114 protein-coding genes and 2 riboswitches (2 of these 116 cut by a window edge) are annotated in these 108910 nt (G+C 68.6%); of the genes, 71 read left to right on the top strand and 43 right to left on the bottom strand.

Annotation, left to right across the window (positions count from 1 at the left end; all coding sequences use genetic code 11):
* The 3 genes from ACWPV3_RS02030 to ACWPV3_RS02020 all read right to left on the bottom strand — a co-directional run.
* Positions 1-78 carry the 5' portion of a hypothetical protein gene (locus ACWPV3_RS02030; protein ID WP_453976640.1) on the bottom strand. Its footprint begins 705 nt before the window's first position, so only the first 78 of its 783 coding nucleotides appear in the window; its start codon is at positions 76-78; its stop codon lies off the left edge, out of view.
* Between the two features lie 636 nt (positions 79-714).
* Positions 715-1086: a hypothetical protein gene (locus ACWPV3_RS02025; protein ID WP_453976639.1), complete on the bottom strand. Its 372-nt coding sequence runs from the start codon at positions 1084-1086 to the stop codon at positions 715-717.
* 5 nt (positions 1087-1091) lie between these two features.
* Entirely contained in the window at positions 1092-1256 is a 165-nt protein-coding gene (locus ACWPV3_RS02020) for a hypothetical protein (RefSeq protein ID WP_453976638.1), read from the bottom strand.
* Positions 1257-1348: 92 nt separating this feature from the next.
* On the opposite strand from ACWPV3_RS02020, the gene ACWPV3_RS02015 reads away from it, so the two are divergent.
* Positions 1349-1972, top strand: a complete 624-nt coding sequence (locus ACWPV3_RS02015; RefSeq protein ID WP_453976637.1) for a recombinase family protein — start codon at positions 1349-1351, stop codon at positions 1970-1972.
* A 287-nt stretch (positions 1973-2259) separates the two neighbouring features.
* Here ACWPV3_RS02015 and ACWPV3_RS02010 read toward each other — a convergent pair whose 3' ends face one another.
* Both ACWPV3_RS02010 and ACWPV3_RS02005 read right to left on the bottom strand, forming a co-directional pair.
* A complete protein-coding gene (locus ACWPV3_RS02010) occupies positions 2260-3171 on the bottom strand; it encodes a dienelactone hydrolase family protein (RefSeq protein WP_453976636.1) in 912 nt (303 codons plus the stop codon).
* A gap of 153 nt (positions 3172-3324) precedes the next feature.
* Positions 3325-3702: a hypothetical protein gene (locus ACWPV3_RS02005; protein WP_453976635.1), complete on the bottom strand. Its 378-nt coding sequence runs from the start codon at positions 3700-3702 to the stop codon at positions 3325-3327.
* A 141-nt stretch (positions 3703-3843) separates the two neighbouring features.
* Here ACWPV3_RS02005 and ACWPV3_RS02000 point away from each other — a divergent pair, with 141 nt between their 5' ends.
* The gene (locus ACWPV3_RS02000) at positions 3844-4635 is read left to right on the top strand and encodes an SDR family oxidoreductase (RefSeq protein ID WP_292088777.1); all 792 of its coding nucleotides are present in this window, start codon (positions 3844-3846) and stop codon (positions 4633-4635) included.
* A gap of 14 nt (positions 4636-4649) precedes the next feature.
* Here the strand turns inward: ACWPV3_RS02000 and ACWPV3_RS01995 are convergent, their stop codons facing one another.
* The 4 genes from ACWPV3_RS01995 to fsa all read right to left on the bottom strand — a co-directional run bounded on the left by ACWPV3_RS01995 (position 4650) and on the right by fsa (position 8076).
* On the bottom strand, positions 4650-5633 hold the full coding sequence (locus ACWPV3_RS01995; RefSeq protein ID WP_453976634.1) for an aspartyl protease family protein: 984 nt from the start codon (positions 5631-5633) through the stop codon (positions 4650-4652).
* 92 nt (positions 5634-5725) lie between these two features.
* Positions 5726-6688 carry a tyrosine recombinase XerC gene (locus ACWPV3_RS01990; RefSeq protein ID WP_453976633.1) on the bottom strand — a complete coding sequence of 321 codons (963 nt, stop codon included), beginning with the start codon at positions 6686-6688 and terminating at the stop codon, positions 5726-5728.
* A complete protein-coding gene (locus ACWPV3_RS01985) occupies positions 6670-7386 on the bottom strand; it encodes a DUF484 family protein (RefSeq protein ID WP_453978487.1) in 717 nt (238 codons plus the stop codon). The genes ACWPV3_RS01990 and ACWPV3_RS01985 overlap by 19 nt, the downstream gene beginning before the upstream one ends.
* Positions 7387-7422: 36 nt before the next feature.
* The gene (fsa, locus tag ACWPV3_RS01980) at positions 7423-8076 is read right to left on the bottom strand and encodes a fructose-6-phosphate aldolase (RefSeq protein WP_453976632.1); all 654 of its coding nucleotides are present in this window, start codon (positions 8074-8076) and stop codon (positions 7423-7425) included.
* Between the two features lie 30 nt (positions 8077-8106).
* Here fsa and ACWPV3_RS01975 point away from each other — a divergent pair, with 30 nt between their 5' ends.
* On the top strand, positions 8107-10269 hold the full coding sequence (locus ACWPV3_RS01975; RefSeq protein WP_453976631.1) for a primosomal protein N': 2163 nt from the start codon (positions 8107-8109) through the stop codon (positions 10267-10269).
* 26 nt (positions 10270-10295) lie between these two features.
* Here the strand turns inward: ACWPV3_RS01975 and ACWPV3_RS01970 are convergent, their stop codons facing one another.
* Positions 10296-10673: a Tat pathway signal protein gene (locus ACWPV3_RS01970; RefSeq protein WP_453976630.1), complete on the bottom strand. Its 378-nt coding sequence runs from the start codon at positions 10671-10673 to the stop codon at positions 10296-10298.
* A gap of 251 nt (positions 10674-10924) precedes the next feature.
* On the opposite strand from ACWPV3_RS01970, the gene ahcY reads away from it, so the two are divergent.
* Together ahcY and ACWPV3_RS01960 are read left to right on the top strand one after the other, a co-directional pair.
* Entirely contained in the window at positions 10925-12316 is a 1392-nt protein-coding gene (gene ahcY, locus ACWPV3_RS01965) for an adenosylhomocysteinase (protein ID WP_292177804.1), read from the top strand.
* Between the two features lie 39 nt (positions 12317-12355).
* A complete protein-coding gene (locus ACWPV3_RS01960; RefSeq protein WP_453976629.1) occupies positions 12356-13561 on the top strand; it encodes an NAD(P)/FAD-dependent oxidoreductase in 1206 nt (401 codons plus the stop codon).
* A gap of 6 nt (positions 13562-13567) precedes the next feature.
* Here ACWPV3_RS01960 and ACWPV3_RS01955 read toward each other — a convergent pair whose 3' ends face one another.
* Positions 13568-15286: a hypothetical protein gene (locus ACWPV3_RS01955; RefSeq protein WP_453976628.1), complete on the bottom strand. Its 1719-nt coding sequence runs from the start codon at positions 15284-15286 to the stop codon at positions 13568-13570.
* Between the two features lie 255 nt (positions 15287-15541).
* On the opposite strand from ACWPV3_RS01955, the gene ACWPV3_RS01950 reads away from it, so the two are divergent.
* The 5 genes from ACWPV3_RS01950 to ACWPV3_RS01930 all read left to right on the top strand — a co-directional run bounded on the left by ACWPV3_RS01950 (position 15542) and on the right by ACWPV3_RS01930 (position 19077).
* Entirely contained in the window at positions 15542-16246 is a 705-nt protein-coding gene (locus ACWPV3_RS01950) for a response regulator transcription factor (RefSeq protein WP_292088767.1), read from the top strand.
* Positions 16215-17858, top strand: a complete 1644-nt coding sequence (locus tag ACWPV3_RS01945) for a stimulus-sensing domain-containing protein (protein WP_453976627.1) — start codon at positions 16215-16217, stop codon at positions 17856-17858. The genes ACWPV3_RS01950 and ACWPV3_RS01945 overlap by 32 nt, the downstream gene beginning before the upstream one ends.
* Positions 17855-18283, top strand: coding sequence for an HPr kinase/phosphorylase (locus ACWPV3_RS01940; RefSeq protein ID WP_453976626.1), 429 nt, complete (start codon positions 17855-17857; stop codon positions 18281-18283). Before ACWPV3_RS01945 ends, ACWPV3_RS01940 begins: the two co-directional genes overlap by 4 nt.
* Before the next feature lie 120 nt (positions 18284-18403).
* Positions 18404-18808 (top strand): PTS sugar transporter subunit IIA, encoded by a 405-nt coding sequence (locus tag ACWPV3_RS01935; RefSeq protein ID WP_008262883.1) that lies wholly within the window; start codon positions 18404-18406, stop codon positions 18806-18808.
* Positions 18805-19077: an HPr family phosphocarrier protein gene (locus tag ACWPV3_RS01930; RefSeq protein ID WP_292088764.1), complete on the top strand. Its 273-nt coding sequence runs from the start codon at positions 18805-18807 to the stop codon at positions 19075-19077. Before ACWPV3_RS01935 ends, ACWPV3_RS01930 begins: the two co-directional genes overlap by 4 nt.
* Before the next feature lie 54 nt (positions 19078-19131).
* On the opposite strand, the gene ACWPV3_RS01925 is transcribed toward ACWPV3_RS01930, so the two are convergent.
* Entirely contained in the window at positions 19132-19578 is a 447-nt protein-coding gene (locus ACWPV3_RS01925; protein WP_453976625.1) for a RidA family protein, read from the bottom strand.
* Positions 19579-19663: 85 nt separating this feature from the next.
* Here ACWPV3_RS01925 and ACWPV3_RS01920 point away from each other — a divergent pair, with 85 nt between their 5' ends.
* Positions 19664-20392 carry a helix-turn-helix transcriptional regulator gene (locus ACWPV3_RS01920; protein ID WP_453976624.1) on the top strand — a complete coding sequence of 243 codons (729 nt, stop codon included), beginning with the start codon at positions 19664-19666 and terminating at the stop codon, positions 20390-20392.
* Between the two features lie 12 nt (positions 20393-20404).
* On the opposite strand, the gene ACWPV3_RS01915 is transcribed toward ACWPV3_RS01920, so the two are convergent.
* Positions 20405-21523, bottom strand: a complete 1119-nt coding sequence (locus tag ACWPV3_RS01915) for a phytase (RefSeq protein WP_453976623.1) — start codon at positions 21521-21523, stop codon at positions 20405-20407.
* A gap of 242 nt (positions 21524-21765) precedes the next feature.
* On the opposite strand from ACWPV3_RS01915, the gene ACWPV3_RS01910 reads away from it, so the two are divergent.
* Together ACWPV3_RS01910 and lpdA are read left to right on the top strand one after the other, a co-directional pair.
* Entirely contained in the window at positions 21766-24618 is a 2853-nt protein-coding gene (locus tag ACWPV3_RS01910) for a TonB-dependent receptor (protein ID WP_453976622.1), read from the top strand.
* Between the two features lie 182 nt (positions 24619-24800).
* Positions 24801-26207 carry a dihydrolipoyl dehydrogenase gene (gene lpdA / locus ACWPV3_RS01905; protein WP_453976621.1) on the top strand — a complete coding sequence of 469 codons (1407 nt, stop codon included), beginning with the start codon at positions 24801-24803 and terminating at the stop codon, positions 26205-26207.
* A 60-nt stretch (positions 26208-26267) separates the two neighbouring features.
* On the opposite strand, the gene mutS is transcribed toward lpdA, so the two are convergent.
* Positions 26268-28949 (bottom strand): DNA mismatch repair protein MutS, encoded by a 2682-nt coding sequence (mutS, locus tag ACWPV3_RS01900; RefSeq protein ID WP_453976620.1) that lies wholly within the window; start codon positions 28947-28949, stop codon positions 26268-26270.
* 100 nt (positions 28950-29049) lie between these two features.
* On the opposite strand from mutS, the gene ACWPV3_RS01895 reads away from it, so the two are divergent.
* Both ACWPV3_RS01895 and ACWPV3_RS01890 read left to right on the top strand, forming a co-directional pair.
* Positions 29050-29754 (top strand): DUF4328 domain-containing protein, encoded by a 705-nt coding sequence (locus ACWPV3_RS01895; RefSeq protein WP_453976619.1) that lies wholly within the window; start codon positions 29050-29052, stop codon positions 29752-29754.
* Position 29755: 1 nt separating this feature from the next.
* Positions 29756-29974, top strand: a riboswitch (cobalamin riboswitch).
* Positions 29975-30120: 146 nt separating this feature from the next.
* Positions 30121-31944, top strand: a complete 1824-nt coding sequence (locus tag ACWPV3_RS01890; protein WP_453976618.1) for a TonB-dependent receptor plug domain-containing protein — start codon at positions 30121-30123, stop codon at positions 31942-31944.
* Here the strand turns inward: ACWPV3_RS01890 and ACWPV3_RS01885 are convergent.
* The 3 genes from ACWPV3_RS01885 to ACWPV3_RS01875 form a co-directional block, all read right to left on the bottom strand.
* Positions 31928-32848, bottom strand: a complete 921-nt coding sequence (locus ACWPV3_RS01885; protein ID WP_312733637.1) for an aldo/keto reductase — start codon at positions 32846-32848, stop codon at positions 31928-31930. The two genes, ACWPV3_RS01890 and ACWPV3_RS01885, sit on opposite strands and share 17 nt — an antisense overlap.
* An 81-nt stretch (positions 32849-32929) precedes the next feature.
* Complete coding sequence (gene maiA, locus ACWPV3_RS01880; RefSeq protein WP_453978485.1) at positions 32930-33565, bottom strand: maleylacetoacetate isomerase; 636 nt, start codon at positions 33563-33565, stop codon at positions 32930-32932.
* A complete protein-coding gene (locus ACWPV3_RS01875; protein WP_313452437.1) occupies positions 33565-34218 on the bottom strand; it encodes a fumarylacetoacetate hydrolase family protein in 654 nt (217 codons plus the stop codon). Before ACWPV3_RS01875 ends, maiA begins: the two co-directional genes overlap by 1 nt.
* 138 nt (positions 34219-34356) lie before the next feature.
* Between ACWPV3_RS01875 and ACWPV3_RS01870 the strand changes: the two genes are divergently transcribed.
* The 6 genes from ACWPV3_RS01870 to ACWPV3_RS01845 all read left to right on the top strand — a co-directional run bounded on the left by ACWPV3_RS01870 (position 34357) and on the right by ACWPV3_RS01845 (position 38314).
* Entirely contained in the window at positions 34357-34701 is a 345-nt protein-coding gene (locus ACWPV3_RS01870) for a DUF883 family protein (protein ID WP_292177829.1), read from the top strand.
* The gene (locus ACWPV3_RS01865; RefSeq protein WP_292088755.1) at positions 34701-35111 is read left to right on the top strand and encodes a hypothetical protein; all 411 of its coding nucleotides are present in this window, start codon (positions 34701-34703) and stop codon (positions 35109-35111) included. The genes ACWPV3_RS01870 and ACWPV3_RS01865 overlap by 1 nt, the downstream gene beginning before the upstream one ends.
* A 139-nt stretch (positions 35112-35250) precedes the next feature.
* Complete coding sequence (locus ACWPV3_RS01860; RefSeq protein WP_453976617.1) at positions 35251-35874, top strand: hypothetical protein; 624 nt, start codon at positions 35251-35253, stop codon at positions 35872-35874.
* Between the two features lie 2 nt (positions 35875-35876).
* Positions 35877-36179: a winged helix-turn-helix domain-containing protein gene (locus tag ACWPV3_RS01855; protein WP_292177835.1), complete on the top strand. Its 303-nt coding sequence runs from the start codon at positions 35877-35879 to the stop codon at positions 36177-36179.
* A 9-nt stretch (positions 36180-36188) separates the two neighbouring features.
* On the top strand, positions 36189-36968 hold the full coding sequence (locus tag ACWPV3_RS01850; RefSeq protein ID WP_453976616.1) for a tyrosine-protein phosphatase: 780 nt from the start codon (positions 36189-36191) through the stop codon (positions 36966-36968).
* On the top strand, positions 36965-38314 hold the full coding sequence (locus tag ACWPV3_RS01845) for a chorismate-binding protein (RefSeq protein WP_453976615.1): 1350 nt from the start codon (positions 36965-36967) through the stop codon (positions 38312-38314). Before ACWPV3_RS01850 ends, ACWPV3_RS01845 begins: the two co-directional genes overlap by 4 nt.
* On the opposite strand, the gene ACWPV3_RS01840 is transcribed toward ACWPV3_RS01845, so the two are convergent.
* Genes ACWPV3_RS01840 through ACWPV3_RS01830 form a run of 3 tightly spaced genes read right to left on the bottom strand, consistent with a single transcriptional unit; the run spans position 38266 to position 39769 of the window.
* On the bottom strand, positions 38266-38802 hold the full coding sequence (locus ACWPV3_RS01840) for a TadE/TadG family type IV pilus assembly protein (protein WP_453976614.1): 537 nt from the start codon (positions 38800-38802) through the stop codon (positions 38266-38268). The two genes, ACWPV3_RS01845 and ACWPV3_RS01840, sit on opposite strands and share 49 nt — an antisense overlap.
* Positions 38795-39328, bottom strand: coding sequence for a TadE/TadG family type IV pilus assembly protein (locus ACWPV3_RS01835; protein ID WP_453976613.1), 534 nt, complete (start codon positions 39326-39328; stop codon positions 38795-38797). Before ACWPV3_RS01835 ends, ACWPV3_RS01840 begins: the two co-directional genes overlap by 8 nt.
* Before the next feature lie 6 nt (positions 39329-39334).
* On the bottom strand, positions 39335-39769 hold the full coding sequence (locus ACWPV3_RS01830) for a pilus assembly protein N-terminal domain-containing protein (RefSeq protein WP_453976612.1): 435 nt from the start codon (positions 39767-39769) through the stop codon (positions 39335-39337).
* Positions 39770-40007: 238 nt separating this feature from the next.
* Here ACWPV3_RS01830 and ACWPV3_RS01825 point away from each other — a divergent pair, with 238 nt between their 5' ends.
* The 9 genes from ACWPV3_RS01825 (at position 40008) to ACWPV3_RS01785 (ending at position 49169) form a co-directional block, all read left to right on the top strand.
* The gene (locus tag ACWPV3_RS01825; protein ID WP_453976611.1) at positions 40008-40184 is read left to right on the top strand and encodes a Flp family type IVb pilin; all 177 of its coding nucleotides are present in this window, start codon (positions 40008-40010) and stop codon (positions 40182-40184) included.
* A 101-nt stretch (positions 40185-40285) separates the two neighbouring features.
* Positions 40286-40804, top strand: a complete 519-nt coding sequence (locus ACWPV3_RS01820) for an A24 family peptidase (protein WP_453976610.1) — start codon at positions 40286-40288, stop codon at positions 40802-40804.
* Between the two features lie 141 nt (positions 40805-40945).
* Positions 40946-41866 carry a Flp pilus assembly protein CpaB gene (gene cpaB / locus ACWPV3_RS01815; protein WP_453976609.1) on the top strand — a complete coding sequence of 307 codons (921 nt, stop codon included), beginning with the start codon at positions 40946-40948 and terminating at the stop codon, positions 41864-41866.
* A gap of 20 nt (positions 41867-41886) precedes the next feature.
* The gene (locus ACWPV3_RS01810; RefSeq protein ID WP_453976608.1) at positions 41887-43296 is read left to right on the top strand and encodes a type II and III secretion system protein family protein; all 1410 of its coding nucleotides are present in this window, start codon (positions 41887-41889) and stop codon (positions 43294-43296) included.
* An 8-nt stretch (positions 43297-43304) separates the two neighbouring features.
* The gene (locus ACWPV3_RS01805) at positions 43305-43982 is read left to right on the top strand and encodes a CpaD family pilus assembly lipoprotein (protein ID WP_313452427.1); all 678 of its coding nucleotides are present in this window, start codon (positions 43305-43307) and stop codon (positions 43980-43982) included.
* Positions 43983-43986: 4 nt separating this feature from the next.
* The gene (locus ACWPV3_RS01800) at positions 43987-45549 is read left to right on the top strand and encodes an AAA family ATPase (RefSeq protein ID WP_453976607.1); all 1563 of its coding nucleotides are present in this window, start codon (positions 43987-43989) and stop codon (positions 45547-45549) included.
* Positions 45550-45729: 180 nt separating this feature from the next.
* Positions 45730-47187: a CpaF family protein gene (locus ACWPV3_RS01795; protein ID WP_453978484.1), complete on the top strand. Its 1458-nt coding sequence runs from the start codon at positions 45730-45732 to the stop codon at positions 47185-47187.
* A 4-nt stretch (positions 47188-47191) separates the two neighbouring features.
* Positions 47192-48172, top strand: coding sequence for a type II secretion system F family protein (locus tag ACWPV3_RS01790; protein WP_453976606.1), 981 nt, complete (start codon positions 47192-47194; stop codon positions 48170-48172).
* A 10-nt stretch (positions 48173-48182) separates the two neighbouring features.
* On the top strand, positions 48183-49169 hold the full coding sequence (locus ACWPV3_RS01785; RefSeq protein WP_292088733.1) for a type II secretion system F family protein: 987 nt from the start codon (positions 48183-48185) through the stop codon (positions 49167-49169).
* Between the two features lie 23 nt (positions 49170-49192).
* Here the strand turns inward: ACWPV3_RS01785 and ACWPV3_RS01780 are convergent, their stop codons facing one another.
* Positions 49193-49624 carry an SRPBCC domain-containing protein gene (locus tag ACWPV3_RS01780; protein WP_453976605.1) on the bottom strand — a complete coding sequence of 144 codons (432 nt, stop codon included), beginning with the start codon at positions 49622-49624 and terminating at the stop codon, positions 49193-49195.
* Positions 49625-49666: 42 nt separating this feature from the next.
* On the bottom strand, positions 49667-50017 hold the full coding sequence (locus ACWPV3_RS01775) for a hypothetical protein (protein WP_453976604.1): 351 nt from the start codon (positions 50015-50017) through the stop codon (positions 49667-49669).
* An 87-nt stretch (positions 50018-50104) separates the two neighbouring features.
* On the opposite strand from ACWPV3_RS01775, the gene ACWPV3_RS01770 reads away from it, so the two are divergent.
* Positions 50105-51418 (top strand): amidohydrolase, encoded by a 1314-nt coding sequence (locus tag ACWPV3_RS01770; RefSeq protein WP_453976603.1) that lies wholly within the window; start codon positions 50105-50107, stop codon positions 51416-51418.
* A gap of 40 nt (positions 51419-51458) precedes the next feature.
* Here the strand turns inward: ACWPV3_RS01770 and ACWPV3_RS01765 are convergent, their stop codons facing one another.
* Entirely contained in the window at positions 51459-51905 is a 447-nt protein-coding gene (locus ACWPV3_RS01765) for a hypothetical protein (RefSeq protein ID WP_453976602.1), read from the bottom strand.
* A gap of 189 nt (positions 51906-52094) precedes the next feature.
* Positions 52095-53282: a succinyl-diaminopimelate desuccinylase gene (dapE, locus tag ACWPV3_RS01760; protein ID WP_453976601.1), complete on the bottom strand. Its 1188-nt coding sequence runs from the start codon at positions 53280-53282 to the stop codon at positions 52095-52097.
* Between the two features lie 42 nt (positions 53283-53324).
* Between dapE and ACWPV3_RS01755 the strand changes: the two genes are divergently transcribed.
* Both ACWPV3_RS01755 and ACWPV3_RS01750 read left to right on the top strand, forming a co-directional pair.
* Entirely contained in the window at positions 53325-53801 is a 477-nt protein-coding gene (locus tag ACWPV3_RS01755) for a cupin domain-containing protein (RefSeq protein ID WP_453976600.1), read from the top strand.
* The gene (locus ACWPV3_RS01750) at positions 53798-55090 is read left to right on the top strand and encodes an MFS transporter (protein ID WP_453976599.1); all 1293 of its coding nucleotides are present in this window, start codon (positions 53798-53800) and stop codon (positions 55088-55090) included. Before ACWPV3_RS01755 ends, ACWPV3_RS01750 begins: the two co-directional genes overlap by 4 nt.
* An 80-nt stretch (positions 55091-55170) precedes the next feature.
* Here ACWPV3_RS01750 and ACWPV3_RS01745 read toward each other — a convergent pair whose 3' ends face one another.
* Entirely contained in the window at positions 55171-56196 is a 1026-nt protein-coding gene (locus ACWPV3_RS01745; protein ID WP_453976598.1) for a 2'-deoxycytidine 5'-triphosphate deaminase, read from the bottom strand.
* An 81-nt stretch (positions 56197-56277) separates the two neighbouring features.
* Between ACWPV3_RS01745 and apaG the strand changes: the two genes are divergently transcribed.
* Positions 56278-56685, top strand: a complete 408-nt coding sequence (gene apaG / locus ACWPV3_RS01740; RefSeq protein ID WP_313452810.1) for a Co2+/Mg2+ efflux protein ApaG — start codon at positions 56278-56280, stop codon at positions 56683-56685.
* A gap of 334 nt (positions 56686-57019) precedes the next feature.
* Here apaG and gcrA read toward each other — a convergent pair whose 3' ends face one another.
* The gene (gcrA, locus tag ACWPV3_RS01735; RefSeq protein WP_453978483.1) at positions 57020-57553 is read right to left on the bottom strand and encodes a cell cycle sigma 70 cofactor GcrA; all 534 of its coding nucleotides are present in this window, start codon (positions 57551-57553) and stop codon (positions 57020-57022) included.
* Between the two features lie 296 nt (positions 57554-57849).
* Between gcrA and ACWPV3_RS01730 the strand changes: the two genes are divergently transcribed.
* From ACWPV3_RS01730 to argF, 4 genes are all read left to right on the top strand, one after another.
* Positions 57850-58683, top strand: a complete 834-nt coding sequence (locus tag ACWPV3_RS01730) for an ABC transporter permease (protein ID WP_453976597.1) — start codon at positions 57850-57852, stop codon at positions 58681-58683.
* A 55-nt stretch (positions 58684-58738) separates the two neighbouring features.
* The gene (locus tag ACWPV3_RS01725; RefSeq protein ID WP_453976596.1) at positions 58739-59740 is read left to right on the top strand and encodes a M28 family metallopeptidase; all 1002 of its coding nucleotides are present in this window, start codon (positions 58739-58741) and stop codon (positions 59738-59740) included.
* Positions 59741-59854: 114 nt separating this feature from the next.
* The gene (locus tag ACWPV3_RS01720; protein ID WP_453976595.1) at positions 59855-61048 is read left to right on the top strand and encodes an acetylornithine transaminase; all 1194 of its coding nucleotides are present in this window, start codon (positions 59855-59857) and stop codon (positions 61046-61048) included.
* A 23-nt stretch (positions 61049-61071) separates the two neighbouring features.
* Positions 61072-61986, top strand: coding sequence for an ornithine carbamoyltransferase (gene argF, locus ACWPV3_RS01715; RefSeq protein WP_453976594.1), 915 nt, complete (start codon positions 61072-61074; stop codon positions 61984-61986).
* Between the two features lie 52 nt (positions 61987-62038).
* Here argF and ACWPV3_RS01710 read toward each other — a convergent pair whose 3' ends face one another.
* Both ACWPV3_RS01710 and ACWPV3_RS01705 read right to left on the bottom strand, forming a co-directional pair.
* Positions 62039-62548, bottom strand: coding sequence for a pyridoxamine 5'-phosphate oxidase family protein (locus ACWPV3_RS01710; protein WP_292088717.1), 510 nt, complete (start codon positions 62546-62548; stop codon positions 62039-62041).
* Positions 62549-62603: 55 nt separating this feature from the next.
* Positions 62604-62822: a hypothetical protein gene (locus ACWPV3_RS01705; protein WP_292088716.1), complete on the bottom strand. Its 219-nt coding sequence runs from the start codon at positions 62820-62822 to the stop codon at positions 62604-62606.
* A gap of 217 nt (positions 62823-63039) precedes the next feature.
* Between ACWPV3_RS01705 and ACWPV3_RS01700 the strand changes: the two genes are divergently transcribed.
* From ACWPV3_RS01700 to ACWPV3_RS01690, 3 genes are all read left to right on the top strand, one after another.
* Positions 63040-65850: an SEL1-like repeat protein gene (locus ACWPV3_RS01700; protein WP_453976593.1), complete on the top strand. Its 2811-nt coding sequence runs from the start codon at positions 63040-63042 to the stop codon at positions 65848-65850.
* A gap of 101 nt (positions 65851-65951) precedes the next feature.
* Positions 65952-66875 (top strand): sulfite exporter TauE/SafE family protein, encoded by a 924-nt coding sequence (locus ACWPV3_RS01695; RefSeq protein ID WP_453976592.1) that lies wholly within the window; start codon positions 65952-65954, stop codon positions 66873-66875.
* Positions 66875-67684, top strand: coding sequence for a TIGR02186 family protein (locus ACWPV3_RS01690; protein ID WP_453976591.1), 810 nt, complete (start codon positions 66875-66877; stop codon positions 67682-67684). Before ACWPV3_RS01695 ends, ACWPV3_RS01690 begins: the two co-directional genes overlap by 1 nt.
* Here the strand turns inward: ACWPV3_RS01690 and gluQRS are convergent.
* Positions 67668-68528 carry a tRNA glutamyl-Q(34) synthetase GluQRS gene (gene gluQRS, locus ACWPV3_RS01685; RefSeq protein ID WP_453976590.1) on the bottom strand — a complete coding sequence of 287 codons (861 nt, stop codon included), beginning with the start codon at positions 68526-68528 and terminating at the stop codon, positions 67668-67670. The two genes, ACWPV3_RS01690 and gluQRS, sit on opposite strands and share 17 nt — an antisense overlap.
* An 80-nt stretch (positions 68529-68608) precedes the next feature.
* Here gluQRS and ACWPV3_RS01680 point away from each other — a divergent pair, with 80 nt between their 5' ends.
* From ACWPV3_RS01680 to ACWPV3_RS01670, 3 genes are all read left to right on the top strand, one after another.
* Entirely contained in the window at positions 68609-69265 is a 657-nt protein-coding gene (locus ACWPV3_RS01680; RefSeq protein ID WP_453976589.1) for a DNA-3-methyladenine glycosylase family protein, read from the top strand.
* Positions 69262-69912, top strand: coding sequence for a trimeric intracellular cation channel family protein (locus ACWPV3_RS01675; protein ID WP_453976588.1), 651 nt, complete (start codon positions 69262-69264; stop codon positions 69910-69912). The genes ACWPV3_RS01680 and ACWPV3_RS01675 overlap by 4 nt, the downstream gene beginning before the upstream one ends.
* Before the next feature lie 130 nt (positions 69913-70042).
* A complete protein-coding gene (locus tag ACWPV3_RS01670; protein WP_292088707.1) occupies positions 70043-70603 on the top strand; it encodes an HNH endonuclease in 561 nt (186 codons plus the stop codon).
* A gap of 61 nt (positions 70604-70664) precedes the next feature.
* Here the strand turns inward: ACWPV3_RS01670 and ACWPV3_RS01665 are convergent, their stop codons facing one another.
* Positions 70665-71051 carry a hypothetical protein gene (locus ACWPV3_RS01665; protein ID WP_292180245.1) on the bottom strand — a complete coding sequence of 129 codons (387 nt, stop codon included), beginning with the start codon at positions 71049-71051 and terminating at the stop codon, positions 70665-70667.
* 228 nt (positions 71052-71279) lie between these two features.
* Between ACWPV3_RS01665 and ACWPV3_RS01660 the strand changes: the two genes are divergently transcribed.
* From ACWPV3_RS01660 to ACWPV3_RS01645, 4 genes are all read left to right on the top strand, one after another.
* Entirely contained in the window at positions 71280-71612 is a 333-nt protein-coding gene (locus ACWPV3_RS01660; RefSeq protein WP_292086972.1) for a hypothetical protein, read from the top strand.
* Complete coding sequence (locus ACWPV3_RS01655) at positions 71612-72292, top strand: response regulator transcription factor (RefSeq protein ID WP_292086973.1); 681 nt, start codon at positions 71612-71614, stop codon at positions 72290-72292. The genes ACWPV3_RS01660 and ACWPV3_RS01655 overlap by 1 nt, the downstream gene beginning before the upstream one ends.
* Positions 72289-73746 (top strand): sensor histidine kinase, encoded by a 1458-nt coding sequence (locus ACWPV3_RS01650; protein WP_453976587.1) that lies wholly within the window; start codon positions 72289-72291, stop codon positions 73744-73746. The genes ACWPV3_RS01655 and ACWPV3_RS01650 overlap by 4 nt, the downstream gene beginning before the upstream one ends.
* A 75-nt stretch (positions 73747-73821) precedes the next feature.
* Complete coding sequence (locus tag ACWPV3_RS01645; RefSeq protein ID WP_453976586.1) at positions 73822-74502, top strand: DsbA family oxidoreductase; 681 nt, start codon at positions 73822-73824, stop codon at positions 74500-74502.
* Between the two features lie 15 nt (positions 74503-74517).
* Here ACWPV3_RS01645 and ACWPV3_RS01640 read toward each other — a convergent pair whose 3' ends face one another.
* From ACWPV3_RS01640 to ACWPV3_RS01600, 9 genes are all read right to left on the bottom strand, one after another.
* Positions 74518-75399 carry a hypothetical protein gene (locus ACWPV3_RS01640; RefSeq protein ID WP_453976585.1) on the bottom strand — a complete coding sequence of 294 codons (882 nt, stop codon included), beginning with the start codon at positions 75397-75399 and terminating at the stop codon, positions 74518-74520.
* 340 nt (positions 75400-75739) lie between these two features.
* Positions 75740-75916, bottom strand: coding sequence for a hypothetical protein (locus tag ACWPV3_RS01635; RefSeq protein WP_312733596.1), 177 nt, complete (start codon positions 75914-75916; stop codon positions 75740-75742).
* Between the two features lie 150 nt (positions 75917-76066).
* Positions 76067-77095: a hypothetical protein gene (locus ACWPV3_RS01630; protein ID WP_453976584.1), complete on the bottom strand. Its 1029-nt coding sequence runs from the start codon at positions 77093-77095 to the stop codon at positions 76067-76069.
* Positions 77092-77781 carry a hypothetical protein gene (locus ACWPV3_RS01625; RefSeq protein ID WP_453976583.1) on the bottom strand — a complete coding sequence of 230 codons (690 nt, stop codon included), beginning with the start codon at positions 77779-77781 and terminating at the stop codon, positions 77092-77094. The genes ACWPV3_RS01630 and ACWPV3_RS01625 overlap by 4 nt, the downstream gene beginning before the upstream one ends.
* Positions 77782-77862: 81 nt before the next feature.
* Positions 77863-79773: a phosphomethylpyrimidine synthase ThiC gene (thiC, locus tag ACWPV3_RS01620; protein WP_453976582.1), complete on the bottom strand. Its 1911-nt coding sequence runs from the start codon at positions 79771-79773 to the stop codon at positions 77863-77865.
* A gap of 58 nt (positions 79774-79831) precedes the next feature.
* A riboswitch (TPP riboswitch) is annotated at positions 79832-79941 on the bottom strand.
* Between the two features lie 16 nt (positions 79942-79957).
* A complete protein-coding gene (locus ACWPV3_RS01615) occupies positions 79958-80338 on the bottom strand; it encodes a hypothetical protein (protein ID WP_453976581.1) in 381 nt (126 codons plus the stop codon).
* Between the two features lie 6 nt (positions 80339-80344).
* A complete protein-coding gene (locus ACWPV3_RS01610) occupies positions 80345-81175 on the bottom strand; it encodes a TIGR02587 family membrane protein (protein ID WP_453976580.1) in 831 nt (276 codons plus the stop codon).
* Between the two features lie 56 nt (positions 81176-81231).
* Positions 81232-81357, bottom strand: a complete 126-nt coding sequence (locus ACWPV3_RS01605) for a hypothetical protein (RefSeq protein WP_453976579.1) — start codon at positions 81355-81357, stop codon at positions 81232-81234.
* Positions 81358-81386: 29 nt separating this feature from the next.
* Complete coding sequence (locus tag ACWPV3_RS01600) at positions 81387-81917, bottom strand: hypothetical protein (protein ID WP_292086986.1); 531 nt, start codon at positions 81915-81917, stop codon at positions 81387-81389.
* Between the two features lie 171 nt (positions 81918-82088).
* Between ACWPV3_RS01600 and ACWPV3_RS01595 the strand changes: the two genes are divergently transcribed.
* The 3 genes from ACWPV3_RS01595 (at position 82089) to ACWPV3_RS01585 (ending at position 86615) form a co-directional block, all read left to right on the top strand.
* A complete protein-coding gene (locus tag ACWPV3_RS01595) occupies positions 82089-83027 on the top strand; it encodes a nucleoside hydrolase (RefSeq protein ID WP_453976578.1) in 939 nt (312 codons plus the stop codon).
* Positions 83024-83869, top strand: a complete 846-nt coding sequence (locus tag ACWPV3_RS01590) for a ribokinase (RefSeq protein WP_453976577.1) — start codon at positions 83024-83026, stop codon at positions 83867-83869. The genes ACWPV3_RS01595 and ACWPV3_RS01590 overlap by 4 nt, the downstream gene beginning before the upstream one ends.
* Positions 83870-84146: 277 nt before the next feature.
* Entirely contained in the window at positions 84147-86615 is a 2469-nt protein-coding gene (locus ACWPV3_RS01585; protein WP_453976576.1) for a prolyl oligopeptidase family serine peptidase, read from the top strand.
* A gap of 72 nt (positions 86616-86687) precedes the next feature.
* On the opposite strand, the gene ACWPV3_RS01580 is transcribed toward ACWPV3_RS01585, so the two are convergent.
* A complete protein-coding gene (locus tag ACWPV3_RS01580) occupies positions 86688-87818 on the bottom strand; it encodes a zinc-dependent alcohol dehydrogenase family protein (protein WP_453976575.1) in 1131 nt (376 codons plus the stop codon).
* A 138-nt stretch (positions 87819-87956) separates the two neighbouring features.
* Here ACWPV3_RS01580 and ACWPV3_RS01575 point away from each other — a divergent pair, with 138 nt between their 5' ends.
* Entirely contained in the window at positions 87957-88391 is a 435-nt protein-coding gene (locus ACWPV3_RS01575; RefSeq protein WP_453976574.1) for an acyl-CoA thioesterase, read from the top strand.
* A 936-nt stretch (positions 88392-89327) separates the two neighbouring features.
* Here the strand turns inward: ACWPV3_RS01575 and ACWPV3_RS01570 are convergent.
* A complete protein-coding gene (locus ACWPV3_RS01570; RefSeq protein ID WP_292086996.1) occupies positions 89328-89528 on the bottom strand; it encodes a hypothetical protein in 201 nt (66 codons plus the stop codon).
* A 166-nt stretch (positions 89529-89694) separates the two neighbouring features.
* Here ACWPV3_RS01570 and ACWPV3_RS01565 point away from each other — a divergent pair, with 166 nt between their 5' ends.
* Positions 89695-90468 carry a YebC/PmpR family DNA-binding transcriptional regulator gene (locus ACWPV3_RS01565; protein ID WP_453976573.1) on the top strand — a complete coding sequence of 258 codons (774 nt, stop codon included), beginning with the start codon at positions 89695-89697 and terminating at the stop codon, positions 90466-90468.
* 2 nt (positions 90469-90470) lie between these two features.
* On the opposite strand, the gene ACWPV3_RS01560 is transcribed toward ACWPV3_RS01565, so the two are convergent.
* Complete coding sequence (locus tag ACWPV3_RS01560) at positions 90471-91256, bottom strand: hypothetical protein (RefSeq protein ID WP_453976572.1); 786 nt, start codon at positions 91254-91256, stop codon at positions 90471-90473.
* 138 nt (positions 91257-91394) lie between these two features.
* Here ACWPV3_RS01560 and ACWPV3_RS01555 point away from each other — a divergent pair, with 138 nt between their 5' ends.
* The 8 genes from ACWPV3_RS01555 (at position 91395) to ACWPV3_RS01520 (ending at position 97263) form a co-directional block, all read left to right on the top strand.
* Complete coding sequence (locus ACWPV3_RS01555; RefSeq protein ID WP_453976571.1) at positions 91395-91913, top strand: hemerythrin domain-containing protein; 519 nt, start codon at positions 91395-91397, stop codon at positions 91911-91913.
* A gap of 71 nt (positions 91914-91984) precedes the next feature.
* A complete protein-coding gene (ruvC, locus tag ACWPV3_RS01550) occupies positions 91985-92503 on the top strand; it encodes a crossover junction endodeoxyribonuclease RuvC (protein ID WP_453976570.1) in 519 nt (172 codons plus the stop codon).
* Positions 92500-93117, top strand: a complete 618-nt coding sequence (gene ruvA / locus ACWPV3_RS01545; RefSeq protein WP_453976569.1) for a Holliday junction branch migration protein RuvA — start codon at positions 92500-92502, stop codon at positions 93115-93117. Before ruvC ends, ruvA begins: the two co-directional genes overlap by 4 nt.
* A 100-nt stretch (positions 93118-93217) precedes the next feature.
* Positions 93218-94249 carry a Holliday junction branch migration DNA helicase RuvB gene (gene ruvB, locus ACWPV3_RS01540; protein WP_453976568.1) on the top strand — a complete coding sequence of 344 codons (1032 nt, stop codon included), beginning with the start codon at positions 93218-93220 and terminating at the stop codon, positions 94247-94249.
* A gap of 56 nt (positions 94250-94305) precedes the next feature.
* Entirely contained in the window at positions 94306-95778 is a 1473-nt protein-coding gene (locus tag ACWPV3_RS01535; RefSeq protein ID WP_453976567.1) for an alpha/beta fold hydrolase, read from the top strand.
* A 6-nt stretch (positions 95779-95784) separates the two neighbouring features.
* Positions 95785-96162: a hypothetical protein gene (locus ACWPV3_RS01530; RefSeq protein ID WP_453976566.1), complete on the top strand. Its 378-nt coding sequence runs from the start codon at positions 95785-95787 to the stop codon at positions 96160-96162.
* Positions 96163-96171: 9 nt separating this feature from the next.
* Positions 96172-96624: a tol-pal system-associated acyl-CoA thioesterase gene (gene ybgC / locus ACWPV3_RS01525; RefSeq protein WP_453976565.1), complete on the top strand. Its 453-nt coding sequence runs from the start codon at positions 96172-96174 to the stop codon at positions 96622-96624.
* Between the two features lie 207 nt (positions 96625-96831).
* Positions 96832-97263, top strand: a complete 432-nt coding sequence (locus ACWPV3_RS01520; RefSeq protein WP_453976564.1) for a hypothetical protein — start codon at positions 96832-96834, stop codon at positions 97261-97263.
* A 220-nt stretch (positions 97264-97483) separates the two neighbouring features.
* Here ACWPV3_RS01520 and ACWPV3_RS01515 read toward each other — a convergent pair whose 3' ends face one another.
* Positions 97484-98305, bottom strand: a complete 822-nt coding sequence (locus ACWPV3_RS01515; RefSeq protein WP_453976563.1) for an APH(3') family aminoglycoside O-phosphotransferase — start codon at positions 98303-98305, stop codon at positions 97484-97486.
* Between the two features lie 182 nt (positions 98306-98487).
* On the opposite strand from ACWPV3_RS01515, the gene tolQ reads away from it, so the two are divergent.
* From tolQ to ACWPV3_RS01465, 10 genes are all read left to right on the top strand, one after another.
* Positions 98488-99237: a protein TolQ gene (tolQ, locus tag ACWPV3_RS01510; RefSeq protein WP_453976562.1), complete on the top strand. Its 750-nt coding sequence runs from the start codon at positions 98488-98490 to the stop codon at positions 99235-99237.
* A 3-nt stretch (positions 99238-99240) separates the two neighbouring features.
* Positions 99241-99696: an ExbD/TolR family protein gene (locus ACWPV3_RS01505; RefSeq protein WP_453976561.1), complete on the top strand. Its 456-nt coding sequence runs from the start codon at positions 99241-99243 to the stop codon at positions 99694-99696.
* Positions 99697-99700: 4 nt separating this feature from the next.
* Entirely contained in the window at positions 99701-100588 is an 888-nt protein-coding gene (locus ACWPV3_RS01500; RefSeq protein ID WP_453976560.1) for a hypothetical protein, read from the top strand.
* A gap of 116 nt (positions 100589-100704) precedes the next feature.
* On the top strand, positions 100705-102087 hold the full coding sequence (tolB, locus tag ACWPV3_RS01495) for a Tol-Pal system beta propeller repeat protein TolB (RefSeq protein ID WP_453976559.1): 1383 nt from the start codon (positions 100705-100707) through the stop codon (positions 102085-102087).
* Positions 102088-102220: 133 nt separating this feature from the next.
* Complete coding sequence (pal, locus tag ACWPV3_RS01490; RefSeq protein ID WP_453976558.1) at positions 102221-102781, top strand: peptidoglycan-associated lipoprotein Pal; 561 nt, start codon at positions 102221-102223, stop codon at positions 102779-102781.
* Positions 102782-102910: 129 nt separating this feature from the next.
* Positions 102911-104032: a DUF3667 domain-containing protein gene (locus ACWPV3_RS01485; RefSeq protein WP_453976557.1), complete on the top strand. Its 1122-nt coding sequence runs from the start codon at positions 102911-102913 to the stop codon at positions 104030-104032.
* A 51-nt stretch (positions 104033-104083) separates the two neighbouring features.
* Positions 104084-104932 (top strand): tol-pal system protein, encoded by an 849-nt coding sequence (locus tag ACWPV3_RS01480; protein WP_453976556.1) that lies wholly within the window; start codon positions 104084-104086, stop codon positions 104930-104932.
* Positions 104933-105054: 122 nt separating this feature from the next.
* Positions 105055-106284: a tRNA lysidine(34) synthetase gene (locus ACWPV3_RS01475; protein WP_453976555.1), complete on the top strand. Its 1230-nt coding sequence runs from the start codon at positions 105055-105057 to the stop codon at positions 106282-106284.
* Positions 106271-108226 carry an ATP-dependent zinc metalloprotease FtsH gene (gene ftsH, locus ACWPV3_RS01470; RefSeq protein WP_453976554.1) on the top strand — a complete coding sequence of 652 codons (1956 nt, stop codon included), beginning with the start codon at positions 106271-106273 and terminating at the stop codon, positions 108224-108226. The genes ACWPV3_RS01475 and ftsH overlap by 14 nt, the downstream gene beginning before the upstream one ends.
* A gap of 278 nt (positions 108227-108504) precedes the next feature.
* Positions 108505-108910 carry the start of an acyltransferase family protein gene (locus tag ACWPV3_RS01465; protein ID WP_453976553.1) on the top strand. Its footprint extends 809 nt past the window's final position, so only the first 406 of its 1215 coding nucleotides appear in the window; its start codon is at positions 108505-108507; its stop codon lies beyond the right edge, outside the window.

The raw sequence follows: 108910 nt of genomic DNA, 5'->3' as shown, positions 1-108910 counted from the left end.
AAGGACGTCCAGCAAGTTGGTGCGGGCGTCAGCGTGTTGCCCGACCGTCACCCGCGTTTCCCGGTCGTCACCGCTCAAACCCCCACCCCCTCTGCCAATAGCGTCAACAGCCCCCCGGACCGCCGTCCCCACCCTGTGCCACAGGATGGGAAACCTGTCCCTGCGTTCTCTTAGGAAGAGGTAGGGACAGGTTTTCTGGATTTTGCCGGAGCCTTGGGCCGGACCGGCGACGACGCCGACGACCACGAGATCGGTGACCAGAGATCGAGAGATCGCCGCAAGGGGCCGGTAGGCCGAGACCCGGAGCCGAAGGCGAGGATCGAGGTCGTGCGGGTCCTGGCGGCAGGTGGACGGCCGAAGGGCGGACGCCTCGTTGATGTCGGCGAGGCTGGAGCCTGATCGGGATCATGATGGCAGTCCGGCCGTCACCTCGCCGACCTGTTCGCTTGTCGTCGCCCCCGCGCGCAGGCGCGCATGTGCCGCCGACGCGAAGACGTCCTTCGGCTTTTGTGGGCTTCCTCGACGGGTGCACGACATGAAAGGGTTTCTGACCGGGCCGTAGGCCCGCGTCCGGCAAGCACGCGAGGACAGATTCCGACGCTATCGACGCTATTGGCAGCGTGACAAAATCCGGTCTGCACGGCGCGCAGTTCGAGCCCGTCATTCCAAGACGCCGACAGCCCGAAATTCCGTGATGAGAACCATGTGGTTTCGTCACGGCACGGTCAGGCTCGCTTCGTAGAGACGGCGGTCCTCTTCGCTGGTGATGTCGATGAACGGATATGGCTGGAACGACTGATCTTCGTCGATGCACATGATGGGCTTCCCTCCGATCATGATGGTGCCGTCGTTCCGAAGTTGCCGAGACGCGATCTCCAGAAGTCGTTCACGGGATTGAAGCCGATAGAAGCGGTTCTTGTAGACAACCCGTTCTGACCCATCAGGGAAGCGATGGATGACCCGCTGAGCGGACTCGTTCAGATACCAAGTGCCTGACTGGCTACCCATGTAGACCTCGGCGACGTAGCAGTGCACCGAGCGATGGGTTCGGTAGCGGTTGTCACCTTGAGGGGGCTGCTGCTCCATCTTTCTCAGTCCTTGTGAAGGCAATCGTCACAGAGACCAAACTCGCCCGCCGAAGCTGAGGCGATGTTGAAGTGAAGGCCGCAGTGCACGCAGCGTGGCCGCGCGTCAGGTCCTGGCCGTAACCCCAAACGGCGGAGATGCTCTTCCTGTTCTTTCTTGGCGTCGGTCATGTTGTCCCTCCGACGCCAACTTAACGGGACTTCACCAGATCACTAAAGCTCGTTTTCCTTGACGCCTCCCCGAACTGTGAGAGTCTGAGGCCGTGAAGCGGTGCGGAATATATCTCAGGGTCTCAACGGACCAGCAGACGACCGAGAACCAGTTCCGCATCCTCCAGGAGGTCGCCGAACGATCCGGCTGGACCATCGTCCAGGTCTTTGAAGATGCCGGGATCAGTGGCGCGAAAGGGCGGGACCAGCGTCCTGGCTACGATGCCCTTCTAAAGGCCGTCCATCGTCGAGAAATCAATATGGTCGCAGCTTTCGCTGTAGATCGTCTGGGACGCTCCTTGCCCGATCTGGTGGCCTTCCTCTCGGACATTCAGGCGCGGGGTTGCGATCTCTATCTGCACCAACAAGCCGTCGATACCTCGACGCCCTCAGGCAGAATGCTCTTCGGCCTACTGTCAGTCTTTTCAGAATTCGAACGCGAACTCGTCAGGGCCAGAGTCAATGCAGGTCTGGATCGGGCTCGGTCCAAAGGCGTCCGCCTTGGACGTCCCTCCATCGCCCCCATCGACCTCGATCCTGTTCGGAAGCGTATCCTCCAGGGTCAGTCCATCCGGGTGATCGCGAAGGCTACCGGGTTCAGCACGGCCACGGTCCAGCGGGTCAAACGGTCCATGCACACGGTCGAGGAAGCCGTCCCTGCCACTGTGGCGGCCTAAGACTGAGACGTCCTGAGGGACCTGGAGACCAGAATGACTGACGACATCGACCCAACGGTCCAGCACGGTCAGGACGAACCGTCAGGAGACCTTGAGGCCCAAAATCACGGCAGCCGTGAAAATGAGCCTGTAGCACCACCCATTTCCCCTCGGCTCCACCAGGCGTTTTCAATCGGTTCATCCGATTAGGGAAATTCGGAAATCGGCAACTTGAAGCGGCCGGAGGCCCCGCCTCTGCGACGCGGAATGCGAAGGGCGAAACGCCGGCCCCGCTTTCCGGCGATACGTCAGCGGGGCGCCAGTTGGGTTTCGAAGAAGGCGCCTGCCTTTTGGCGGAGGTCTTCGGTGGCGGCGGCGTTGGCGGGGACGGCCTGGCGGCTTCGGCTGGGGTCGTCGAAGCCATGTCCGGCGCCGTCATAGACGGTCAGTTCGATGGGCGCGCCCGCCTGGGCCGCCCGGTCGACGAGAGACCGACAGCTCTCGGGCGACACCTCTTCGTCCGCCGTGCCGATGAAGACCCGCACCGGTGCATAGATCTTGTAGCCCTGGCGAAAGCGGTTCTGCAGCCCGCAGCCGGGATAGAGGGCGAGCCCTGCGCGAAAGCCCAGCCGCGTCATGTCGCCCGGCTTGTCGTCGGCCATGGCCGCCAGGGTCGCGCTGGCGCCGTTGGAGAAGCCCATCAAGCCGATGCGGTCGTCGGCCACGCCGTCCAGGCCGCGTAGAAAGCGCATCGCGCCATAGGCGTCCAGCGGACGGATCGTCACCTCGTTCACTTCCGGAGGTCGCGTCGCATAGGAACCGGCGGCGAAGCCGGTGGGATAGCCGCGCGGGCCGAAACTGTCGACGACGAGGGCGTAATAGCCGCGCTGGGTCCAGTAGTCGGCCCAGAACCGGAGACGCCGCGTCAGGGTCGAGGCGTCGTAGACGCCGTTCGCCAGCGACGAATAGACCCCGCCTCGCCCGTGCATCAGCACGACCGCGGGCGCGCCGCCCTGAGGCGCGGGGGAGCCGGGTTTGAACAGATAGCCGACCAGTTCGGTGCGCGGCTCGTCCATGCTTCGGAAGGTGACGCGCTGCGCTGGCGCCTGGGCCGTCGCAGCGGCCGGCGCCTCCTGTCGCGCCAGCGCCGGACCGGTCGCGCCCAACAGGATTGCGGCGAGCCCCGCCGAAACCATCCGCTTCATGCCCATCGTCTTCATCGACCCGTCCCCCCCGTTCGTTGGCCCTCTGCACCCTTGACGCATCTGGGCGGTCGAATCCTCCAAGGCGGCGCATCCTGACCGGCTCCGGCCGAAGTTCCGGCCTGGATGACGGAGCCTTGAGGATCGAGGGGGGATCGTGGGGAACGCCGGCTATTTCAGCGCGACGTAGCCGCGTTCGACGATGCGGCGCAGGGCCTCATAGGCCTCGGCCAGTTCGTCATAGGCGGTGCGGGCCGAGGTCAGGCGCGCCACCTGATCCGGCGTCACGGGCGAGCCGGAATGGGCCAGGCGCAGGGATTCGGCGACCCATTTGGCCCGCGCGGCCGAGGTCAGCACCGCCAGCTTCTGGAGCGAGGCCGCGTCCAGGCCGTTCAGCGTCTGACCGATGACCTCCTTGTTGGCCACATAGGCGGCGTAATCGATCTGCTCCAGCTGGCCGCGCAGGCGGCGCTGTTCATGAGGATCGGTGTCCTGCGGCTCGAAATGGTCGCTGTGGCGACGCACGCTCGAGGTCATCTTGGTCGACATGGGCCGGCCCTCCCGCACGCCTGTCCAGACGGCCGAGACGGGCCGCGTGGATCGAAGGTGCGCCGCCGGGGTTAACGCCGCGTTGCGTCCGACGACCCGACGGCCGATATGCGGCTCTGGACCGATCGAGGAGACGCCGACATGGACCTGAAACTGACGGGCAAGCGCGCCCTGATCTGCGGCGGCTCTTCCGGACTGGGGCGGGCGGTGGCGACGGCTCTGGCGGCGGAGGGCGCCCATGTCGCTCTACTGTCGCGCAACGCCGAGGCGCTTCAGGCCGTCGCGGACGAGTTGAATGCGGCCGGGCCTGGTCGGGCGGTGGTCGTCACGGCCGACCTGGCGGATCATGAGGCGCTGTTGCGGGCCGTGGATGCGGCCGAGGACCTGTTGGGCGGGCACATCGAGATCCTGCTGAACAATACCGGGGGGCCGCCGCCCTCGGGGGTTTCGAACCTAGAGCCGGCGGTCTGGCGCGATCATTTCGAGTCCATGGTGCTGTCGATCTTCCGCCTGACGGATCGGGTTCTGCCGCGCATGCGGGCGGCCGGTTGGGGGCGCATCCTGAATGTCGCCTCCATCACCGTGGTCGAGCCTTCGGCGGCGCTGGGGGTGTCGAACACCCTGCGGGCCTCGGTGGCGGCCTGGGCCAAGACCTTGGCGAACGAGGTCGGGCCGGACGGGGTGACGGTCAACACCCTGTTGCCCGGCCGGATCGACACACCGCGCATCGCACGGCTGGACAAGGCGGCGGCCGAGCGGACCGGGGTGACGCCGGAACAGGCGCGCGCCGAGTCCGTGAAGTCCATTCCCGTCGGCCGCCTGGGCGCGCCGCAGGAGTTCGGGGCCACGGCGGCCTTCCTGGCCAGTCCGCTGGCGGCCTATGTCACCGGCTCCCTGATCCGGCTGGACGGCGGGGCGGTGAAGGCGATCTAGGGCCTGTTCGGCGATCAGGATCGGCGCAGCAGGCCGCCGAAGGCCACCCGCCCCCGGCCGTAGTCCAGGATCACATGGCTGAAGCGGGTCAGGACGTCCCCGCCCAGCAGCAGGGCCGGTTCGTCCATCAGGTTCAGGATGTGAAAGGCGTGCAGGTCCGCGAACAGGAGGGGCGTGGGGCCCAGCGCCCGGCCGGCGATCTTCAGGTCGCGCGCGTCGCCGCTCTGGACCGCCAAGGCGCCGCCGACGATGCCCTCCATCCGCGTCGGCCGGTCGGGGTCGGTCGCGGGCGCGATCCGGGCCGCCCGCATCAGGGCCAGATTGCCGATGGAATATTGGGCGCCGCTGTCGATGAAGGCGCTGGTCTCGACGCCGTCGACGACGACGCGTGTCAGGATCAGCTGACCCGACGGCCCGCGCCGGCCCGAGACCACGACATCGGCCTGACGCCGCGCGCCGATCTCTCCGGCTTCGCCGACGGAGACGCCCTCGCTCGACCGGGCCAGCAGGGCGCGCCCCGCCCGCACGTCCAGAACCAGACGAAAGCGAGACAGCAGGTCCAGGCCCAGCAGGCCGTCGGCGCCCAGGGCCTGGCGCGGAAAGACCGGCATCTCCAGACCGGGGAACCGACGGCGTCCGACCTCGACCGCCTCCACCCGGACCGTCGGCGTGGCCTCGGCGGCGGTGACGCCATGAACCATGACGTCGGGGCCGGACGGCAGGCCCAGGGTCTGGGCCAGTTCGCGCGAGACGGCGCTGCGCTCGGCGCCCGTGTCGATGATGAAGGTCCGCGCCGGCCCGCCGTTCAGCGCGACCGCCACCCCCATGCGGGTCAGGAGGTTGCGAAACAGCCGAAGCGTATCCGGCGCGGGCGGCGCCGTCTCGGTCTGGGCGAGGGCGGCGACGGGCGACGCCGCAAGGGGCAGGGCGGCCATCAGGGTCAGGGCCGTCCGGCGAGACGGGATCGCGGCGTCGGAGCCGGATAGGAAAGGCCGCAAGCGCCTGGTCTCCTCGCGCGCCGCGAACCGGCGTCTGTCCTTACGATAGGCGGGTTCGGACGCGCCGTCATCGCCGCTCGTCATCGATCAGGTCAGGCGCGAGGGTGGGCGGCGGCATAGGCGTTCAGCAGCCGGTCGGCGTCGACGCCGGTGTATTTCTGGGTCGTCGACAGGCTGGCGTGGCCCAGCAGTTCCTGGATGGACCGCAGGTCGGCGCCGGCGCCCAGCAGATGGGTCGCGAAACTGTGGCGCAGGGCGTGGGGGGTGGTGCGTTCGGGCAGGCCGAGGCGACCGCGCAGCCGCTGGACCGAGGCCTGGACGTGACGGGGGCTCAACGGTCCGCCGCGCCGGGCGCGGAACAGGGCGTCGGCGGGCTGGAGCGGAAACGGCTGGAGCGCCAGATAGGCGTCCACGGCCTGGCGCACGGCGGGCAGGACCGGGACGATCCGGGTCTTCGATCCCTTGCCGACGATCCGCAGCGTCTCGCCCAGCGGCGCATCGGCGCGCGTCAGGGACAGGCCCTCCGAAATCCGCAGGCCGCAGCCGTAGAGCAGGGTCAGGACGGCGCGGTCGCGCGCCGACTCCCACGGCTCGGCGTCGGGATCGGCGTCCGGTTCGGCCAGCAGGCCGCGCGCCTGATCCTCCGTGACCGGGCGGGGCAATGAGGGCTTGGTCTTGGGGCCGCGCACCAGGGCCAGCTGCGGGGCGGGGGTGTCCAGCCGCCGATCCAGAAAGGCGTGAAAGCCGCGGATCGCCGACAGGGTCTGGCTCAGCGAGCGGGCGGCCAGCGGATGGTCGCCCGCCGCCTTTGAACCTTGGCGGCGCTCGGCCATATGGGCGCGGACCTCGGCGGCGGTGATGGTTCCAAGATCGCCCAGCGACAGGGCCTCGCCACGATGGCGCTCCAGAAAGGCGACATACAGCCGGCCGATATGGCCATAGGCCTCCAGAGTGCGGGGCGACAGCCGGCGTTCGTGCGCCAGATGGTCCAGCCAGGCGCGCAGGGCGTCGGCGGCCGAGGCCTCTCCGGGGCGGTCTAGTTCAGGACCGGCCATCGCTCGGCCATCCGCTCGACCACGCGGGCCAGGAAGGCGGCCAGTTCGCAGCCCATGGTGGGGGTGAAACCCTCGGGATCGGGCGAGCCGAAGGCGCACAGGCTGGGGCGGGCGGGCTCGCCCGGCGTCAGGTGCGGGGCCATGCGGATCAGGGCGACGGACTTCACCTCGGCCTCGGCGGCGCCGAACAGGTCCAGTCCCTCGAACGCGGGGCCGAGCCAGGTCAGACCATGCTCGCCCAACAGGCTGTCGACCGCGCCCGGATCCAGAGGCCGCCAGCCGAAGGGCACGCCGCCGGGCTTCTCCAGGGCGATGGCGGCGGCGGCCAGGCCGAACCGTCCCTGGGCGGCCGCATCCAGGCGACGCGCCAGGTCGGAATGGTTGCGCGCTTCCAATAGGTCCAGCGTCGCCACATGGGTCTGGGTCTGGGCGGCGAAGTTGGCGCGGGCGATCATCTCGATCTCGCGCCGGGCGCCGGTCTCGCGCTCCACGACGGCTTCCAGCCGGGTCAGGGCGGCGGCGCCGAACTCCACGACATTGCGGCCGTGGGGGCGCAGGCCGATCTCTTCCAGAAGGGACCGGTCGTCCAGCAGGGTCTGGGGATGGGTCTGCAACCAGCCGCGCACCTCGGGCCAATGCAGGCCGTCGCCCAGGCGCGGGGTCTCTGCGTCCGATTCCGACGTTTCGAAAAGGTCCAATGAGCCGCTCAACAGACCTCTCCGGGACGTGCGATGTTACAAAATGGACTGACCGGTCTTGGCCCAGTCCGCCACGAAGGCATCAAGACCCTTGTCGGTTAACGGGTGCTTTACCAGGGCCCGGAAGGTGTCAGGGCCGAAGGTCGCGGCGTCCGAACCGGCGACGGCGGCGGCCGTCACATGGGCGACGTTGCGCAAGGACGCGGCCAGGATCTGGGTGTCGAAGCCGTGCACGTCGTACAGGACGCGGATTTCTTCCAGCAGGCCGATGCCGTCCGCGCCGTTGTCCTCCAGCCGGCCGACGAAGGGCGAGACGAAGGTCGCGCCGGCCTTGGCCGCCAGCATGGCCTGGGCCGCAGAGAAGCACAGGGTGACGTTGGTCTTGATCCCCTTGTCGGAGAAGACGCGGCAGGCGCGCAGCCCGTCCCAGGTCAGGGGCAGCTTCACCACCACGTTCGGGGCGATGGCGGCCAGTTTCTCGCCCTCCTTGACCATGGTCTCGAAATCGAGCGAGACGGCCTCGGCCGAGATCGGCCCCTCGACCAGGGCGCAGATTTCGGCGATGACCTCGGCGATGTTGCGACCCGACTTGGCGATCAGCGACGGATTGGTGGTGACGCCGTCCACCATTCCGGTGGGGACGAGGTCCTGAATGGCGGCGATGTCTGCGGTGTCGAGAAAGAGTTTCATGGGCGGCTTCATAGCCGAGGGCGAAGTTCGGTGAAAGTCGCGTCCGTCCTCATTCCCCTGCCGGTGCCAGAGGCCTTCGACTACGAGGTTCCCGAGGCGCTGACCCTGGCGCGCGGCGATCAGGTGGCGGTGCCGCTGGGGCCGCGCCTGATCCGGGGCGTGGTGTCGGAGGTGTTCGAGACGACGGGATCGAACCGGCGGCTGAAGGCGGTGGACAGTCTGCTGGACGATCCGGCCCTGCCGCCGGGCGTGGTCGACTTCGTGGAATGGGCCGGGCGCTGGACCCTGTCGGCGCCGGGCGAGATGGCGGCGACGGCGCTGAAGGGCCTGCGCGCGCCGCGTCCCCGGCCCGAGCGAAGGGTGCGGCGCGTGGGCGAGCGGCAGCCGGCGCGGGCGACCCCGGCGCGGACGGGCGTGCTGGAGACGCTGGGCGAGCGGGCGATGCCCCCGGCCGATCTGGCGCGGGCGGCGGGCGTCTCGTCCGGCGTGGTCAAGGGGCTGATCGACGAAGGCGTGCTGGAGATCATCGAGATCGAGGCCCGGGCGGCGTTCGACCGACCCGATCCCGATCATGCGCCCGCCGCCCTGAACGGGGACCAGGCGGCGTCGGCGGCGGCGATGGCGGACGGCGTGGCCGGCGGCGGTTTCCGCCCCTTCCTGCTGGACGGGGTGACGGGCTCGGGCAAGACCGAGGCCTATCTGGAGGCCATCGCGCGGGTGCTGCGCGCCGATCCGACGGCGCAGGTCCTGATCCTGCTGCCCGAGATCGCCCTGACCCAGGCGCTGATCGAGCGGATCACGGCCCGGTTCGGCGCGGCTCCGGCCGAGTGGCATTCCGGGGTCGCCCCGCCGCGCCGTCGCCAGGTGTGGGAGGCGGTGGTCGCCGGCCGCTGCAACATCGTGGTCGGGGCGCGCTCGGCCCTGTTCCTGCCCTTCGTCAATCTGCGGCTGATCGTGGTGGACGAAGAGCACGACGGCTCGTTCAAGCAGGAGGAGGGGCTGGTCTATCACGGGCGTGACCTGGCGGTGGCGCGGGCGCGGATCGAGGGGGCGGCGGTGGTCCTGGCCTCGGCGACGCCTTCGCTGGAGACGCTGTGGAACGCCCAGAACGGCCGTTACGACTGGCTGAAGCTGGGGGCGCGGCACGGGACGGCGGTGCTGCCCGACATCGACCTGATCGACCTGCGCGCCGCGCCGCCCGACCCCCAGACCTGGTTGTCGCAGCCGCTGCGGCTGGCCATCGGCGAGACGTTGGCGCGGGGCGAGCAGACCCTGCTGTTCCTGAACCGGCGCGGCTATGCGCCCGTCGTCCTGTGCCGCGCCTGCGGGCATCGACTGACGGCGCCCGACACCGACAGCTGGCTGGTCGAGCATCGCTACACCGGGCGGCTGGTCTGTCACCTGACCGGCTTCTCCATGGCGCGCCCGAAACATTGCCCGTCGTGCGGGGCCGAGGATTCGCTGGTCTCGGTCGGGCCGGGGGTGGAGCGGGTCGAGGAGGAGGTGCGCCAGCTGTTCCCCGAGGCGCGGACGGCGGTGTTCAGCTCCGACACCGCGCCGGACGCCCGGTCGGCCCGCGCCCTGATCCAGCGGATGACGGACGGGGAGATCGACATTCTGGTGGCGACGCAGGCCGCGGCCAAGGGCCACAACTTCCCGCGCCTGACGCTGGTGGGGGTGGTGGATGCGGACCTGGGCCTGCGCGGCGGCGACCTGAGGGCGGCCGAGCGGACCTATCAGCTGATGGCCCAGGCGACGGGGCGGGCGGGGCGGGCGGACAAGCCGGGCCGGGCCCTGCTTCAGACCTGGACGCCCGAACATCCGGTGCTTCAGGCCCTGGCGGCGGGCGACCGCGACGCCTTCGTCGAGGCCGAGATGGCCGAGCGGGAGGCCGCGTCCCTGCCGCCCTTTGGCCGGCTGGCGGCGATCATCCTGTCCAGCGAGAATGCGGCCGCCGTGGAGAAGACGGCCGCCGACCTGGCCCAGGCCATCCCCAACGCCGAACGGCTGGAGGTCTATGGTCCCGCCGACGCGCCGCTGGCCCTGGTGCGAGGACGACGGCGCAAGCGGCTGCTGGTGCGGGCCGACCGGGACGTGAACCTTCAGGCCTTCCTGCGGGCCTGGCTTCAGCGGGTGAAGACGCCTGCATCCGTCAGACTGACGGTGGACGTCGATCCCTATTCCTTCCTGTAGCGGGGTCTGTGGGGGGGCGTCCGGCCTTAGACCGCCATCACGCTGCCCAGCAGCAGGCGCGCGCCGGGGCGGCCCATGACCGTGTTGGTCGCAGCCTGAAGCGCATTGGCCAGGCGATCGATGTCGGGCGGCATGCCGGGGCGCAGACCGTTGGCGAAGGTCTGGGCGGCGGTGTTGTAGGCGGCGCGAAGGCGCGGCGTCGATTGCTGGACCCTCAGGCGCAGAGCCGCGTCCGGCGTATCGAGGCCGGTCTCTATCGACAATACGCCGCGCCGTCCGTCGCCGTGCAGGATGGAGGCCGTCACGATCGGCAGGCGCAGATAGCTGTCGGCCGAGGCGCCGCCCCCGCCGCCAGAGGACGCCTTGGCAGCCTCGGGCGGAAGGGTGGTTGCGGCGGTCGCCATGACGGCGAGACCGAGAAGAGCGCGGCGTTCCATCGGGCGATATTAGGCGGCGGTCGCTTAAGGAACGCCTTACGCTGCGCGCTGCGCTGGCCGGGGTTCCTCGGCCTCGAAGCGGAAGCCGCCGATCTGACGCGTCAGGGTCTCGGCCTCGGTCACGAGGATCGTATAAGGATGTCTTTATACGATCATTGCTCCCGGGCTTCGGTCAGGCTATGAGGCCGCCAATCCTTTCGTTCGGCCGGAGCCCGATCATGACCGACTACATCGTCCGCGACATTTCCCTGGCCGACTGGGGCAACAAGGAAATCGCCATCGCCGAAACCGAAATGCCGGGCCTGATGGCGCTGCGCGACGAGTTCGGCGCCGCCAAGCCGTTGAAGGGCGCCCGTATCGCCGGTTCGCTGCACATGACCATCCAGACGGCGGTCCTGATCCAGACGCTGGAAGCCCTGGGCGCCGAGGTGCGCTGGGCGTCGTGCAACATCTTCTCGACCCAGGACCACGCCGCCGCCGCCATCGCCGCCGCCGGCACCCCGGTCTTCGCCACCAAGGGCGAGACGCTGGTGGAATACTGGGACTACGCCCACAAGATCTTCGAATGGGCGGACGGCGGCTATCCGAACCTGATCCTGGACGACGGCGGCGACGCGACCCTGCTGTGCGTGCTTGGCCCGAAGGCCGAGAAGGACGCCTCGGTTCTGGACAATCCGCAGAACGAGGAAGAGGAAGCCCTGTTCTCGGTGATGAAGCGGTATCTGAAGGAGAAGCCCGGCTTCTATTCGGCCATTCGCGACGCCATCGGCGGCGTGTCGGAAGAGACGACCACGGGCGTTCACCGCCTGTATCAGATGGCCGAAAAGGGCGAACTGCCCTTCCCCGCCATCAACGTCAACGACAGCGTCACCAAGTCCAAGTTCGACAATCTGTACGGCTGCCGGGAATCGCTGGTCGACGCCATCCGTCGCGGCACCGACGTCATGCTGTCGGGCAAGGTCGCGGTAGTCTGCGGCTACGGCGACGTGGGCAAGGGTTCGGCCGCTTCGCTGCGCCAGGGCGGCGCCCGCGTGATCGTGACCGAGATCGACCCGATCTGCGCGCTGCAGGCGGCGATGGAAGGCTATGAGGTCCAGACGCTGGACGACACCGCCGGCCGCGCCGACATCTATGTGACCACGACCGGCAACAAGGACGTCATCACCGTCGATCACATGCGGCAGATGAAGAACAACGCCATCGTCTGCAACATCGGCCACTTCGATAGCGAGATTCAGGTCGCCGGCCTGAAGAACTTCAAGTGGGACGAGATCAAGCCGCAGGTCCACCACGTGGAGTTCCCGGACGGCAAGAAGATCATCCTGCTGTCGGAAGGCCGTCTGGTGAACCTGGGCAATGCGACGGGCCACCCGTCCTTCGTGATGTCGGCGTCCTTCACCAACCAGACGCTGGCCCAGATCGAACTGTGGACCAACGCCGACAAGTACGAGAACAAGGTCTATACCCTGCCCAAGCATCTGGACGAGAAGGTCGCCTTCCTGCATCTGGCCAAGCTGGGCGCCAAGTTGACGACCCTGACCAAGGACCAGGCGGACTATATCAATGTGCCGGTCGAAGGCCCGTTCAAGGCGGATCACTACCGTTACTAAACTCTCCCCGAGGCCGGTCTCTCCGTCGGAGGGACCACGATGACGGGGACGTCCTTCGACGTCCTCGTCGTCGGCGCCGGCGCGGCGGGCATGATGGCCGCCATCGAGGCCGGCCGGCGGGGACGCCGAGTGCTGGTCGTGGATCACGCCGACCGGCCGGGCGAGAAGATCCGCATCTCCGGCGGCGGGCGCTGCAACTTCACCAATCTGGGCTGCGGACCGGCGAACTTCCTGGGCGAGAACCCCCGGTTCGCCACCTCGGCCCTGCGCCGTTACACCCAGCACGATTTCGTCAAACGCATCGACTTGGCGGGCATCGCCTGGCACGAGAAGACGCTGGGCCAGCTGTTCTGCGACGACAGCGCCAAACAGATCGTCCGTATGCTGACGGATGACATGGCGGCGGCGGGCGTCACCCTGAAGATGAAGACCGGCGTGGAGCGTCTGGCCCGCGACGGCATGGGCTTCACGGCCGCTCTGTCGGACGGATCGCAGGCGACGGCGGCGTCCCTTGTCGTGGCGACGGGCGGCAAGTCGATCCCCAAGATGGGGGCGACCGGCTGGGCCTATGAGGTCGCGCGCCAGTTCGACATCCGCGTCACCGAGACGCGGCCGGCCCTGGTGCCCCTGACGTTCGAGGCGGGCCTGCTGGAGGCGCTGACGCCGCTGGCAGGAGTGGCTGTGGAGGCGACCGTGGCCTCGGCGCCGAGCGAGAAGACGCGCCGGGCCAGCTTCAACGAGGCAATGCTGTTCACCCACCGGGGGCTGAGCGGCCCGGCCATACTTCAGATCAGCTCCTACTGGCGCGAGGGCGAGGCCATTGTCGCCGCGATGGCGCCGGGCCGGAACATCTTCGACGAACTGAAGGCGGCCAAGGCCGCGAACGGGCGCCAGGCCGTGCATACGGCGCTGAGCCACATCGTGCCGCGCCGTCTGGCCGAGACCTTGTGCGTGCGAGAGGGGGCGTCGGGCAATCTGGCCGACCTGTCGGACAAGGTGCTGCGCAGGCTGGATCAGGCGGTCAACGGCTGGAGCGTCAAGCCGGTGGGCTCCGAAGGCTATCGCACCGCCGAGGTGACGCTGGGCGGGGTCGATACGGCCGCGCTGGACCAGCAGACGATGCAGGCCAAGACGGTTCCGGGCCTGTATTTCATCGGCGAGGCGGTCGATGTGACCGGCTGGCTGGGCGGCTATAATTTCCAGTGGGCCTGGTCTTCGGGCTGGGCCGCCGGACAGGTCTGCTAGGCGCGTTCAGGCGGCCAGGCCGGCGGCCTGCATCAGTTCCTTCAACGGGGCGATCTCGTCCGGGGACGCCGCCAGGGCGGCGCGCACGTCCTTTGTCCGCAGCAGCTTGAGGGCCTCGGCCTTGGCGCGGTCGGCGGCGGGGCCGCTGGGCGCGGTCTGGCCCGTCGCCAGCTTGAGCAGGGCGCTCAGCTTCTGGGGCAGGGGCGCCGAGGCCCGTCCGATCTGTTCGACCAGGCCGGTCTCGGCCTCCAGGACGCCGCCCACGGCGCCGATGGCTGTCGTGATCTGCGCCTCGTCGTGCTCGCCCAACTGGGCGGCGCGGACCGAACGTTGCAGCCGCGCCAGCACGGCCAGCTTGTGCGGAACGGCCGGTCCGCCGGGCGTCGCCTGACGCATTTCGGTCTCGAACCGCAGCGACCCGACGCAGGCCGACAGCCAGCGCGCCGCCGCACGCTTGTTCGCGCCGCCGGTGACGTTTTCGCACAGTCGGGTCAGCTGTTCGGCCTCGGCGAGGACGGTCGGGCAGTCCTTGACATAGGCGGCGACGAAATCGGCGGTGACCAGGCTCTTGGAGCGTTCGACGAAGGCGGTCTGGACCTCGTCGAGGCTCATCAGTCGGCCCGTCGTCGCCGTCAGGGCCAAGGCCAGGACGCGCAGGATGTCGATTTCGCCCACCGGGTCGTTGGGGCGGAGACGACGGGGACTGGCCAGTTCCTGCACCACCATCCGCGCCAGGGACGCGGCCAGCAGCGGGAACTCTCCGGCCGCCAGGTGCCGGCCCAGCCGCTCCGCAGGCCCCTCGACGGTGGGGGTCAACAGGGCCATGCGCGGATCCATGGCGATCAGTTGATCGACCTCGCGCGGCGCGGCCATCCGCACGACGGCGGCCAGATTGGCGCCGTGATCCAGCGCGGGGCCCAGGAGTTCAGTCAGATTGCGCCGCACGGCCAGCATTTCGGCGGCGATCTGTTCGACCGCGACCACGACCAGGGCGCGCGGCGGGCCTTCCGGCGGCGCCGCGTCGATCAGGTCCATCAGGGCGGCCAGCCGGTCGCGCGCGCCGCGCCGGTGCTTGAGCGCGCCGGCGACGACGCCGCCCATGACGAAGGCGCGGTCCGTCGCCCCGTTCAGTCGCTGCGCCAGTTCGGCGATGGGGCGATCCTCCACGCTGGGGAACTGCCCGGCGCGCCCAGCCTTCAACAGCCGCGCGATCGTCTGTTCCGCCAGCTTCTGATAATGGCGCACCATGGCGTGAACGTCCTGGCCGGACGCCTGGCTTTCGGGCACGGCGATCTTCTGGACCGCGTGCTGAAGTTCGACGCCCGAGGCTTCCAGCCGTTCGGCCAGGTCCGGCCGGTGCAGCAGTTCGAAGGCGGTGACGCCCTGCCGCTTCAACCACTCCTCCAGCACGCGACCGATCAGGGCGCGCGAATGGGGCGAATAGAGTTCGGCCGGGTGACTGCAGGCGGGCTGGGGCGGCGCCTGCGGTTTCGCCCTGGTCTTCTGTTCGGGAAGGCCCAGCGTCAGGATGGTGAGACTGTTGAACTCCATCGTTTCGGGGTCCAGCGTCTCCTTGGTGACGCGGACGGCGACGGCCAGACGGTCGTTCATCTGGTCCTCGGCCGTCTCCATCGCGTGTTTGCGATCCTCGGTCGCGATCAGCAGCGACCAGGCCGAGGGCGCCGTCTTGCGCACATAGACTTCGTAATGGATCGGGCCCGCCATGGCCGGCATCATGGCCGCGAAGTCTTTAAGGCGAGGTTTGCACGGCGAATTTCGCCGCCGCTTCCACAGCGCGAACGCCCTACGGTCGTTGAAACGGGCGACGGGCGGACCCATCTGTCCAGCGGCGATCCCGCGCGGTTCAGGCCGTGACCGCTTCAAAGCGGACGGGTTCGGCCCTAATGTGACCGTGATCGAACGGTTACGCTTGCCGTGCGTTGACGTTCGCGGGAACGCGAAGTTCAGGAGAAGACACCCTTGGCGAACATCACCCTGGTCGACGACGACGAAAACATCGTGGCGTCCGTCTCGCTGGCGCTGGAAAGCCACGGCCACAAGATCACGGCCTATCACGACGGGGCCTCGGGGCTCGCCGCCCTGGAATCGACGCCGCCGGACCTGGCCATTCTGGACGTGAAGATGCCGCGCATGGACGGGATGGAGGTGCTGCGCCGTCTGCGCCAGACGTCACAGATCCCGGTCATCATGCTGACGTCCAAGGACGAGGAGATCGACGAAATCCTGGGCTTCAACCTGGGGGCCGACGACTATATCCACAAACCCTTCAGCCAGCGCCTGCTGATCGAGCGGGTGAAGGCCCTGCTGCGTCGCACCGGCGCCGACGGGGTCGAGGCCGAACCCTCGGCCGAGGTGTCGGGCAAGGCGATCAAGCGCGGCAAGCTGTCGATGGACCCGGCGCGCCACGAATCCACCTGGGACGGCAAGCCGGTGAAGCTGACGGTGACCGAATTCCTGCTGCTCCAGGCGCTGGCCCAGCGCCCCGGCTTCGTGAAGAGCCGCGACAATCTGATGGACGCCGCCTACGACGATCAGGTCTATGTCGACGACCGCACCATCGACAGCCACGTCAAGCGGATGCGCAAGAAGTTCCGCGCCGTGGACCCTGAGTTCGACGCGATCGAGACCCTGTATGGCGTCGGCTACCGCTACCGCGAGAGCTGATCCCGCCGCGCCGCGCGAGGGGAAGCTCCGGCCCGGCCGACGGCCGCTGATCCGTTTCGGCGGGTCGCGGCTGGGCGGCTTCATCCTGGCGCTGAATCTGCTCAGCCTGCTGATCCTGTTCGGCGGCGCCCTGGCGCTGACCGAGTGGAACCGCGGACTGATCCAGGCGCGCCAGGAATCGTTGAAGGCCCAGGCCGAGCTGTTGGGAAACGTGCTGGGCCAGCTCAGCATCACCAAGGGCGAGCCGACGCCGGAACTGGACGTGCAGGAAGCCGCCCGGTGGCTGCGCGACAATTTCGTGCCGGCCGGCCAGCGGGTGCGGCTGTACGACATCAACGGCCTGCCGCTCATCGACAGCTATCAGGTGACGGAGAATATCCCCGGCCAGCCCCTGCCGCCGGCGCATCCGGCCGGCACGCCCCCGCCTTCGGACCTGAAGGACCGGATCGCCCGCAGCGCCCGCCAGAAGGACGCCGCCGACCGCGAAGTCACCGCCGAGGTCGAACGCGCCCTGGCCGGCGAACCGCAGACGACGGTGCGTCGAAACGAGTCCGGCGACCGGGTCGTCTCCGTTTCCATTCCCATCCGCCATGTCCGGCAGGTGCTGGGGGTGATGACGCTGGAGGCCGGCAACGTCGACCAGATCCTCAGCGCCCAGCGGCGCGCCCTGGTGCCCTTCGCCCTGGTGGCCCTGGCGGTGAACCTGCTGGCCTCCTTGCTGCTGCATCTGTTCGTGGCCAGACCGATCCTGCGTCTGTCGGCGGCGGCGGATCAGGTGAAGCTGCAACGCGCGCGCGCCATCTCCCTGCCTGATCTGGAAGATCGTCGCGACGAGATCGGCGATCTGGCCCGGTCGCTGGAATCGATGACCGACACCCTGTCCACCCGGATGGACGCCATCGAACGGTTCGCCGCCGACGTCTCGCACGAGATCAAGAACCCCCTGACCTCGATCCGCTCGGCGCTGGAGACCCTGCCCCTGGTCAAGACGGACGCCCATCGCGAGAAGCTGACGGCCCTGTTGCAGCAGGACGTGCGGCGGCTGGACCGGCTGATCACCGACATTTCCAACGCCTCTCGACTGGACGCCGAACTGTCGCGCGACCGGCCGCGTCCGATCGAACTGAACCAGCTCTTGGCCGACATCGTCGGCGTCTATGACACAACGGCCAAGCCGGGCGACGTCCCGGTGCGGCTGGCCGCGCCGGTCGAGGGCCTGCAGGTCATGGGGCGCGACGGCCCCCTGGGTCAGGTGTTCCGCAACCTGATCGACAATGCGCGCTCCTTCAGCCCGGCCGGCGGCGAGGTCCGCGTGGTTCTGGACCGGGTCGACGGCGACCGGTCGGTCCGCGTGCGGGTCGAGGACGACGGCCCCGGCGTGCCGCCCGACAATCTGGAGACGGTGTTCGAGCGGTTCTACACCTCCCGGCCAAAGGGCGCGGCCTTCGGGTCCAACTCGGGCCTGGGCCTGTCCATCGTGCGGCAGATCGTCGAGGCGCACGGCGGACGCGTCTGGGCCGAGAACCGGATCGAAGACGGCCGGGTCGCCGGCGCCGTGTTCGAGATCAATCTGCCCGCCTTCGACCCCGTCACGCCGGGACGGCGTCCATGACGGCCCGTCCGCCCATCCACGCCACCGCCGTCGCCGTGCGGCGCCGGGGCGTCTGGAAGGCGGTGCTGATCCTGGGTCGATCCGGGGCGGGCAAGAGCGATCTGGGATTGCGGCTGATCGACAAGGGGTGGCGGCTGGTCAGCGACGACTATACCCGCGTCTGGGCTTCGGGAGGCGCGCTCTACGCCGCGGCGCCCGAGACCATCGCCGGTCGGATCGAGGCGCGCGGCGTGGGGATCATGACCGCCCCCACCTGGCCGCTCGCCCGCGTGGTCCTGGCGGTCGAGGCGGAAGAGGCGCCGTCGGAACGCCTGCCCGAGCCCGCCGCGCGCATGATCGCGGGTGTCGCCGTTCCCCTGCTGACACTGGATCTCAAACAGGCCTCGGCCGTCGCCAAGGTCGCAGTCGCGTTGCAGACGCTTTGAAACCGGACGCGACGGGTCTATGACACGCCCCTTGCGGTCCGGGACGGGCGGCGGCCGGACCTTCCCGTCCGGTGCGCGGCCGGCGGACGCGGTTCGGGGCGGGATGCGAGTGAAGTCCTTATGATCGGTCTGGTCATCGTCACCCATGGCGGGCTGGCGTCTGAGTTTCTTTCGGCGATGGAGCATGTGGTCGGGCCGCAGCGCGGGGTCGCCGCCATCTGCATCGGCCCCGACGACGACATGGAGCGGCGGCGTCGCGACATCGTCGACGCCGCCGCCGCCGTGAACGACGGGGACGGCGTGATCCTGCTGACCGACATGTTCGGCGGTACGCCGTCCAACCTGGCGATTTCGGTGATGGAGCAGACCCACGCCGAGGTCATCGCCGGGCTGAACCTGCCCATGCTGATCAAGCTGGCCAGCGTGCGCGGGCGCGAAACGCTGGAGGCGTGCGTGGCCCATGCGCAGGACGCCGGGCGCAAATACATTTCGGTCGCGTCCTGGGTTCTGGCGGGCGAGAAATGACCGTCAGCGCCACCTTGAACATCTGCAACACCCGTGGCCTGCACGCCCGCGCCTCGGCCAAGTTCGTCAAACTGGCCTCCGGGTTCGACAGCGAGATCCAGGTCACGCGCGACGGTGTGACCGTGGACGCCCGCTCCATCATGGGGCTGTTGATGCTGGGCGCCGGCATCGGCTGCACCATCGACGTGACGGCCGAGGGCGAGGACGCCGAAGAGGCGATGGCGGCCTTGACCGACCTGGTCGCGCGCAAGTTCGACGAGGATCAGTGACGGGGGCTCGGCCTTGAGCCGAGGACGAGCCACCTTGGCCCTCAATACGCCGATCTATCCGTTGGTCGCTTCGTCCAGAAGGACCACGGCCTCGACCTCGAACAGCATGGGGTCGATGGCGAGTCTCGGCACGGGAACCAGTGTCTGGGCCGGCAAGCGGTCGCCGAACATCCGCACGACGCTCTCGGTCAGCACGCCCAGCTTCGACATGTCGTGATCCACCACGAACACCGTGAGCTTCACGACATGCTCCGGGCGCGCGCCCAGCGCATCGATCACGGCGGCGAGGTTTTCATAGGCTTGCCGCACCTGTTTGGCGAAATCGGGCGAGAGGGCGCCGGTTCGGTCCTGTCCGCCTTGCCCGGACACAAAGGCGAGCCGACCGGACGCGGGGGTGACGACGGCCGTGCTGTAGCCATTCGGCGTAGGGTCGTGGAGATGGGCCGGGTTGATGAGGACTGGCGTCGCGCCCGCGAGGACGGGGTGGGTCAGGGATGTCATGTTCAGTCTCGTGGTTAAGCTGTCAGGACAGGCCTAAGGGGATATGGCGACATAATCTGGCGCCATAGGTTCTAGGCTCCGACGAATGGACATCCGCCGCCGACAAGACGCCCTTCTTCGCCTCCTGCGACGCAACGGAACCGCGACCGTCAGGGAGTTGGCGGACGCCGTCGGCGCATCGCGGCGAACGGTGCTGCGCGACATCGGAACCTTGCGCGAGCAGGGCTTTGCGATCGATTCCGAGCCCGGCCGGGGCGGCGGAATTCAACTCGATCCGGGATCGATGCAAACCACGGCGCGGCTGTCCGTGACCGAGGTTTTCGCGCTTCTCATAAGCGTGGCGGCGATGCGCGCGACGCGGTCGCTGCCATTCTCCGACCTTGCCGACGCGGGCCTGTCCAAGATCGAGAGAACCCTGTCGGCGGACAAGGTGAGAGACCTGCGGCAGCTTCTGGACTGCCTGTACGTCGGACAGGTGTCGCCCCGACAGGATGTCTCGGATTTAGGCCCGATCGACGGAACGCTTCTGCCCGCGTTCGAGACGGCGTTTCTCCAGCGGTTGCCCCTCAGGTTCCGCTATCTGGACGCCAAGGGCGTGAAGACGGTGCGAGAGGTCGAACCCCAGGCCATGCTGATTCTGCCGCCGCTCTGGTATCTCGTGGCCTGGGATGGCGCGCGTGACGATTTCCGCCATTTCCGTATGGACAGGATCAGCCAGTCCGAAGTGGTCGAGGGCAAGACGTTTCGTCGAAGGCGCGTCCCCTTTGAAGACGATGTCTGCCCCTACGGCGCGATGTCGCCCGACCCGGCCTAGACGGGGGCGGCGTTACAGCCCCAGCGCACGGCGGATGTCGCGCCAGTCCACATATTTGAAGTTCTGGCCGCCCTCGTCGTTGACGTCGTCCTGGATGACCACGACGCCCTCGGGGAAGGGGCCGACCGCGCCGCCGGCCGCCGCCAGGCCGTCGGTGCCGGTGACGCCGTCGACCACCCCGTCCTTGACCACGAACCGTCCCTTGTACTGGGGGGCGCCGGCGTCGATGCGCCAGACGGGGAAGGTGGAATCGCCCTGGCTGGAGGCGATCAGATAGCGTTTGTCGCCGTCGGCGATGGTGGTCAGCCCTTCGGCGTCGGCAACCAGCACGCCCGGCGCGATGGGCTGGATCAGGGTGCGCGCCGCGCCCGAGGCGGGGTCCAGATCATAGCGCCACAGGCCGACGTTCTCCTCGTTGACGAACAGGGCGTCCGAGGCCTCGTCGGCCGCGCAGCCCTCTGATATGGAGCCGATCTCGGCGCGGCGGACCTCGCGCGCGACCGGGGCGCCGGCCGCATCGACCCCCAGGGCGTATTGTCGCAGCTCGCCTTCATGGCCCACCAGGACGGCGTAGACCTGATCGGCGCGCCGGGCGAAGCAGAAACCATAGGGTTCGACCACGTCGGTGCGAATGGCGCCCCAGTACTGGACGGCGTTGTCGGCCTGGGTTGCGGCGGGATCGAAGCGATAGAGGGCGACGCCCACCTTGCCCGGCGTGCGGTCGCTGGCGCCTAGGACGACCTGCGGTCGCCCGCCGACCGACAAACCTTCGACGACGTCCACATTGTTCAGCAGACCTTCCGGCAGGAACTGCAGGATCCGCCCGTCCAGGCCGTAGATATAAAGACCCGCCTTCTTGTCCGTGCCGGCGACAAAGCCCGGCGTGGCCACGCCCTTCACCATGACCGGGTGGGCCGAGGCCCAGACGGCGGGATCGTCGGCGGCGTCCTGGCCGGGCTGTCCGACGGGCGGCGTCTCCAGCACCGCGTGGACCACAGCGCCCTCGCCTACCACTCCGTCGCCCTCGCCCTGGAAATCGACCTCGTGCGTAGCACAGGCGCCGAGCAGGGCCAGGGCGGCGAGGGCGGCCCAGGGGCGAATGGGGGAGTGGCGAACGGGGACAGGGCGCATGACAATCTCCAGATGATCCGCAGGTTCTCTCGGGAAGGGGCGGTCGGGGGTCAACGGCGTCGGCGTGACGGTTTGATCCATGTTCGGTGACAGTTGCGACGTGTCGGGACGGATTGTCGCTCTTGCTTCGAAAAACAGCGAAATCCGCGTCGTCAAATCGTCGCTTTCACGTCGCCGCAGCCCGTTAAGCGGCGCGGCGCCGGTCGAACCGAACCCGTGTTCGCCGGAGGGGACCGACCGACATGAAACTGAACCTGCTGATGAGCGCCGCCCTGGCGCCTCTGATCCTGGCGCCGATGACGGTCGCCGCCCACGCCGAGACCGCCGCCGCTACGGTCGCCGCCTCTTCCGTGGTCGCCGGCGACGTGATCTTCGGGCGTGTCACCAATGCGTCGGGCGCGCCCCTGCCGGGCGCCGAGGTCCTGGTGCGCGGTTCGGGTCAGCGGATCGTGGCCGACGGTCACGGCGAGTTCACCCTGCCGACGAGCGCGGCCGGCTCGGTCGTTCTGGACGTGCGCTATCTGGGTCTGCCGTCCGCCAGCCAGACCGTCGTGACCACGCCTGGCCAGGACGTCAATGTCTCCATCGTCCTGGGCGCCGCGACGGCGACCGACGTGGCCGACGTGATCGTGACGGGCGTCATCACCGACGGCGTGGCCCGTTCGCTGAACCAGCAGAAGAACGCCGAGGGCACGGTCAACGTCCTGTCGGCCGACGCCATCGGCCGCTATCCCGACCCGAACGTGGCTGAAAGCCTGCAGCGGGTTCAGGGCATCGCCATCCAGCGCGACCAGGGCGAGGGCCGCTATATCAACGTGCGCGGCGCGCCGTCGTCCTTCACCGCCGTTTCGGTGGACGGCGTCGCCGTTCCGGCCGTGTCGCCAACGACCCGCGCGGTCGATCTGGACACCCTGCCGTCGGACATCGTCTCCAGCGTCGAGGTGTCCAAGACCCTGCGTCCCAGCCAGGACGCGGATTCCATCGCCGGCGCCGTGGACATCAAGACCCGTTCGCCCTTCGACAAGCGTCGTCTGGCCATCAGCGGCTACGCCGGGGGGAGCTACAACGACTACGGCGGTTCCGACACCCGCGCGGGCGCCACCGTGTCCAACGTCTTCGGCCCCGACCAGACCTTCGGCGCCCTGCTGTCGCTGAGCTTCTCCGAGACCAACCGTCGTCCCGACAACGTCGAGAACGCATGGACCCTGGGAGAGGACGCCAAGGTCGCGGCGACCCTCGGCCGCTATTACCTCGAAGAAACCCTGTTCAAGGACTATGAGACCAAGCGCACGCGCAAGGCCGCGACCGGCGCCCTGGAATGGCGGCCCAGCGATCAGCTGCGCGCCTGGCTGCGCGGATCGTTCGCCGAGTTCAACGACGACGAATACCGCGACACGCTGCGTTTCACCTATTCGGACGGCAAGCCCCAGGCGGGACTGACCGATCAGGCGGGCGAGTTCACCGGCGCGCGCATCTACAAGGCCCTGCGTCACCGCGAGCAGAACAACCAGATCTCGACCCTGAATCTGGGCGGCGAATACACCTTCGGCAACGGCGCCGTCTGGGACGCGACCCTGGCCTGGGCCCGGAGCGAGCAGACCTATCCGCACCGCGACGAACTGGTCTATCGCTCGGGATCGCAGACGCTTCGCTACGACACGACCGACCACTACGCGCCGACCTATTCGCCGTTCTCGTCGGACGCCTATCTGAACCCGGCGAACTACAGCTTCCGCGAAAACTCCTTCCGCTCCAACACGACCGAGCAGGAGGACGTGTCCTTCAAGACCAACTACGAGCTGCCGACCGTCATCGGCGGCCGCGACGTGACGCTGAAGTTCGGCGCCAAATACAGCTCGCGCGACGTTGCCGCCGATGAGGAGCGTTTCCGCGATCGCGACAACAGCGCCGGCGCGCTGACGGCTCTGATGTCGGATCGCCGGTCGCAGAACTATGGCTACAACCTGGGCTTCAAGCTGGATCACGGATTGGTCGACGACTACTTCGCGCGCATCGCCAGCGTCTCCAAGGGCGCGAACTATCGCCGCACGCCGCAGTCGATCACGGCCGACTACACCGCCAACGAAGACATCCTTGCCGGCTATGGCCAGGCCCGGTTCGACGTGGGGCCCACCAATGTCCTGATCGGCCTGCGCGTCGAAAAGACCGACTTCGAGGGGGCCGCGACCAGCGTGAGCGCCGCGAACGTCCTGACGCCCGTTTCCGTCAGCCGCGACCAGACGGACGTCTTCCCCAATCTGACGCTGCGTCACAGCTTCAGCGAAAACCTGATCGGCCGCTTCGCCCTGACCCGCGCCATTTCGCGGCCGGATTATGCGGACGTCGTGCCGCGTCTGCTGGAAACCAGCGAAAACGTCACCGAGGGCGGCGTCACGCGGGTCAAGACCACGGTCTCGCGCGGGAACCCGGATCTGAAGGCCGCCTTGTCCACCAATGTCGACCTGGGCCTGGAATATTACCTGCGGCCGCTGGGCGTGATTTCGGCCAACGCCTTCTACAAGGACCTGTCCGACTATCGGTTCACCCTGGTCACGGCGGGCGTGCCCTACCAGCCCGCGCCCTCGGGCTTCGCCGAAGTGACGGAAGCCAAGAACGCCGACGGGCATCTGGTCGGCATCGAGCTCAACTGGCAGCAGACGTTCGACTTCCTGCCGGGCTGGGCCTCGGGCTTCGGCGTCTTCGCCAACTACACATTGACGGACGCCAGGATCAAAACCGCTGCTACCTACGCCGGGCGCAACAGCTTCACCCTGCCGGGCCAGTCGGACACCACCTATAACGCCGCCCTGTTCTATGAGCGGTACGGGTTCAGCGCGCGGGTGTCCTACACGCACCGCAGCGACTTCCTGGAAGCCATCGACGCCACGCGGCCGGGCCTGGACCTGTGGGTCGAGGGGCGTGGTCAGCTGGACGTGACCGCCAGCTACGACTTCGGCAACGGGGTGGAGCTGTTCGGGGAGGCCAAGAACCTGACCGACAGCGCGGGCGTGCGCTACTACGGCGTCAAGGAGCGGACCTACGAGTACGAGAAGTTCGGCTACAACGTCTTCGTGGGCGTGCGCTTCAAGCTGTAAGCGCGCCGGTCGATGCGATCGGAAAGGGGCCGGGCGGCGACGCCTGGCCCCTTTTTCGTCCTGCGGACCTCTGCAAATGGTCGAAACCCGGCCCCATATGGCGTGCAGCGGTTGACCCTCGCTGGTCCATCGCTAGTGTCCGCGCGCCTTATTACCGCACGCCAGAAGACCCAGAGGATACCATGGCCGAAGCCACCGCTCCCTACGACGTCGTCATCATCGGCGGAGGGCCGGGCGGCTATAACGCCGCGATCCGCGCCGGCCAGCTGGGCCTGAAGGTCGCCTGCGTGGAAATGCGTTCGACGCTGGGCGGCACCTGCCTGAACGTGGGCTGCATGCCCTCCAAGGCCCTGCTGCACGCCTCGGAGCTGTGGGACGCCGCCAATGGCGAGTTCGCCAAGATCGGCATCGAGGTCTCGCCCAAGCTGAACCTGCCCCAGATGCACAAGGCCAAGGACGACAGCGTCCTGGCCCTGACCAAGGGGATCGAGTTCCTGTTCAAGAAGAACAAGGTCGACTGGATCAAGGGCAAGGGCAAGATCACGGCCAAGGGCAAGGTCGAAGTCACCGCCGCCGACGGCGCGGTCCAGACGCTGGACGCCAAGAACATCGTGATCGCCACCGGCTCGGAGCCGACCCCGCTGCCGGGCGTCGCGTTCGAGGCGGGCAAGGTGATCGATTCCACCGGCGCCCTGTCGCTGCCGGCCGTGCCCAAGAAGCTGATCGTGGTCGGCGCCGGCATCATCGGCCTGGAGCTCGGCTCGGTCTGGCGCCGTCTGGGCGCCGAGGTGACGGTGGTGGAGTTCCTGGACCGGATCACCCCCGGCATGGACACCGAGGTCGCCACCGCCTTCCAGCGCACCCTGGCCAAACAGGGAATGACGTTCAAGCTGGGCGCCAAGGTCACGGCGGCCAAGTCGGGCAAGGACGGGGTGGAGCTGACGGTCGAACCGTCGGCCGGCGGCGCGGCCGAAACGATCAAGGGCGACGTCGTCCTGGTCGCCATCGGCCGTCGTCCCTATACGGACGGCCTGGGTCTGGAGAGCGTGGGCGTGACGCCGGACAAGCGCGGCTTCATCGACCATGACCACTTCAAGGTCGCCGATGGCGTCTGGGTGATCGGCGACGTGACCCACGGCCCGATGCTGGCGCACAAGGCGGAAGAAGACGCGGTCGCCGTGATCGACACCATCGCCGGCAAATACGGCCACGTCGACTACGCCCTGGTGCCCAGCGTGGTCTACACCTTCCCCGAAGTGGCCTGGGTCGGTCAGACCGAGGACCAGCTGAAGGCCGCCGGCGTCGCCTACAAGAAGGGCAAATTCCCCTTCGCCGCCAACAGCCGCGCCAAGATCAACCACGAGACCGACGGCTTCGTGAAGGTTCTGGCCGATGCTGCGACGGACAAGGTGCTGGGCGTCCACATCATGGGCCCGCAGGCCGGCGAAATGATCCACGAGGCCGCCGTCACCATGAGCTTCGGCGGCGCTTCGGAAGACATCGCCCGCACCTGCCACGCCCACCCGACCCGTTCGGAAGCCGTGCGCCAGGCGGCCATGGATGTCGAAGGCTGGATGATGCAGGCCTGATCCGAAACGGATCGAGGTTGCAAGCAAGGCCCGGACGGCGACGTCCGGGCCTTCTTCACATCAGGCCAGACCCTTGAGCCGATAGAGCGCCTCCAGCGCTTCGCGCGGGGTCAGGTCGTCGGGATCGACGTCACGGAACGCCAGTTCCAGCGGCGACGGGCCGCGCACCGGCTCCGGCTCGGCGACGGCGAACAGGGGCAGGTCGTCCAGACGGGCGGCGGCGGCCTTTTCGCCTTCCAGCCGGTTCAGCACCGAGCGGGCGCGGGCGACGACGGAGGCGGGAACGCCGGCCAGTTTGGCGACCTGGACGCCGTAGGATCGGTCGGCCGCGCCGGGCGCCGCCTCGTGCAGGAAGACCAGTTCGCCGTTCCACTCGCGCGCGACCATGGACAGGTTGCAGACGTGATCCAGCCGCGTCTCCAGCTGGGCCAGCTCGTGATAGTGGGTGGCGAACAGGGTGCGTGCCCGGTTGGTCTCGTGCAGGGCCTCGGCCGTGGCCCAGGCGATGGCCAGACCGTCGTAAGTGGCGGTGCCGCGCCCGATCTCGTCCAGAACGACGAAACTCTGCGGCGTGGCCTGGGTCAGGATGGCGGCGGTCTCGACCATCTCCATCATGAAGGTGGAGCGGCCGCGGGCCAGGTCGTCGCCGGCGCCGACGCGGCTGAACAGCCGGTCCACCACGCCCAGCCGCATCGCGCGGGCAGGCACGAAGGCGCCGGCCTGGGCCAGGATCACCAGCAGGGCGTTCTGGCGCAGGAAGGTCGACTTACCGGCCATGTTCGGGCCGGTGACGATGGCCAGGCGTGAGCCGTCCTGGCCCGACCCGTCCAGCCGGGCGTTGTTGGGGGTGTAGGGATCGCCGCCCGCCTTGACCGCCGCCTCGACCACCGGGTGGCGGCCGGCCTCGACGCAGAAGGTCAGGGTGTCGTCCACGATCGGGCGGGTCGCGCCGACTTCCTGGGCCCATTCGGCGAGGGCGGCGTGGGCGTCCAGTTCGGCGAGCGCCTCGGCGACGGCCTGCAGCGGCTGGGCCAGGCGGGCGACCTCGCGTCGCCAGCCCTCGAAGGTCTCGCCCTCGATGGCGAGAGCCCGGTGGCCGGCCTGACTGATCTTGGCGTCCAACTCCGACAGTTCGACGGTGGTGAAGCGGACTTGGGCAGCCAGGGTCTGGCGATGGATGAAGGGGCTGTCGGGACCGGCGCGCAGCAGGCCTTCGGCCGCCTTGGCGCTGGTTTCGAGGAAATAGCCCAGGACGGCGTTGTGCTTGATCTTGAACGGCACGCCGGACTCGGCGACGGCGCGAGCTTCCAGATCGGCGACGACGCGGCGGCTGTCGTCGCGCAGGGTGCGGGCGGCGTCCAGTTCGGGTCGATAGTCGGGACGCACATAGCCGCCGTCGCGCGCCAGATGGGACGGCTCGTCTACAAGGCCGGCGATCAGGTCGGCCTTCAGCCGCGAGACGTCGGGGGACAGGGTCAGGCGGTCCAGCGCCGAGGCGATGCGCCGCGGCTGGCCGGTCAGGGGATCGACCTGGCCCACGAACAGGCCGGCGACGCCCTCGGCGATCGACAGGCCAGTGCGCACGGCGGCCAGATCGCGCGGGCCGCCTCGACCCAGCGCCAATCGTCCGACGGCGCGGGCGATGTCGGATGAGGCTTTCAGCGCGTCGCGCAGGTCGCGGCGCAGGTCGCGGCGCTCCAAGAGCCATTCGACGGCGTCGAGCTGTTCGTTGATGGCCAGGGGATCGCGCAAGGGGCGCGCGATGCGTTCGGCCAGGGCGCGGGCGCCGCCCGAGGTGACGGTGCGGTCGATGCAGGCCAGCAGGCTGCCCTCGCGCTCGCCGCGCTGGGTGCGGTCGATCTCGAGGCTGGCGCGGGTCGCCGGGTCGATGGCCAGAAAGCCGCTTTCGCCCAGACGGCGGGGCGGGGCGAGGGCAGGGACCTTGCCGGCCTGGGTCGTCTCCAGATAGGCGGCGATCAGACCCAGGGCCGAGACCTCGGCCTCCTCGAAGGCGCCGTAACCGTCGAGCGCCGAGACGCCGTACAGCCGTTCGACGCGGGCGCGCGCCGCCTGGGGTTCGGCGATGGCCGAGGCCAGGGCCTGGACCACGCCGCCCGAGCCGTCCAGGGCGTCGCGGGTAGTCTCGTCGGAATACATCCGGTCGGTGACGAGGACTTCGGACGGGCGGAAGGCGGCCAGGGCCGCGCCCAGGTCTTCGATAGAGCAGGCGACGCTGTCGACCGCGCCGGACGACAGTTCGACCACGGCGACGGCGGCCCGACCTTTACGCATCGCGACCGCCGCCAGACGGTTGGCGCCGCGCGCGTCCAGCAGGCTGTCTTCGGTCAGGGTGCCGGGCGTCACGACCCGCACCACCCCGCGATGCACCACGGCCTTGCCGCCGCGCTTCTTGGCCTCCGCCGGGTCTTCCAGCTGTTCGCAGATGGCGACCTTGTGGCCGATGCGGATCAGGCGAGCGAGATAGCCCTCCATCGCATGGACCGGCACGCCGGCCATGGGAATGTCCTCGCCCTGATGCTTGCCGCGCTTGGTCAGGGTGATGCCGAGCGCCGCCGCCGCGACCTCGGCGTCCCTGAAGAACAGCTCGTAGAAATCGCCCATGCGGAAGAACAGGATGGCGTCCGGCTGACCCGCCTTGGCCGTCAGATACTGCGCCATGAACGGCGTCGCGCCCTCGATGGCGGCGGCGATTTCGGGCGGGTGAGAGACGGGGGCGTTCATGTGGCGCGGAAAGTGACGGAAGCCGTCTCAAGGCTCAAGCAATTTGCTGGCTTGACTGTGAGGTCGTCTGTAAGTGCGAAGAGGCAACTCTGGAGCGAATATGGGCCTGCAGGCGGCCGAACCTCGTCCGATCCGAAAGCTGACCGTGGCCCTGCGGATCACGCTCATTGTGGACCTCGTATTCGTCGTGCTCTGCGCCATCGGTTACGGGCTGCACGCCTTGGCGGCGTCCCAGCTTTCGCCCGATGACTACGTGACTCCCTTTTATGCCTTCGAGGGTTCGGGCCTCGCCGATCTGGTCCTAATGTGGTCGGGGCTTGTGCTTATCCCCGTGGGACTGGTCGCCGGCTTTCTGGCCCTGAAGTGGAGCTATCGGTCGACCCGTAACGCTCATGTGTTCGCACGCGGTCTGGAGAACACGCCGAAATGGGCGATCTGGTGGTGGTTCATCCCCTTCGCCTGCCTGTTCAAACCCTATGCCGTCATCAGCGAGGTCTGGCGTTCGGCGATCGAGCCCGATCGTTGGAAGGGTCTCAAGGATCCAACCCTTCTGCGGTGGTGGTGGGGCGCGCATCTGGCTGCGGGCTTTGGAGCCATGATCGGATCGGCGTTGGAGCGCTCGGCGACGACGGCTGGACAGGTCATGGTCCACGATCTGATTTCCCTCGTCGCCATGGTGATCCAGATCGGCTCGACGCTGCTGTATCTGCGTGTGATCGGTCGTATCGAACCCTTGCAGACCGCCTTGATCGCTCAAGGCCGCCGTCGCCCTCAGGACACAGGCGCGCCAAGCTGGGCGCCTTGATATGGCAAGGCTCTTGTCTGTTGCGTATAGCCCTGCGATAGGCCGCGTCAGGCGGTTTAGGGAACACGGTGTGACGCCGTGGCTGTGCCCGCAACTGTAGGCGGCGAGAGCGTCGTCCGTCCGGGGTCAGACGACCTCGGCGCCACTGGGCGACTGGGAAGGCGAGGACGGCGGTTTACGACCCGCAAGCCAGGAGACCTGGCCGCCAACGTCGCTCGTCGCTGTCCGGGACCAGGCAGGGGCGCGGGGACTCTTCTCGTCGCAGCGACCCGACCTTGCGCCGCCCAGATTTTCGTCTGGCGGGTCGGTTCGCTCATGACGGTCTCTCGCGCGCATTCGCGGGACCGGAAACGGGGATACCGCTCAATGAAGCGTTCCATTCTTCTCTCGACGGCGGCCATCGCCGCCGCCTTCGCCGCGCCGGCCTTCGCCGAGGACGCGACCCAGCTGGACGAGGTGATCGTCACCGCCACCCGCATCCCGGCCATCATCGCCGACACGCCCGGCGCCCGCGTCATCGACGGCAAGACGATCGAACAGCGCGGCGCGATCTTCGCCGCCGACATCCTGGCCGACGTGCCCGGCCTTTCGGTGACGCGCACCGGCGCCTTCGGCGGCGTGACCCAGGTGCGGATGCGCGGCGCGGGGCCGGGCAAGACCCTGGTTCTGGTCGACGGCGCGCCGGTCAACGACGCGGCCGAGCCCAACGGCGCCTATGATTTCTCCAGCTTCGAACTGGCGGATGTCGAGCGCATCGAAATCCTCAGCGGGCCGCAGTCGTCGCTGTGGGGCTCGGACGCCATCGGCGGCGTGATTTCGTTCACCACCCGGGAGATCGACGGCCTGCGCGCCGAGGCCGAGGCCGGCAGCTTCTCGACCGTGCGCGGCCGGGTGTCGGCCGGAGTGGCCAACGACACCTACGCCTTCAGCGCCTATGCCTCGCGCTTCCAGACCGACGGGATTTCGGCGGCGGACAAGGCGAACGGCAACCCCGAGGCCGACGGCTTCCGCAGCACCACCCTGGGCGCCAAGGGCCGTTACGTCCTGTCGGACGCGGTCAAGGTCGACGGCGCCGTGCGCTGGAACAAGTCCAAGGCCGACATCGACGGCTTCCCGGCGCCGACCTACGCCCTGGCCGACACCAGCGACACCCAGAACAGCGAGCAGTGGTCGGGCTTCGGCCGGGTGACGGCCCAGGCGTTCGGCCTGAACCATCAGTTCAGCGTCTCGGCGTCGGACCTGGACCGCTCATCCTACAGCGGCGGCTTCGGCTCGACCTTCAGCGGCGACCGTCAGGCCTATCGCTGGCAGGCGGACGGCAAGGCCCAGGACGTCGACTACGCCTTCGGCGTCGAGCGCAACGAAGCCTCGGCCCATCTGTCGTCGGGCCGGTCGCGCGATCTGTCGATCACCTCGGTCTTCGGCGTGGCCCATTACGACGTCGGCGCGCTGAACCTGAGCGGCGGCCTGCGTTACGACGACACCGACGACTTCGGCTCCAAGACGACGGGGCGGGTGTCGGCGGCCTATGACCTGGCCGGCGGCTTCATCCTGTCGGGCGCCTATGGCACGGGCTTCAAGGCGCCGACCGTCAGCCAGGCGGTGTGCGACTATTGCTATGCGCCGCTGCCCTGGCCCGAGCTGAAGCCGGAAACGGCCGACAGCGTCGAGGTCGCCCTGGGCTGGGCCTCGGCCGACGGCCGGTTCGACGGTCGCGCGACCCTGTATCGCCTGAACGTCGAGGACCAGATCACCTATTCGGCCGGTCGCTACATCAATGTGGCCAAGACCCGTTCGGACGGGTTCGAGCTGGAAGGCCGCGCCCTGCTGGGCGGCGGATTCGACCTGACGCTGGCCTATGCCTGGACCGACGCCAAGGATCGCACGACGGGCGCCCGCCTGCTGCGCGTGCCGGAACACGCCGGTTCGGCGACCCTGGGCTGGACGGGCGACCGGGTGTCGGGCGCGCTGACGGTGCGGGCCGAGGGGGACCAGGACGATTCCGGCGGCTTCTCGACCGTGGTGCGCAAGGGTTTCGTCACGGCGAACCTGAACGCGGCCTATCAACTGACCGATCAGGTCACGCTGACGGCGCGGATCGAGAATCTGGCCGACGAACACTATCAGCAGGTGTTCGGCTACGGCGAGCCCGGTCGGTCCGGCTACGTCGGGATCAGGCTGCGCTACTGATCCGGGCGCGGGCGTCGGCGGTCAGGGCCGCCGGCGCCTCCAGCGCCAGGGAAGCCCAGTCCAGGTTCGGGCAGGGCGCATGGGCGGCGGCCAGGATGGCGCGCAGTTCGGCGGCCGAGGCGACGCTGGCCACCACCTTGTCCACGCCCTTCAGCGACAGGGCGTATCCCAGGGCCGCCTGCATCGGGTCGCAGCGCTGTTCGGCCAGGCGGCGACGTGTGCGCGACAGCGACTGGGCGTGCGCCGCCAGTTCGGGCGGCAACTCGTCGCCCCCCGCAAACAGGACGCCGCCGGCGAAGACCGACGACAGGTGAACGGCGGCGCCGGCCTCGGCGATGGCCTCCAGCACGCCGTCCTGGGCCGCGCGCTGATCCAGAAGGCTGCACGGCACCTGGACCACGTCGGCCTCCAGTCGCCGGGCCAGAAGCGCCGGGCCGTCCTCGACGGTGGCGCAAAAGCCGATGGCGCGGAACAGGCCCTTGTCCTTGAGGCTGCGCAGCCGGTCCCACAGGGCGCGGCCCTCGGCGCCGGCCAGTTCGGCGGCGTTGGACACCAACAGCACTTCGCCGCGCGGCAGACCCATCCGTTCCAGAGAGCGGCGCGCCCGCGCCTCGATCCGGTCCAGCCCCTCGCTCAGCGGCACGGTGCGGACCGTGACCTGGAAGGGGGAGGGGAAGGGCCAGGCCTGGCCCAGCAGACGTTCGCCGTCGCCTTCAGGTCGGGTGGCGATCAGGCGAACCCCGGCGTCGGCTCCGGTCTGCAGCAGGAAGCGCATCGCCTCCTCGCGCGCGCCGGACGGCGCGGCCATGAAGGGATTGGGCGCGCGCTCGGGCTGCGTCACCACGGCCAGGGCCAGGCGATGGGTGGGCGATGACGCCGAAGGTGTGGCGGGGGAATACGGCACGGGCCGACCATGCGCGCGCAATGCTTAAGGGACGCTGAGCGAGACCTTAAGCGAACCCTACTTATCCACCGCCGATATGCGTCAGGCGTCGGCGTCGGGCTGACGGTCGGGATGGGCGGCGGCGAAGGCGGGCTGGGCCAGGGCGTGGGTCTCGATGGCGGTCAGGCTGGGCCAGGCGGTGGTGTCGACGTTGAACCGTCGCGCCGAATAAAGCTGAGGAATCAAATAGCAGTCCGCCAGCGTCGGGGCGTCACCGAAGCAGAAGTCCCCGCCGTCGCGCGCGACCAGCGCCTCCAGGGCGTCGAAGCCCGCGGCGATCCAGCGCGCGGCCCAGGCGTCGATGACGGCCTGATCGGCGTCGAAATCCTTTCGGAGGGCGCCCAGCACCCGCAGATTGTTCAGCGGATGAATGTCGCAGCCGACGACGGCGGCCATGGCCCGCACATGGGCGCGATCGGCGGCGGTCCCGGGCAGCAGGGGCGGCTCGGGATAGGTCTCTTCCAGCCATTCCAGGATGGCGGGGCTCTGGATCAGCACGTCGTCGCCGACCTGAAGCGCGGGAACCATGCCCTGGGGGTTCAGCGCCACATAGTCCGCCGCCTTCTGCGCGCCCTTCCTCAGATCGTGGGCGGCCAGATCGTAGCCTAGGCCCTTCAGGTTCAGGGCGATACGGACCCGATAGCTGGCGCCCGAGCGCCAATAGCCGTGCAGAATCATCACGCCACCTCGAACGACAGGGGCGTCAGGCCTTCGATCGTCACCACGATCCGGTCGCCGCGCACGACCGGCCCGACGCCGGACGGGGTGCCGGTGAAGATCAGATCGCCGGGTTGAAGCGTCCAGAGCTGCGCCGCCGCCTCGACGATCCGCCGGGGGTTCAGGATCATGTCGTCCAGCGTCCCCGACTGTTTCGTCACCCCGTTCAGGGTCAGGCCGATGGTCCCCGCCGGCGCCGGCAGTTCGCCCAGGGTCAGGGGGCCGCAGGGCGCCGACTGGTCGAACCCCTTGGCGGCGTCCCAGGGCCTGCCGGTCTTCTTGGCCTCGGCCTGGAGATCGCGTCGCGTCAGGTCGCACCCCGCCGCCCAGCCGACGATGACGCCGCCCTCGCCGATGGCCGCGACCAGTTCAGCCTCGTAGTGCAGATTCTCGGTCGCCGAAGGATAGGCGGGGTTGCGGCCATCGCTCACCAGGGCGTCGCCGGGCTTGGAGAAGAAGAAGGGCGTCTGCTTGTCGGGGTCGGAGCCCATCTCGCGCGCATGGGCGGCGTAGTTCTGGCCCACGCACAGGATGCGGCGGACGGGAAAGCGTCGGTCGTCGCCGACGATGGGCAGGGACGGGGTCGCCGGGGGCGCAAACAGCCATTGGGTCATGATGCGGAAACTAGCCCGCCGAAATCGGCCTGACGAGGGGCGGCGCATGTTCGACGAACGGAACCCCACTCAGGGTGTGGCGTTGCTGACCGGGGAACCCTATTCTATCGCAAAGCTTGAAACCCCGGAGCGCGCACCATGGCCACCACCAAGGCACGAGAAGACATCAAGGCCGACCTGAAGACCCTCAAGGAGGATCTGAAGACCGGCGCCCGCGAAGAAACCCAGCGCCTGCGCGAAAAGGCCGCCGAGGCCGAAGCCCGTCTGCGCGCCAAGGGCGACGAAGTGCGCGAACAGGCGCGCGGCTATTACGAGACCGCGCGCGAGCGTGGCCGTGAATATTACGACGACGCCGCCGAACGTCTGGACGAGGCGCAACGCTATGTCGTCGAGCGGGTGCAGGAGCGTCCGCTGCAATCGACCGCCATCGCGCTGGGCGTCGGCATGGTGCTGGGCCTGCTGCTGGCCGGTCGCCGCCGCTGATGTTCAAGGGCATCGTCAAACGCCTGGTGGCGACGGCCGTCGTCGCCGCCAGCGTCTTCCTGGCCGTGATCTTTTTGGGTCTCAGCGCCTTCTACGGCCTGAGCCTGGTGCTGACGCCGCTGGGCGCCGCCGCGATCACCTTCGGCGCCTTCGCCCTGATCGCCCTGATCGTCGCCCTGGTGTTCCTGAAAGGCGACAGCCAGGACGAGGACGATGAGGAGGATGCGCCAGACGGCCTGGTCGGCAAACTGCTGCATCTGGTGCGTGAGCGGCCGATCATCGGTGCGGTCGGCGGGCTGGGCGCGGCCTTCCTTCTGCTGCGCAATCCAGCCCTGGCGGCCATCGTCGCCAGCATGGTGGCCGATCGCAAGATGGATCAGGGCGGCTACGGTCGACGCCGTCGCCGCTAGGGCGCGGATCGAACGAGCCTTCGGACAGGGGCGGCGCCTTGGCGGCGCCCTTTTCCATGTCGGGCATGGGGATAAAAAAGAACTTTACATCATAAAGTTTATGCGCGAGGGTGCCCCATCGACACTCGGAGGGAGCCTCATGGCCCGCGACACTCAAGCCGTTCAAGACGACATCGCCTATCTGCGCGGTCTGGCGCACGAGGGCCGAAACGCGCCGCTGCTGGCGGGACCGATCCTGGTGACGGCCGGCGTCGTGTTCGGTTCGGCCAGCCTGGGCCAGTGGGCCATCCAGGCCGGCGTGATCAACGTCAATCCGTGGGCGCAGCTGTGGCTGTGGGTCGCCTCGGGCGTGATCTTCGCCAGCGTGCTGACGGTGCTGATCGGACGGATGAAGACCAAGCCAGGCTTTCATTCGGCCAGCAACCGGTCCGTAGGCGCGGCCTGGGAAGCGGTCGGTTACGGCATCTTCGTCACCTGGCTGGCCCTGGTCGCCTTGTCGGTGAAGACAGGGAACTGGTCATGGATGGCGGTCATGCCGACGGCGGTCCTGGTCGCCTATGGCTCGGCCTGGATGATCGGCGCGGCCATGACCCGGACGCGCTGGATGTCCCTGACGGCCCTGGCTTCCTACGCCGGTGCGGTCGTCGTGGCCTGGTTCGTGACCGATGCCCTGATCTTTCCGGTCTTCACGGCGGTCCTGGTCGCGGTCGCCCTGGTTCCCGGCCTGATCCTGATGCGGCAGGAACCGTCGGAGATCGTCTGACCATGGCCGACGATTTCGACATCGGCCGCATCGACGACGTCATTCACGGCCGCATCCGCCTGGGGATCATGGCCTTTCTGTCCGGCGCGGACACGGCCGACTTCAACACCCTGAAGACCCGGCTGCAGACCACGGACGGCAATCTGTCCGTCCATCTGCGCAAGCTGGAAGAGGCCGGCCTGGTCGCCGTGGAGAAGAGTTTCAACGGTCGAAAACCCCTGACCCAGGCGCGATTGACCGAGGCGGGTCGAACCGCCTTTGTGGAATACCTCGACGCGATGGCGGCGCTGTTGCCGACGCGGTAAGGAGCGCGGATGACCAGCCGTCTCCACAGCTTCGAGCGTATCGATAATTTTCGCGACTACGGCGACTACGACACGGCGGCCGGGCGGCGCATCCACCCCGGCCGCCTGTTGCGTTCGGCCCGCCATGCGCGCGCGACCGACGCCGATCTGGCGCGGTTGAAGGCCCTGGACGTCCGTACCATCGTCGATCTGCGCCGGCCGGGAGAACGGCGGGAGCAGCCTTCGCGCCGGTATGACGGTTTCGCCGGCCAGGTCATCGAGGGCGGGATCGACGACGGGATGGAGGCGCCGCATATCACCTTTCTGAAGACCCAGGATCTGACGCCGGAATCCGGCCGTCGGTTCATGACCCGGACCTATCGCGCCCTGCCGTTCGATGCGGCCCACCTGGACGTCTTCGCCCGATATTTCCGCGCCCTGGGCGAGGCCGAAGGCGCCGTGCTGATCCATTGCGCGGCGGGCAAGGACCGGACGGGCGTGGTGGCGGCCCTGACGCATCACCTGCTGGGTGTGGCGCATGACGATCTGGTCGCGGACTATCTGCTGACCAATACGGCGGTCGATCTGGCGGGCCGGGCGCCGGCCATCGCCAAACAGCTGCACGCCATGAGCGGCCGTGTCGCGTCGGAGGACGCCGTGGTCGCTTTTCTGGGCGTGGAGCCCGTGTATCTGGAGGCCGCCTTCGACGCGATCCGGACGGATTTCGGCTCCATCGACGCCTATCTGGAAGAAGCACTGGGGGTCGACCGGGCGTTGCGCGATCGGATCGTGGCCCGGTTGTCGGCTTGAGCGCGACTCTGGCCCAGGTCGTCGTCCTGTCGGCGCCGTGGACGGAGCCGGTTCGGGTCGCGGCCGGACTGGACGACGACGACGGCGTTCTGATCCTGTTGTCGGACGGCGGACCGGGCGGCCGCTGGTCGCATATCGGGGCCGAGCCGGATCGACGCTGGATGGGGGTGGTCGAGGGCACCGCGTCCTTCGCCGCCCTTCGGAACGATGCGTTCGGACCGGGCACGGTGGGTCTGGCCGCCTATGACGCCGGGGCGCGGGCGGCGACGGGCCCGCGCGAGAGGGTGTGGCCGGACCTGATGCTGGCCCGCTATCCGGCCCTGCTGACCTTCGACCATCATGATCGGCAGGTTCGCGCCGTGGGCCGGGGCGAAACCCCGCAGGCGGCCCAGGCCGCCGCGCGACGGGCCCTGGCCTGGCTCCATCAGGCGACGCCGCTGCATACGCCCCCGGCGCCGGCCGAGACCTTCCAGGCTGAGGCGTCGCCGCAGGCCTATCTCGACGCCGTCACTGATGTCGTCGCGCGGATCGGCGCGGGCGAGCTGTTTCAGGCCAATGTCGCCCGCGCCTGGTCGGGCGTCCTGACGCCGGAAGGCCGACCCTTGGACGTCTTCCTGCGCCTGCAGACGCGACGCGCCGCGCCGTTCGGCGCCTATTGGCGGCTGGGCGACCGGGCCTTGGTGTCGAACTCGCCCGAACTGTTCCTGGCCTTCGACGCCCGGACGCGCCGGGTCGCGACCCGGCCGATCAAGGGGACGCGCGCCCGCGCCGCCGACCCGGATGATGACGCCGCCCTGGCCGCCGACCTGGTCGCCAGCGCCAAGGACCGGGCGGAGAACCTGATGATCGTCGACCTGATGCGCAACGACCTGTCGCGGGTCTGCACGCCGGGTTCGGTCCGGGTCGAGCAACTGTTCGGGGTCGAGAGCCATCCCACCGTCCACCATCTGGTCTCGACAGTGACGGGCGCGGCGGGGGTGGGCGTGGGCGCTGCGGACCTGCTGGAGGCGACCTTCCCGCCCGGCTCGATCACCGGGGCGCCCAAACATCAGGCGATGAAGGTGATCGCCGCTCACGAGCCGCCGCGAGGCCCGTGGTGCGGGGCCCTGTTCCTGATCGAGGCGGACGGCGGCCTGACCGCCTCGGTCCTGATCCGCACCGCCGGATTCGAGCGCGTCGGCGGCCGTTGGCGGTTCAGGACCCTGGCCGGCGCGGGCGTCGTCGCCGATAGCGATCCCGAAGCCGAGTTTCTGGAAACCGAGGCCAAGATCTCGGCGATGCGCGAAGCCCTGGTCGGTCAGCAGCCGGTGCAGGGAATGACTTCGACCGTGCGGGGACGAAGATAGGCCCTGCGCTTGAAGTGGAAGACGCCGGGCGTGGCCTGGGTGAAGGCCGAACGGTAGTCGTAGAAGGTTTCGGCGATGATGACCGATTCGCCGTTGGCCAGCATGTCGTCGGGAATGTCGGCGTCGGCGGCCAGCAGCTTTTCCGTCATGCCCTTGGTCTGGCTCCAGTCCACCTTGTAGGCCGTCTTGGAGGTGCGGGTCACGCTGCTGACGCGCTGTTTCAGCGTGGCCGTGGAGAAGGGGCTCATGATCAGGTCGCCGATGGCGAAGACGTCCGCGATCTGGGCCGGTGTGGTGGCGTCGGTCTGCGACACCAGATCCGCGACCATGGCGGCGGCGTGTCCGGTCCGCTTCAGCGCCATATAGCTTTGGCAGAATTCGACCATGCCGAAATAGAGCAGGATCATCAGGGGCGCCAGAAAGGCGAACTCCACCGCCGCGCCGCCCCGCGTATCGCGCCCCAGCCTTTCCAGCGCCCGCCTAGACATTCCACGGCTCGTTGCGGAAGGCGGTCGTGGCGCTGAGCAGCAGGGCGCCGTTCTTCAGGCGCGAACCAGCCTGACTCAGCAGAGGCGTGACCATCGGCTGCTCGTACCAGACGCGCACCAGCACCAAGTCGCCCGGAACGCCGCCGTCATAGCCAACCTTGCTGGGATCCATGGCGCCGTCGGTGATCGGATCGGCCGGGGGAGGCCCTGCGAATTGCGGGATGACGCGGACATCGACCGTGGCGCGCGTCATGCAGTCGGAGCCGAAAATCCCCATCCGGTCGCAGAAGGCGGTCTTGAACTTGACGGCGTCGAACTTATCGGAGGAGGCCTGACCGGTGCGCACCAGACGGCTAGTGTCGATAGCGGCGTTCTCCAGCATCGAATCCACAACGAAAGCCATGCCCAGCTCCAGCATGGCGAAAATCATGACGAAGAAGGGCAGGGCGACGAAGGCGAATTCGACCGCCGCCGAGCCTTCGCGAAGGCGGCTCGTGCGCCGACCGGGTTTACGCCAGACCTTCATCGGGGATTACGGCGCCGTGGCGGCGGCGCTGCTGGCGGGCAGGGTGCGGACGCTGGGCGCGCAGGACGCCGCGCACGTCATTTCGGTGGCCTGGGCGCCGCGCCAGACGCGGACCGAGCCGGTCGAGCCGCCGGTGACGACGACTTCGCGCTGGAACAGGGTGCGGCCGACGCCGTCCACGGCGACGACTTCGGTCACGCCGTACCCCTTGCCGACGATGAACAGGGTGTTGGCGTCCACGACCGAGACATCGGCGATCTGGGGATTGGCCACGATGACCGACGCGGCGGCGCCGCGAAGCTGAATCCGCGCGGATCGGTCGATTTCGACGTTCAGGGCGCCGTTCTCGGCGCCGCTGCGCGCCTGGGCGGTCGGCGGCGTCAGGACTAGGGGAGCGACGATCAGGGCGGCGGCCAGCAGCGCGGCGGAAGGGCGTGACATCGGCGGCTCTTCAAAAGGGCGCGCAGGGGCGCGGACGCACGCATGATGCGCGACATTTCCTCAACAAAGGCTGAAGCGCCGCCATGAGAATTTTCTTTGGTAAATTCGTGCGTAACCACGACTCGTGACTCAGGCTTAACGAGCGCGTGGCATTGTCATCCTGCGTTTGGGGGTCAAGCGGGCCACCGGCTCCCCCCGCCAAAGTAGCTCGCTAGACTTTTTTGAAAAGGAATTACCCATGACCAAGTTCATCTCGCGTTTCGCCAACGACGAATCGGGCGCCACCGCCATCGAATACGGCCTGATCGCCGCCCTGATCGCCGTCGCCCTGATCACCGTTCTGGGCACCATGAGCGGCAAGCTCAGCCAGACCTTCACCAAGGTCGCCAATACCCTGGACACCGCCTCCAAGTAAGGCGCGACCAATAACAACAAGGGGGGGCTGGCGCGAAAGCGCCAGCCCCCTTTCCTTTGTCGGAAACCGAAACTTAAGTCCTGTCAGGCAGGATCGAGATCATGGATGCTCTTCTGCTAATCTTGCTCGGCGTGTTTCCGGCCTTGGTCATCGTCGGCGGTCTGAACGACCTGACGACGATGAAAATCCCGAATTGGATATCCTTGGCGCTCGTCGGCGTGTTCCTCCCCGCCGCGCTTCTGGCGGGCGTCGCGCCGATGGACATCGCCGTCCATGTCGGTGTCGGCGTGGCGGCCCTGCTGGTCGGCATGGCGATGTTCGCCCTGAACTGGATCGGCGGCGGCGACGCCAAGCTGCTGGCGGCCGGCTGCCTGTGGATGGGGGTCTCGGGCGTCCTGCCCTTCCTGGTGTGGACCGGCGTGGCGGGCGGCGGGCTCTGCCTGCTGCTGATGAGCGCGCGGGCCTATTATCCGATGGTCGCGCCTTCGCTGTCCCAGGCCTGGGTGGCCCGCCTGATGCAGCCCGGGGGCGATATTCCCTATGGCGTCGCCATCGCCGTCGGTGCGTTGATGGCTCTTCCCGAAAGCGGCGTGGTCCTCGCCTATATCGCCGGCCGTTGAGAGGTCTTCGTCTCGGTCGTCGACTCCCGCAGACCGGCGTTCCGGGCCGCTTAGGAAGCGTTAACTCTCAAGCCTCATGATTGTTAACGGCAGGGTGCGGGGGAACCCATCCGCGTCTTCACGCCTGCCGGAGACCTCTGGATGAAGCCCGCCCGCATCGTCGTCATCTGCATCGCGGCCGTATCGGCCATCGGCCTTGCCCTCGTCGTCAGGGCTATGGGTTCGTCGTCGCATCAACCCGCCGCGCCCGCCGCCGCCGCCCCCGTCGAGGTGCGGCCGATGACCCGAGTGCTGGTGGCGAACGCCGACCTGACGCCTGGCAAGCGCCTGACCGAGGCGGACCTTCAGTGGAAGGACTGGCCCGTCGACGAGGTCGATCCCAGCTTCATCACCGACGGCTCCAACACCGCCCCGCCCAAGGACGCCAAGCCGACCGACGCCGCCGCCAAGGCCGACGCCGCCGTGCAGCGGGTGGCGCGCGCCGCTTCCGACCTGGCCGGGCCGGGCGTGAAGTCCGACTATATCGGTTCGGTCGTGCGCGAACGCATCCTGGCGGGCGAGCCGATCCTGCCGCGCAAGATCGTCCGCGCCGGCGACAGCGGCTATATGGCCGCCTATCTGGAGCCGGGCATGCGGGCCATGGCCATCGGCGTCACCGTGGAATCGGCGGCCGGCGGTTTCATCCTGCCGGGCGACCGCGTCGACGTGGTCATGACCCGCGAGCTGGATACGCCCTCGGCCGAGGGCGGGACCTCCAAGAAGGCCTATGCCTCGGACGTCGTCATGCAGAACATCAAGGTCCTAGCCATCGACCAGACCACGCGGGCGGGGCCCGACGCCCAGTCGGTGGTCGGGGCGACCGCGACCCTGGAGGTTCGCCCCCAGGACGCCGAACTTCTGGCCAAGGCCAAGTCCGAGGGCGAACTGTCCCTGTCCCTGCGCTCCTACGCCGACACCGGCGGGCCGTCCGGATCGGTCGGTCGCCGCGCGGCCGACGTGTCCGCGCCGCGATCGGTCCGCATCTATCGCGGCGGCGCGCCTGAGGTGGTGGTGACGCCATGAGAACCTCGATGATGCGCCCGATGATGCGAAAGACCGCCGTGCTCGCCTGCGCCCTTCTGACGGCCGGCGCCCTGGCCCCGGCCTCCGTGGCCCAGACGCGCGCCGCCGTGGCGATGGGAACCGCGCCGCAGATGATCAATCTGCCGCGCGGCACCTCCTTCGCCGTGGACCTGCCGGCCGACGCGCGCGACGTGATCGTGTCTAACCCGCAGGTGGCCGAGGCCATGCTGCACTCGCCGCGCCGCATCACCGTGATCGGCGTCGCGCCGGGCGAGACGGACGCCGTCTTCCTGGACGCCGCCGGTCGCACCATCCTGACCCTGCGCATCCGCGTCGACGCCGGCGTCAGCGCCCTTCAGGACACGCTGAACCGCGTCGTTCCCGGCGGCCGCATCCACGCCGAAGCGGTCAATGACAGCATCATCCTGACCGGCGCGGCGGCCAGCCCGTCCCAGGCCGATCAGGCGCGTCGCGTCGCCTCCGCCTTCGTCTCGGCTCCTGAGAAGGTGGTCAATCTGATCTCGGTCGTCGGCTCGGACCAGGTCACCGTCAAGGCGCGCATCATGGAGGTGCAGCGCTCGGCGGTGAAGCAACTGGGCCTGGACGTCAGCGCCGTCCTGAACACCGTGGGCGATGGCCTCAGCTATGGTCAGTCCAGCACCTTCGGCGTCAACGGCAGCCAACTGGGCGGCGGCATCCTCCGTTATCTGGACCGCAGCGGAAGCGGCAACAGCCTGTCCACCAGCCTGCGTGCGTTCGAACGGGCGGGTCTGGTGCGGACCTTGGCCGAGCCCAACCTGACCTCCGTCAACGGGGAGAACGCCGAATTCCTGGCCGGCGGCGAGTTCCCGGTTCCCGTGTCGCAGAGCGGCGACGCGACCTCGACCAAGGTGACGGTGGAGTTCAAGCCCTATGGCGTTCGTCTGGCGGTCCGTCCCATCGTGCTGTCCGAAGGCCGTATCTCCCTGCAACTTTCGACCGAGGTGTCGGAACTGACGAACCAGGGAGCGTTCACCCTGAACGCCACGGCGAACTCGGCCCTGGTCATTCCGGGCCTGTCGGTCCGGCGCACCTCGACCACGGTGGAGCTGCCGTCGGGCGGTTCGCTGATGATCGCGGGCCTGCTGAGCGAGAATACGCGCCAGAACATCGACAAGCTGCCCGGCGCCGGCGATGTGCCGATCCTGGGCGCCCTGTTCCGGTCGCGCGACTATGTCTCGGGCGAGACCGAACTGGTGGTCATCATCGAGGCCTATCTGGCGTCGCCGACCGCGCCGGGCCGTCTCCAGACCCCGGCCGACGGGCTCCAGGTCGCCAGCGACGCCCAGAGCATCTTCTTCGGCCAACTGACCCAGAGGTACGGCAGTCCGGCGCCCGGCACGGCTTCCGTTACCGGCTGGAAGGGGCCCGTGGGATACGTGATCGAATGAGGCGCGCCGTGAACGACCGATCCGCTGTCTTGAGCCGCATGCTCGCCTTGGCCGCCTGCGCCGGGATGGTTTCGGCCTGCGCTTCGACCGGCGCCCTGCCGCCGCCGCTGACTCCGACCTCGCGCTATGTCCTTCAGGTCGAGCCCGGCATGGACCGCATCGCCCTCGCCGTGCACGACCAGGGCCTTTCCGGCAATCAACAGGCCGCGCTGGCGGCGCTGGCCGGTCGCTTCGCCGCGTCGCGCGCCGACGTCATCCGGGTCGAGGCGCCGGCGGGCGACGATCCCGCCGCGGCCCGCGCCGCCTGGGGCGTCCGCGACGCCCTGGCCGCGCTGGGCGTCCCCGCCGAACGGGTGCAGGTCACCGCCTATGCGGCGCCCGATCCCCGCGCGCCGGTCCTGGCCGGGTTCGAGGTGCTGACCGCCCATGTGCCGAACTGCGCCGAGGCACAGCGCGCCTCCGTCTCCAGCTTCTCCAACCAGCCTTCGGCCGCCTTCGGCTGCGCCGTGACGGCCAATCTGGCGGCCCAGATCGCCAATCCCCGCGACATTGTCGCCCCGGCGGCCATCGACGCCGCCGAAGCCGGACGTCGCGCCAAGGTGTTCGACACATACCGAGCGGGCACGCCGACCTCGGCCCCTCAGGAGCCGCTGGTCAACGGCCGTATCTCGCGGGCGGTGGACTAAGACCATGAACACAGCCTCCGCTCCCCGCGCTTTCGAGGCCTTCGACGATGGCTTCGACGTCGATATGGACTTTTCGGAGCCCGCCGCCGGTGCGGCGGAGCCTGCAGCGTCGGCCTTGCGCTTCACCGCTCCGCCAGCGGCCCAGCCGGCGTCCGACGCCGCCACCGTCCGACAGGCCCTGACAGCGGCGGACGTGGGACAGGCGGACATGATCCCGGTCGCGCCGGCGGCCGCGCCTGCGACGCACGTCGAACTGGCGCCTGCGCCTGCGACCTTTCAGGAGCCCCTGCCGGTCTCGTCCGGCCTGGCTCCGGTCGGCGCCATCGGCGAGGTGTCGGTGCCGCGCATCGCCATCCACGTCTTCGCCGAACGTCAGGACACCCTGGCCTCGGCCGAACGCGCCGCCCAGGACCGCCGCCTGTCGCGCGCCACGACCCAAATTCGCGTGGGCGGTATCGCCGCCGCCGTCGAAGCCTATCGGCACGAACCGACGCCGCCGCTGATCATCGTCGAATGCCTGCGCGATCCGCAGGGCCTGCTGAACGAGATCGACACCCTGGCCGAGGTCTGCGACGCGGGCACCAAGGTCATCGTCGTCGGGGCGACCAACGACATCCTGCTGTTCCGCGAACTGATGCGGCGCGGCGTCAGCGAATATCTGGTCACGCCGTTGCAGCCGTTGCAGCTGATCGCGGCCATCGGCGGCCTGTTCAACGACCCGGCTCAGCCCTTCGTCGGTCGCTCGATCGCCTTCGTCGGCGCGCGCGGCGGGGCCGGGGCCTCGGCCGTGGCGCACAACACCGCCTACGCCATCTCCGAGCGGATCGGCGCCAATACGGTCATCGTGGACTATGACCTGCCGTTCGGCACCGCCGGCCTGGATTTCAACCAGGATCCGCTGAACGGCGTCGCCGACGCCCTGAGCCAGCCGGACCGCCTGGATTCGACCCTGCTGGACCGGATGATGATCCGCTGCACGGACAAGCTGAGCCTGTTCGCCGCTCCGGCCAGCCTGGACATGGATTTCGACATCTCGACCGAGGCGTTCGAGGAGGTCACGACCCGCATCCGCTCCACCGCCCCCTTCGTGGTGCTGGACCTGCCGCACCTGTGGTCGCCCTGGATGCGTCGCACCCTGATCAGCGCCGACGAGGTGGTGGTGGTGGCGACGCCCGACCTGGCGTCCTTGCGCAACGCCAAGAATATGATCGATCTGATCCGCCACGGGCGGCCGAACGATGCGCCGCCGCGCCTGGTCCTGAACCAGGTGGGCGTGCCCGGCCGGCCTGAAATCCCGGCCAAGGATTTCGGCGCGGCCCTGGGCGTGCACCCCAGTCTGGTCATCCCGTTCGACGCCAAGACCTTCGGTTCGGCCGCCAACAACGGCCAGATGATCCTGGACGCCGGCGCCAAGACCAAGGCCGCCGAGGCCTTCCAGACCCTGGCCCAGATCGTGTCGCGGCGCGAACTGCCCGCCGTCGCCGGACCCAAGGCCAAGCCGGGCAGGACGCCCAAGGCGGCGGGCGAATCGAAGTCGCTGTTCGCCTCCATGTTCAAGAAGCGCTGACGCGTGTTCGGAAAGCGTACAGGTCAGCCTGGCGGATCGACGGCGCCGGTGCGTCCCGCCCCGCCGCCCGCCGGCGGGGCCGAGGCCGTGTCGGTCTTCACCGCCGCGCCTGCGTCGCCCGCGCCGGTCGGCGGCTTCGATTTCGACGAGCTTGACGCCCCTCCCCAGGCTTTCGCCGCCGTGGATCGGGGGGGCGAGCCGGCGCCGCAGACGGCGGATCGTCTGGACGCCCTGGCCGCCCGGCCCAAGCCCGCGCCCGAGTCGCCGCGCCCCTCGGCCAAGCCGCCCGGCGCCGGCCCCAAGCCCACGGCGGGCCTTGAGCAGTTGAAGAAGGCTCAGGCGGTCGCCGAGATCGTCCGGGAACAGAGCGACTACTATCACGCCACGAAGACGACGATCTTCAACGCGCTGATGAACACCATCGACCTGGCCCAGCTGGCGCATCTGGACCAGAAGGCCGCGTCCGAGGAAATCCGCGACATCGTCGCCGAACTGGTGGCGATCAAGAACGTCTCCATGTCGGTCGCCGAGCAGGAGCATCTGGTTCAGGACATCGTCAACGACGTCCTGGGCTATGGTCCGCTGGAGCCGCTGCTGAGCCGCGATGACATCGCCGACATCATGGTCAATGGCGCCGGACGGGTCTTCATCGAGGTCGCGGGCAAGGTCCAGCTGACCAATGTCCGTTTCCGCGACAACACCCAGCTGATGAACATCTGCCAGCGGATCGTGAGCCAGGTCGGCCGCCGCGTGGATGAAAGCAGCCCCATCTGCGACGCCCGTTTGCCGGACGGTTCGCGCGTCAACGTCATCGCCCCGCCGCTGGCCATCGACGGCCCGACGCTGACGATCCGGAAGTTCAAGAAAGACAAGCTGACGATGAAGAACCTGGTGGAGTACGCCTCCATCAGTCCCGAGGGAGCGCGCGTCCTGGGCGTCATTGGCGCATCGCGATGCAATCTGGTCATCTCGGGCGGCACTGGATCTGGCAAGACGACCCTGCTGAACACCCTGACGGCCTTCATCGACCCGACGGAGCGGGTCATCACCTGCGAGGACGCCGCGGAGCTGCAACTGCAGCAGCCGCACGTGGTGCGTCTGGAAACCCGCCCGCCGAACCTGGAAGGCCAGGGCACGATCACGATGCGGGATCTGGTCAAGAACTGCCTGCGGATGCGTCCCGAGCGGATCATCGTCGGCGAGGTGCGCGGACCCGAGGCGTTCGACCTGTTGCAGGCCATGAACACCGGCCACGACGGCTCGATGGGCACGCTGCACGCCAACAGCCCGCGCGAGGCCATCAGCCGGATGGAGTCCATGATCACCATGGGCGGCTACGGCCTGCCGTCCAAGACGATCCGCGAGATGATCGTCGGCTCGGTCGACGTCATCATCCAGGCCGCCCGCCTGCGCGACGGTTCTCGCCGCATCACCCACATCACCGAAGTCGTGGGCCTGGAAGGCGATGTGATCGTGACGCAGGACCTGTTCGTCTACGACATCACCGGCGAGGACGAGAACGGCAAGATCATCGGCCGTCACCGCTCGACCGGCATCGCCCGTCCCCGCTTCTGGGACCGCGCCCGATACTACGGGCTGGAGCGCGAGTTGGCCGACGCCCTGGACGCGGCGGAGTAGGACGATGCTTCCGATTCTCGCCGCCGTTCTGGCCTTCATCACCATCGGCGGATTGGGCTGGGTCTTCGTCGGCGGAGACGATTCCTCGGCCCAGGCGATCAAGCGCGCCCAGACCCTGGGCGAGGTCAAGAAGAACGCGGCCCTGGCGCGCAAGACCGCCGCCGCCGCGAACACGCCCGAGGCCCGCCGCAAGCAGATCATGCAGCAGTTGCAGGAGGCCGACCGCCGCGACCGCAAGGCGCGCACCAGCATGGCCTCGCGCCTGCAGCAGGCGGGTCTGGGCATGAGCGTGCGGACGTTCCACATCGTCGGCGCCGTGATCGGCGTCGTCGCCGCCCTGGTCACGTTGTTGCTGGGTCTGCACATTCTGCTGGCCCTGGGCGTGGGCCTGATCTTCGGCCTGGGCCTGCCGCGCTGGGTGGTAGGCTTCCTGGGCAAGCGCCGAGTGAAGAAGTTCTCTCTGGAGTTCCCCAACGCCATCGACGTCATCGTGCGCGGCATCAAGTCGGGCCTGCCCGTCCATGAGTGTTTCAAGATCATCGGCCGCGAGAGCCCGGCGCCGCTGGGGCCGGAGTTCAAGACCCTGAGCGAAGGCCTGGCCGTGGGGCTGTCGCTGGAGCAGGCGCTGGAGAAGATGTTCGTGCGCATTCCGACGCCCGAACTGCGCTTCTTCACCATCGTCATCGCCATTCAGCAGAAGACAGGCGGCAATCTGGCCGAGGCGCTCGGCAATCTGTCGGCCGTGCTGCGGGCGCGGCGGATGATGGGCGAGAAGATCAAGGCCCTGTCGTCCGAAGCGCTGGCGTCGGCCGGCATCATCGCCAGCCTGCCGCCGGCTGTGATGCTGGCGGTCATGGCCATGAGCCCCTCCTACATGATGCCCATGTTCACCGACATTCGCGGCAACTTCCTGCTGCTGTTGGCGGCGGCGCTCATGGGAACCGGCGTCTTCGTCATGAAGCGCATGATTTCGTTCAAGTTCTGAGGCGAGGATCGTGGAAGGTTTCATTCGCTTCATCACCGACCCGCAGAACCTGCTCAGCCTCGGCGTCGGGGTGCTGGTCTTCGCCACGGTCTTGACGCTGCTGTCGTCGATGACCGGCGGCGTCAAGCTGGACAAGCGGATGAAGGCCGTGTCGGAACGGCGCGACGATCTGAAGCGGCGCTCGCGCGCGGCGCTGGCTGCGGGCGGCGGGCCGGGCGGCCTGCGGCACACCGACGAGGGGTTCAAGAAGCGCGTCGTCGATCGCCTGAACCTGACCAAGCTCCTGGAGGATCCCAAGGTCGCCGACCAGATGGCCCAGGCGGGCTTTCGCGGCCCGCGCCCGCTGACGACCTTCTATTTCTTCCGCTTCGCCTCGCCGTTCATCTTCTTGATCGTGGCGGCCTTCTACATGTTCGTCATCAAGGTCGTGGACTGGCCGACGATGAACAGGGTGACGCTGTGCTTTGCGGCGGCGGTGGCGGGCTTCTATGCGCCGAACCTGTATCTGCATAACCGGATCAGCAAACGCCGCACCTCGATCATGCAGGCCTTTCCCGACGCGCTCGATCTGCTGCTGATCTGCGTCGAAGCGGGCATGTCGATCGAGGCCGCCATCACCAAGGTCAGCCAGGAGATCGGCGCCTCCTCCATCGACCTGGCCGAAGAACTGTCGCTGCTGTCGGCCGAGCTCAGCTATCTGCCCGACCGTCGAATGGCCTATGAAAACCTGGGCAAGCGCACCAACCATCCAGGCGTGAAGGGGGTCGTCACCGCCATGACCCAGGCCGAGGTCTATGGCACGCCGTTGTCCACGGCCCTGCGCGTCATGGCCAAGGAAAACCGCGAACTGCGCCTGTCGGCCGCCGAAAAGAAGGCCGCCGCCCTGCCGGCCCAGTTGACGGTGCCGATGATCCTGTTCTTCCTGCCGGTGCTGTTCATCGTCATCCTGGGCCCCGCGATCCTGAACGTCATCGACATGATGAAGAACGGCGGCTAACGCTCGGTCCCTCAGGCCGGGATTCAGCTTTCCGCCGCCGCCTTCAATCGCCGCACGATGTCCTCATGGGCCTTGGCCAGCGTCGCCTTGTGCTTGTCCAGGTACAATTCGCCACGCAGACCCGCGAACTTCAGCGCCGACGAGACGATGCAACTGCCCTTCTCCATCTCCTCGATGTCGATGTAGCGCAGGGTGCGGAACAGAAATCCCCGGTTCTCGGTCCAGACCAGCCGCACATAGGGCCGCCAGTCGGCCACCCGCGCCGTCGCACGCCGTTCGCCCATATCGGGATAGGACTCGATCAGGGTCAGGGCGGCGCCGAAGCCGATCCTGCCCACCGGTTCGCGCTCATAGGGGTTCCATTCGCCCCAGCGGGACAGGTCCGAGACCAGGTCCCACAACCGGTCGGAGGTGGCCCGCACGCCGGCGCGCTTTTCGATCTTGGTGTCGTCCATGGGCCCGATCTGGCACGGCTTCGCGCCCGAAGGAAGGCGTTTTCAGCCCGGATCGGCCGGCTTGCGCCGACGGCCGTCGTCGAGGCCCAGCAGGGACTTGACCTCGAACAGGTCCGATCCCGCCGGCACGATCAGCAGGTTCTGCGGCCGCGCCGCGTTCACCGCCACCACCGCCCGCTTTGGACAGATGTCGAAACAGTCGACGCCCGCGACCGTCAGCTCGCCTTTGCGCCCCTTCTTGCCCGTCTTGAGGTGCAGATATTTGCGCAGCGCCTTCTTCAGCGTCAGGTCGCCGTCGGGGCCGAAGCCGCCATCCAGCTTCTTGGAGCATTTGCGGCAGACCAGCACGACGTCGCGCCATTCGGTGGAGGTGCTCTTGATCGGCCTGGCCATTAAACGATGATCGTCGAGCGATGGTGGTTGCACAAGCGCGCGCGGCGCCCTCACCATCGGCGAAACGAAATTTCACGGGATCGTCACATGCGCCGTCTGCTCGCCGTTTCCGCCCTGGCGTTGATGCTGTCCGCCGGGGCCGTTCACGCACAAGCCGCGCCGCCCGTCTCGGCCCAGGCCGTGGATGCGGCGGTCCAGCGCATCCTGCCGCGCGTCACCGCCTGGCGCCGCGATCTGCATCAGCATCCCGAACTGGGCTTCAACGAGACGCGCACGGCGGGCGTGGTGGCCGATCACCTGCGCGCCCTGGGGCTGGAGGTTCGCACCGGGGTCGGCAAGACGGGCGTGGTGGGCGTATTGCGCGGCGGCCGCCCCGGCCGGGTCGTTGCCCTGCGCGCCGACATGGACGCCCTGCCGGTGCAGGAGGCGACGGGCCTGGCCTTCGCCTCGACCGCCACGGGGACCTATATGGGCAACACCGTGCCGGTCGCCCACGCCTGCGGCCACGACATGCATGTGGCCATGCTGATGGGCGCGGCCGAGATTCTGGCGGGGATGAAGGACCAGATCGCCGGAACCGTCGTCTTCGTCTTTCAGCCGGCGGAGGAGGGCGCTCCTCCCGGAGAGCCCAAGGGCGGGGCGGCCCTGATGATCCAGGACGGCGCGCTGAACGATCCCAGGCCCGAGGCCATCTTCGGCCTGCATGTCGTGCCCGGGCGGCCGGGCAGCGTCTTCTATCGGCCCGAGGGTTTCATGGCGGCCTCGGACCGAGTGGATATCAGCCTGAAGGGCAAGCAGACGCACGGCGCCTGGCCCTGGCGTGGGGTGGATGTGATCGCCGTGGCGGGCCAAGTGGTCGAGACGGTCAACACCCTGACCGCCCGCACCATCGATCCGACGACGACCCCGACCGTCTTCACCATCGCGACCATCAACGCCGGGGTCCGCTACAACATCATCCCCGACAGCGCGACGCTGTCAGGCACCCTGCGCACCTTCGATACGGCCCAGCGCGACGCCCTGGTCGCCCGCGCCGAAACCGCCATCGACCACGTCGCCGAAGCCTACGGCGCCACCGCCGAGTTCGGCGTCAAACAGAACGCGGCCCTGGTTTTCAACGACCCCGGCCTGTCCGCCTGGCTGGCCCCGGTCCTGACCGAGGCGGCGGGCGAGGGGAACGTCAACCCCGCCACGCCCCCGACCACGGTGGCCGAGGACTTCAGCTATTTCCAGCAGGTCATCCCCGGCGTCTTCTACCACCTGGGCGCCAGCCCCGACGGCGCCGATCCCGCCACCTCCGCACCCAACCACTCGCCGGAGTTCTCACCGAACGAGAAGGTCCTGCCGCTGGGGGTGAAGACGCACGTCCTGACGGCGTTGCGGTTCTTGGAGCGGAGTTAGGCGGGACGATTGCACCGGAAGGCGATGTCGCAAACCGACCCTAAGGAGATGTTGAACGTCCGAGGCCAAAGAAGCGTTGAGCGGCCTCCACGATCCGACTGCGCAGACTGATAGCGCGGCCATCGCCACCTGTGAGCCTTTCCCTTCGAGCGCGCTCGTGATGCGCGAAATATTCACCGTACTCGCCACGCCGATCAAAATGCTCGGGGGAAAATCCTTCCGGCTGCAGTTCGATGGAGCGAGCCTCCATCCGCTCTGCACGGGCAGTCCACTCGACTTCATCGCCAAGGCAGAAGGGGAATAGTCCACCCATTAGGGCGGCTACGTGGAGAAACTCGGCATCCTGAGACTGCTCTCCGCCGAAATATTCGAAGATGGCTGACCAGAGTTCGTCTATATCTGGATCGTAATCCATGCCCGTCACGAACGATGGGTCCGCCCAGTGCATCCAAACGAAGTAGAGCAGATGGAGCGCGTCTTCGCGCAAGAATGACCCGCTCTGCCAAGCTGATTTTAGCCGCCTGTACTCCGCTTCCATTGGACCCCTCGACCAAGCGCGCACTGATCGAGTGTGGCCCGATCGACGTCCGCTTGCCACCCCTTTCGGACACTCGGAAAGTCCAGGTTAGGTGGATTAGTGGGCTAGGCTCTACACTACGAACAGCAGAGGCCGCGCCTACAGCCGCTCGAACACCGTCTCGATCACCCGGCGATAGACGGCCGTCAGCGTCTCCAGCTCAGCCGTCGGCACGCGTTCGTCGATCTGGTGCATGGTCTGGCCGACCAGGCCCAGTTCCAGCACCGGGCACAGGGCGCGGATGAAGCGGGCGTCGGAGGTGCCGCCAGTGGTGGAGGCCTCGGGGCGGCGGCCCGTCACGGCCTCGACCGCGTCCTGCACCGCCTCCACGAAGGCGCCCGGCTCGGTCAGGAAGGCCTCGCCCGAGCACAGGTGCTCCAGGGTGATCTGAAGCCCGGTCACGGCCTGCATGGCCCCGGCCTCGCGGTTCAGCCAGTCGATCAGGCCGTCGCCCGTATGGGCCGGGTTGAAGCGGATGTTCAGTCGCGCGGTCGCCTGGGCCGGGATGATGTTGGTCGCCGGATTGCCGATGTCGATGGTGGTGATCTCAAGGTTCGACGGGGGAAAACCCTCATAGCCGTCGTCCAGCCCATGATCGTTCAGCCGCGTCACCAGCCGGGCGATCACGGGCGCCGGATTGGCCGCCCGCTCGGGATAGGCGACGTGGCCCTGTTTGCCCTGGACCGTGATCCAGGTGTTCAGCGAGCCGCGCCGCCCGACCTTGATCATGTCGCCCAGCTGTTGCGACGAGGAGGGTTCGCCGACGACACAGGCGTCGATGACCTCGCCCTCGGCGGCCAGGGTCTCCACCACCCGTTTGGTGCCGTGCAGCGCCGGGCCTTCCTCGTCGCCGGTGATCAGGAAGGACAGGGAGCCTGCGGGTTCGCTCTCGGCCAGCACCTGCGACACGGCGGCGACCCAGGCGGCGATCCCCCCCTTCATGTCCACCGCGCCGCGACCATAGAGGACGCCGTCGCGGACTTCGGCGTTGAAGGGTTGCGACGACCACTGCTCCGACGGGCCGGTCGGGACCACGTCCGTATGGCCGGCGAAACACAGGTTGGGCGAGGCGGTCCCGCGCCGGGCGTACAGGTTCTCGATCCGCGCATGAACGCCCTCGCCTCCCGGTCCCTCGAAGGCCAGACGGCGGCAGGTGAAGCCCAGGGTCGTCAGATGCCGTTCCAGCACGTCCATCGCCCCCTCGTCGGCGGGCGTAACGGAGGGAATGCGGATCAGGTCGCGGGTCAGTTCGACAGGATCGATAACGGGAGTTGATGCGCGGCTCATGCGGCTATGCTTTACGGACATCGCGCAACGGCGAGAAGTCCCATGCCCAAGATCGACATCGACAGCGCGCCGAGAGGCGACGGCACGACCTATCCCGACGAATTCGCCAGCCCCTGTCTGCCACGCCGCCGCTGGAAGCTGGGCGATGCGGCGGGCCTCAGCCAGTTCGGCGTCAACCTGCTGCGCCTGCCCGACGGCGCCTGGTCCAGCCAGCGGCACTGGCACCAAGCCGAGGACGAGTTCGTCATGGTGGTCGAGGGCGAGGTCGTCCTGATCGAGGACGACGGCGAGACGGTGCTGCGCGCCGGCGACTGCGCCGGCTTCAAGGCCGGCGTGCCGAACGGCCACCGGATCGAGAACCGATCCGGCCGTGAGGCGGTTCTGCTGGAGGTCGGCACGCGCAGCCCGACTGTCACCCCTTGCGACTACCCCGACATCGACATGGTCCTGCCTGCGGGCGCGGATCGCTACTTCCACCGCGACGGTTCGCCCTATCCGAAGTTCCCCAGACGCACGTGAGCCCCGAGCCCCCCGACCCCCCCCCCGCCGCCCCGCCCGTTCCGCCATCGCCGCCAGACGGCCCCGCCAGCCCGTGGGGCCTGCGCGATTTCCGCCTCCTTTGGTTCGGGCGGGTGGTGGCGGTGCTGGCCATCCAGATCCAGTCCTCGGCCCTGTTGTGGCAGGTCTATGAGATCGCCCGGCGGGATCACCCGATCGAACAGGCCAGCCTGTATCTGGGGCTGGTGGGCCTGTGTCAGTTCCTGCCGCTGCTGGCGTTCACGCTGCCTGCGGGCGCGATGGCGGATCGGCGCGACAGGAAGCGCACGGTGTGGATTTCCATTCTGGTCGAGGCGGCCTGCGCGGGATCGTTCCTGGCCATGGCCCTGCACGGCGCGCCGCCGCTGTGGGGGCTGCTGGCGGTCGCCGCCGTGTTCGGGGCGGCGCGGGCGTTTCTGGCCCCGGCCAGTCAGGCCTTCCTGCCCATGGTGGTGGGGCGAAAGGCCCTGCCGCCCGCCATCGCCGCCCAGTCCATCGCCTTCCAGACCGGGGCCATCGCCGGTCCGGCCCTGGGCGGGGTGATCGTGGGGGTCAATGTGCCCCTGGCCTATGCGGTGTCGCTGGGGATGTTCCTGATGGGCGTCGCCGCCTTCATCCTGATCCGCACCGGCGGCAAGCCGGCGCCCCAGCCCAACGCCCTGTCGCCGGTCGAGTCCGTCAAGGAGGGGCTGGCCTATGTGTGGAAGACCAAGATCGTGCTGGGCGCCATCTCGCTGGATCTGGTGGTGGTGCTGCTGGCGGGCGTGGCCCTGCTGACGCCGATCTTCGCGCGCGACATCCTGCATGTGGGGCCGCAGGGGTTTGGCCTGCTGCGCGCCGCCTTCGGCGTCGGGGCCATGGTCATGGCCATCTATCTGAGCCGCTATCCGATCGTGCGGCACGGCGGGACCTGGATGTTCGCGGCGGTGGCGGTGTTCGGCGCCTGCACCATCACCTTCGGCCTGTCCCGGATCGTCTGGCTGTCGGGCCTGGCGCTGTTCATCGGCGGGGCGGCGGACATGATCAGCGTCAATGTGCGCCAGACCCTGATCCAGCTGGCCACGCCCGATCATATGCGCGGGCGGGTGTCGTCGGTGTCCATGCTGTTCATCGGCGCCTCCAACGAACTGGGCGAGGCCTATTCCGGTCTGATGGTGCGCCTGCTGGGCGCCGTGGGCGCGGCGGTGTTCGGCGGCTGTGGCGCGCTGGCCGCGACCGGGGCTTGGTCGTGGATGTTCCCGGGCCTGAGGAAGGCGGATCGACTCAGTTGACTGGTTAGTGGCGAGTGACGAGTAGCGAGGCGAAAGCGGCCAACTCGTCACTCGCCGCTAATCGCTCGCCACTTTCGGCCTCACCACACCCTGAAATGCTTCGACAGTTTCAGGCCCTGGTTCTGATAGTGGCTGCCGCTTTCGCCATAGAGGCGGCTGGGGCGTTCGGTCAGGGGTTCATAGACCAGGCGGGCGACGATCTGGCCGTGTTCAAGCAGGAAGGGGGTGTCGTGGGTGCGGACCTCCAGCACGCCCTTGGAGCCCGCGCCGTGCGCCTCGTCCGTGCCGAAGCCGGGGTCGAAGAAGCCGGCGTAGTGGACGCGGAACTCGCCAACCGACGGATCGATAGGGGTCATTTCGGCGGCCTGATCGACGGGGATCTCCACGTCGTCGGACGAGGCCAGGATGTAGAACTCGCCGGGGTCCAGCAGCAGCTCGCCGCGACGTAGGCTCAACGGCTCCCAGAAGTCGCGCGGGTCGTGGCCGTCGATGTGGTCCAGATCGACCACGCCCGCATGGCGGCGGCCGCGGAAGCCGACGATGTCGCCCCCCTGAAGGTCGACGCCGACCGAGCGTGTCTCCAGCTTGGGCGGATCGCCCGCCTTCAGCCGCAGCTGGTTCAGGCGGGTGCCGGGGCGGACCAGGATGGAGAAGGTCTGGGGCGCGACCTCCATATAGAGGGGGCCGTCATAGCCCTCCGCCACATCATCGAAACTGGCGCCCTGATCGGTCAACAGGCGCACGAAGACGTCGACGCGGCCCGTCGAGCTTTTCGGATTGGCGCGGGCGATCAGCCCCTTGGGCAGGTGCAGCCGCTCCTGCAGACGCACGATATAGACGCAGCCCTTTTCCAGGACGACGCCGGCGTCGGTGATCTCGATGGCGTGCATGGCCACGTCGGCGATCCGTTCCTCGACCTTGCGGCGGCCGGGCAGGAAGGAGGCGCGCACACGCCAGGCCTGGTCCGACAGGCGCAGGTCCAGACTGGCGGGCTGGACCTGGTCGTGATCGAACGCAGTGTCGGACGTGATGGCGCACGTCGCGATCAGCGTCTCGATGGATTGGGCGGGAAGGATGCCGGGGCGCGGCGCCTGGAAAATGCTCATGGCGTCTGTCTCACACGGATTTCACGACTTGTCTTCAAGTCGCGCTTGCAGCCCGCGCGCGGCGGGGCGAGCATATAGCCCATGCACGATGGTCCTGCCTATAGCGCCGAAACGAACGGCATCCTGATCCGGGTGCGGCCCTCCTATCTGGCGGGGCAGTCGGACCCCGAGGCCGGGCGCTGGGTCTGGGCCTATCAGGTCGAGATCGTGAACCTGTCGGGATCGACGGTGCAGCTGATGGCGCGGCGATGGACCATCACCGACGCCCACGGCCATGTCGAGGAGGTGCGCGGCCCCGGCGTGGTCGGCGAACAGCCGGTGATCGCGGCGGGCGCCAGCTATGCCTACGCCTCGGGCTGTCCGCTGCCGACCGACAGCGGCTCGATGGTCGGCGCCTATTTCATGACGGATGCGGACGGCCGCAGTTTCGAGGCGGACATTCCGGCGTTTTCGCTGGATACGCCGGGCGCGCGGCGGGTGTTGAACTAGTCCCGATCTCTTTGGGTCGTCATTCCGGGGCCGAGCGTAGCGAGGAACCCGGAAGCCAGGGCCTCGGCAGCGCTGCTGAACGCATCCAATGCCGGATGCCCGCCTCCTGGGTTCCGGGTTCGTCCTTCGGACGCCCCGGAAGGACGTCGTCGGGCGAAGGCGGATGGGGCTGCGTCAACCCGGATGAACCGCAGCCCCGCCCCCTGAAATCTCGCCGGCTTGCTTGCGCGAGCCGGCGAGGGGGAGGTCGGCTCCATAAGGAGCATCTGTGTCAGGATCGTGAGACCCCGCGCGAAGCGCCGCGCTCAAGTAGCGCGAAGCGCGGTAGCGCCTCTTAAATGTAGCGCCGCAGGCTGCGGGCCAGGTCGGACGAACCGTCCTTGCCGCGCTTGACCTGGGGTTGGTAGGCGACGCGGGCGTGTTCGACGCAATAGACGCCTTCCGAGGCGCGGCGGCCGCAAAAGCTGAACTCGCGCGAGGACGGGTCGCCGATCGGCCATTTGCACATATGGGCGCCCAGGGTCATGACCGTGGCGGTGCCCGGCAGGTCCGGGATCGGAGCGGGCGCCGGGGCGGCGGGCTGGACCAGCTTGGGCTGCACCGCTTCCAGACGGCGCGGGGCCGGAGGCTGCGCCGGGGCCGGCGTCGCGGCGGCCGGGCGCGGGCGGGCGGTGCGGAAGGTGGCGGCGGTGCGCGCCGGCTGCGAGGGCGCGGCCCGGCCCGACAGGCCCAGGCGGTGCACCTTGCCGATCACGGCGTTGCGGGTCACGCCGCCGCCCAGTTGTTTGGCGATCTGGCTCGCGGACTGGCCTTCCAGCCAGAGCTTCTTCAGGGCGCCTACGCGGTCGTCGGTCCAGCCTGCGGTCATGCCGTCCTCCAGCGATTCAAGATTCAACATCTAGGTTTTCGCCTCCCCTCCGGAGGCTTGACCCACAACTAATCGTAAACCAGCCGTTAAGAGGCGCAAGATGTGCGAATCATCCTGTCCACAGAAACCAGATATTGAATCATCGTTAAGGTTAAGGCGGTTTCGAGTGGCGAGCTGGGCGCGTTCGCCGGTCCTGAGCCCTCCATTCGCCGTGGTTCGCACTTTTCGGGCGCCCGCGCCGGCTCGGCGCTCCCCCTCCCTTGCGCAGCAAGGTCCCAAAGCGCATCTGGCGGGCCATGACCGAGCCGACGTCCGCCCTGATCGCCACCCGTCCTTCCGGCCTGCCGCAGCCGCGGCGCTATCCGGGGATCAACTGGATCGGGGTTCAGACCCTGTATCTGCGCGAGGTGCGCCGGTTCTGGAAGGTGGGCGCCCAGACGGTGGCCGCGCCGGTGGTGACGACCCTGCTCTATATGCTGGTCTTCGTGGTGGCGTTGCAGAACGCCCGGCCGCCGCTGCACGGCACGCCCTTCGCCCTGTTCGTCGCGCCCGGCCTGATCATGATGGCCATGCTGAACAACGCCTTCGCCAACGCCTCGTCCAGCCTGATCCAGGCCAAGATCATGGGCACGGCGACCGACTTCCTGACCCCGCCGCTCAGCCCGCTGGAGCTGACGCTGGGCTTTACGCTGGGCGCCGCGACGCGGGGTCTGGCGGTCGGCCTGGTCACGGCGATCTGCGTCCTGCCCTTCGCCCCGCTGCACATCGCCAATCTGTTCGCGGTGATCTGGTTCGCCCTGGCGGCCAGCTTCATCATGGGCATGGTGGGGGTTCTCGCCGGGCTGTGGAGCGAGAAGTTCGACCATCTGGCGGCGGTCCAGAACTTCGTCGTCATGCCGATGACCTTCCTGTCGGGCACCTTCTATCTGGTCGACAACCTGCCCGAGCCGTTCCGGTCGATCAGCCTCTTCAACCCCTTCTTCTATCTGATCGACGGTTTCCGTTACGGCTTCATCGGCCATGCCGAGAGCAATCTGACGGTCGGCGTGATCGGCTCGGCCGTGCTGATGGTCGCCATGGGGACGATCTGCTGGCTGGTGTTCCGCTCGGGCTGGCGGCTGAAGAGCTAGCCTCCGAAGGGTCGGGTCGTTACCAAAGGGGAAACACCCTTCGGAGATGTCCGCCATGCTGTTCCGCTCGCTCGTCGCCGTCTCTGTCCTGCTTGCCGCGTCGCCCGCCCTGGCCCAGGAGGCGCCGGTGCAGTCCGGCGACCACGCCGACCTGGGCGCGGCGGCCGGCCGTTTCGTCGTGCCGACCAACGCCGAGCGGACGCGGGTCGTCGTCGACCTGCTGACCGAGGCTGGCCTGAAGGCCGAGATCCAGACCTTCCAGGGCGGCAACGACCGCACCGGCCCGATGGAGGGCGCCAACGTCGTGACCACGGTGGGCGAGGGGCCCGCCGACATCGTCCTGACCGCCCACTACGACGCGGTGAAGCTGCGCGACGGCGCCCTTTCCCAGGGCGTTGTCGATAACGCCGGTTCGGTCCTGGCCCTGATCCAGGCCGCCGCGGCCCTGAAGGAAGGGCTGGAGGGTCAGCCCGTCGCCTACCGCTTCGTCTTCGTCTTCACCGACCAGGAGGAGTTGGGTCTGATCGGAGCCAAGAACTTTCTGGAAACCCACGGCAAGGACCGCATCGCCGCCGTCATCAACGCCGACGTCGCAGCCTATGGCGAGACGGTCATGTACGGCGAGAACAACGGTGAACAGTCGGCCTTCGTCCTGGCGGCCCTGCGCGGCCTGTGCGCCGAACGCGCCTTCGACTGCGTGGCCTTCCCGAACTATCCGCCCAGCGACGACCGCGTTTTCTCGGCCGCCGGCGTGCCGGTCGTTTCGCTGGGAACCCAGGACGCGGTCGGCGCCCACCAGATGTGGCTGGCCTTCAACGGCGGCCGGGACAACGGCCTGAAGGAGGGCTTCGTCCCGCCGGTGTTCCAGCGCATCCATTCTACCGAGGACCGGCTGGCCTATTTCAACGGCGACGATGTGGCGCGCTTCGGTCTGTTCGTCGCCGATCTGGCGCTGAAGCTGTCGGCGCAGCTGGACGAATATCGGCCCGAGCCCGACGAGGACGCGCCCGCGGTCGAGGCCCCGGCCGCGCCGAACGCGGCGCCCGAAGCGCAGTGAAGGTGCGCCGGCGCCGGTGTTGACTAAGCCCGCCGCTCGTCCGACAAGGCCAGTCCCTATATCGGCTCCGTCGCCCAGCGGCGGAGCCGTCTCGCTTTTGGAGGTCTTGGTCCCGTGTCCACTGAACATCTGATGGGTGTCTACAATCGCGCGCCGCTGGAAGTGGAACGCGGCCGAGGCGCGCGTCTGTGGGCGACCGACGGGACCGAATACCTCGATTGCGTCGCCGGCATCTCGACCAATGGCCTGGGCCACGCCCACCCCGAACTGGTTCAGGCGGTCAAGGACCAGGCCGAGAAGCTGTGGCACGTGTCCAACATCTTCCGCATTCCGGGACAGGAAGCCCTGGCCGACGCCCTGTGCGACGCCAGCTTCGCCGACGTGGTCTTCTTCACCAACTCGGGCACGGAAGCCGTGGAATGCGCGCTGAAGACGGCTCGCAAATATCACTCGGCCAACGGCCAGCATGAGCGGATCGACATCTACGGCTTCGACGGTTCTTTCCACGGCCGGACCTATGGCGCGATCAACGCCGCCGCCAACCCCAGCTACACCGAGGGCTTCGGCCCGCCGATGCAGGGCTTCCACCAGCTGAAGTGGGGCGACAAGGACGCGCTGAAGGCCGCGTTCGAGAACCCGACCACGGCCGCCGTCATCCTTGAGCCGGTCCAGGGCGAGGGCGGGTGCCGCGAAACGCCGGTCGAGGACCTGCGCTGGATGCGCCAGATGGCCGACGACAACGGCGTGCTGCTGATCTTCGACGAGGTCCAGTGCGGCATGGGCCGGACCGGCAAGCTGTGGGCGCACGAATGGGCCGGGATGGCGCCGGACATCATGGCGGTGGCCAAGGCGCTGGGCGGCGGCTTCCCCATCGGCGCCTGCCTGGCCTCGGCCAAGGCGGCCAAGGGGATGACGGTGGGCGTCCACGGCTCCACCTTCGGCGGCAATCCGCTGGCCATGGCGGTGGGTCAGAAGGCCCTGTCGCTGATCAACACGCCCGAGACGCTGAACAACGTCAATGAGATCGCTGGCTATCTGAAGCAGCAACTGGCGGGCCTTCAGGAACGATTCCCCGACGTGATCGCAGACGTGCGCGGCAAGGGCCTGCTGATCGGGGTCAAGCTGGTCCCGAACAATCGCGAGTTCATGGCCCTGGCGCGCGATACGCAGCAACTGCTGGTCGCCGGTGGCGGCGACAACTGCGTGCGCCTGCTGCCGCCCTTGAACCTGACGCTGGAAGAGGCGCGCGAGGCCGTCGCCCGCTTCGAAGGCGCCTGCCAGGCGGCCCGCGAAAAGCTGGCGGCGTGATCACACTTCTGCGGAGCTAGACGATGGTCCGGCACTTCCTCGACATTTACCGGCTCGACGCCGCCGATCTGCGCGCCATTCTGGATGACGCCCATGCCCGCAAGGCCGCCCGCAAGGGCTGGCCCCAGGGGCGGGCCGACGCCGACGCCCCGGCTAGGGACCGCGTCCTGGCCATGATCTTCGAGAAGAATTCGACCCGCACCCGCTTCAGCTTCGACGCGGCCATTCGCCAGCTGGGCGGTTCGTCCATCATCGCCACGGCCGCCGACATGCAGCTGGGCCGCGGGGAGCCGGTCGAGGACACCGCCAAGGTGTTGTCGCGCATGGTCGATGCGGTGATGATCCGCGCCAACGACCATGAGGACGTCGAACGCTTCGCCCGCGTTTCGACCGTGCCGGTGGTCAACGGCCTGACCGACCGTTCGCACCCGTGCCAGATTCTGGCCGACCTGCAGACGATCGAGGAACACGTCGGCCCCGTCGCCGGCAAGACCATCGCCTGGATCGGGGACGGCAACAACGTCTGCCACAGCTTCATGCACGCGGCGCCCAAGTTCGGTTTTCATCTGAACGTCGCCTGTCCGGCGGAATATCATCCCGATCTTCGTGATCTGGAGAAGGGCGGGGCGTCCGTGACCCTGACCTCGGACCCGCGCGAGGCCGTTCTGGGCGCCGACGTGGTCGTGACCGACACCTGGGTGTCGATGGGCGATCAGGATTACGAGGCGCGTCTGGCCGCCTTCGAACCCTATACGGTCGATGACGCCTTGATGGAGGCGGCCGCCCCAGACGCCGTCTTCCTGCACTGCCTGCCCGCCCACCGCGGCGAGGAAGTCACCGACGCCGTCATCGACGGTCCCCGCTCCCTGGTCTGGGACGAGGCCGAAAACCGTATCCACGCCCAGAAGGCCGTCCTGGCCTGGTGCTTCGGAGGGTGAACGGAAGGGCCGACCTGGAGCCGGCCCTTCCGTTATTTGGAATCGCGGCGGCTTAAAGGCTCACGTCCGCCACGCCGCCCACGTCGGGCGTCGATTTGGTGAGATTGGCCTTAAGCACCTCGTAGCCGAAGCCCAGGGCGCCCTTGTCCGACACCCAGACCCGTCCGGCCTCGGCGTCGAAGCGGATCAGCGTCAGATGGGGATCGTCCTTGCCGTCCGGATACCAGGCGGCGACGACCGGGTTCCAGTATTTGTCGATCCGCGACCGGTCGTGATCGACGGACAGGACGCCGTGGAAACAGGCCTGAACCTTCTGGTCCTTGGCCTGGTAGCAGAACATGCCGTCCACGCCGCCGCCCTGACCGCCGGCCGCCACGTCGCGGGCGAAGTCGGTGTCGTTGCGGCTGAAGAACCAGATGGCGCCCAGATCTCCCTCGCCGAAGCCGGTCATCGGCTGATGATGATAGCCGGGACGGTCCAGCCCCAGCATGCCGGTGTTCGACTCCTTCAGGCTTTTCCAGAATTCCTTTTCCGCCTCGGCGGGCGTCAGATCGTCGGCCATGATCGTCTCTCCTGTTCGAATGAGTAGGATCAACCGGTCGGCGGGGATCGGGTTCCTAGCCGCCCGCGACCCACGGTGCGCGCACGGCGCCGAACAGGGTGGTCAGGTGGATCAGAAGCAGCAGGGCGACCGCCGCCGCCCCGATCATCATGAAGCGCCAGGGCGCCATGCGCGGACCCTTGAAGGGATCGGGCGGCCGCGCGCCGCGCCAGCCGCAGAAGACCATGGCGATCACGGCGGCGGCCAGCAGGATCAGGGTGGGGGTCAGGTCCATCGGACGCCAGTGGCGAAACCCGCCGCGCTTGGCAAGCCAGGGGTTTCCGGAAAGTTAAACTTAAGTGGTCGTTAACCACGTCGGCGGAATAAGTCGGGACGTATCGACGTGCTGTCCACAGCTTGGATGACCGCCGCTACATATTGCGGTTAACCACGCATTTACACCCTCGATATTGACGGTATAGCGTGGCTGCGTTGGGTCGGGAGACGAATCAGTGAGCGCAGCAGCGCCGTGGAGCGTGAAGGGGATTGACCCGAAGGCCCGTGAGGTCGCCAAGGATCTCGCGCGTCGGTCTGGCATGACCCTGGGCGAGTGGCTCAATTCCATGATCATGGAGGACGAGGACGAAGGGTACGCCACCCTGCCGCGTCGGTCCGCCAGCCATGAATCCTATGATCGCCGCAGCCGTAGCCGCCGGCTGGACGACGCCTATGAGACCGACGACAGCCTGCACCGGATCAGCGCCTCCATCGACGTGATCGCTTCGCGCCTGGAAGCGGCCGAGCGTCGCTCGACCCTGGCGATCCAGGGCGTGGACCAGGCGGTCGCCGGTCTGGTGCGCCGCCTGGACGGCCAGGAAGCCCAGGGCAAGGCCCAGGCCGAACGGCTGGACGAGATCGCCGAGGAACTGCGCGAGGGCCATCGCCGCCTGCGCGCCTTCGAGCGCGACACCGGGCCCAAGACCCAGGAAGGGTTCGGCAAGGTCGAGGCCTCTTTGGGCGCCTTGGCCGGACGCCTTTACGATATCGAGGAGCGCCAGCGCCTCAGCGTCACCGATCTGCGCGACCGGATGGAGGCGGCCGAGAAGGCCGCCGGACCCGGCGCCGGAAGCGACGTCCTGGCCCAGGTCGGCGCGCGCCTGGACGAGGCGCAGAGCCGCACCAGCGAAGCTCTGCGCGGGTTGGAGCGGTCGTTCGCGGAGCTGGACCGCCGCATGCGCGCCGCCGAAGGCCGCATCGAACCCGAGGGCGCGCGCGACGCCGTCCGCTTCGAAAAGCTGGCCGAAAGCCTGTCGCGCCAGATCGACAGCAACCGCGCGGAGATGATCCAACGTCTGGACGCCGCCGAAGTCGGCGCCCGCATCGACCGCATCGAACGCGCGGTCCAGTCGGTCGGCGAACAGGCCAAGAGCGCCGAGCAGAAGGGTGCCCTGGGCATCGAGGCCATGGGCCGCGAAGTGCTGCGCATCGCCCAGAATCTGAGCGGTCGCCTGACCGCCGTGGAGACCGGCGAGAGCGATCGGGCCGAGGTCGCCGTCCGCGCCGCCGCCACGCGCCTGAACCAGGAGTTCGCCCGCCATGTGGAACGCGTCGATCAACGGCTGACGGCCGCTGATGACCGCAACGCCCTGGCGCTGGAGAAGCTGGGCGGCGAGATCACGCGCATTTCGGATCGCCTCAGCGACCGCATCGCTCAATCCGAGCGCCGCTCTCAGCAGGCGCTGGAAGACATCGGCCGTCGTCTGGCCGAAAGCACCGACAAGATCGAGCAGCGTTACGACCGCGCCTCCGGCGAACTGGCCGAACGCATGCGTCTGAGCGAGGAACGCACGGCGCGCCTCCTGGCCGATGCGCGCGACACGCTGCAAACCCGCGATCCGTCGGCCTCGCACGGCGCGTTCGAAGCGCCCGAGCCCGCGCCGCGCGCGCTCGCCGAACGCGTTGCGACGGCGCCGGTTCAGGCCGCCTCGACGCCGGTCCAGGGCGATTGGCGCGCCGCCGCCTTCCCGGAGGATTCGTTCGACGTCGAAGACTGGTCATCCGATCCGGTCGCGCCCGAGGTCGAGGCCGCCTCGCCCTTCCCTGCGGCCATCTTCGGGTCGGACCCCCAGACCGCCGATGTCGCGCCGTCCGTTGCGCAGGACGACCGCACCGATCCGGAACCGGTCATCCAGCCGTTCCGCGGCTTCGGCGGCGCCGACGTCGATGACGCGCTGCAGGCGATCTCTCCCGGCTTCTCGACGGGCGAGGCGTCGCTGGACGACCGCCCTGTCCTCGAAGCCGACGATGACGATTTCGCCGGCGAGACCGACTTCGTCGATCCCCGCCGTATCCAGGCCCAGATGGGCGCCGCCGCCGCTGCGGGCCGCGCGGCCTCGACGCGCGGCGCGATCGACGCCGCGCGCGCCGCCATGGCCTCTGCGCCCCATATCGAAGACGCCCCGCGCGGCGCTTTCGGCCTGAAGCCCAAGCGCGGCGGAAAGTCCAAGTTGCAGGAACGCCTCGACAAGCAGGCGGCCCGCGACGGATCGACGGTCAAGAAGGCCTTCCTCGCTTCCGTCACCGCCGTGGCCCTGACCGGCGGCGTCTATGGCTACGCCGAACTGACCGACGGATCGGGCCTGCCGGGCTTCGACCTGCCGAAATGGGGCGAGGCGGCCCAGCCCGCCAAGACGACGGCGCCGGCCGCCGGCCTGCCCATCGCGGCCTCGGCCGTCACGACCGACGCCATCCCGCCGCTGAACCTGGCCGGGCCGGGCGCATCCGAATACGAACAGGCTGTCGGCCGTCTGGAAGCCGGCGACAACGGCGGCGTCGAGCTGCTGAAGCGCGCGGCCGATCTGGGCTACGCCCCGGCCCAGACCTATCTGGGTCAGCTCTATCTCTCGGGCGGCAACGGCCTCAGCGCCAGTCCGGCCGAGAGCCGCCAGTGGGGCCGCCGCGCCGCCCAGGGCGGCGACCCGCGCGGCATGCATCTGTACGGCATGCAGCTGTTCGAAGGCGACGGCGGACCGACCAACCAGACCGAGGCCCTGACCTGGCTGAAGCGCGCCGCCGAACGCGGCCTGCCCGACAGCCAGTACAATGTCGCGCGCATCTATGAGACCGGCGCCGACGGCGTGGCCAAGAATCCGACCGAGGCGCTGAAGTGGTACATGATCGCCGCGCGTGGCGGCGACAGCGAGGCTCAGGCCGCCGTGACCCGGCTGCGTCCCACCACCAGCGCCGTCGATCAGCGCGCGGCGCGAACCGCCGCCGACGCCTTCGTGGCCCAGAACCGCTCGGCCACGACGGCCGCCGGCTGATCCGCTTGCCGGACCGGGTGGCGAAGGATCGCCCGGCCCGCTAAGACCGCTCATCGTCGCCGTTCGGCGCCTGTCGTTCCGTTCCAGCCAAGGCGCGCGCTTTGGATATCTATCTGCCGATCGCCGAGGTTTCGGTGAACTGGCCGACCCTGGTGATCCTGGGCGGGGTGGTCGGATTCGTGTCCGGCCTGTTCGGCATCGGCGGCGGCTTCCTGATGGCGCCGATCCTGGTCTTCCTGGGCATCCCCCCGACCGTGGCCGTGGCCAGCCAGGCCAGCCACGTCGTCGCCTCCTCCACCTCGGGCGTGATCCGCTACGCCGGTCAGGGGGCGGTGGATTTCAAGATGGGCGTGGTCATGGCCGTCGGCGGCGCGGCCGGAGCCCTGATGGGGGTCGAACTGTTCCGCTACCTGCGGCTGCTGGGTCAGGCGGACCTGGTCATCGCCTTGTCGTATCTGGTCTTTCTCGGGGCCATCGGCGCCCTGATGCTGAACGAAAGCCTCAGCGAGATCCTGCGTCGCCGCCGAGGCGCGCCGGCCCCGCGCAAGGAGCGACGCCGCCCGCTGTGGCTCTACGGCCTGCCGCTGAAGATGAAGTTCCCCAAGTCGGGCCTCTATATCAGCGCCCTGCCGCCGTTCGGCCTGGGCGTCTTCGCCGGGATCCTGTCGGCCATCATGGGGGTGGGCGGCGGCTTCATCCTGGTGCCGGCCATGCTGTACGTCCTGCGGATGCGGGCGGGGGCGGTGGTGGGAACCAGCCTGTTCCAGATCATCATCACCACCGCCATCACCACCGTCCTTCAGGCCGGACGAAACCAGACGGTCGACGTGGTCCTGTCGACCATCCTGCTGCTGGGCGGGGTGGTCGGGGCCCAGACCGGCGCACGGTTCGCCGGCCGCTTCCGGGCCGAGGAACTGCGCGCCGCCCTGGGGCTGATCGTTCTGCTGGTCGGCATCCAGATGGGGCTGGAGCTGTTCGTGCGGCCCAGCGACATCTTCATGCTGGCGCCGGGGGTGGGCGACTGATGCAGGCCCTGCCACCGCCCCCGCCCGCCGTCGTCGCCCCCGCTCCGGATCGGTCCGAGGCGACGACCGGCGACCTGCGGGTCGCCGCCGCCCTGACCGACGCCCAGGTCCGGGTCGATTCCAGCTTCCGGGGCGCGTCCATCGTCCTTTACGGCGCCGTCTTCAATCCGACGACCGAGCCGGCCGACGTGGTCGTGGTGGTGCGCGGCCCCGACGCCCCGGTCCGCCTGGTCAAGAAGACACGCAACATGGGCGTCTGGCTGAACAGCCGGCCGGTTCTGTTCGAGGGGGCGCCCGGCTTCTACATGACCGCATCGACGCGGCCCCTGTCCGACATCGCCGATTTCGGCCAGCTGCGCCGCCTGGGCGTCGGCGTCGATCACCTGCGCATCGACGCGCCGGAGGAAAGCCGCACCGTCACCCGCTACGGCGTGCGGGACGTCGTGGTCAGTCGGCTGGGCGACGACTATCTGGACTGGCGCCGCGCCGTGATCCGGCTGAAGGAGGCGGCCGCCCTCTACGACACCGATCCCGACGGCGTGGACTTCGTCGACAAGGGGCTGTTCCGGGCCGAGGTCAAGCTGCCGACCGTGGCGCCGACGGGCAAATACTACGCCGAGGTCTGGCTGTTTCAGGACGGGGAACCGCGCTCGGTCTCCAATCTGACCCTGACGGTCGAAAAGGTCGGGCTGGAGCGCGACATCTATGAGTTCGCCCATCGCCGTCCCTGGCTGTACGGCGTGCTGTGCGTGGTCCTGGCGGCCCTGACCGGCTATGGCGCCTCGCGCATCTTCAGCCGGCGGAGCTGAAGCCCAGTTCGTCGCGCAAGGCCTCGGCGGTCGTTCCTCCGGCGCGCAGTTCGGCCAGGGTCACGGAGCGGTCGCGCTTGGCGTAGCGCCGCCCGTCGGGTCCGGTCAGCAGCCGGTGATGGCGGTAGGCGGGCGCGGGCCAGCCCATGAGGGTCTGAATCAGGCGCTGCACATGGGTCGCCTCGAACAGGTCCTGGCCTCGGACGACATGGTCGATCCCTTGCAAAGCGTCGTCGTGCGTCACCGCCAGATGATAGGCGACGCCCGCATCCTTGCGCGCCAGCACCACGTCCCCCGCGGCGTCGGGCCGGACCGCGATCCGTCCGGTTTCCCCGTTCGGCCCCTGGCCTTCTTCGTTGAAGCTCAGCCCATTCCACGTCGCCTCGCCCAGCGTCTCGTGCGCCCGCTCCAGAGACAATCGCCAGGCGAAGGGGAGGCCCTGCTGCAACAGTTCGGCCTCTTCCGCCGGATCGTGCGGGCCGGGCCGCGCCGCCTCCACGGCCCCGTGCGGGGCGTCGCCCAGACTGTCCAGAATGGCCTTGCGGGTGCGGAAACAGCGGTAGAGCAGGCCCCGCCCCCTCAGATTCTCGATCACGGCGGCGTAGTCGTCCAGATGATCGGACTGGCGCCGCACCGGCGTTTCCCAGTCCAGCCCCAGCCAGGCCAGGTCCTCCAGTATGGCAGTCTCGTATTCGGGGCGGCAGCGCGTCGGGTCGATGTCCTCGATCCGCAGCACGAACCGGCCGCCCGCAGCCTTCGCCGCCGACCAGGCCGTCAGGGCCGAAAAGGCGTGGCCCTTGTGCAGGCGGCCGGTGGGGGAGGGGGCGAAGCGGGTGGCGAACATCGTCTCTATCCTAGCGGTTTCCGGCCGTGGACGGCGCCCCGCACTTTCGGCCGGCGTGCGGTTCGACGTAAGGTCGCCTCATGCCCGTCGCCCCGACCCTCGAGGACATCGCCGCCGCGCGCGAAGCCCTGGCCCAGGCCGATCCCGCCCTGGCGCGCGCCCACGCCCATACGCCGGCCTTCGAATGGCGGTTGCGGCCCGGCGGCTACGAGGGGCTGTTCCGCATGATCGTGGAGCAGCAGGTGTCAGTGGCCGCCGCCGCCTCAATCTGGGCGCGGACGGTGGCCGGCCTGGGCGGCGCCGTCACCCCCGAGGCGGTGCTTGCCCACGACGTCGAGACCCTGCGCACCTTCGGCCTGTCGGGACAGAAGGCGCGCTACGGCCGCGAGATCGCCCTGGCCCAGGTCGAGGGGCGCATCGACCTGGAGCATATGCAGACCCTGTCGGACGAGGCGGCCGTCGCCGCCCTGACCGCCATCAAGGGCGTCGGCAAATGGACGGCCGAGACCTATCTGATGTTCTGCGAGGGGCGGCTGAACGTCTTTCCCGGCGGCGATGTGGCTCTGCAGGAGGCGATGCGCTGGGCCGACCGGGCCGAGGCGCGGCCCAACGAGAAACAGGCCTATGCCCGCGCTGAAATCTGGCGGCCCCATCGCGGGGTTGCGGCGCATCTGCTCTGGGGATGGTATGGGGCGGTTCGGCGCGGAGAGGTCGCGCTGGAGGCCGCCTGCCCTTGACCCCTATCGATCCGACCTTGACCGAGCCGCTTCGCAATCCCGAAACCGTTCTGGCCGCGCTGGATTTCGCGGGCGTGGGCGTGTTCGCCGCCACCGGCGCCCTGGCCGCCGCGCGCCAGAAGCACGACGTCGTCACCTTCGCCTTCTTCGGCGCCATCACCGGGGTCGGCGGGGGCACGTTGCGCGACCTGTTGCTGGGCCTGCCCGTCTTCTGGGTGCAGGACTGGCGCTATGTGGCCATCTGTCTGCTGGCGGCGGTGGCCATCTGGCTGGTGGGTCAGCGCGACTGGCGGTTCCGCGCCCTGCTGTGGCTGGATGCGGTGGGTCTGGCCGCCTATGGCGTCATGGGCGCCGCCAAGGCCGAGGCGGCGGGCGCGACGCCCCTGATTTGCATCGTCATGGGCACGCTGACCGCCTGTTTCGGCGGGGTGGTGCGCGACACCCTGGCGGGCCAGCCCTCGATCCTGCTGCGGCGAGAGATCAACGTCTCGGCCGCCATCGTGGCGGCGACCTTCTACATGGGGCTGAGAGTGGTCGAGACGCCCGTATGGCCCGCGGCGGCGGTCGCGGCCCTGACGGGGTTCCTGGTGCGGGCCGGCGCCCTGCGCTGGGGCTGGAGCCTGCCGGGCTTTCCCGAGCGCAATTGAGCGCGATCCGTCGCCTGTTCGTCATGGCGGCGTCTTCGAATCGGGCGTAGGCTGAGCCATCGGACTAGGGAAGGAGACGCGTCTTCAATCCTGTCGCCTTGGCATCCTCCGTCGCAGGAAGGAGGGCCTGATGCAGGTCCTCCACCGGCCGCCGTCCGGCTATCCCGCCCTTGTCCTGAACGCCGACTTCCGGCCGCTGTCCTACTATCCCCTGTCGCTGTGGCCGTGGGAGGAGGCGGTCAAGGCGGTCTATCAGGACCGCGTGGACGTGGTGTCGCTCTACGACAAGGTCGTGCGCTCCCCCTCCATGGAGATGCAGCTGCCCAGCGTGATCGCGCTGAAAAGCTATGTCGATCAGGATCGTTCGCCCGCCTTCACCCGCTTCAACGTCTTTCTGCGCGACGGCTTCGTCTGCCAGTATTGCGGGGAATCGACCGAACTGACCTTCGATCACGTCGTCCCGCGCTCGCATGGCGGCCGCACCACCTGGGAAAACATCGTCGCGGCCTGCGGCCCCTGCAACCTTAGAAAGGGCGGCCGAACGCCCCAGCAGGCGATGATGCCCATCCACCGCCACCCCTACCGTCCCAACGCCTGGCAGTTGCAGGAGGCCGGGCGACGCTTTCCGCCCCACTACCTCCACCAGAGCTGGCTGGACTATCTGTACTGGGACATCGAGCTCGAACCTTGAACGCAAACCAAACGCGCGGCCCCTTTCGGAGCCGCGCGCGGTGTTGGGCGGGTTCTGGGAATCAGCCGCGATAGCGGTCACGGTCGCGGCGTTCGTGACGGATCTGGTCGGACAGGCGGTCGAATCGGCGGTCCAGATCGGCGCGCTCCCAGGCCGTCAGGCCGCCGCGGCGGTAGTTGGCCTCGAGACGCAGCAGGCTGTTGAATTCGCCGCGCAGACGGACGGCTTCGCGGCGGCTCAGCTGGCCGTTGCGGACGCCTTGGTCGATGCGTCGATCCAGGCTGGCCTGGCGGGCGTTGATGGACTGCCAGTTCCCATAGGCGGGGGCGTGATGGGCCGGACCGTGACGCGCGGGGCCATGATAGGCCTGGGCGGCGGCGGGCAGGGCGACCGAGGCTGCGGCCAGGGCCAGGACGGGGGCAAGGACAGGAACGATGACGTTTCGCATGATGGAACTCCTCGATTTCGATGTCGATCGGGGCGACCGGCGATGAGGCCAGATGACCACCCGACGCCTGAGCCCGGCCTGAACGGCGAGGGTCAGGCGTCGTTCATCGGGATGAGAAATCCGAAAGCTTTGCGGCGATCGTCGGTCGCCGACGCTGACTTCGCCCCGCCGATCGCCTATACGGATCATTCAGCACCCGTTCAGAAGCGCAGGACTAGACAGGCGATCATGTTTAGGAAAACCGCCAGTCTCATCGTCGCCGTCGCGACCCTGGCGCTCGCCCCTGTCCTGGCGACGGAGGCGGTGGCCCAGGCGCGCGATCCCCGTCAGCCCCCCCCAAGCGACGACCGTCGCCCGCCGCCGCGCGTCAGCCCGGACGAGGCGCGGCGCAGCGCCGCCCCCTATGGTCGGCCCATCGACACCCAGCCGCGCCGCGACGGCAATTACAGCGTTTTGGTCGAGCGCGACGGGCGCGTGCGCGACGTCGTCGTCGACGGCCAGACCGGCCGACCGCGCCAGGGCGATTCCGGCGGCGACGATCAACGGCGCAGGCCCAACTGATGCGCGTCCTGCTGGTTGAAGACGACGTCGACCTGTCGCGGCAGCTGAAGGCGGCCCTGGCCGACGCCGGCTATGCGGTCGATCATGCGGCGGACGGGGAAGAGGCCTGGTTCCTGGGCGACACCGAACCCTATGACGTGATCGTGCTGGACCTGGGCCTGCCCAAGATCGACGGGGTGTCGGTGCTGGAACGCTGGCGGCGAGAGGGCAAGACGACGCCGGTCCTGATCCTGACGGCGCGGGGCGCCTGGTCGGACAAGGTTTCGGGGTTCGACGCCGGCGCCGACGACTATCTGACTAAACCCTTCCACACCGAGGAGCTGCTAGCGCGGTTGAGGGCCCTGCTGCGCCGCTCGGCCGGCATCGCCTCGGCGACCCTGTCGTGCGGCGGCCTGCGGCTGGACCCGCGCGCGGCGCGCGCCAACGTCAACGGCGAGCCCCTGCGCCTGACCTCGCTGGAGTACCGGCTGCTGCACTATATGATGATGCATCAGGGCCGGGTCATCAGCCGCACCGAACTGGTCGAACATCTGTACGATCAGGACTTCGACCGCGATTCCAACACCATCGAGGTCTTCATCGGCCGGGTGCGCAAGAAGGTCGGGCCGGATCGGATCGAGACGGTGCGCGGCCTGGGCTATCGGCTGACGCCCCTGCCGGGCGAGACCGAGGCGGCGTGACGGCGGAGCCGTCGGCGCGGCGGACCTGGGGGCGCGACTGGGGGCGCTGGTTCGGGCGACCGGGCCGGTCATTGACGCGCCGCCTGATCTGGCTGGCCTCGGCCTGGATTCTGGTGGCCCTGGTGGCGGCGGCTCTGGTCCTGACCCAGGCGTTCCAGGAATCGGCCCTGCGCCGCCTGGGCGCCATGCTGAACGAGACGGTGGACGAGATCGTCGTCGCCGCCAGCCGCACCCCGCCGGGCGAGCGGATCGGCCAGATCCAGGACGCCCGCACCCTGCGCCTGCTGTCGGGCAAATACTGGCAGATCCTGGAGGTGGAGCCGAACGGGCGGCTGCGGTCGCTGGCGCGGTCCGCCTCGCTGTGGAACTACGACATCAGCCTGCCGGACGGGCTGACGGGGCGGCTGGACCAGGCGTTCGGCGACGTCATCACCTTCAACACCGTGGGGCCCAAGGACGACCCCAAACGGCCCGAGCCCCTGCGCGTCGCCGCCACCATGAAGTCGATCCCCCGGCACGAGCGGCCGGTGGTCTTCCTGGCCGCCATCGACCGGTCCGAGGTCGACGCCGACACCCGCCAGTTCGCCACCCTGACCTGGGTGGCCCTGCTGGTCATGGGGGCGGGGCTGGTCTCGGCCGTCTTCATCCAGGTGCGGTTCGGCCTGCGGCCCCTGTTCGATCTGAGGAACGAGATCGCGGCGGTGCGCAAGGGCCGGGCGGCGCGGATCGAGCGGGCCTATCCGCTGGAGATCCAGCCCCTGGCCGAGCAGGTCAACCGCCTGCTGGACCATAATCAGGAGGTGGTGGAGCGCCAGCGCACCCACGTCGGCAACCTGGCCCATGCGCTGAAGACGCCCATCTCGGTCATGCTGGCCGAGGCGGGGACAGCCGACGGCGCCCTGCCCGAACTGGTGCGGCGTCAGACCAAGGTCATGCAGGGCCAGGTCGATCACCACCTGCGCCGAGCCCGCGCCGCCGCCCGCGCCGCCCACGGGCTGGGCGAGACCACCCCCGTCGCCGAGGTGTTGGACGAGCTGGCGGTCATGATCGAACAGGTATTCCGCACCAAGGACGTCGAGATCGACTGGCGCGCGCCCGACGAACTGGCCTTCCTGGGCGAGCGGCAGGACCTGCAGGAGATCCTGGGCAACCTGATCGAGAACGCCGCCAAGTTCAGCCGCCGCCGGGTGCGCGTCTCGGCCGGCGACAACGGCCTGGGGCAGATGATCGCCGTGATCGAGGACGACGGCCCCGGCCTGCCCGCCGACCGCCGCGAGGAGGTCATGAAGCGCGGCGCGCGGCTGGACGAGAGCGCGCCGGGGTCGGGCCTGGGCCTGTCCATCGTCGACGACCTGACGCGGGCCTATGGCGGGCGGCTGACCCTGGGCGACAGCGACCTGGGCGGGCTGAAGGCGGTGCTGGAGCTGCCGGCGGCCCAGCTGGAGCGGGGCTGAGGGTCACGCCCTTGGCGACCGGCCCCGGGCCGCCCATATGGATTGCAACAACTGCTGTTCCAGAAAGCCGCCGCCATGACCGACGCCGTCCCCGCCGCCCCGAAAAAGACCCTGAAGATCGACTTCGTCTCCGACGTCGTCTGCCCCTGGTGCGTCGTCGGCTTGGGCGGGCTGGAGACGGCGCTGGACAGGCTGAAGGCCGAGGGGATCGCCGCCGACATCGCCTTCCAGCCGTTCGAGCTGAACCCCCAGATGGCGCCCGAGGGCGAGAACATCGTCGAACACATCGGCCGCAAATACGGCGCGAGCCCCGAACAGTCCGCCGCCAACCGCGCCATGATCCGCGAACGCGCAGGCGACGTCGGCTTCGACATGCGCATGACCGACGACAGCCGCATCTGGAACACCTTCGACGCCCACCGCCTGCTGCATTGGGCGCATGAGACGGCGCCCGAGAAGCAGAAGGCGCTGAAACAGGCCCTGTTCGCCGCCCACTTCACCGACAACCGCAACCTGACCGACGCCCGCGTCCTGACCGAGGCGGCCCAGGCCGCCGGGCTGGACCGGGCCGAGGCGGGCGAGGTGCTGGCCTCGGGCCGCTACGCCCAGGCCGTGCGCCAGGCCGAGGAGACCTGGCGCGCGCGGGGCATCAGTTCGGTCCCCGCCGTGGTGGTCGAGGGCAAATATCTGATCTCGGGCGGCCAGCCCCCCGAAGCTTTCGAACAGGCCCTGCGCCAGATCGCATCGGAGGGCTGAGCGGCGGGTTTAGGATCACGGCGGCGGATCGGACTGAAAAACAGCGTCCGAACAGTCCGAACAGTCCGAAATCGGCGCGGGCCCGGGCGACGGGTCCAGCGCATCGAGGATGGCCAGGCTCTTGTTCAGCAGGGTGCGGCCGACCGGATCGCGGGGGTTCAGGCCGACGGCGGCCTGGGCCAGGGTCTGGACCGCGCGCATCCGGGCCATGACCACGGCCTGGGGGTCGGGCGTCTTTTCGGCGCGCGGCGCGGACGATGAGGGCGCGGGCGAAGGCGTCGTCCCGGCGTCCGGCGCGGACGCCGCCGCGGCCTCTTTCGCCAGCGCCGTCAGCCGGGCATGCAGCCGCAGCCAGCGGCCCGCCTCCATCGCCCGGCCGTTCAATATGGCGCGCTGCATCCGCACCAGGGCGTGGGCCGCCATCACCCCATAGTCGGGCAGGCCCGCCGCCGTTTCCGCCTCCAGGTCCACGGGGTCGTCCGCCCAGCCGGGCGCGAGCGGCGCCGCCTCGGGCTGGTCCTGACGCAGCCAGCCCGCGTCGCGCGCATGGGCGAAGAAGGTCGAGCGCGCCATGCCGAACCGCGCGGCGACCGAGGATCCGGACTCGCCCGCCAGATAGGCGTCGCGAATCGCCGCCCATCGTTCTGGAGAGGTCTGACGATGACCGCTGCCCCGTCGATAGGGATCGCGCCCCGGCCGCCCGGCGTACAGGGGCCGCCCGTCGGGGCCGGTTTCGGGCGGGATGTCGCAACCCGCGTCGTCCCAGTCCGGGCCGCGCGGCGGCGGATCGGCGAAATCGGCGTCGGTCACGCGCCCGTCGTAATGGACGACCGCCTCGCCCCCGTGTGGATCGGCGTCCGCCCCGTCCCGGCGCCAGCCCCTTTCCCTGCCGTCCATCCGTCCCTCCCTGAACCCATCCGCCCCCGCGCGGGGCCGCCGCCAGTATGGGGCGGGGAAAAGGGGTGTGAGTTCGATTGTCGTCGAGACGAGAAAAGCCGAGGAAAATCAGAAGGCGGCGGCGGGGAATTAGGGGACGAACGAAGGGTTTCGCCCCTTGTCTTTCGTCATCTTCAGGCGGCCCCCGCGAAGGCGGGGCGGGGACCGGGCGGCGCGGAAGGCGAAATCCACCCGCCGCCCGATGCCGGGCCACTGAGGACGCGACAGGTCCCGCTCTCGCGCGCCGATGGGTGTCCCGACCTGGGCCGCGAAGACGCGGCTTGCCAGAGGATGCTGAAAACTAGGCCCGCTTCTTCTTCGGCGTCGGCGCGGCGTCGGCGGCCGTGACCAGATGCCCCTTCCAGCCGGGCGGCGGCAGGAACTTGCCGGACTTCTCTTCGCGCGTGCCTTCGCGCGCGATGCGGGCGGCGTCGCGTCCGGCCTTCAGGACGGTTTCTCGGTCGAAGAGCGTGTTCATTGCGGGCCCCAATCTAGCAGATTGAGGCCGTCGTCGATATTTGCGTCGATCTCCTACTCGTCCATCAAAGGATCACAGGCCGTCTCTAAACCGGAGAAAGTCGTCTCGGAATTCAAGGCAGTTCGCGTGACCAAACAAAATAGAGCTGGTTTAGCGAAGGCGTAACTCGCCGCCCGTCCACTCTACAAAAGAAGCTTTCTCTAAAACGATCTTCGCATCGCGATCATCAATTTCGATAGTGCCGCCACCTAGTGCTCTCGCTTCGGCAAGCAGTTCCTCGCGCGAGAAAGTCGCAAGCGGAACTCGAGTAAGAGAAAGCGCTGCTACTTCCAGCAGGGTAACAAGGGCTTCAAGGTCTTTACCTGGAACCGGCGCATTTCGGTAACTCGATGACCCAGCGCTAGCCAATGCAAACCTCTCCGCGGCAACATCATAAGGCATAGGGTCATCTCCTTCATCAGACGGCAATCCGGTGGCTGCCGCCATTGTGTTAGTCTGCAGTTCCTTCACAGCCTCAAGCGCCTTTGATAACGCCGGAGAGAGTGGCTGGTTCGCGACGCGTCGCCCTCGCACAATTCGGTGCAATGAGGAATCCTCTTCGGCCAAATCATGAATGATGTCCCATCGATTTCCGCGAAGAAGTGTCATCAGGGGCGCACCAACTAGGGGGCTCCCTAACGCTGCGGCGCGTCGCAGGCCACGTTCCATCACTTTGTGCAGATTGGTCTTAATCGATTTGATTGTATGCGGTTGGCGCTCGAAGATGGCCGCGATGACCATCATTCCCGACTGCGGTCCAAGAACACATTCGAAAACGTCGGGCCGATATAAAAGCCGCAGATTGTCAGCGTGAGACAGACGCCCCAACGGCAAAGGATGATGATCGACTACGAAGAATACTTTATCAGGATGCGCAGCGGCAACGCGGCTCAAGCCTCGAGCTTCATCGATAAATGTTGCGGGGCTGAACATCAGGTCTACGAAGACCACAAAGTCGGCATTATTGACTTCGCTAATATCTTCTAGGTGTGTCCAGGAGCGATGACCATATGTCCGTGCCGGATCAACCACCACAGATACATCGAAGGCAGGAACCAGTGATAGATTACGCCTAGTTTGCTCGGCGATTACATGTCCGTCAGCGTCTGAATGGCCGACGACTAAGACGCGCTTGGTCATGGCTCAGTCACCGTGATGTCGGCAAGGCCGGTTGGTAGAACCAGCGACACTTTCGCTTTCGCGCGTTGATCGTTCGGATCGTCAAGCGAACGTGCGCGTCCTTGCACCGAATTTTCCCACATTCGAAGGAATGCATCATGTGTGGGTAGATAAACGTCCATATGGGCCAAATTCGCTCGGGATGGCGGCTGCTCAGTTTTCGGATCTAGCTGGCGAGGTTCACCTACAAAGACTTCTAGGCCAACCACCGGGGCGCGGCGAGTCTTCGGGAAAATTTCGAAGGGCCCAAGCACGAGCGCCTCGGAGGGAATCTCTCCCGCTCCAAAATTCAGCATCCGCGAGGCGCAGATTGCCACCAGGTCGCCTTCTGTTGGATGTGCTAGTGCTTTGGTGCGCACGTCCCAGCCTGGAAGCTCGCCTAAAGCGACCACAGCCTCGGCCAGCATTTTTAGGTCCGCCACATTCGGCAATAGGACAACAGCGGCGGCTACGTCGGGGTTGGCGATTGCGGCATCTATCTTGGCCGCGATTGATCTAGCAATCCGTCGAGGCGTCGTAGAAGCCAGCACAATGGAAATCTGTTGGCCGTAGCGATCAGGGCGGGTTGCAATCAACTTGGCGAACATGCAGCCGATGTCGGGGAGCTTTCGCTTCCAATCGGTATAGTCTTGGATGTAGGCGGACATTCGTTCCCCGAACAGCGTCAGCCTATAAGGCGCACTGTCGCGTGGAGGTTGTCAAGAGTTTGCAACCTCAAGATCGCTCTCTCACACCTTCACCTCCACCACCCCGCCCCCGGCGCGGAACTTCGCGCTCATCTCCGCCATGCCGGCTTCGGCTTCCGACAGGGAGGCGCCGGCGTCGTTCTGGGCGGCGGCGGCGTCGCGGATGTCCTGGCTGATCTTCATCGAGCAGAATTTGGGGCCGCACATGGAGCAGAAGTGGGCGGTCTTGTGGGCCTCCTTGGGCAGGGTGGCGTCGTGGTATTTGCGGGCGGTTTCGGGGTCTAACCCTAAGTTGAACTGATCCTCCCAGCGGAACTCGAACCGGGCGCGTGACAGGGCGTCGTCGTGCAGGCGGGCGGCGGGGTGGCCCTTGGCCAGGTCGGCGGCGTGGGCGGCGATCTTGTAGGTGATGACGCCGTCCTTGACGTCCTGACGATCCGGTAGGCCCAGGTGCTCCTTGGGCGTGACGTAGCAGAGCATGGCCGTGCCGAACCAGCCGATCATGGCCGCCCCGATCGCGGAGGTGATGTGGTCATAGCCCGGCGCGATGTCGGTGGTCAGGGGGCCAAGCGTATAGAAGGGCGCCTCGTGGCAGTGCTTCAGCTGCTCGTCCATATTCTGCTTGATCTTGTGCATCGGGACGTGGCCGGGGCCCTCGATCATGACCTGGCAGCCCTTGGCCCAGGCGATCTTGGTCAGTTCGCCCAGGGTCCGCAGCTCGGCGAACTGGGCCTCGTCATTGGCGTCGGCGATGGAGCCGGGGCGCAGGCCGTCGCCCAGGCTGAAGGAGACATCATAGGCGCGCATGATGTCGCAGATGTCCTCGAAATGCTCGTAGAGGAAGCTCTCCTTGTGGTGGGCCAGGCACCATTTGGCCATGATGGAGCCGCCTCTGCTGACGATGCCCGTCACCCGTTTCGCCGTCATCGGCACGAAGGGCAGGCGCACGCCCGCGTGGATGGTGAAATAGTCCACGCCCTGTTCGGCCTGTTCGATCAGGGTGTCGCGGAACACCGCCCACGTCAGGTCCTCGGCGACGCCGCCCACCTTCTCCAGCGCCTGATAGATGGGAACGGTGCCGATGGGGACGGAGGAGTTGCGGATGATCCAGTCGCGGATGTTGTGGATGTTGCGACCCGTCGACAGGTCCATGACGTTGTCGGCGCCCCAGCGGGTGGCCCAGACCAGCTTGTCGACCTCGTCGTCCACGCTGGAGAGGACCGCCGAGTTGCCGATGTTCGCATTGATCTTCACCAGGAAGTTGCGGCCGATGATCATCGGCTCGACCTCGGGGTGGTTGATGTTGTGCGGAATGATCGCGCGGCCGCGGGCGATCTCCTGGCGCACGAACTCCGGCGTGACGAAGTCGGGGATGGCGGCGCCGAAATCCTCGCCGTCGCGGATGCAGGGGGCGGTCTGTTCGCGGCGCAGGTTCTCGCGGATGGCGACATATTCCATCTCGGGCGTGATGATGCCGGCCTGGGCGTATTCGTATTGGGTGACGGGGCGGCCGGGGACGCCCTTGAACACCTGATGGTTGGAGGTGTCGAAGCGCGGCGCCAGGTGTTTGCCGCTGGCGTGGCCGTTGTCCTCCGGCTTGACCTCGCGCGGGTTCGCCACGGGGGCGATGTCGCCGCGATCCAGCTGCCACGACGACTTCACGCGGGGCAGGCCCTTCTTGATGTCGATGGTCACGGTCGGGTCGGTGTAGGGGCCGGACGAGTCATAGATCGTCACCGGCGGCTCGTTGGCGCTCGGGTGGACGGCGACCTCGCGGAAGGGGACGCGGATGTCGGGGTAGAGTTCGCCCGCGACATAGACCTTCCTCGACCCGGCCCGTTCGCCGGTCGGGATGGCGCCCGTCTCCTTCATCACCTGCTCGCGCGCGTCCTTGAGGGCGAGCTCGACATTCGGCTCTTCGGGCAGGGCGGGCGGGGCGACTTGGATGTTCATGGCGGCCTCAAAACGGTTTGAGGTCCGCCGACGTCGGGCGCGAGGGTCCATGAATTCGGACCGAATGCGTTACTCATCCCTTCGCCGGCATGACCCGGATCAGGTTCGACGGGTCAGAGGAGAAACCTCTATCTCAGCCGCTCGATTGCGACCCCCCGGAGAACAGGGCCACCATAACCCAGCCTCAGGGCGCCGACCAGCCCTTGACCGCGACGGTCGCCGCGCGGGGGTCGCCGTCGAAGCGGAGATAGGCGCGGGCGTGGCCGTGGGCGGGGACGTAGTCCAGGGTCGCGGTGGCGGTCTGGTCGCCCAGCACGCCCTCGATGTCGACGGCGGCGGCGGTGTCGTCGCCATCGTTCCGTACACGGACGGTCGCCACGTGACCGGCGGCGGTGGACTGGATCGCGACGATGCGGGCGCTGAGCGCCGGGGGCGAGGGCGGCTGCAACGCCTCCCACACCACGATGCCGACGGCGGTCAGGGTGACGACGGCGCCGACGGCGGCCATCAGCCATTGCAGCATGGGGCGGGTCGCGGCGGGGGCGGATTTCTTCCTGGCGGGCATGGGCGGTCAGACCAGAAGGCGGGCGGCGGCGGCCCCGATGGCGGCGGGAAAGCCCAGCACGATCACGGTCTGGACCACGCCGGCGAGCGAATGGCCGTCGACCCGCCCGAACAGGGCCAGGGTGAACAGGCTAACCCCCAGGGCGATGGCGTAGCCGGGCAGGGTGAAATGCAGGAAGGCGGCGGCGGGCCGGTCGGCCTCTTCCTGCCCCGCGAAGCCCGCCTTGAACACGATCAGGTGCAGCAGCAGGATCGACACGGCGATCAGGGCCAGGATGTGGGCGGGCGAGGCCTTGTAGGCGATCAGGACGATCTCCTCGGTGGGGGCGATGTTCAGGGCGAAGAACAGGGCGCCCCCCGCCATCAGGAACAGTTCGCCGAAATAGGAGGCCTGATCCTCGTCCGTGTCGCCGCCCCCATCCCCGCTGAGCTGACGCCGGGCCAGAAGCGCGCCCATGGCGCCGGGCACGGCCTGAAGCGCGACCATGCCCAGGGCCTCGCGCGGGCGCGCGTCCCATTCCACTACGCCGAACAGGATCAGCAGCAGGGAGGCGGTGACGAAGCCGACCGCCAGGGCGACAGCCGTGTCCAGCGCGTCGTTGACCAGGCCGCGCCGCTTTGAAAACCCCGCATAGTAGGCCAGGCCGTACAGCAGCGGCAGGCCGGCGAGGATGAAGACCAGCAGCCGCCAGCGGCCCATGACCACGCCCTGCTCCCACATCTCCATCGTCATCAGAAGCGGGATGTTGAACACCAGGGCGCCGGCGAAGGCGCGGCCCAGATCCGACACATAGGCCCGCTCTCGATCCAGATTCACGAAGGGCGCGGCGGGGGTCATGCGACGGCAACGGTCGATGCGCGGCTTTGGCTCCCTGTCGCGCGGTAGCGAAGGGTTCAGTCTGGCCAGACCGGGATCAGCCGGTCGATGGCGGCCTCGATATGCGCCCAGCCCCGGTCGGCCACGCGGGCGCCGCCGCCGTCATGGACCGGGTTGTGTGCAGTCCCGCCGCCTCCGATCATTGGGACGCCTGCCGACGCTGCCGCTGAAGCTACCTGGGCGTAGAAGGCGCGGACTGCGGCGCGGGTTCGGCGCTGCGGATCTGGTTGTCGGGACGAACCCTGCCGGGCGGAACGCCCCCGGACGCGCCGCCGAAGCCTGGGCCCGGTGCGGCCTGGGTCGCCGACGGCAGAAGCGGCGTCAGGCGCTCGGCGGGCACGGCGAGACGGCCCTGAACGCCCTGTCGGCGCAAACTGGTCATGAAACGCTCCGAGGGGCGGGTCCAGGACTTCGGGTCCGGGCGCCAGTCGCGCAGGAGGCTGGCGGTCTGACGGATGGGGTCGCGCGTCGATCCCCGGGTCGGCGGGTCGGGAACGACCGCCGTCAGATCCAGCTCGATCGCCCAACTGCCCGCACAGCCGCCGGCCGCGTTCGTCCAGCAGTCGTCGTTGTTGGGGCCGCTGCAGGTGACGACATAGGCCTGACCCTCAAGGCAGTACATCATCTGATAGGCGTTGGCGGCCGGCGCGGCGAGCGCCAGCGCGACGCCTGCGGCTAAACCCATCGTCAGTTTCAGGCTCATGATCTTTCCCCCTCTTATGGTTGCGATACGCCCGGACCATGAAGCTTGACCGGCTGTGAATGGAGAATGAACGTCGTTCGATCAGGCGGACGGTCTCTGTCGTCGCGGGCGGGGGCGGTTTCGTCCGCGACGGGCCTTGCTCCTCGGCGTTCGGACCGCCAAACCAGGGGGGTGAGCATTCAATCCCTGATCATCGATTGCGACCCCGGCGTGGATGACGCCGTGGCGTTGTTCCTGGCCTTTGCGGCGCCCGAGCTGGAGGTGCTGGCCGTCACCACGGTCGGGGGCAATGTCCCCGGCGTCCTGACCCAGCGCAATGCGCGGATGGTGCGCCAGATCGCCGGGCGCGAGGACGTGCCGGTGTTCGGCGGGGCGGAACGGCCGCTGAAACGCCCGCCGGCGGGGGCGGGCGCGTTCCATGGCGCCGAGGGTCTGGGCGACCTGGAGCCGTTCGAGCCGACGGGGATCGTCGGCGACGGGCCGGCCGCCAACGCCATCGTCGATCTGGTGATGAGCCGACCCGAAGGCTCGGTCGCCGTCGCCGTCCTGGGGCCGATGACCAATCTGGCGCTGGCGATGCGGCGCGAGCGGCGGCTGGCCGAACGGCTGGGGCCGGTGGTCGTCATGGGCGGGGCGCGCAGCGAGGGCGGCAACATCACCGCCTCGGCCGAGTTCAACATATGGGCCGACCCGGACGCGGCGGCGGTGGTGTTCGGTTCGGGCTGTCGCGTGGTCGCCTTCGGCCTGGACGCGACGCATCAGGTGCGCGCGACCGAGGACCGGATCGCCGCCGTCGAGGCCATAGACAGCGCGGCGGCGCGGGCGACGGCGGCGATGCTGCGGTTCTCGCAGCGGGTGGAGCGCGAGATCGTCGGGTGGGATTCGGCTCCGCTGCACGATCCCTGTCCCATCGCCTGGCTGATCCGGCCCGACCTGTTCGAGACGAAGGCGTGCCGGATCGAGGTCGAGACCGCGTCCGACCTGACGCGCGGTCATACGGCGGTGGAGTTCCGGGTCGAGGCGGAAACGGCGCGGCATCGCTGGGCCACGGCGGCGGACGCCCAGGGGGTGTTCGACCTGATCGTCGACAAGTTGAAAGGCGCGGCATGAGGATCACGGTCGTCGGTTCGATCAATCTGGACCTGGTCGCCACCGCGCCCCAGCTGCCGGCGCCGGGCGAGACGGTGACGGGGGCGACCCTTGCGCAGCATCCGGGCGGCAAGGGCGCCAATCAGGCGCTGGCGGCGGAAAAGCTGGGGGCCGAGGTCAGCCTGATCGGCCGGGTCGGAAACGACGCCATGGCGGGCGAGGCCCTGGCCCTGATGGAGGATCTGGGCGTCGATCTGGCGGGGGTGGAGGCGGATGTGGCCGCCCCCACGGGGGTCGCCCTGATCGCCGTCGATCCGACCGGCGAGAACCAGATCGTGGTCGCGGCCGGAGCCAACCATATGGTCACGCCCGAACAACTGCCGCAGCGGATCGAGGGGGCGCTGATCGTCCAGCTGGAGCTACCGATCGAGACGGTGGAGGCGGCGGTGGGCCGGGCGACGGGCTTCGTCTGCGCCAATCTGGCCCCTGCCCGGCCGGTGTCGGAACTGCTGCTGCGCCGCGCCGACCTGATCGTGGTCAACGAGACGGAGGCCGCCTTCTACGGCGACGGCCTGCACCGGGGCGGCGGCCGGGTGGTCGTCACCAAGGGCGCCAGGGGCGCGGCCATGTACCAGCGCGGCGTCGAAATGGCCTGGGCGACCCCGCCGGCGGTGGAAGCCGTGGACACGACCGGCGCCGGCGACGCCTTCGTGGCGGCCATCACCGTGGCCCTTCTGGAGGGCATGGACCCCGCCGAGGCGCTGGCCTTCGCCTGCGCGGCGGGGGCGTTCGCGGCGACGCGGCCCGGCGCGCAGCCGTCGGCGCCGGAGCGGGAACAGGTGGAGGCGTTGCTGGGGCGCTAGGGAGAGACCCTCCTCGTCATCCCCGGGCTTGACCCGAGGATCGAGCGCGGGGCGTGCCGTGCGTCCAACCCCGCGCCCTGCGTCGGATCATCCGGCCCTCGGGTCAAGCGCGAGGGTGACGAGGGGAGAAGGCTGAAACCATAGGATCGCCTAATCGCGCGCGCCGGGTTGAGGGAATGCGCCAGCGGCGATGTGACATTGTAACGTCATTGAGGGTTGGCAGGAGCGCGTGGGCGGAGTTAGGTCTGGGGTTCGGGATTTGTGGGGACTTCAGGCGATGATGATGCGTGGACGTGGGGCCGGGCTGGTTCTGGCGGCGGTGTTGCTGAGCGGCGTGGCCGGTGCGGCTCTGGCCCAGACCGCGGCGCCGGCCGCCGGGCCGATGGTCTATCAGCAGCCGCCCCAGCCGATTGCGGACATATTGGACGCCAAGCCGACGCCGTCGTCGATGCTGAGCCCGGATCGGCGGACGCTGGTGCTGATGGATCGGTCGAACCTGCCCAGCATCAAGGCGCTGGCCGAGCCGATGCTGCGGCTGGCGGGGACGCGGATCAACCCCCGGAACAACGGCGCGGCCGAGAGCCGGGTCTCGTGGCTGACGAGGTTGAGCCTGCAGGCGGTGGATGGCGGACCGGCGCGCGTGGTGGCCCTGCCGGCGGGCGCGCGGTTCACGGCGGCGCGCTTTTCGCCCGATGCCAAGTCTCTGGCCTTCGTGCTGGACCGGCCGACGGGGCTGGAGCTGTGGGTGGTGGACGTGGCCTCGGCGCGGGCGCGCAAGCTGACCGAGCCGGTGGTCAATATGACGGGCGGCACGGGCTATGAGTGGCTGCCCGACAGTTCGGGCCTGCTGGTCGAGGCGGTTCCGGCGGGACGCGGGCCGGCGCCGGACGTGACGGCGGCGCCGACGGGACCGAACATCGAGGAGACGGCCGGCCGGGTCGCGCCGGTTCGCACCTATCAGGACCTGTTGTCGAACCCCGGCGACGAGGCCCTGTTCGACCATTATTTCACGTCGCAGCTGACGCTGGTTCCGTTGAACGGCCGTGCGCGGACGATCGGGACGCCGGCGGTCTATCTGGACGTGGCGGTGTCGCCCGACGGCAAATACATCCTGAACGAGATCGCCAAGCGGCCCTATAGTTATGCGGTGCCCGACGACCTGTTCCCGACCGAGATCAAGGTGACGGACATGACCGGGCGGGTGGTGAAAACCGTCGCCGACCTGCCTCTGCGCGACGACGTGCCGACGGCCTTCGACGCCGTGGCGCCGGGGCCGCGCTCGGTGGGCTGGCGGGCCGATGCGCCGGCGACCCTGACCTGGGTCGAGGCGCTGGACGGCGGCGACATCCGGCGCGCGGCCGAGTTCCGGGACCGGGTCTTCATGCAGGCGGCGCCGTTCACGGGCGAGCCGGTCAAGCTGATCGACCTGAAGGAGCGGTTCGGCGGCGTCGTGTGGGGCAAGGACGACCTGGCCATCGTCAACAGCCGCTGGTTCAACACCCGGCACGAGACGCGCTTCGTGGTCGATCCGTCCAACCCCGGCCAGGGGCGGGTGCTGCTGGAGCGGAACTATCAGGCGCGCTACGACAATCCGGGCCAGCCGGTGACGCAGCCGAACGCTGCGGGGCGGTCGACCATACGCTTTACCCCCGACGGCAAGATTCTGATGCAGGGGGCCGGCGCCACGCCGCAGGGCGAGTTCCCCTTCCTGGCCGCCCTGGACCCGGCGACGGGCCGCAGCGAGCGCCTGTGGACCTCGGCCGATACGGACTATGAGTTCGTGGTCGGTTTCCTGGATGCGGACGGCAAGCGGGTGGTGACGCAGCGCGAGACGCGGCTGGACCCGCCGAACCTGCAGATCCGCGACCTGACGACGGGCCAGACGACGCGACTGACGAACTTCCCCGATCCGGCGCCGCAGCTGGCCGGGGCGACGCGCCAGCTCGTGACCTATGAGCGGGCCGACGGGGTCAAGCTGTCGGGGACGCTGTATCTGCCCGCCGGCTACGACAAGGACCGCGACGGGCCGCTGCCGATGCTGATGTGGGCCTATCCGGCCGAGTTCACCGATGCGGCGGTGGCGGGCCAGACGGTGGATGTGCAGAACCGCTTCGTGCGGCCGGGCGGGTCCAGCCACCTGTTCCTGCTGACCCAGGGCTACGCCATCTTCGACAACCCCTCCATGCCCATAATCGGCAAGGACGGGGCCGAGCCGAACGACACCTATGTGCAGCAGCTGACCGCCGACGCCCAGGCGGCCGTGGACGCGGTGGTGCGGATGGGGGTGGCCGACCGCGACCGGATCGCGGTGGGGGGCCACAGCTACGGCGCCTTCATGACCGCGAACCTGCTGGTCCACACCGATCTGTTCCGCACCGGGATCGCGCGGTCGGGGGCCTATAACCGGACCCTGACGCCGTTCGGCTTCCAGTCCGAGCAGAGGAACTATTGGGAGGCGACCGAGGTCTATACCGAGATGTCGCCTTTCACCTACGCCAACCGGATGAACGAGCCGATCCTGCTGATCCACGGCGAGGCGGACGACAACTCCGGCACCTTCCCGGTGCAGTCCGAGCGGTTCTATGCGGCGCTGAAGGGGCTGGGGGCGACGGCGCGCTACGTCACCCTGCCGCTGGAGGCGCACGGATACCGCGCGCGGGAATCGGTGGGCCATACGCTGTGGGAAATGACCCGCTGGCTGGACCAGTATGTGAAGAACGCGCCGCCGAGGGCGGCGGCGAACTAAGGCGCTTCTCCTTCGTCATTCCGGGTTCGTCCTGCGGTGTCCCGGAATGGCGGAGGCTGACTGTTGTGAAGCCTAGGGCCGCACGATCAGCCGCACCACCTCGCCGGCGTGGAGGCGGTCGAAGCCGGCGTTGATGTCGTCCAGGGGAATGACGCCGCTCATCAGGCGATCGACGGGCAGGCGGCCCTGACGATACAGGGCGACGTAGCGGGGGATGTCGCGGCTGGGGACGCAGGTTCCGATGTAGGAGCCCTTCAGCGTGCGCTCCTCGCCGACCAGGGAGACGACGTTGACGGCGAGCGCCGCATCGGGCGGGGGCAGGCCGGCGGTGACGGTGGTTCCCCCGCGCCGGGTCATCGCCCAGGCGGCCTCCAGGGCGCGCACCGAACCGGCCATTTCGAAGGCGAAGTCGGCGCCGCCATGGGTCAGGGCGCGGACCTGATCGACCGCATCGGGGTCGGCGGCGTCGACGGTCTGGACCGGCCCCAGGGTGCGGGCCAGGGCCAGCTTGTCCTCGGACAGATCGACGGCGACGACGGGCGAGGCGCCCGAGGCCAGGGCGCCGAGAACGCTGGCCAGACCGACGCCGCCCAGGCCGACGACGACCACGCTCTGGCCCGCCCTGACGCCTGCGGTGTTCACCACGGCCCCGACGCCGGTCAGGACCGCGCAGCCGAACAGGGCCGCCTCCTCGAACGACAGGTCCGGGTCGATCCTGACCAGCGAGCGGCGCGAGACGACGGCGTGGGCGGCGAAGGCGGAACAGCCGAGGTGGTGGTTGACGGGCTCGCCCTCGCGGAAGATGCGGCGGGCGCCGGACAGAAGCTCGCCCCGGCCGTTGGCGGCGGCGCCCGGCTCGCACAGGGCGGGACGGCCGCCCGCGCACGGGTCGCAATGGCCGCAGGACGGCATGAAGACCATGACGACGTGGTCGCCGATGTTCAGGTCCGTGACGCCGTCTCCCAGCGCCTCGACCACGCCCGCCGCCTCGTGCCCCATGGCCATGGGCAGGGGGCGGGGGCGGTCGCCGTTGATGACCGAAAGGTCCGAATGGCACAGGCCGGCGGCCCTGATCGCGACCCGGACCTCGCCGGGGCCGGGCGGGTCCAGGGTCACGGTTTCGACCGACAGCGGGCGGCTGTCGGCATAGGGGCGGGCGGCGCCCGTGCGGGACAGGACGGCGGCGCGGGTCGTGAAGGACATCGGCGTCTCCCGGAGCGGCGCTGCGGCCAGCGCGTTCGTGATCGGACCTCTACCGATAGGCGCTTGACGCCGCGTCGTCCAAGCTAGAGCGTCGTCGTTCGAAGCGACCGATCAGACGTCGCCAGGGAGAGACGACCGATGCCCAAGAGGGAAGAAGGGCCGCTGGCCGAACGCGCGACCTACAAGGCCTACCACATGGTCTCCACGCGCTGGGCCGACAACGACCAGTACGGCCATATCAACAACGCCAAATTCTACGAGTTCGTGGACTCGGCGGTGAACGCCCACCTGCTGATCGCAGACGCCCTGAAGGAATCCATCGGCCTGGTGGTCGATTCCGGCTGCCGCTACACCTCGGCGCTGAAGTTCCCGGACGTGATCGAGGTGGGGATCAAGGTCGACAGGATCGGCACCTCCAGCGTCACCTACGGCTTTGCGGTCTTCAAGCGCGGCGTCGATGTCCCCGCCGCCATCGGCCATTTCGTCCACGTCTATGTCGACGCCGAAACCCGACGGCCCAAGCCCCTGCCCGCGAAGTTGAGGGCGGTGGTGGAGAACCTGAAGGCGGGGTGAGGGGGATGAAGATGCAAGGTTGGTTTGGGCGCGCGTCCCCATCCATTCTCGACCCGTTGGACCCTGCATAAGCTCCGCGACGATGGAAAAATGGATCGCTATCTCGAACCCGGAACGCCCGTCCGGAGGACTAACATGGGCGATAACACGTGGGAGGACGGGGTCGTCGTGCACTGCTGGTTCGACCCGGAAATCAGCGCCTACGATTGTTATGTCGCATTTTTCGGGGACGCGATCCCCGAGGGCAAACCACCGGTTAAGCCGTATGTCCTGCGGTACGCTTCGACTTCGTTGTCGGGGATGGAGGGCTAGTTTGCTCTCCGCGTCGGAGGCACTGGCCGATTTCGAGCCATTGCGGACATGCTTGCGTCACTTCAAACTGTAATGCAGCTATAATAGCCGATAATCTGCAGACGCGTTGCTGATGCCGTTACCGTTCGGACCTCGAAGGCCGCTTGGCCCAAAACAGCATTGGTTGTTCTTGTCCGTCTGGACTACCGGGACGCTGGCGATCGTTGCTGGACTGATCACGCTATTGCCGTACCGTCGCTTCGGCCCACCTCCTGCAGACTATCTCCAGACTGGCACGCTCACCTTGGCATTTGGGGTGATTGTACTGTTGGTCAGCTACCCTTTTCGCCGTCGCTAAGTCGGGTCAGGCCCACCTGACGCCTGCGCGCCTTGTCATGCCTGACCGGCGCGCTCTAGCCGAGCCATGATCGGTGAACTTCTCGACTTCGCCCACGGCAACGCCCGTGTGCTGATCGTGGTGTCGAAGCCCCGGCCTGACATCGACACGTTGCGGACCTTGCTGACATCCGCCTGAAGCGGGCGGCGTATCAGGCAGCCCGAGTGCAGCGGCGAGTCCGCCGGGCTTCTGGTCTGTCAGCCGTCCGAACGGTTACTCGTCGTGGCCTATGAGCTGGATCCGGGCCCTCAATCGTCCAGGCGGCCGGTCAGGAACAGGACGCCGACGGCGGTGAGGGCGCCCAGGGCGAAGGCGGTGACGACGGCGCCGGCGGCGACGGCCGTGGGCACGGTGACGGGGCGGGCTTCGTACCATTCGACGATGTCGGCCTCGTGCAGGTCTTCATCCATATAGCCTTCGGCTTCGTAGATGGTGTCGTCGGCGGTCATGGCGGGGCTCCCATACTCTGGTTCAGGATCAATACCCGCAAAGCGTCGCGGTTCCACCCCCGCGGCGGCCAAAGCTCGGGCGGCCACCGCTTTGGCGGATCGTGACAGCCCGCCGCGCATCGGCTAGGACGCGCGCCTCAGGTTTCAGACTCTCGAAGACGATCCCATGGCCGGCCACTCGAAATTCAAGAACATCATGCACCGCAAGGGGCGCGCCGACGCGCAGCGCTCCAAGCTGTTCTCCAAATTGTCGCGCGACATCACCGTCGCCGCCAAGTCGGGCCTGCCCGATCCGGCCGCCAACCCGCGCCTGCGCCTGGCGGTCAACAACGCCAAGGCCGAAAGCCTGCCCAAGGACGTGATCCAGCGCGCCATCAACAAGGCCGCCGGCGGCGACGTCGATACGATGGAAGAGGTCCGCTACGAGGGCCGGGGTCCGGGCGGCGTGGGCATCATCGTCGAGGCCCTGACAGACAACCGCAACCGCGCGGCGTCCAACATCGGCACGGCCTTCAAGAAGAACGGCGGCGCGCTGGGCGAGATGAACTCGGTCGCCTTCATGTGGGACAAGGTGGGCAAGATCGTCTACGCCGCCGAGGCCGGTTCGGAAGACGCCGTGATGGAGGCCGCCATCGAGGCCGGCGCCCAAGACGTCGAGAGCGACCTGGTCAAGCCCGACATCTACGAGGACGCGCCGGGCCACACCATCTGGACCGCCTTCGAGGACCTGAACGAGGTGGCGGAGGCCATGTCCAAGGTGCTGGGCGACCCCAAGTCCACCGCCATCGTCTGGAAGCCGCAGTCCGAGGTGCCGGTCACGGGCGAGGCCGTGGGGACGCTGTTCAAGCTGCTGGACGCGCTGGACGCCGAGGACGACGTGTCGGCGGTCTATTCCAACGAGGACGTGTCCGACGAGGACGCGGCCAAATACGCGGGCTGACGTCAGGCGGGTTCGGCCGTCGGCCTTGACGGCCGAACCGGCGAGCGACGCGGCGGAACGCGTCTCCACGCCAGAACGAGCGCCGCCAGCGCCGCCGCCATCGCGGCCAGGGCGAAGGGGGCGACGGGCAGCGTGCTGAAGCCCACCACGATCTGCGCCCAGGCCGTCGAGGCCGCGATGGTCTCGAACAGCAGGATATGGACCACCATGATCGCGGCGACGGCCAGGAAGGGCCAGCGCCCGCGGGGTTCGACCCAGGCGGCTGCAAGCGCCAGGGCGATGGCGATCAGTTCGCCCGAATGGAAGAAGCGTGGGATCGGCAGGCGAGCGATCACCGGCGGCAGCACCAGGATCGCCGTCGAGAGCAGGCAGGCCGCGTGGACGGCGATGTTGCGGCGTCGCGCCATGGCGACAGACACGAAGCCGACCAGGGCGATGGTCGAGAGGATGTCGTGCAGTCCCAGCCGGGCGCCCAGGGCGGCGTAGAAGGGATCGGTCTTCAGCGCGAACTTGGTCGCCATACTGTGCAGCACAAGGACGGCCGCGCCGGCGAACAGGGGCACGACGGCGAACACGGCCAGACCCGCCGCGCGATGCAGGCGACGATCCGCGCGGTGTGCGCTCCAGCTCTGAAAGCCGATCAGGGCCAGCCAGACCGTCGCCGTCATGCCGTGGGCATGGAAGGCGAAGGAGGCGGACGGCAAGACGCCGAAATAGGCCGGCCAGAAGGCCAGCAGTACGACTGGCGCCAGCAGCAGCATGGCCCATGCGGCATGACGATACGGCATCTGTCTTCCCCCAGCTTCCGACGGAGGATGTCACGCAGACCGATGTTCGCCAAGACGACGGGCCACGCGAGTCGTTCGCACGGAACCGGGTCGTGCGCCGGGCGTAACGAGGCTTCACCGTTACGCCTGGAGCCCCCTATGGACATCACCCAGCTGATCCTCGACGACCATGCCGAACAGCGTCGGCTGTTCGCGATCATCGAACAGATCGACCCGAAGGACACCGATGCGCTGAGCGCCGTCTGGTCGCGGTTGTCGGCGTTCCTGGATGTGCACGCCGAGGCCGAGGAGCGGTTCTTCTATCCCGAACTGCTGAAACAGGGCGACGGCGCCAACGACGCCGAGGACGGCACGGTCGAGGGCGAGACCGAGGACGCCATCGAGGATCACAACAAGCTGAGAAACGCGGTCAAGGCCGTGGCGAAGCACCAGGTCGGGACCAAGGCCTGGTTCGATGCGGTGGGCGAGGCCAATGTGGTCAACTCCAAACATATGGGCGAGGAGGAACGGCAGGGGCTGACCGACTTCCGCATGAACGCCGACATCGACATGCGCCACGCCCTGGCGGTCAAGTTCGCCGCCTTCGAGGCCGAGCACATCACCGGCGTCAAGCCGGTGAACAAGGACCCCGAAACCTACATCGAAAAGCACGGCTGAACCGCCGGCCGCCTTCGCCGACTGAAACCGTTCATTGCCCGCTAACCCTCTTTGCGGCATGAGGGGAACGGATGGCGAACGAACCGATCAGAATCATCGGCCTGGACCCCGGTCTGAGGCGCACCGGCTGGGGCGTGATCGCGGCCGAGGGCGCGCGGCTGCGCTGGATCGCGCACGGGGTGGTGACGCCGCCCGAGACCGCGCCCTTCGCCGAGCGTCTGGTGCATCTGCTGGATCATGTGGCGGCGATCTGCGCCGACCACGGCTGCGAGGAGGCGGCGGTGGAGGAGGTGTTCGTCAATGTGAACCCGTCCTCGACCCTGAAGCTGGGGCATGCGCGGGCGGCGGTGATGCTGGCGCCGGCCAAGGCGGGGCTGGCGGTGGCGGAATATTCGCCGAACCTGATCAAGAAGGCGGTGGTCGGGGCGGGCCATGCGGACAAGAGCCAGATCGCCTTCATGGTCAAACGGCTGCTGCCGACGGCCGGCGAAGTGAAGGCCGATGCGGCGGACGCCCTGGCCGTGGCGATCACCCATGCGCAACTGCGGAAACGATCCCTGCTTGAAGCCATGACGCGGGGTGCGGCGTGATCGGTCGGCTGAGAGGGGTGCTGGCCGAGGTGGGCGAGGCGGACTGCCTGATCGACTGCGGCGGCGTGGGCTATGTGGCGTCGTGCGGGGCGCGGACGCTGGGGCGGTTGCCGGCGCCGGGCGACGAGGCGACGCTGCATATCCATTCGCAATGGAGCGAGGACGGGGGGCCGCGCCTGTACGGCTTTCTGGCGCGCGACGAGCGGCGGGCGTTCACGACCCTTCTGGCCATTCAGGGCGTGGGGCCCAAGGCGGCGCTGGCGGTGCTGGACGTGCTGCCGCCCGGCGAACTGGCGTCGGCGGTGGCGCGCGAGGACAAGGCGGCGGTGGCGCGGGCCAACGGCGTGGGGCCGAAACTGGCGCTGCGGATCGTCACCGAACTGAAGGGCAAGCCCTTGGGCGACGTCAGTTTTGCGCCTGTCGCGCCCGGCATGCATGTCGAGATCGCACCGCCCGTTCCGTCCATTACGGGCGAGGCGGCGTCCGCCCTGCTTGGGCTGGGCGTCGCCGAGGTCAATGCGCGCCGGGCCGTGGATCAGGCGTTGATCCGGCTGGGCGACGAGGCGGAACTGTCGGCGGTGATCCGGGCGGCGCTGCAGGAGTTGGGGCGGTGAGGGGGCGTGAGCGGGGAATCGTTATTCGTGAGTCAGGGGTGAAGTCTTCGACGACCATGATTCACGTCTCACGATTCACGATTCACGTCTGGACTTCCCTATGACCCGCATCATCTCCCCCGAGGCGGAAACGGGCGAAGCCTTCGACCGCGCGTTGCGGCCGCAGACCCTGTCCGAATTCGTGGGGCAGTCGCAGGCCAAGGGCAATCTGAAGGTCTTTATCGATGCGGCGCGGGGGCGGGGCGAGGCGCTGGATCATGTGCTGCTGTTCGGGCCGCCGGGGCTGGGCAAGACCACGCTGGCGCAGATCGTGGCGCGCGAACTGGGGGTCGGGTTCCGGGCGACCTCCGGGCCGATCCTGGCCAAGGCGGGCGATCTGGCGGCGATCCTGACCAATCTGGAACCGCGCGACGTCCTGTTCATCGACGAGATCCATCGCCTGAGCCCCCAGGTCGAGGAGATCCTGTATCCGGCCATGGAGGACCATGTGCTGGACCTGATCATCGGCGAGGGGCCTTCGGCGCGGTCGGTGCGGATCGACCTGGCGCCCTTCACCCTGGTCGGGGCCACGACGCGGGCGGGCCTTCTGGCGACGCCGCTGAGGGACCGGTTCGGCATTCCGCTGAGGCTGGAGTTCTATACGCCGGAGGAGCTGACCGCCGTGGTGCGGGGCACGGCGCGCAAGATGGGCGCGGGCATCGACGAGGGCGGGGCGCTGGAGATCGCGCGCCGGGCGCGGGGCACGCCGCGCATCGCCGGGCGGCTGCTTCGCCGGGTGCGCGATTTCGCCGACGCCGACAGCTGCGAGACCATCACCCGGGCGGTTTCGGCGCGGGCGCTGTCGCGGCTGGAGGTGGACGAATCCGGTCTGGACAGCCTGGACCGGCGGTTCCTGAAGGCGCTGATCGAAAACTATGGCGGGGGGCCGGTAGGGATGGACACTTTGGCCGCCGCCATCGCCGAGGCGCGCGATGCGGTCGAGGACGTGATCGAACCCTATCTGCTGCAGCAGGGGTTCATCATGCGCACCCCGCGCGGCCGCGTCGCCTGCGCCAAGGCCTACGCCCATCTGGGGCTGAGCGCGCCGCCGCCGCCGTCCGCCGGCCCCCTGCCGGGCGACCTGTTCGAATAGGCGTTGCCAAGCCGGGGCGGATCGGCGTTTGCTGGCGCGGCATCGGAGCGCGCCCCATGATCTTTCGTCCTGTCGCGGCATTGGTTCTAAGCCTTGGCTTGTGGGGCGGTCTGGCGGCGGCGAACCCGGCCCGCGCGGCGGCGCCGGTCTTCACCGAACAGCCCTGTCCGGCCGACTGGCCGACCGACTTGCGCAAGACGACGTGCGGAACCCTGACGGTCGACGAGGCGCGCGGGACGGCCGGCGACCGGCGCATCGGCGTGGCGGTGGTGGTGCTGAAGGCCAGCCAGCCCTATCGCGACGCCTCGGGGCAGGCGCTGCCTCCGGTGTTCATGTTCCACGGCGGGCCGGGCGGGGATCTGACGCCCGGCGCGGGAAATATTCTGCAGGCGCTGTCGCGGCGGCCCGAGCTGATGGCGGTGGACCAGGACCTGGTCCTGTTCGACCAACGCGGGGGCGGGCGGGGCGATCCGTCGATGGACTGTCCGGGGGTGCAACTGACCGATGCGGGGCCGCCGTCCGACGCCGACCGCGACGGGCTGATCGCGTGTCTGAAAGCCTATCAGGCCAAGGGGATCGACCTGAACCAGTACAACGCCGCCGTCATCGCCGACGACGTGCGCGACCTGGCCCAGGTGCTGGGTTACGACAAGATCGACCTGTGGGGCGGCTCCTACGGGCCGCGCATCGAGGCGGCGGTGATCACCCACCAGCCGCAGATCGTGCGGGCGGCGGTGATGGACAGTCCCTGGCCGCCCGAGGGCGCCTGGGCTGTCGGCACGCCGGAACAGGTGTCGGCGGCGGTGCGGCTGATCCTGGCCAAATGTCAGGCCCAGGCCGCCTGCGCGGCGCGGCATCCCGACCTTCAGGCGCGGTTCGAGGCCGAGGCGCGCAAATGGCTGGCCGGGCCGGTCACGGGCAAGGACGGACGGACCTTCACCGTCGACGACCTGTCGGCCTTCCTGATGGACACGAGCTATAGCGCGACGGGGGTGCGGCGGCTGCCGGCCGATCTGGAGGCGATCATCGCCGGGAACCTGAACCCGGTCGCCGAGATCGCCGAGGACCGCACCTATTACACCGAGGGCCAGCATATGGCGCATCTGTGCAAGGAAGAGCTGCCGTTCGAATCCAGGGCGCGGCTGGCGGCAGGGGCGGCGGGCGATCCGGTGGCCGAGGTGCTGGTCCCGTCTCTGTCGCGCCTGTTCGGCGTGTGCGACGCGGTGGGCGAAACCCCGGCCGCGCCCATCGAGAACCTGCCGGTCCATACCGACATCCCGACCCTGTTCGTCGCCGCCGAGATCGATCCCGGCTGTCCCCCGCCCCTGACCGAGGCGGCGGCCAAGGGCTATTCCCGCAGCCAGGTGGTGATCGTGACCAACGCCACCCACGGCGTCATCAACGCCAGCCCCTGCACCCGCAGGATGGCGCGTGACTTCCTGCGCGATCCGTCCGCGCCGGTGGACCGCAGCTGCCTGCCGGCGGCGGACACGCCGTTGCAGTTCATCGAGGACGGGCCGGCGGCCTGATCGACCATGCGCGCCCAGACCCCGCGACAGCGTTGGACCCTGGCCCTGGCGGCGGTGGTGCTGACCCTGTGCGCGGTCGGGGCATGGATGCGGTGGAAGCCGGTCGCGGCCCCGCCGCCCGAGCCGTCCGACGCGCGGGTGACGCGCCAGATCCGCACCCTGGCCGGACCCGGAGCCGAGCTGCGTTACGCCGAGCCGGGCCAGCGCCGGGCGGTCTGCGGCTATATCGGTCGAACCCACGAGGGGCCACCGGTCAGCTTCGTCTCCATTCCCAACCGCATCCTGTTCAGCGACGACCCCCTGCCCAAGGAGTTTCGCGAACTGCGCCTGCGGTATTGCCCCGGTTTCATGCAGGGGCCTTCGAATCCGGTCGCGATGCGCTAGGGTCGCGGCATGAGCCCTGATCTTCCCACCGCCGGCCGTTTCGAGGGGCGCGACCACCTGCTGCCGGTGCGCGTCTATTACGAGGACACCGATTTCACCGGGCTGGTCTATCACGCCAACTATGTGCGCTATTTCGAGCGGGGGCGGTCGGACTTCCTGCGCGCCATCGGGGTGGGCCACGCCGATCTGCTGGAAGAGGCCGAGCCGCTGGCCTTCGTGGTGTCGGAGTTAAATATCAGATATCTCAAGCCCGCGCGGATCGACGACGCCCTGGTGGTCCGCACCCTCTACGAGCAGGTGAAGGGGGTGCGGCTGATCATCCGCCAATCGGTCGAGCGCGACGGCGAGGTACTGTGCCGGGCCGAGGTGACGGCGGTGTGCATCCATCTGGACGGACGGCCCCGACGGCCGTCCAAGGGGCTGATCGAGAAGGTCACGCCCTGGCTGGCGGATGGGGGCTAGAGCGCCTTCTCTCTCCCGCTCATCCCGGCGCAAGCCGGGGCCCAGACCTTTCGCATCGCGAGTGCGTCGGATGACCACCTGCCTTTGAGTCCCGGCGGCTTTCGCCCAAAGCACTGGGTCCCGGCTTTCGCCGGGATGAGCGGAAATAAGCGTGTGTCCGAGCCGCCGGTTGTTTTAGGATTACACCGAAACGAGGGGAGGAACTTCATGGCCGCAGAAACCTACAAGATGTCCGCCAGCGCGGTGATCGTCACGATCCTGCTGCTCGTGCTGCTGGTCGGCGGCGGGCTGGTGGGGTGTCCGTACTACAAGGTCTGGGAGCGCAAGATGGCGGGCCAGGCCGAGCTGCAATATCAGCAGGGCGCGCGCCAGGCCCTGATCGCGCAGGCCGCCGCCGAAGACGAGGCGGCGATCAAGCGGGCCGAGGCGGCGACGCGCCGGGTGCTGGGCTGGACCGACGCGGCCAAGCGCGGCTGCGCCGAACTGGGCCGTCCGGGCGACCGCCAGTGTGAGGAGCAACTGCTGAAGGACGCCGCCACCTATTCCATCGCCAAGGAAGGCCACGAGGGCGTCATCATCAGCGTCGGCGCCCCGGTGTCGGTCGCGGTCGATCCGAACCGGCGGGCGGCGTCGGAATGAACGGCTGAACCTGTCGACATTCTCTCGGCGAAATCTCCGTTCGTCATTCCGGGGCTGAGCGCAGCGAAGAACCCGGAAGCCAGGGGCCCGATCGCGCTGCTGAAGGCATCTGACGGCGGGCGCACGCCTCCTGGGTTGGCTGCTACGCGCCGCCCTTCGGGTCCGGGTTCGTCCGTTGGACGCCCCGGAATGACGCGCTTCGAATGACGGTCGGGCGAGCCTAGAAGAACTCGTCCAGGGCCAGGTGGAAGGCCAGCCTGTCCTGGTCCAGTTTGGTCAGGCCGTAGGCGTCGAGGAAGGCCCGTTGGGCGTCGGGGCTGAATTCGTCCAGGTAGTTCCAGGCAATGGCCAGGTCCTGATAGCGGTCCGCGACGCCGAGACGGCCCAGGTCGATGCAGCCGGAAACCTGGACCTCCGCGATCAGAATGTTGTCCAGCGAATAGTCGCCGTGTGTGACGACCGGGTCGGCGACCGTGGGGCGCAGGGCGATCATCTTGTCCCAGACCTGCTCGGCGCTCCAGCCCGCGTGGACGTCGTCGAAATCGTCGACATCGACCAGACCGGCCTTCATGCGGGCCTTCGCCAGCTCCAGACGCCGGTCGGCCCCGCTGTCGAACGGGCACTGGGCGGCGGGAAGGGCGTGCAGCGTCTTCAGGAAGCCGCCGATCAGAGCCGCAAACTGGGGCGCCCGGGGCGGTTCGGCGGCCATCCGTTCATAGGCCGTGCGGCCGGGGAGGGCGGTGGTCAACAGCCATGCCTCTTCGCCGTCCGCTGCGGAATAGACGAGCTGCGGCGTCGTGACGTGCGAAGACAGCCAGCGCAGGCGCGCGGCCTCGTCGACGATGTCGCCCGCGACGTCTCCGGTACCGTGTTTGAGGTAGAGATCGGCCGCGCCATCCAGGCTGAGGCGATGCACGGCGGCCCCGGCCTCTCCCACCAGATTGCGTCGCCAGGTCCGCCCGGCCACCAAGGCGGACAGATCGTTTGGCGTTGGAACGGGCGTGGATGCGCGTTCACGGTCTTCGCCAGGGCCGGAAATCATGGATCGCTCGTCGCGGTTTCGAGCTTCACTAGCGTGACGATAACCCGCTGTTAACCCTTATGACGCGCCTGTCAGATGACGGGCGGACGGGTCGGGGCTAAACGGGCCGGACGCCACACAATGGTCACGGCCGCTGGGTCGAAGAGGACGTGACCGATCCCGATTCCGCCCGGAGCGCCTGAATGACCACGCCTGTCGACGCCGCGATGATGAACCCGGTCCAGCTGTTCCAGACCGCCGACTGGGTGGTGAAGGCGGTGATGATCGGGCTGGCGGCGGCGTCGCTGTGGTCGTGGACGGTCATCATCGACAAGGCGGTGCGCTTCGCCGGGCTGAACAAACAGGCCGACGATTTCGAAAAGGCGGTCCAGTCGGGCCGGTCGCTGGAGGACGTCGCCGCTCAGGCCGGACCACAGCCCGACCACGCCCTGCCGCGCATGCTGAGCATCGCCCTGTCGGAATGGCGCGAGGCGCGTCAGAAGGGCCCGTTGAACGAACACCAGGGCGACCTGTTGATGACCCGCATCGACCGGGCGCTGAACAGCCTGATCGCGCGCGAGGGCCAGCGGGTCGAGAACGGGCTGGGCGTGCTGTCGGTGGTGGCCACCGCCTCGCCCTTCATCGGCCTGTTCGGCACGGTGTGGGGCATCATGAACGCCTTCGGGCGGATCGCGGCGGCGGGCAACACCAATCTGACGACGGTGGCGCCGGCCATCGCCGAAGCCCTGTTCGCCACGGCCATCGGTCTGGCGGCGGCCATCCCGGCCTATATCGCCTACAACAAGTTCTCGATCGACGCGGGCAAGTTCACCGGCCGGCTGGAGGCGTTCGCCGACGACCTGCAGGCGGCCGTGGCGCGCCGTCTGGGCAACCCCTCGACGCCGCCGCCCCCGCCGCCCGTCGAAGGCTTCGACCTGAAGCGGGGCGGCTGAGCCATGGCCCTGGGCGGTGGATCCGGCGGCGGCGGCGGTCGTCGGGGGCGGCGGGGGCGCAAGGCCCCCCTGACCGAGATCAACGTCACGCCCCTGGTGGACGTGATGCTGGTGCTGCTGATCATCTTCATGATCTCGGCGCCCCTGCTGACGGTGGGGGTTCCGGTCGAACTGCCCAAGACCGAGGCCAGCGCGGTCGAGATCAAGTCCGAGCCCCTGTCGGTCAGCATCGACCAGCAGGGGGCGATCTTCGTCGGCGACAGCGAGACCGCGTTCGACGCCCTGAGCGAGCGGCTGCTGACCGAGGCGGGCGGGGCCGACAAGGCGGCCGAGCGGCCGGTCTTCGTGCGCGCCGACGGCCGGGCGCCCTATCAGGCGGTGGCGCGGGTGATGGCGCGGCTGAGCGCGACCGGCTTCACCAAGCTGAACCTGATCACCGACACGGCGCCGGAGGCCTGAGCCCTTGCGCCGTCCGAGCCCCGCGATCCTCGGATCCGTCGCCCTGCACGCCGGGGTGGTCGCGCTCGCCCTCGTCTCCTGGCCCCGGAAGACGCAAGAGCTGACGCCGCTGGTCGCCTCCGTGCCCGTGTCCATCGTGTCGGAGGAGACGGTCCAGGCGGCCGCGGCGAACAATCCGCAGCCCGAACCCTCGCGCGAGGATGCAGCGACCGCGCCGGTCCAGCAGCCCGATCCGGTTCCGCCGACGCCCGAGCCGACCCCGCCGCAGCCGCAACCTCAGCCTCAGCCGCGCCCCACGCCGCCGACGCCGCGCCCGCCGTTGCGTCCCACGCCCGCGCCGACCCCGGCGCCGACGCCGCGTCCCACGCCGCCCAAGCCGCAGCCCACGCCCCCGCGTCCGCAGCCGCCGGTGCCGACCCCGCCGACCAAGGCCCAACCCACGCCCCGGCCGGCGACACCCGCGCCGGCTCGCCCGGCGCCGCAACGGCCAGAGCCCAGCCTGGACCTGAACGCCCTGGCCGGACCGCGTCGTCCGACCCCGAACACCGGCCGCCCCGCGACGGGCCAGCAGGGGGCGGGAACCGCCAGCCAGGCGACGGGGCCGCAACTGGCCGCCCTGGGCGCCCAGGTGACGCCCAACTGGAACCTGAACTGCGACCTGCCGGGCATGGATTCCCTGGTCATCCGGGTGACGGTGCGCCTGACGGCCGACGGCCAGATCGTCGGTTCGCCCCGGTTGGAGCAGCCGCGCAGCGACGCCAGCTGGCGGGCGGCGTCCGACGCCATGCTGCGGGCCCTGCGCGCCACCGCCCCGTTCGACGTGCCGCGCGGCTTCCAGGCGCAGGAGGTGCCGTTCCGGTTCGAGACCGCGCGCCAGTGTGCGAACCGATGATCGGGCGCCGAACGACGACCGGTCCGCAAAGTCGCCCCAATCGCCGTGAAGCTGGCGATTGTCGCGCGGTCCGGGGATAAGGGCCGAAGATGTCTCTAATGCTGCGGGAGCGATCCATGCGTTTGAAACTGTCAATGACCGCGGCGGCCGCCCTGCTGATCGCCGCGCCCCTGGTCCTGCAGGCGCCGGCCCAGGCCCAGTCCACCGGCGCGAACGCCGCGCCGATGCGGGACGTGGTCGTGGATCAGGGCGTGCTGAAGCCCCTGGCCATCGCCGTCGCGCCGTTCCGCGGAGAGCACGGGTCGGACATCTCCAGCGTGGTCAGCGCCAATCTGAAACGGTCGGGCTTCTTCGATCCGCTGAACCCCGCCAGCTTCATCGAGACGGGCCTGACCCTGGCCAATGCGCCCAACTTCCCCCAGTGGACCCAGATCGGGGCGCAGGCGGTGCTGTACGGGGCGGTGACGCCGCGGCCCGACAACCGGGTGGACGTGGGCTTCCGGCTTTACGACCCCTACCGCCAGTGCCAGCTGGTCAGCTATCAGTTCACGGCCACGCCCGAGCAATGGCGCCGGATCGCGCACAAGATCTCGGACATCGTCTATCAGCGCATGACGGGCGAGGCGGGCCTGTTCGATTCCCGCGTCATCTTCGTCTCGGAAGAGGGGACGGCGCTGAACCGCATCAACCGCCTGACCATCGCCGATCAGGACGGATTCCAGCCCATCTATCTGACGCAAGGGGACGAGGTGATCATGTCGCCGCGCTTCTCCATGTCCCAGCCGGACGAGATCACCTATGTGGCGCTGGGCAAGGATTACAGCCGCATCTATCTGTACAATCTGACCACCGGCCGGCGCGAAAGCCTGGGGGAGTTCGACGGTCAGGTGCTGGCGCCGCGCTTCTCCAATGACGGGACCAAGATCGCCTTCTCGATCATCCGCAACGGCAACACCGACATCTATGTGATGGACCTGCGCAGCCGTCAGCTGAGCCGGCTGACGTCAGACCCCGGCATCGACACCTCGCCGTCCTTCAGCCCGGACGGCAGCCAGATCGTGTTCAACTCGGACCGGTCGGGACAGGCGCGCCTCTATGTCATGCGGGCAGACGGCTCGGGCCAGCGGCCGATCTCGCGCGGGGGCGGCTCCTACACCGCGCCGGCGTGGAGCCCCAGGGGCGACCTGATCGCCTTCATCAAGTCCGGCGGCGGGCGGTTCTCCACCGGGGTGATGAACGCCGACGGATCGGGCGAGCGCATCCTGTCGTCCAGCTATTTCGAGGAGGGGCCCAGCTGGGCGCCCAACGGCCGCTATGTGATGTTCGCGCGTCAGACGCCGGGCGGGGACACGCGGCTGTGGACCGTGGATCTCTCGGGCCGGGTGGTGGCGCAGGCCGGTTACGCGGGGCGGGGCACGGACCCGGCCTGGTCGCCGCTGCTGGACGCGCCGCCCGCCAATCTGGGCCTGAACCAGGGGGCGGACAGCTGCCCGAACTGAGGTTTGCGAGCGTGGGAGCCTTTGCGCTCAACACTGCGTTATCGCGTCTAGCGCCCAGAAAACGCCCAAGGCTAAGATTAAGGCCAAGCTTGAGGCCGCCGTCCTCGGAAAAGAACAGTCAGGAGACGACCCGATGAAGACATCCCGCATCCTTACCCTGGCGATGGTCGGCTGCGCCTTCGCCGCCATGGCCGCCTGCACCCCCCGCAAGCCCCCTGTCGATTCCGGCGTGACCGACACCGGCGCCACGACGCCGACCGGACCCAGCTATCCCAACGCCCCGACCGGCCCGATCACCGGCGGCCAGGTCGGCGCCGCCCAGCCGGGCAGCGAGCAGGACTTCGTCGTCAACATCGGCGACCGCATCTATTTCGATCTGGACAGCATCGAGGTGCGCCCCGAAGCCATGCCGCGCCTGGACGCCCAGGCCCAGTGGCTGCTGCGCTATCCGCAGGTCACGGTGCGGATCGAGGGCAACGCCGACGAACGCGGCACGCGCGAATACAATCTGGCCCTGGGCGCCCGCCGCGCCGAGGCCGTGCGCAACTATCTGATCAACCGCGGCGTCCCCGCCGGCCGGATCGACACCATCAGCTTCGGCAAGGAACGGCCGATCGCCGAAGGCTCGAACGAGGACGCCTGGGCGCGCAATCGCAACGCCCACACGGCCATCGTCTCGGGCGCCCTGCGCTAAGGCGTCAGACCCCGTCTATAGCGATGCGAGAGGCGCCGGCCCGGGTCGGCGCCTCTTTTCGTTGGCGGCGCTTGAAGCGCCGGGCCGGGGGCGGCAGAAGGTCGGTTCGAGGGATTGGGGGATCACCGCATGGATATCGAAGCGGCGGGCGGGGTTGTCACCGGCGGGCTTCTGGCCGGCGCCGTCGAAAAGCCGACCGGCAAGGCGGGCGAGACGCACGGCGGCGTCTGTTCCGACTGCGGCGCCGCGACCAGCGGAAACTTCTGTTCCAACTGCGGTCAGCCCACCCATGTGCATCGCACCCTGCTGCACCTCGGCGAGGAGTTGCTGCACGGGGTCATGCATTTCGACGCCCGCATCTGGCGCACCCTGCCGCTGTTGTGGCTGAACCCCGGTCGGCTGACGCGCGAGTGGGTCCAGGGTCGTCGCACCCGCTATGTTTCCCCGCTGGCGATCTTCCTGTTCACCCTGTTCGTGATGTTCTTCGCCCTGAGCTTCGCCCCCCATCACGAGGGGCCGGCGGTACAGGCCGACGAGATCGCCCAGCAGCGCGCGGCCGTGGAGGCGGCGCAGCGAACGGTGGACGAACTTCGCGCCGATAACACCCAGCCCCAGGCGATTCAGGCCGCGCAGATGGTGGTGGACCAGCGGCGCGCGCAGCTGACGCAGCTGGAGACCGAGCTGCGCGACGGGCGCGCCGACGGGCTGAAGCCCGGCAGCTGGCAGGCCAGTCTGAAGGACATGGCGACCGGCGACGCCGACGACGAGCCCGGCCATCTGCAGGCCAAGATCGCGGGTCAGGAGATCAAGAGCGGCGGCCACGGCCTGGGCGCCACCATCGCCAAGAAGCTGCAGAACCCGGACCTGGCGCTCTACAAGCTGCAGCAGACGCTGTACAAATTCGCCTTCCTTCTGGTGCCGCTGTCGATCCCGTTCGTGGCCCTGCTGTTTCTGTGGAAGCGGGGCTTCACCCTGTACGACCACGGGGTGTTCGTCCTCTATTCCCTGACCTTCATGGCCATGCTGCTGATGCTGATGGTCGTCGCCGGAACCTTCTGGGGAACGTTCGGCCTGGTGGTGATCAATCTGGCGGCCCTTGCGGTCCCGGTGCATATGTTCGCCCAGATGAAGGGCGCCTATTCCCTGTCGATCTTTTCGGCCCTGTGGCGGACGGTGGCGCTGATGGTGTTCTGCACCATCGTGATCGGTCTGTTCGTGACGGCCATCATCTATCTGGGCCTGGGGCATTGAGACGCGCCGGGCGCCTTGCAGCGGCCCCAAATCGGTGAAACCTAGACGCCCATGACGCTTACGCTTTCGATCACGCGCAAACGCGCCTTCGCCGCCACGGCGCTCGGTCTGATCCTGGTCGCGGGAGGCGCCGTCGCCCAGCAGGCCGCGCCCAACATCATGGAGCGGACCGAATGGGACAACCGGCGGCTGGACCAGCTGGACCGCAACGTCCGCCGCCTGGAGCGCGCCCTGACCCAGAGAAACGCCGCCGGCCAGCCCGTTCTGGTCGAGCCGGACCCCGAGGTCGTGACCCTGCAGGGTCAGATGGGCCTGATCAGCCAGCGTCTGAGCGATCTTGAGTCCACGGTGCGTCGCATCAACGGCGACAACGAGCGGCTGACCTTCCAGCTGGACGAGGCGACGCGCGACAATGCGGCCCTGCGGACCCGCCTGGTCGACGCCGAGAACCGCATCCAGAAGCTGGAGACGGCGGCCGAACTGAACGCGCCGATCGAGGCCAATTCCCCGACCGGCGACGCGGGCCAGGACCTGGCGGCGGCGGTGCGCCTGCTGGCCAGCGACCGGCCGCGCGGCGTGCGCGCCCTGGAGACGGTGGCCATCACCTGGCCCAACACGCCGCAGGGCCGCGAGGCCAACGCCCGGCTGGGCGACCTGCGCGTCGCCGCCAACGACAAGGCCGGGGCCGTGCCCTATTACGCCACGGCGCTGAAGGACTGGCCGCGTATCGGCTGGGCCGGGGACACGACGCTGAAGCTGGCCGACGCCCTGTTCGCCACCGACCGCAAGACGCAAGGCTGCGCCGCCCTGGGCGAGTTCACGCGCCGCTATGCGCCCACGGCCAATGACGCCCAGAAGGCGCGGGCGACCCAGTTGCGGACGGCGGGCGGCTGCGGCTGACCCTGGTTCGACCGGACAGCGACGAAGGGCTGAGCCAGCGGCTGTTCGCGCGGCTGGACCGACGGCTGGCGGCCGATCGCGCCGCGCCCTTAGCCCTGGCGCTGTCGGGCGGCGGCGATTCCATGGCCCTGCTGCATCTGGCGGCGGACTGGGCGCGGGCGCGCGGGCGACCCCTGCTGGCCCTGACGGTCGATCATGGACTGAATCCCGACAGCGCGCGCTGGACCGCCCAGGCGGCCGAGGCGGCGCGCGCGGCGGGCGCCGACTGGCGCGGCCTGACGTGGGACGGCGACAAGCCGGCGGCGGGGCTGACGGCGGCGGCGCGGGCGGCGCGGCATCGGCTGATCGGCGAGGCGGCGCGCGAGGCGGGGGCGCGGGTGATCCTGATGGCCCACACCGCCGACGATGCAGCCGAGGCCGACTGGATGCGGGCGCGAGGGGCGACCCTGGGCCGGGTGCGCGAATGGTCGCCCTCGCCCGCATGGCCCGAGGGGCGGGGGGTGATGCTGCTGCGGCCCCTGCTGGAGGAACGGCGCGCGACCCTGCGTCACTGGCTGAACGGGCGGGGCCTGAGCTGGATCGAGGATCCCGCCAACGCCGATCCGCGGTTCGGCCGCAGCCGGGCGCGTCAGGCGCTGGCGGCAGGGGCGACGGCGCCCGCGACGTCTTCTGAGCCGGTCGAGGACGCGGCGCGGCTGTTCGTCGGGGACGATGGTCTTGTCCGCACGGGGCGGGCTATCGGCGGCCGCGCCCTGGCGGCGGCCCTGGTTTCGGCGGGGGGCGGGGACGCGCCGCCGCGCGGGGACCGTCTGGCCCGGCTGATCGCGCGGCTGCGGGCGGGCGAGGCCTTCACCGCCGTCCTGTGCGGGGCGCGGGTCGCGGCGGCGGGCGCGGATGTGCTGATCATGCGCGAGGCGGGCGAACTGGCGCGGCGGCCCCTTGCGCCGCTGAGGTTGATCCCCGGCGTGGAGGCGGTGTGGGACGGGCGGTTCGTCTTCACCGCCGCCGATCCCGGCTGGCGCGTGGTCGCGGCCCGGGGGCGGCTGGCGGGGCTGTCGCCAGGGGAGCGGGCCCGGCTGAACCGTTTGCCGCCCGCCGCGCGCGGGGCGGCGCCCGTCCTGCTGCGGGACGGCGGACTGGCGCCGGTTCTTGCAGACACGAGCGTCGAACGGCGCGGGCTTGTCGCGGAACGGCTCAGGCTGGCGCTGGACGAAACGACGCATGAAGACGATCTGAATCCCGCGACCGATGGCGTAACGCCCCGGAAGCTCCTATTTTCCTGGCCAGACCATTCCAGACCGGCGGACCCAAGGGGCCGGCGGCCGACCGAGGACCCCTATGAACCTGCGTAATCTGGCGATCACCGGCGTCATCATCCTGGCGCTGCTGGCGTTTTTCGGCGCCCTGTCGCAGGGCGGGCTGATGACCGGCATGCCCGGTCAGCCTGCCGCCCGCACCGAAACCATGAGCTATTCCCAGCTGGTCCAGAAGGTCCAGGCCGGGGAGGTCAAGCAGGTCACGGTTCGCGTGGACAAGGTGAACGGCGAGCTGAAGGACGGCACGCGCTTCACCTCCACCACCGTCTATCCCAACGAACAGCTGATGAACGCCATGCTGCAGGCGGGGGTGGACATCGACGCCAAGTCGGGCGGCCAGTCGATCTGGATGAGCCTGTTGATCGGCATCCTGCCCATCGCCCTTCTGGTCGGGGTGTGGATATTCTTCATGCGCCAGATGCAGGGCGGGGCGAAGGGCGCCATGGGCTTCGGCAAGTCCAAGGCCAAGCTGCTGACCGAGCACAAGGGCAGGAAGACCTTCGACGACGTGGCCGGCGTGGACGAGGCCAAGGAAGAACTGACCGAAGTGGTCGAATTCCTGAAGGACCCCGGCAAGTTCCAGCGTCTGGGCGGCAAGATCCCCAAGGGCGCCCTACTGGTCGGCCCTCCCGGCACCGGCAAGACGCTGCTGGCCCGCGCGGTGGCGGGCGAGGCGGGCGTGCCCTTCTTCTCCATCTCGGGCTCGGACTTCGTCGAAATGTTCGTCGGCGTCGGCGCCAGCCGCGTGCGCGACATGTTCGAACAGGCCAAGAAGAACGCCCCCTGCATCATCTTCATCGACGAGATCGACGCCGTCGGTCGCCATCGCGGCGCCGGCCTGGGCGGCGGCAACGACGAGCGCGAACAGACGCTGAACCAGCTGCTGGTCGAGATGGACGGCTTCGAGGCGTCCGAGAACATCATTCTGATCGCCGCCACCAACCGTCCCGACGTGCTGGACCCGGCCCTGCTGCGTCCCGGCCGCTTCGACCGTCAGGTGGTGGTGCCGAACCCCGACGTCTCGGGCCGCGAACGCATCCTGCGCGTCCATATGAAGGACGTGCCCCTGGCCGCCGACGTGAATGTGAAGACCATCGCGCGCGGCACGCCCGGCTTCTCGGGCGCCGACCTGGCCAACCTGGTCAATGAGGCGGCCCTGATGGCGGCGCGCAAGGACCGGCGCATGGTCACGCACCGCGACTTCGAGGACGCCAAGGACAAGGTGCTGATGGGCTCGGAGCGTCGCTCCATGGCCATGAACGAGGAAGAAAAGCGCCTGACCGCCTATCACGAGGCCGGTCACGCCATCGTCGCCATGAACGTCAAGGCGGCTGACCCGGTCCACAAGGCGACCATCGTGCCGCGCGGCCGGGCGCTGGGCATGGTGATGCAGTTGCCGGAAGGCGACCGCTATTCGATGAAATACCAGCAGATGATCGACCGGATCGCCATCATGGCGGGCGGACGCGTCGCCGAGGAGCTGATCTTCGGCAAGGAGAACATCACCTCGGGCGCATCGTCGGACATCGAACAGGCGACCAAACTGGCCAGGGCGATGGTCACGCGCTGGGGCTTTTCCGAAAAGCTGGGCACGGTGGCTTACGGCGAGAACCAGGAGGAGGTCTTCCTGGGTCACTCGGTCGCGCGCAGCCAGAACATCTCCGAAGAGACGGCCCGGACTATCGACGAGGAGGTTCGCCGCCTGGTCACGTCGGGCTGGGACGAGGCGCGGCGCATCCTGACGACCAAGGCCGATCATCACGAAAAGCTGTCCCAGGCCTTGTTGGAATACGAGACCCTGTCGGGCGAGGAGATCAGGGACCTGCTGGAGAAGGGCGTCGCGCCGAACCGTGACGAGAACAACTTCCCCAACGCCGGGCCTTCGGTCTCGGTGCCGGTGACGCCGGTTTCGGACGGAACCGACATCGAGGTTCCCGCTCCGGCGCCCGCCGCGACCAGCGTGCCGACGGTTCACTGAAGGGCGTCTCCAGCCGCCGTCATCCTCGGGCTCGACCCGAGGATCGGATGTCGGGCTGGCTGTGAATCCACGGCTGGCGCACTGCGGCGGACCGCTCGGCCCTCGGGTCGAGCCCGAGGGTGACGGAAAAAGAATAAAACCGCCGGGAGAGCGATCTCCCGGCGGTTTTCGCATGCGTCGGGGGCGATACGGTCGTGGCGTCAACGTCATCTTGTGAACTGGTTTGTAATTTAGACTAGTCTGTGAGAATGGTTTCTCCTCATCAAGGGGAGGGAGCCATGACGGCGTCCGAAATCGACCGATCCGAACGACTGCATGGGCTGGACGCCCTGAGGGCCGCCGCCCTGCTTTTGGGCGTGGTGCTGCACGCGACCCTTTCCTTCTTTCCGACCCCGATCTGGATCGTCGCCGATGATCAGCGGTCGGTCTGGGCCAGCGGCCTGTTCTTCGCCATCCACCTGTTCCGCATGGGGACCTTCTTCCTGATCGCCGGCCTGTTCGCGCATGGTCTGCTGAACAGGCGGGGCGTGGTCGGCTTCGCGATCGACCGCCTGACGCGCATCGCCGCGCCGCTGGCCGTCTTCTGGGGCGTGGTCCTGGCGGCCATCGTCGCCGTGGTGATCTGGAACGCCGCGTTGCAGGGGCTGACCGCCGCCGACGCCCCGCCGCCGCCGAAATACGACT

The organism is Brevundimonas sp. Marseille-Q4549 (assembly GCF_976940555.1).
This window is presented reverse-complemented; position numbering and strand designations above follow the sequence as displayed.

Excerpts from the sequence above, each read along its gene's own strand:
- ACWPV3_RS02010 (WP_453976636.1), bottom strand. The coding sequence starts at position 3,171 with ATGAAGACGATGGGCATGAAGCGGATGGTTTCGGCGGGGCTCGCCGCA.
- ACWPV3_RS01610 (WP_453976580.1), bottom strand. The coding sequence starts at position 81,175 with ATGACCCCCGCCGCGCCCTTCGTGAATCTGGATCGAGAGCGGGCCTAT.
- ACWPV3_RS01665 (WP_292180245.1), bottom strand. The coding sequence starts at position 71,051 with ATGCGAAACGTCATCGTTCCTGTCCTTGCCCCCGTCCTGGCCCTGGCC.
- ACWPV3_RS01485 (WP_453976557.1), top strand. The coding sequence starts at position 102,911 with ATGGATATCGAAGCGGCGGGCGGGGTTGTCACCGGCGGGCTTCTGGCC.
- ACWPV3_RS01670 (WP_292088707.1), top strand. The coding sequence starts at position 70,043 with ATGCAGGTCCTCCACCGGCCGCCGTCCGGCTATCCCGCCCTTGTCCTG.
- ACWPV3_RS01755 (WP_453976600.1), top strand. The coding sequence starts at position 53,325 with ATGCCCAAGATCGACATCGACAGCGCGCCGAGAGGCGACGGCACGACC.
- ACWPV3_RS01855 (WP_292177835.1), top strand. The coding sequence starts at position 35,877 with ATGGCCGACGATTTCGACATCGGCCGCATCGACGACGTCATTCACGGC.
- mutS (WP_453976620.1), bottom strand. The coding sequence starts at position 28,949 with ATGAACGCCCCCGTCTCTCACCCGCCCGAAATCGCCGCCGCCATCGAG.
- tolQ (WP_453976562.1), top strand. The coding sequence starts at position 98,488 with ATGACCACGCCTGTCGACGCCGCGATGATGAACCCGGTCCAGCTGTTC.
- ACWPV3_RS01935 (WP_008262883.1), top strand. The coding sequence starts at position 18,404 with ATGATCGGTCTGGTCATCGTCACCCATGGCGGGCTGGCGTCTGAGTTT.
- ACWPV3_RS01690 (WP_453976591.1), top strand. The coding sequence starts at position 66,875 with ATGCAGGCCCTGCCACCGCCCCCGCCCGCCGTCGTCGCCCCCGCTCCG.
- ACWPV3_RS01560 (WP_453976572.1), bottom strand. The coding sequence starts at position 91,256 with ATGCCGTATCGTCATGCCGCATGGGCCATGCTGCTGCTGGCGCCAGTC.
- ACWPV3_RS01605 (WP_453976579.1), bottom strand. The coding sequence starts at position 81,357 with ATGATCGGAGGCGGCGGGACTGCACACAACCCGGTCCATGACGGCGGC.
- gluQRS (WP_453976590.1), bottom strand. The coding sequence starts at position 68,528 with ATGTTCGCCACCCGCTTCGCCCCCTCCCCCACCGGCCGCCTGCACAAG.
- ACWPV3_RS01780 (WP_453976605.1), bottom strand. The coding sequence starts at position 49,624 with ATGGACGACACCAAGATCGAAAAGCGCGCCGGCGTGCGGGCCACCTCC.
- ACWPV3_RS02025 (WP_453976639.1), bottom strand. The coding sequence starts at position 1,086 with ATGGAGCAGCAGCCCCCTCAAGGTGACAACCGCTACCGAACCCATCGC.
- ACWPV3_RS01895 (WP_453976619.1), top strand. The coding sequence starts at position 29,050 with ATGGGCCTGCAGGCGGCCGAACCTCGTCCGATCCGAAAGCTGACCGTG.
- ACWPV3_RS02020 (WP_453976638.1), bottom strand. The coding sequence starts at position 1,256 with ATGACCGACGCCAAGAAAGAACAGGAAGAGCATCTCCGCCGTTTGGGG.
- ruvC (WP_453976570.1), top strand. The coding sequence starts at position 91,985 with ATGGCGAACGAACCGATCAGAATCATCGGCCTGGACCCCGGTCTGAGG.
- ACWPV3_RS01840 (WP_453976614.1), bottom strand. The coding sequence starts at position 38,802 with ATGTCTAGGCGGGCGCTGGAAAGGCTGGGGCGCGATACGCGGGGCGGC.
- ACWPV3_RS01875 (WP_313452437.1), bottom strand. The coding sequence starts at position 34,218 with ATGACCCAATGGCTGTTTGCGCCCCCGGCGACCCCGTCCCTGCCCATC.
- ACWPV3_RS01870 (WP_292177829.1), top strand. The coding sequence starts at position 34,357 with ATGGCCACCACCAAGGCACGAGAAGACATCAAGGCCGACCTGAAGACC.
- pal (WP_453976558.1), top strand. The coding sequence starts at position 102,221 with ATGAAGACATCCCGCATCCTTACCCTGGCGATGGTCGGCTGCGCCTTC.
- ACWPV3_RS01505 (WP_453976561.1), top strand. The coding sequence starts at position 99,241 with ATGGCCCTGGGCGGTGGATCCGGCGGCGGCGGCGGTCGTCGGGGGCGG.
- ACWPV3_RS01655 (WP_292086973.1), top strand. The coding sequence starts at position 71,612 with ATGCGCGTCCTGCTGGTTGAAGACGACGTCGACCTGTCGCGGCAGCTG.
- ACWPV3_RS01850 (WP_453976616.1), top strand. The coding sequence starts at position 36,189 with ATGACCAGCCGTCTCCACAGCTTCGAGCGTATCGATAATTTTCGCGAC.
- ACWPV3_RS01775 (WP_453976604.1), bottom strand. The coding sequence starts at position 50,017 with ATGGCCAGGCCGATCAAGAGCACCTCCACCGAATGGCGCGACGTCGTG.
- apaG (WP_313452810.1), top strand. The coding sequence starts at position 56,278 with ATGCACGATGGTCCTGCCTATAGCGCCGAAACGAACGGCATCCTGATC.
- argF (WP_453976594.1), top strand. The coding sequence starts at position 61,072 with ATGGTCCGGCACTTCCTCGACATTTACCGGCTCGACGCCGCCGATCTG.
- ACWPV3_RS01630 (WP_453976584.1), bottom strand. The coding sequence starts at position 77,095 with ATGACCAAGCGCGTCTTAGTCGTCGGCCATTCAGACGCTGACGGACAT.
- ACWPV3_RS01705 (WP_292088716.1), bottom strand. The coding sequence starts at position 62,822 with ATGGACCTGACCCCCACCCTGATCCTGCTGGCCGCCGCCGTGATCGCC.
- ACWPV3_RS01585 (WP_453976576.1), top strand. The coding sequence starts at position 84,147 with ATGATGATGCGTGGACGTGGGGCCGGGCTGGTTCTGGCGGCGGTGTTG.
- ACWPV3_RS01790 (WP_453976606.1), top strand. The coding sequence starts at position 47,192 with ATGCTTCCGATTCTCGCCGCCGTTCTGGCCTTCATCACCATCGGCGGA.
- ACWPV3_RS01820 (WP_453976610.1), top strand. The coding sequence starts at position 40,286 with ATGGATGCTCTTCTGCTAATCTTGCTCGGCGTGTTTCCGGCCTTGGTC.
- ACWPV3_RS01565 (WP_453976573.1), top strand. The coding sequence starts at position 89,695 with ATGGCCGGCCACTCGAAATTCAAGAACATCATGCACCGCAAGGGGCGC.
- ACWPV3_RS02005 (WP_453976635.1), bottom strand. The coding sequence starts at position 3,702 with ATGTCGACCAAGATGACCTCGAGCGTGCGTCGCCACAGCGACCATTTC.
- ACWPV3_RS01960 (WP_453976629.1), top strand. The coding sequence starts at position 12,356 with ATGACGGGGACGTCCTTCGACGTCCTCGTCGTCGGCGCCGGCGCGGCG.
- ACWPV3_RS01890 (WP_453976618.1), top strand. The coding sequence starts at position 30,121 with ATGAAGCGTTCCATTCTTCTCTCGACGGCGGCCATCGCCGCCGCCTTC.
- ACWPV3_RS01520 (WP_453976564.1), top strand. The coding sequence starts at position 96,832 with ATGGCCGCAGAAACCTACAAGATGTCCGCCAGCGCGGTGATCGTCACG.
- ftsH (WP_453976554.1), top strand. The coding sequence starts at position 106,271 with ATGAACCTGCGTAATCTGGCGATCACCGGCGTCATCATCCTGGCGCTG.
- ACWPV3_RS01830 (WP_453976612.1), bottom strand. The coding sequence starts at position 39,769 with ATGTCACGCCCTTCCGCCGCGCTGCTGGCCGCCGCCCTGATCGTCGCT.
- ACWPV3_RS01600 (WP_292086986.1), bottom strand. The coding sequence starts at position 81,917 with ATGAGCCTGAAACTGACGATGGGTTTAGCCGCAGGCGTCGCGCTGGCG.
- thiC (WP_453976582.1), bottom strand. The coding sequence starts at position 79,773 with ATGAACATCCAAGTCGCCCCGCCCGCCCTGCCCGAAGAGCCGAATGTC.
- ACWPV3_RS01945 (WP_453976627.1), top strand. The coding sequence starts at position 16,215 with ATGGCGTCGGCTACCGCTACCGCGAGAGCTGATCCCGCCGCGCCGCGC.
- ACWPV3_RS01990 (WP_453976633.1), bottom strand. The coding sequence starts at position 6,688 with ATGGCCGGTCCTGAACTAGACCGCCCCGGAGAGGCCTCGGCCGCCGAC.
- ybgC (WP_453976565.1), top strand. The coding sequence starts at position 96,172 with ATGAGCCCTGATCTTCCCACCGCCGGCCGTTTCGAGGGGCGCGACCAC.
- ACWPV3_RS01680 (WP_453976589.1), top strand. The coding sequence starts at position 68,609 with ATGCCCGTCGCCCCGACCCTCGAGGACATCGCCGCCGCGCGCGAAGCC.
- ACWPV3_RS01625 (WP_453976583.1), bottom strand. The coding sequence starts at position 77,781 with ATGTCCGCCTACATCCAAGACTATACCGATTGGAAGCGAAAGCTCCCC.
- fsa (WP_453976632.1), bottom strand. The coding sequence starts at position 8,076 with ATGAAACTCTTTCTCGACACCGCAGACATCGCCGCCATTCAGGACCTC.
- ACWPV3_RS01645 (WP_453976586.1), top strand. The coding sequence starts at position 73,822 with ATGACCGACGCCGTCCCCGCCGCCCCGAAAAAGACCCTGAAGATCGAC.
- ACWPV3_RS01770 (WP_453976603.1), top strand. The coding sequence starts at position 50,105 with ATGCGCCGTCTGCTCGCCGTTTCCGCCCTGGCGTTGATGCTGTCCGCC.
- cpaB (WP_453976609.1), top strand. The coding sequence starts at position 40,946 with ATGAAGCCCGCCCGCATCGTCGTCATCTGCATCGCGGCCGTATCGGCC.
- tolB (WP_453976559.1), top strand. The coding sequence starts at position 100,705 with ATGCGTTTGAAACTGTCAATGACCGCGGCGGCCGCCCTGCTGATCGCC.
- gcrA (WP_453978483.1), bottom strand. The coding sequence starts at position 57,553 with ATGACCGCAGGCTGGACCGACGACCGCGTAGGCGCCCTGAAGAAGCTC.
- ACWPV3_RS01515 (WP_453976563.1), bottom strand. The coding sequence starts at position 98,305 with ATGATTTCCGGCCCTGGCGAAGACCGTGAACGCGCATCCACGCCCGTT.
- ACWPV3_RS01745 (WP_453976598.1), bottom strand. The coding sequence starts at position 56,196 with ATGAGCATTTTCCAGGCGCCGCGCCCCGGCATCCTTCCCGCCCAATCC.
- ACWPV3_RS01810 (WP_453976608.1), top strand. The coding sequence starts at position 41,887 with ATGATGCGAAAGACCGCCGTGCTCGCCTGCGCCCTTCTGACGGCCGGC.
- ruvB (WP_453976568.1), top strand. The coding sequence starts at position 93,218 with ATGACCCGCATCATCTCCCCCGAGGCGGAAACGGGCGAAGCCTTCGAC.
- ACWPV3_RS01535 (WP_453976567.1), top strand. The coding sequence starts at position 94,306 with ATGATCTTTCGTCCTGTCGCGGCATTGGTTCTAAGCCTTGGCTTGTGG.
- ACWPV3_RS01615 (WP_453976581.1), bottom strand. The coding sequence starts at position 80,338 with ATGCCCGCCAGGAAGAAATCCGCCCCCGCCGCGACCCGCCCCATGCTG.
- ACWPV3_RS01575 (WP_453976574.1), top strand. The coding sequence starts at position 87,957 with ATGCCCAAGAGGGAAGAAGGGCCGCTGGCCGAACGCGCGACCTACAAG.
- ACWPV3_RS01970 (WP_453976630.1), bottom strand. The coding sequence starts at position 10,673 with ATGGCGACCGCCGCAACCACCCTTCCGCCCGAGGCTGCCAAGGCGTCC.
- ACWPV3_RS01925 (WP_453976625.1), bottom strand. The coding sequence starts at position 19,578 with ATGACATCCCTGACCCACCCCGTCCTCGCGGGCGCGACGCCAGTCCTC.
- ACWPV3_RS01910 (WP_453976622.1), top strand. The coding sequence starts at position 21,766 with ATGAAACTGAACCTGCTGATGAGCGCCGCCCTGGCGCCTCTGATCCTG.
- lpdA (WP_453976621.1), top strand. The coding sequence starts at position 24,801 with ATGGCCGAAGCCACCGCTCCCTACGACGTCGTCATCATCGGCGGAGGG.
- ACWPV3_RS01940 (WP_453976626.1), top strand. The coding sequence starts at position 17,855 with ATGACGGCCCGTCCGCCCATCCACGCCACCGCCGTCGCCGTGCGGCGC.
- ACWPV3_RS01710 (WP_292088717.1), bottom strand. The coding sequence starts at position 62,548 with ATGGCCGACGATCTGACGCCCGCCGAGGCGGAAAAGGAATTCTGGAAA.
- ACWPV3_RS01475 (WP_453976555.1), top strand. The coding sequence starts at position 105,055 with ATGGCCCTGCTGCATCTGGCGGCGGACTGGGCGCGGGCGCGCGGGCGA.
- ACWPV3_RS01860 (WP_453976617.1), top strand. The coding sequence starts at position 35,251 with ATGGCCCGCGACACTCAAGCCGTTCAAGACGACATCGCCTATCTGCGC.
- ACWPV3_RS01530 (WP_453976566.1), top strand. The coding sequence starts at position 95,785 with ATGCGCGCCCAGACCCCGCGACAGCGTTGGACCCTGGCCCTGGCGGCG.
- ACWPV3_RS01635 (WP_312733596.1), bottom strand. The coding sequence starts at position 75,916 with ATGAACACGCTCTTCGACCGAGAAACCGTCCTGAAGGCCGGACGCGAC.
- ACWPV3_RS02000 (WP_292088777.1), top strand. The coding sequence starts at position 3,844 with ATGGACCTGAAACTGACGGGCAAGCGCGCCCTGATCTGCGGCGGCTCT.
- ACWPV3_RS01730 (WP_453976597.1), top strand. The coding sequence starts at position 57,850 with ATGACCGAGCCGACGTCCGCCCTGATCGCCACCCGTCCTTCCGGCCTG.
- ACWPV3_RS01930 (WP_292088764.1), top strand. The coding sequence starts at position 18,805 with ATGACCGTCAGCGCCACCTTGAACATCTGCAACACCCGTGGCCTGCAC.
- ACWPV3_RS01570 (WP_292086996.1), bottom strand. The coding sequence starts at position 89,528 with ATGACCGCCGACGACACCATCTACGAAGCCGAAGGCTATATGGATGAA.
- ACWPV3_RS01480 (WP_453976556.1), top strand. The coding sequence starts at position 104,084 with ATGACGCTTACGCTTTCGATCACGCGCAAACGCGCCTTCGCCGCCACG.
- ACWPV3_RS01580 (WP_453976575.1), bottom strand. The coding sequence starts at position 87,818 with ATGTCCTTCACGACCCGCGCCGCCGTCCTGTCCCGCACGGGCGCCGCC.
- ACWPV3_RS01660 (WP_292086972.1), top strand. The coding sequence starts at position 71,280 with ATGTTTAGGAAAACCGCCAGTCTCATCGTCGCCGTCGCGACCCTGGCG.
- ACWPV3_RS01725 (WP_453976596.1), top strand. The coding sequence starts at position 58,739 with ATGCTGTTCCGCTCGCTCGTCGCCGTCTCTGTCCTGCTTGCCGCGTCG.
- ACWPV3_RS01640 (WP_453976585.1), bottom strand. The coding sequence starts at position 75,399 with ATGGACGGCAGGGAAAGGGGCTGGCGCCGGGACGGGGCGGACGCCGAT.
- ACWPV3_RS01590 (WP_453976577.1), top strand. The coding sequence starts at position 83,024 with ATGAGGATCACGGTCGTCGGTTCGATCAATCTGGACCTGGTCGCCACC.
- ACWPV3_RS01835 (WP_453976613.1), bottom strand. The coding sequence starts at position 39,328 with ATGAAGGTCTGGCGTAAACCCGGTCGGCGCACGAGCCGCCTTCGCGAA.
- ACWPV3_RS01915 (WP_453976623.1), bottom strand. The coding sequence starts at position 21,523 with ATGCGCCCTGTCCCCGTTCGCCACTCCCCCATTCGCCCCTGGGCCGCC.
- dapE (WP_453976601.1), bottom strand. The coding sequence starts at position 53,282 with ATGAGCCGCGCATCAACTCCCGTTATCGATCCTGTCGAACTGACCCGC.
- ACWPV3_RS01865 (WP_292088755.1), top strand. The coding sequence starts at position 34,701 with ATGTTCAAGGGCATCGTCAAACGCCTGGTGGCGACGGCCGTCGTCGCC.
- ahcY (WP_292177804.1), top strand. The coding sequence starts at position 10,925 with ATGACCGACTACATCGTCCGCGACATTTCCCTGGCCGACTGGGGCAAC.
- maiA (WP_453978485.1), bottom strand. The coding sequence starts at position 33,565 with ATGATTCTGCACGGCTATTGGCGCTCGGGCGCCAGCTATCGGGTCCGT.
- ACWPV3_RS01920 (WP_453976624.1), top strand. The coding sequence starts at position 19,664 with ATGGACATCCGCCGCCGACAAGACGCCCTTCTTCGCCTCCTGCGACGC.
- ACWPV3_RS01955 (WP_453976628.1), bottom strand. The coding sequence starts at position 15,286 with ATGGCGGGCCCGATCCATTACGAAGTCTATGTGCGCAAGACGGCGCCC.
- ACWPV3_RS01825 (WP_453976611.1), top strand. The coding sequence starts at position 40,008 with ATGACCAAGTTCATCTCGCGTTTCGCCAACGACGAATCGGGCGCCACC.
- ACWPV3_RS01555 (WP_453976571.1), top strand. The coding sequence starts at position 91,395 with ATGGACATCACCCAGCTGATCCTCGACGACCATGCCGAACAGCGTCGG.
- ACWPV3_RS01800 (WP_453976607.1), top strand. The coding sequence starts at position 43,987 with ATGAACACAGCCTCCGCTCCCCGCGCTTTCGAGGCCTTCGACGATGGC.